Raw genomic sequence first — 113,912 nt, forward strand, 5'->3', positions numbered from 1 at the left:
AGCTTTACGCGGGAAAAGCTGGCACGGTTGGCGCGCAGGGTATGTTCGTCGTTGGCGCCGCTGGCGTAATAGTTCAAAGCGTCGGGCGGCATGATCTGCTGCGCGGCAGTTTCCATGTCGGTCAGGTTGAGCAGCTGGGGCAGGTCCAGGGCAGTCATCGGGCCTCCTGTCGAGGGGAACGGGGGTTACAGTGCACCGCATGCTGGCATATCCAGCCAGCCACGGCGGTATGGAGCAGCATTCTGGACCCCGGCGCGGGTCAGTTCAGCAGCAGGAATCCGACGTGTTCTCAGGAAGGCGGCCGCGGTTTCATGCAGGCGCTCATCTGACTGCCGCGCGTTCATCCATGCTCACACCGGAACGGCAGGGCCGCAAAAGCCGGCAGGAGTGTCCACCTACAGGCCACAGCTTTATTAAGGAGACCCGGCCATGCCGTCTCCAGGCGCAAATACTAGAGTTGCCTGCGTTGTAACGGACTTGCATGAAGTTTGTATCTAAAATGAAAAAAACGTCCTACCACCGCCTCATTCAAAGGACCCCTTCATGTCACTTACCGTCGAAAAAAGTATCAGGCTTCCTCTTCTCCTTCTGGTGATTCTGCTGAGCAGCTGTGCTTTTGTCGCAGGCGCCGTTCTGGGCTGGCCTCTGGGGCTTGGTCTGCTGGTGGCAGTAGGGGCCGGCGCTCTGCTGTCGCCCAGCTGGAGCCTGGCTCTGGGACTGGTTCTGGGAATCGTGACAGCCGCAGCCTGGCAAAGTGGCACTCTGCAGGTCTCTGAAGCCGCTGCCCCAGGCCTGAACTGGCTGTGGCTGGTCGGCGCGGCGGTGCTGCCCCGCCTGAGCAGTGAAGTGGCGTATCAGGCCCGCACTGCCCAATCCATGATCAACCAGCAGGCCCAGCTTCTCACCCAGCAGACCGAACTTCATGCAGTCACCGATCTGCCCGGTGCAGGCCTGGCACAGATGTTCGTCGGCGTGCTGCAGGCTGAATATCAGCGCTCAGGGGGCCAGGGAGCTGCTATGGCCGTGAGAATCACCGACCTGCCGGTTGCCCGGCAGCTGTACGGCTCGGATGAAGTGGCAACCACCCTCCGCCGGGCGCGTGACGCGGTACGCGGCGAGCTCCGCGCCAGCGACTGGCTGTTCCAGCTGACCGACGAACTGTTTCTGGTCATCGCCAACGTTGGGCAGGAGCCCGATGGACACATTTCCATGGCCCGCAGGGTGGCGGCGAAGGTCAACCGCGTGCACCGCATCACCATGCAGACACAGGTCATGGTTCTCCCCAATAACATGGCATTCCCGGCCATGCTGGACCACCTGCTGAGCAAGACGCCCTTCATCCCCCCAGCCGACGAGCCTGTGCAGGTCACCATGACAACGCCGGTATCAGAACCCTGATTCCTGATCTTGAGTTGAGCACTTTTTAGATTTGCCCAATCTCGGGTTGTGTTGCCAGGAAACAGGTGAGCAGACAATCCTTTTCACAGAGCCGCCAGGGATGGTTTCCTGGCGGCTCTGGTTTTCCATCTCTCTTCTGAACGCCAAGACATGTTTTGGAACCTTCAAGGCATACTGCACCGTATCCAAAACCAGATGCCTGTGCATATCAGACTTCCCCGGTTCCTGCGACCCCTGATGGATAAGCTTGTTGCCTCAAGTGGCCCACGACCAGGCGAAATCATTCACCCTCCCGCCGCACTGAATCTGAAGCGACGTACGCTGCTCTATTTCAAAGCCGAAGCATGTATCGGGTGTGATCAGATGGACCGTTATATTGCGCGGCTTGCAGCCACGGGTGGGGTTGACCTGCGGGTTATTGACGCCCGCCGGGGAGACCTCCCCGAGCATGCCTATGGCGATCAGTTGTTGCTGGACAGTCGGGGAGAACTGTGGAAACAGTACCGCGTCCGCGCGTTTCCCACGCTGGTGCTGACCAGTGCAGCGGGAGACGTGGAGTCCACGCTGGTGGGAAACCCAGAAAATGAGGCTCAGGTCAGGAGCCAGCTGGGCCTGAGCTGACGGCAGCAACTCACTTAGGGCCGATGAATGGCCGAGTCTTCCCGGGGAACGCTCCCATGATCAACAGTCTGATGCCGCCGGCTTCCGCCTGGAGCCCAGGCCGGACACCACGGTGCGCCATCATGGACACATGACCCCTGAGGCTCTGTCCGCGCTACATGCCCGTTTCGGAGAGCAGCTCAGCACTGTCCCGGCTGTCCTGGATGCCCACGGCCGGGACGAGAGCGGCCTTGAACACGTGCGGCCCCACGCTGTCGTTTTTGCCCTGAGCGAGGCAGATGTGGTGGACGCCCTGGCCCTGGCCCGGACCCATCAGTTTGCGGTGGTGCCGTTTGCCGCTGGCAGCAGCCTGGAAGGCCAGCTGATCCCCCTTCGTGGCGGCCTGTCCCTGGATGTCAGCGGTATGAAGAAGGTGGTGGAAGTGCAGCCCGGCGGATTCCAGGCCACCGTCGAGCCGGGGGTCACCTATCCCGAACTCAACAGGCTGGTGCGGGCGCAGGGGCTGTTCTTCCCGGTAGACCCGGGCGCCGAGGCCAGTCTGGGGGGCATGGCATCTACCAATGCCAGCGGCACCGGAGCGGTCCGCTACGGCACCATGCGCGACAACGTGCTGGAGTTGCGGGTGGCCCTGATGGACGGGCGGGTCATCCGGGTCGGGAGCCGCGCGCGCAAGACCAGCGCAGGCTACGACCTCAAGCACCTGTTTATCGGGGCTGAGGGCACGCTGGGGATCATTACCCAGCTGACGGTCAGGCTCTGGCCGCTGCCGTCTCATGTGGTCGCCCTGCGCTGCCCGTTTCCGGATGTGGAGGCGGCTGCCGCCTGTGCGGTCAGCGTGATGGCGGCCGCCCTGCAACCCGAACGGCTGGAACTGATGGACGCTGAGGGGCTGCGGGCCGTCAATGTGCACAAGGGCACGTCCTTTCCCGAGCGGCCTACCTTGTGGATCGAACTGGCCTCGCCCAGTGCGGCTGCACTGGAAGAAGCGCTGAGCCTGTGCCGGGAGTTGTGCCTGGATGCCGGGGCCCTGGAAGTCGGTATGGCGCGCACCGCTGCTGAACGCGCCGCCCTGTGGGAGGCCCGTCACCACGCCTTCTACGCACTCAAAGCGCTGTACCCCGACCACACCACCCTCAGCACCGACCTGTGCGTGCCGCTGCAACATCTGCCCGCGATCATCGCGTTTACCCGAGCCCAGGTGGACGCAGAGGGCCTGCACGCCAGCCTGCTGGGTCACGTGGGCGACGGCAACTTTCATGTGCTGTTCCATGCCCGGCCCGACGACACCACAGTCTGGGCCCGTATAGAAGCGGTCTATGACCGGATGATCGCGCAGACGCTGGCCCTGGGCGGCACCTGCAGCGGCGAGCACGGGGTGGGGTTACACAAACGACGCTTCCTGGCGCAGGAACACGGCGAGGCCCTGGACCTGATGCGGGACCTCAAGATGCTGCTCGACCCACACGGGTTGCTTAATCCCGGCAAGATCCTGCCGGACTGCTGAGCAGCGCCTGCGAGCGAATAAAACTCCCAGCGCAATCGTTCCAGGAACGGTGCGCTAGCCTCAGGACGGACCCTACCTATGAAGATTCACGTCCTGCCCCCTCATGTCGCCCGCTTGATCGCCGCCGGCGAGGTGGTGTCGCGCCCGCTGGACGTGGTCCGTGAGCTGCTGGACAACGCCCTGGACGCTGGGGCCACCCGGGTCGACATCGAGGTTGAGGGCGGCGGGCTTTCGCTGGTGCGGGTGCGTGACAACGGCTCGGGAATTCCGGCCGACATGGTGGCCCTGGCCCCCGCCCGGCACGCGACCAGCAAGCTGGCCCCCGAGACTGACGCCGTGAACCGGGTCACGACCCTGGGCTTCCGGGGTGAGGCGCTCTGGGCCGCGGCACAGGCGGGTATCCTGGAGCTGGTCACCCGCCCGGCGCAGCAGGTCGGCGCGGCGCAGGTGAGCGCTCACGGTGATCAGCTCAGCGTCTCGCGCACCTCTGCCCCCGCAGGCACGACCGTGACTGTGCGGCATCTGTTTGCCCATCTGCCGGCCCGGCTGCGGACCCAGGCGACGCCCGCCGCCGAGGTCCGTGAGATCACGACACTGATCGGCCGTTACGTGCTGCACCATCCGGGACTGCACTGGCGCCTTACCGTGGATGGGGAAGCGCGGCTGACGCACGCACCGTCCGACCACCGGGGTGCGGTGGCCAGCGTCTATGGCCCGCTCAGCGCCAACCGGGTGGTCAGCCTGGAAGCTCCGGGGCTGCGCGGCGTGGTCTCCCGCCCGGAATTGACCCGGGCGCGGCGGGACCGGATGCATTTCAGTATCAACGGCCGACCCGTGGTGGCTGCACCCGAACTGGAAAAGGCGGTCATCGAAGGGCTCGCCGAACTGATTCCGGCCGGCGTGGCACCGCTGTGCGTGCTGGATCTGACAGTCGAACCCGAGAATCAGAACCCGAACGTTCACCCGGCCAAACAGATTGTCGCGCTGGCTGATCTTGGCGCGGTAGCCGCCCAGGTCCGTGACGCGGTGGCACAGGCCATGGCGGGTCAGGTCCTGGCACGGGGTATGCCAGCGCTGAGATCTCCCACCGAGAGCGAGGCAGCCCCACGTCAGAGCAGCTTCCCGCGCCTCACCCAGCTTGGCCTCTATCAGGACCTGTATCTGCTGGCGCAGGGAGAGGGAGACCTGTGGATCGTGGACGCCCACGCCGCTCACGAGCGCGCGCTGTATGAACAGCTGACCCGTGACCTGAGGGCAGCTCCGCCGCATGAGCTGCCGGAGCCGGAACTCCTGCACCTGACCCCGGGCCAGCTGGCCCGGCTGCACGAACGCGGACCTGAACTGCGAAGCTGGGGGCTGACTATCGAGGACTTCGGTGCTGGTCTGGCGCGGCTGCGGACCGTGCCGGCCACCCTGGCCGCACTGCCTGTTCCCCGACTGCACGAACAGATTGTCGAGGCCGCACTCGGCGACGGCCCTGACCCTCAACGCGACGTTCTGGCGCGGCTGGCCTGCGCACCTGCCCTGAAAGCCGGCATGCTGACTCTGCAACTGGGCGAACAGGTTCTGGCCGCCCTGAGCACCTGCGAACAGCCCTGGTCGTGCCCGCACGGCCGCCCGACCACCCTGCGGCTGGCCGAACGTGATCTGGCCCATGCTTTTGGCCGACGCGGCGTGCGTGACGTGGCGCGTGGGCGCGACACCGAACCGGCACCGGTTCCTGGCCGCTAACACCTGCGTTCAGATTGGCCCTCTCCCCCGCCAGAGGGAGCATGATATGTGGGGGCATACAAACATGGTTGAAGTGTTGTTGCTCGGCAGATTCAGTCTGTGTGTGAATGGGCGGCCCGTCACGCTGCCCACCCGCAAGGCATTTGCATTGGTGGCGTATCTGGCTGTGGAAGGCGCAACATCCCGCGCTATGCTGGCCAGTCTGCTGTGGGGCGACACAGACGAGGAACGTGCGCGCGGCCACCTGCGACGCGAAGTGTACCGTCTGCGCCAGTCGCCCCTGGCTTCCCTTGTGGTCACGTCTCCGGATGCCGTGGCTCTTGATCCGGCAGGTCATACCTGTGACGTAACCTGCTTTGAAGCGCAGTACCACGCCGGACAGTGCAGCTCCGCGCTGAGGCTCTGGCGAGGCGAGCTGCTCGAGGGCTTTGACCTGCGCTGTGCCGAGGGCTTCGAGCTCTGGCTGCAGCAACGCCGTGAGGCACTGGCATGCATCCATCACGGTCTCCTGGCGTCATGTGCCAGAGCCGAGGAGGAGGCCGGGCAATTGCGGACCGCGCTGGCCCTGCATCAGGAACTGCTGCGAAGTGACGAACTGGCTGAACCTCATCACCGGGAGGTTATGCGGTTACATGCCCGGCTGGGCGAGCGTGGCGCGGCCCTCCAGCAGTTTGCCCGGTTAAGGCAGGTGCTGGCTGACGAACTGGCGCTTGAGCCTCTGCCAGAAACGGTGGCCCTGGCGCGCGAGATTCTGCGGGGTACGCCCTCTCCAGCGTTGCCAGCCGCGTCTGTTCTGCCCCTGGTGGGCCGCGAACGTGAATGGGCCCAGCTGGAAGAGGCCTGGGCCCGGGGCCAGATGACCTATCTGTGTGGCGAGCCAGGAGTGGGCAAGACACGGCTGATGCTCGACTTCGTGGCGACCAAGGGAGCCTCGGTACCCAACGATGGCCGTCCTGGCGATGTGGGTCTGCCTTACGCATCAATTGCGCGGGGACTGCGGCAACTCCTGGAACGGCAACCGGGTCTGATGAACGAACTGGCGCCGTGGGCCCGGAGGGAACTCTCCCGCCTGTTGCCCGGCATGTGGAACGAGGTCTTGCCGCCTCTTTCCTCGCACGAGGACCGGCTCCGGCTGTTCGAGGCCGGCATGGCGCTGCTGGCCCTGGGAACCCGCGGATACGTGGCCCTGACGACCGACGACCTGCATCTGTTTGACCCCCAGAGTTTCGAGTTCGGCGCCTGCTTTACTGCTGGTCCACCGGTTCCCCCCTGGCCACCTCTGCGCGTGCTGGCCACCTTTCAGCGCCGTGAGCTGCCGGACGCCGCGTGGGAGGCAGTGCAGACCCAGGTCGAGCGGGGCGCCGCCGCTCTGATTGAGGTTCAGCCACTGTCATGCACGGCACTGGCTGATCTGCTGCGCGGACTGGGCCTGCCGGAAGCGCAGGCGACAGAGCTGTCTGTTCCGCTGCACCGCTATACCGGTGGCAACCCACTGTTTGCTCTGGAAACGGCGCGGTATCTGATGGACCAGGGACAGCTGATTCACGGGCTGACCTCACACATGCTCCCACCCCGGCAGACCGGAGCCATTATCCGGCGCCGGCTCGACAGCCTGCCGGCAGGAGCGCTCCGGCTGGCGCAGGTGGCCGCTGTGGCAGACAGGGCATTCAGCCTGGAGCTGGCTGGACGGGTCCTGAACACCGAGGCACTGACGCTGACCCCCGATCTGCAGGCACTGGAACAGGCAGGGCTGTGGCAGGGTGAGCGCTTTGCCTACGACCTGCTCCGTGTCTCTGTCCTGGCCGGGCTGCCCGTCGCCAGCCGGCGCCTCCTGCAAACCCGGGTCCTGTCTGCCCTGCATGAGGACCCTGCTCAGCGCGCTGCCCAGAACGAGCTCCGGCTGGCGCCGTAAGGGGCCCCACAGGAACGCATCTGCCCTGATTTCCCAGAACCGGCGCCATGCAGGTCCTGAAGCCCGGAGCAGTGGTCCCGGGACTGCCCCTTCTGACCACTCAACTCTGCCAGTCCCGGCTTTGCCACGCTGTTGCCACGCACATATTCCTAAGCTGCCTTCTGTCCCCGCAAGCTCGTTCCAGGGAGAGGTGCAAGAATGATTCAGCAAGGGAAACGCAGGGCCGTTCTGGGTGTGCTGGTGCTGGGCATGGCACTGGCTCAGAGTCAAAACAGCTGGACTGTGGTTATCAATGGTCGGCCTGCCCCGGGACGGGCCATCGTGGTAGACGGCAAGACATACGTGCCTCTGGACGCGTTGCGTGCCGTTGGCGTCACAGCGGCCACCGCGCAGGGCACCCTGAACCTGACCCTGCCTGGCGCAGCGCGCCCGGCCACCACACCTCAGGCGCCTGGCGGTGCCAATCAGGTAGCGGCTGTCGAGGGCTGCATCGGGGATCAGCTGTTCAACGGCGTCTTGAGGCTGCGGGTGCAGAAGGTCGAGGACCTGGGACGGCAGTGGGGCGTGACCGTCGAGGTGCGCAACGGCACCAGCAAGCGAATCAGCACCACGGCCGCCACGGGAATCGACATTTACAGCGAGGAGCTCAGCCTGGCCACCACTGACGGCAACACGCTGACCCATTCCAGCGCCGGGGACGCCTGGTCGCTGGCCATCCGGCAGGCCCTGCCCCCGGGCGGAGGCTTCGTGGTCCGCAAGGAGTTCGAGAAACGCGGCGAGGGGAAGCCACAGAAACTCGTGTTTGTGCTTGATCCCAGGTCCAAAGGCCGGGACACCTCGCTGCGCTACACCGTCGCCGACCCCAGCTTCCGCGTGCGGCTTGATTGCCAGCGTTAAAACCGTGATCAATAACAGGATTCCTGCTTTGGGCGCAGGATGCCCTGCTCAGCGTTATGTGCCGCCCCCTGGAGTTTCTGGAGGATTCCAATGACTAAACCTTCCTCTTGCGCCCAGTCCCTCCCAGCCTCGGTTCACGCCACATGGACGCGACGGGCAACGTGTGTCATGGTCCTGGCTTCGTTCCTGCATTCGTGGGGCGGTGCCCAGGTGCGGCCGCTGCCGGTGCAACCCATTCAACCGATGCGCCCGGCACCTGTCATCATCCAGCCGCTGCGGCCGCTTCCCACGACTCTGCGCCAGCTCGATCAGCTTCCCCGGGCAGAGCTGATGAACATGATCACACTGGCCAATATTCAGTTCACGCAGATTCCCCGGCCTACCTTGATTATTCCGCTCCTGCTGCCGCCCATTACTAGGGTCGGACCAGCTACACAGGTGGTTCAGGACACGCCGGACGGACAGGTAGCTTGCTCCGTTCAGCGCTACAGCCTGCGTGCCGCGCCGCCCGAACATGCCATGAAAACACTGGACCAGGACAAGCTGTGGGTGGGCTCGCTGGTCAGGACCGCTGGCCTGGAACTTGGCAGCATGACTGCTATCAACATTCCCGAAGACCGGCGCAACCCCTACCGCGTGACCTCAGCACTGTCCACCGTGTCCGGTTCAGCTACCATTGCCCCCAACCAGACCGCCTATAACTTGGCTGCAGCAGCCGTGCGTCAGGGTATGGTCGGCAACCCCTTCGGGTCTACCGTCCGCTACGAGATCACCGAGCAGAGCAGCGCCGAAACGTCTGCCCTGAAGCTGGGCCTGAAAGCCGGCGGTATCGGCTACAGCGTCAAGGCAGCTGGCAGCCTCAGCAGTGAAAACCGTCAGAACCGCGTGTCGGCCGCCTTCGTTCAGAATGCCTTCACCATGAACGCGGACCTGGGTGGACGCTCGGCCACCGAAGCTTTCCTGAAGAATCCCACTGCTGAAGATCTGGCGGCGGTGACCAGCCCAGGCAGTCCTGCGGCCTACATCGACTCGATCACTTATGGCCGGCTGCTCTTTGTCGAAATGACCAGCAGCTACACCTCACAGCAGATGAAGGCCGCTCTCGACGCCTCCTATTCCGGGGTCAGCGCCAGCGCTCAGGCCGAATCACAGAAGGTGCTCAGCGACAGCCGCTTCAACGTGTACGCCGCTGGCGGCAGCGAGCAGGCTGTCGTGGACCTGATCCGTACCCAGAAACTGGCCCAATATTTCAGGGACACGTCTGACCCGCGTACCCTGGTGCCTATCAGCTTTACAGCCCGCAACTTCACGGACGGGACCTACGCCGCGTCTTCTACTACAGGCGAATTCGCCGAATCAGTCTGTAACCCCAACAGCGTGAAGGCCTGGGTGCGCGTGTCATACCGCTCTATCGAACCGGAAGACAGCAAATACGATGACGTGTTTGGCGAAGTTGCCCTGGACGGAACGGGTATCTGGAGCCTGGGCTCCGGCAACCGGGTAGACCTGTATAAAGGTCAGACTCTGAACCTGTACCGTGCTGCGCAGCCCCTGACACTGAATTATGGGCAGGCCCGCACCATGACCCTGACGGGCCGCCTGATGGACTGGGACGCAGGCTCTCCGAACGATGTGATCGGCGTCTGGAACGAGGCCATAGATCTGAGAGCCGTAGCAGAAGAACTTAAGTCCACCGATCTGGTCCGACGTGAGTTCCGCAAACGCGGGGAGGCTGACGCCGATGGAGTCATGATCGTGGAGTTCAGCCGCAACAATTGAGCCCAATAGGAAGGGGCGTGGGGCGATGACCGTCCCACGCCCTTTATCCTGTGCCTCATGTCTGTTGTAACCCGCATTGCCCCCAGCCCGACCGGTGATCCTCACGTCGGCACCGCGTATATCGGCCTGTTCAATTACACGCTTGCACGCCAGGGCGGCGGAAAGTTCATCCTGCGCATTGAGGACACTGACCGCAACCGTTATGTGCCCGACAGCGAGAAGCGCATTTTTCAGATGATGCAGTGGCTGGGGCTGACGCCCGACGAGTCGCCGCTGCAGGGTGGCGAGAACGGCCCCTACCGCCAGTCCGAACGCTTCGACCTGTACGGCGACTACGCCCAGCAACTGGTAAAGTCCGGCCACGCCTACTACGCCTTCGAGACGCCTGAGGAGCTGTCATCCCTGCGTGAGGCCGCGCAGGCCCAGGGCCGCGTGATCGCGATTCCCAGCCGCGACCTCGACCCGGCTGAGGCCCAGCGCCGTGTGGACTCTGGCGAGCCGGCCGTGATCCGCCTCAAGGTGGACCGTGACGGCGAGACGATAGTCAATGACCGGCTGCGCGACCCGATTCATTTCCAGAACCGCGAGATCGACGACAAGGTACTGCTCAAGGCTGACGGCTTTCCCACCTACCACCTGGCCAACGTGGTGGACGACCGGCTGATGGGCGTGACGCATGTGGTCCGCGCCGAGGAGTGGATCACCAGCACGCCTATTCACGTGCTGCTGTACCGCGCTTTTGGCTGGCCCGAGCCGGTCTGGGCTCATATGCCCCTGCTGCGCAATGCCGACAAGAGCAAGATCAGCAAGCGCAAGAACCCCACCAGCGTGGAATGGTACCAGCAGCAGGGCTTCCTGCCCGAGGCCATGCTGAACTTCCTGGCCACCATGGGCTGGACGCACCCGGACGGCCTGGAAGTGTTTGACCTCGACGAATTTGCGCGGGTCTTCCGCCTGGAAGACGTCACGCTGGGCGGCCCGGTGTTCAGCCTCGACAAGCTGCGCTGGTACAACGGCAAGTACCTGCGGGAGGTGCTGAGCGAGGAGGAGGTGGCCCGGCGCCTGCACGCCCACCTGTCCGGACAGAAGGTTGAGCTGCCCGGAGTCACCGGTGCGGACGATCCCTATTTCCGCGCTGTGTCCCGCCTGATGACGCCGCGTATCGAGGTCTTCTCGGACTTTATGGACAAGACCGCCTACTTCTGGTCCGACAGTTACCCTGTGGACGAGAAAGCCCAGAAAGCTATTGAGGCGGGCCGCGATGTGCTGCCTGCCGTGGCTGCCCGCCTGAAAAACCTGCCCAGCTTCGACGCCGCGAGCATCAAAGGCGCCTTTCAGGCCTACGCCGAGGAGCAGGGCCTGAAGCTCGGCAAGGTCATGCCGCCGGTGCGCGCCGCCGTTGCCGGCACCATGGAGAGTCCGGATCTGCCGGACCTGCTTGAAACCCTGGGCCGCGAACGCGTGGTCTCCCGGATAGAGCGCGCCAGCCGCAGCTGAGCCCGGAAAGCGCCGATGCCACCCCCGGGCGCGTAGAATGCACCAAACGCTCGTTAGGAGGAATCACGAATGGAAGATCGCCGCATCAGGGTTCTGATCGCCAAACCCGGCATGGACGGCCATGACCGGGGCGCCAAGGTGGTGGCCCGCGCGCTGCGTGACGCGGGAATGGAAGTCATTTACACGGGGCTGCGCCAGACAGCAGACATGATTGTCAACGCTGCGGTGCAGGAAGACGTGGACGCCATTGGCCTGAGCGTGCTCTCAGGCGCGCACATGCATTACTTCCGCGAAGTTATGGCGCTGCTGCGCGAAAAGGGTGTCGACGACATCATTGTGTTTGGTGGCGGCATCATTCCTGATCAGGACCTGCCGCAGCTCAAGGAATGGGGTGTAGGTAAGGTATTCACACCTGGCGCCAGCACCCAGGACGCAGCGGAATACCTGCGCACCGAAGTGCAGCGCCGCTGGCAGGCGCAGGGCTCCTGAGCCCCTGGCGTCTGCAGTGCCAGCCTCCCTGTCATGACTGTCATTCCGCATGACTGAAACGGCCCCAGCCAGCGCCACCGCCCGGTCTACAGCCGGGCAGCTGTTCCCACTGTACGGAGCGCAGGCGCTGGCTACTGGGGCAACCACGGTCAGTACAATTCTGTCCAGCGTGATTATGAGCGGGCTTGGCCGCGAGGACCTCAGCGGCCTGCCCGCCACGCTGATCAGTTCAGCGGCAGCCCTTTCGGCGGGGATGTTCGGGGCATTGATGCTGTCGCGCGGACGGCGTTTCGGTCTGACCACTGCCTTCGTCCTGGGGGTCAGTGGCGCCGTGACCGGCTTTCTGGGCGCGCGTGCCGGGCTGGTGCCGGTGTTCCTGATGGGCGCTGCACTGATGGGAGCTGCGCAGGGTGGGTACCAGCAGGCGCGCTACGCCGCCGCCGAGTGTGTTGCCCCCGAACGGCGGGGCTCAGCTTTGGGTCTGTTGATGCTGATGAGCGTCGTGGGTTCCCTGTTGATTACAGGTGCCTCCTCGGCGGTAGAGCAACTGGGCGAGCGGCTGGGCACCACCGCCGAGATCGCCGGGTGGCTGGTCGCGGCCGCACTTCTGTCTGTTGCCGCGGTCCTGATGAGGGCGTGGACCCCTCCAGCCACCCGGGAGCCACTGCCAGTCCGTTCGAGCCGTCCACCCCTTCGGGAAACGTTCTCTATCGCGGGGGTACGCAGTGCAGCGCTGGGCCTGGCGACCGCCCAGGGGGTCATGGTGACCCTGATGAGCCTGACCCCGCTGCGGGCCCATCATGCTGGGGTGGATCATGCCGGAGTGGCCGGGCTGATCAGCGCGCATATTGCCGGGATGTTTGGGTTTGGCTGGTTAACTGGTCCGCTGGTCGACCGCCTGGGCATGCGCTTTGGCTACGCTACAGGTGCCGCGCTGCTGGTCGCCGCGGCGCTCAGTGCCCTGGGCCCTGGCACCGCCTGGCTGGGGGCCAGCATGTTTCTGCTGGGATTGGGCTGGAACCTGGTTTTTGTAAGTGGCAGCCGGTTCCTGACCCGTTACCCGGCTGCGCAGGGGGTGACTGACAGTCTGGGGTACGTGGCCTCCGGGACGGGGACCCTGCTGGGCGGCCTGCTGATTGCCCGCGCCGGTTTTCCGGCCCTGGCCCTGACCTGCGCAGTTCTTTCGCTGCTGCCCCTTCTGAGTGCGTGGCGCTCCGGGAAGAGACGCGAGGTGTCGTCGGTCCAGCCCTGAGCCCCGGTGCCGTCCGGTCTATACCGGCAGCTCCATCCTCCCCGATGCATCCGGCCGACAGCATTTTGCGTGTCAGCCGGATTTTTTAGTGATGGTGCGCGGCGGGGCCACAGGTCAGGCGGGCGCCGCTTTGAATTCTCCTCACGCGTTTCGGATTTTCCGGATGTACTTGTGGGATGGCAGCTGAAGCCTCAACCTTCAGCGTCTGGCATATCTCAGCTCGCACCAGTCTTCTCGTCTCCAGGAGATCTGCACCTATAATTAACTTTGTTCTGAAAGGCCGCTGGCACGGTGAAATTTCTGATCAAGACCGCTGTTTCAGAGGCAAGGAATCGACAGCGGTCACACCGGCCTGCAAAGCGGCGACGAAGTCACAGTGAGCTTCAAAGTGGGCCATCACATGCTGCGCCGCCACTCCACCCAGACCTGGGGGCGCTACAGCCTGGAAGGTTTGCCCAATGACACTTTCATTCTGACCAGCTTTCTGAGGCGCGGCGGCGTCACAGGACACGACGTGCTGCCCGACGAGGACGATCAGGAATGGGGCGGCGAGATCATATCTATAGAGGGCGGCATAAGTTGACACCTAATTTGAGGCAACTGAGGATCACCAAGCGCTGGCCACTGCCTCCTGGCAGTGAGATAAATTGTCACTGTTGTCCACCCTGCTTGATATGAGGCAGCACCACCTGTATGGCGGGGTTACCATGACCTATGAACCCCGTGCAGGAATGGGATTGGAAGGGCGGCGCATGGCTGCTGGGGGCGTTGTTGCTGGCGGTAGTGATCTATCAGTCGTTCGAAGCGTATCTGGAGGAGTACCAAGTTCCGATCAGCGTCATCTCAACGATCCTTCTGGTGGTGTACATGGCCCATCGAACTTTCGTGCTGTGGAGGCAGGGGGACCACCGCATGGCACTGATAAGCGCAGGGATCATGGCTGTTGTGCTCATTCTGCGCGCTTTCTCCTTGCTTGTGATGTATCGCTATTGAAAATGGCCTGGGGCCCAGGCTGCCAACAAAGTGGTCTGACCTTTCGCCGTCATCAATAATTCACCGGTCCCTCCGCAGGAAGCCAGTTAGAGGCCGTTCGGAGTCGGAGCACGCGAGATGGCCCTCACTGCACATTCCCATCAGTGGCCTGACACTGCGGGAGAGAGCAAAGGGCAGAAAAGAGGTGCGTTTGTACGCACGGTTCCGGAAAAGAACCAGGAAATCGCATCGGGTAGGTGTTCATTTTATTCAATGCGCTCAGGAGAATCCTGTTCAATGGGGTTGACATCTTCCCGAGCAGGCTCCTGTCATAAGAGCACTCCATGAAGCACAGGACAGAGGGTGGAGCCGCAGGGCTGAACCGTGACCCAGGCACGTTAAGCATGTACAATGAGCGTACAATCCTGTCGTTCTGACGGGTACCGGCGACCATACGCCGAACTGGAGGAGTCTGCTTACAGACTCCTCCTATTTCTTTAGTTTCAGGAGGCTTCTTTACCCCAATGAACATCCCTGCTCCAAGGTGCCGACGACCCCTGTCAGCCCCGGCACCCACCCCACCAGATTCTGCTTGCCGCCGCCACTCTCCGCGTCGACTCTGCTCCCGCCCGGCTGAGTGCGGTGCCAGGATCTCCCCTCACACTTACGCCTCTCTTTTCCGCTGGATGACTTATGACTGAACCTGCCCATCAGACTGCACCCGCCCACCAGACCCTGCCCGAGACCCTGGGCCTCCACATGAGTGACTCCACACTCATGGTGTTGGCCATTTCCCTGTTCGTCCTGACCTACGCCATGATCCTGCTCGAGAAGTACGTGCACCGCACGGTGGCCGCGCTTCTGGGAGCCTGTGCCGTGATGGTGGTTGGGCTGCTGACGCCAGATCAGGCCTGGGGCAGCATCGACTTCAACACCATTTTTCTGCTGTTCGGCATGATGAACATCGTTAATGTGCTGAGCCGCAGTGGATTTTTTGATCTTGTGGCCCGGCGCGCCATGGTCCTGACCCGGGGCGAACCGGTGCGCGTCCTGTGGATTTTCAGTCTGCTGACTGCCCTGTTCAGTGCATTTCTCGACAACGTCACGACGGTGCTGTTCATGGCTCCGGTGGTCGTTACGGTAGTGACCCGGCTGGGACTCAAACCGATTCCGTACCTTATTGCGGTCATTCTGGCCAGTAACACCGGGGGCACCGCCACACTGGTCGGAGACCCCCCCAACATCATCATCGGCTCGGTCGCTGGAAAAGGGTTCGGCGAATTCCTGGTCAATGTCGCTCCGTATGCCACGATTGCCACGTTCGTCGGAATCGCCATGATGCATCTGCTGATGAAGCTGCGCGGAGACTTGGCGACCACCGGGGCGAGTGCGCGTCTCCAGCAGATCCTGACGGACAACCAGCCGATCAAGACCGACCCGAAACTGATGAAGCAGGCCCTGGCAATCTTTGCGGTCACCCTCGTGCTGTTCATGGTGGGTCATCCCATTGGCCTGGAAGCTGGCCTTATTGCGCTGACGACCAGCACTTTCCTGCTGCTGATTGCTGACCTCTCCCCTGTAGAGCTGTTTGAAAAAGTGGAGTGGGCGACGCTGCTGTTCTTTATGGGCCTGTTTATTGTCGTGGGTGCCCTGGAACATGTCGGGGTCTTCGAACAGGTGGCCACCGCCCTGACCGGCGCCATCGGAGGGGACATCGGCCTGGGCATCCTGCTGGTAGGGTTTTCGAGCGCCATCATCAGCGGCTTCGTGGACAACATCCCCTTCACCATCAGCATGGCCAGCGTCCTGAAAGAACTTCAAACGACCATGGGCGCGCGTATGGACCCCTTGTGGTGGGCCCTGAGCCTGGGCGCATGCCTGGGCGGTAACCTGACGCTTATCGGTGCTTCTGCAAATATCGTCGTGTCCGACATTGCGGCCCGCGAAGGTCATCCGCTGGGCTTCGGGCAGTTCATGCGCTACGCCACACCTGTGGCCCTGCTGACTGTTGTCCTGGCGCTTGGCCTCTACTACCTCGTGTTCCAGCTGACAGGTTGAGGAGCAACTTCTGATGCGAATGCTTGATCTGGCGACTCTGCTGGTCTGCGTGACAGCTGCGCTTGCCTTTCTCAATGCCCGGGTCCTGAAACTTCCGGCCTCGATTGGGGTCACGGTCGGCGGTCTGGTGGTCAGCATGTTGGTCTTTGTGCTGGTTGCCCTGAATGTTCCCCTGGCTTTGGAAGCTGTCAGCGTGGTACGCGGCATCGAGTTCGACGACTTTGTCTTTGAAGGCGTGTTGTCCTTCCTGTTGTTTGCTGGAGCCCTGGGAGTCAACTCCCACGCCCTGTGGAGCCTGAGGGGCCCAGTGGTGTCCTTTGCACTGCTGTCCACCGCACTCTCAATCGGGCTGGTAGGAGTAACGATGTACGGCCTGCTGAACCTGTTCGGGCTGCAGATCCCACTGGTGTATTGTCTGCTGTTCGGTGCGCTGATCAGCCCTACCGATCCTGTCGCGGTCCTGGGAATGCTCAAGCAGGCCAAGGTTCCCAAGAGGATCGAGACGCTGGTGGCGGGCGAGAGCCTGTTCAACGATGGAGTCGGCGTGGTGGCCTTCGCCGTGCTGGCTGGGATCGCTGCAGCGACCGGCGGAGCGCACGGGCCTGACCTGAGCGCGAGCGGTGTGCTGGGGTTCTTCGCTCAGGAAGCCCTGGGCGGACTGGTGCTGGGCGCGGTTCTGGGAGTCCTGGGCTACGTGGCCCTGCGCTCGGTTCACGATTTTGTCGTGGAGGTACTGGTCACGCTTGGGCTGGTGCTCGCCTGCACGGCCGTGGCAGCGCACCTGCACGTTTCGGCCCCGCTGGCCGCCGTTGCCGCGGGCCTGCTGGTCGGCTCACTGACAGACCGTAGACCCACAGCCCTTTCCAGCCGTGAGAAGTTCGACAGCTTCTGGCATCTGACCGATGAGCTGCTGAATATCTTTCTGTTTACCCTGCTGGCTCTTGAAGTGGTTGTTGTGCGCTTCAGCACACAATCCCTGCTGCTCGGGCTGATCGCGATTCCACTGGTGTTGCTGATCCGCGCCATTAGCGTGCAGGTTCCCGTGATGCTCCTGGGCAAAAGACATGTGTTTTCCCCGTTTACCCGGCGGCTGATGATCTGGGGCGGCTTACGCGGGGCGATCAGCGTTGCCCTGGCCTTCACAGTGCCTGCTGGTCCGGCTCGTGAGCTTTTCCTGGTCATGACTTACGTCATCGTGGTGTTTTCCATCATCGTGCAGGGCCTGACGGTTGGCCAGCTCGCTCGCAAGGCGGGCAATGATGTGCTTCCTGAATCTGCCTGAGCTGCGAACAGCCATCGTCTGGTCTGAACCCAAGATTTGCGCCTTCAGGAAGCCGGCCGGCCTGTCTGCCCAAGCACTGGCAGATTTCATGACACAGTCTGCACTGATGGTCGTCAAGGAGGCGGAAGAGTAACATTCTGAGCATCCTCGCTATCGCCCACTTATGTACGAAACGCCCGGACCGACACCGGGCGTTTCTGTTGTGCTGGTAGTCGCTCTGCAGGAGTTCGAGCTCTCGACAGAGTTGCCTCAGCCATGCTTTCCAGACGTAACAATTAGCGGCCCGTTTCGTGGCTGCTGTTCTGGACGAGGTTTTCACCACTTCGCCTCCCAGCCAACGCGGAATTCGGCGACATGCCTGAACTGGCAACAGGCGACGGAACTGCTGAACCAATTCACCCTTGCGACTGGTCATCTGTACCCAAGCGTATAGAGGGGGCTGACGAGACTCGGAAAACGAAAAAGGCGCTGCGCCGATGTATACCGACTGCAACGCCCTTTTCTATCTGGCGGAACGGGAGAGATTCGAACTCTCGATAGAGTTGCCCCTATACACGCTTTCCAGGCGTGCTCCTTCAACCACTCGGACACCGTTCCAGCGGCAGCCAATCTAGCGGAGACGCGCCCGAAATGCAAATGAAGCCACGTCTCTGTTGCGTGGCCAGTATGGAGATACAGGCGCATACAATGTCGTTGTGATCTTTCTCGTGGTGCTGGCTGTGGCCGCCTCTTACCTCATCGGTTCTATTCCAGCGGCGGCCTGGGTCGCGCGTACGCGTGGAGTAGATATCCGCACTGTAGGGAGCGGCAACAGCGGCGCGACCAACGTCCTGCGCTCGCTGGGCAAGGGTCCGGCGCTGGCTGTGGCCGTGTTCGACATCCTGAAAGGAGCCCTGGCGGTATGGCTGGGGCGTGCACTGGGCCTGGACCCCATGGGAGCAGCCCTCTGTGGAGTGGCGGCCGTCATCGGGCACAACTTCAGTCCCTTTCTGCGCTTTCGTGGAGGCAAAGGTGTGGCCACCAGTTTCGGCACCATTGCCGCCATTGATCCGGTGGTGGGCGCCGGGGCGTTTGTGGTGGGCCTGGGCTGCATGTGGCTGACCCGCTTTGTCAGCGCCGGAAGCATTCTGGGCGCCGTCACGGCTGGTGTTCTGGCCATCTCACTGAACCGCCCGCTGTGGCTGATGGCCGTCATGGTAGGGCTCGCCGCGCTGCTGATCTGGCAGCACCGGGACAACGTGGGACGGCTGCGCGCCGGCACCGAGCGGCGTCTGGGCGAGAAAACCTGAGCAGTACCCTCGCTGGAGCAGCGGGCACCTCCGGTGGAGAGCAGGCGCGCTATGATGTGGGTGTTCCACAATCAAAGCGCATTGACCTTCACGGTGGGGAGTTCACGGATGCCTGTCAGAATCAGAATTTACGGCAAGGAAGCCGAGTTCTCGCAGGGGTGCTGGTCCTGCGACGATGACTCGCTGCTGGCCCTGCTTGAAGCACTTGCCGACCCACGCGCCCGCACCGAACAGGAAGAGCGGGAACATGCCACCTATGCCGCCGGACGCCTGGGCGGCCTGATCGCCACGCCCTACGGTTGGGAGGCGGCCCCTATGCCGGCCCCCGAAATCACCCTGGGAGACGTGATGCCTGCGCCTGCCCCGCGCGACGGCGGGCGCTCAGGCGGCGGGTTGCTGGGGCTGCTGCGCCGGCGCAGGTGAGAAAGCCCTCTAGATCGCTGGCTTGACCCCCTGCCCGGCAGCCTCTACCCTTCAGAGCATGAGCGCTTTGGTGGAGACCATTACCCCCTAAGGGTGGCCCGCCTTGTGCAGCGCCGCCCCGCAGGACATGCGCGGGCGGTTTTCGTTTGGGAGGTTTGGAAGATGCGCGTAGCGATTGTTGGAGCCACCGGGGCGGTTGGGCACGAGCTGATGCAGGTGCTGGAGCGCTCGACCCTCAGGTTTGACGAGTTGTTGCTGTATGCGTCGCCGCGCAGCGCTGGAACCCGGCTGACCTTTCGTGGCCAGGAGCTGACGGTGCAGGTGACCCCCGAAGGGCCCATCGACGCCGACGTGATTCTGGCCTCGGCAGGAGGCAGTGTCAGCAAGGCGCTGGCCCATCAGTGGATCAAGGGCGGGGGGGTCGTGATCGACAACAGCAGCGCCTTCCGCTATGACCAGGATGTGCCGCTGGTGGTCCCTGAAGTCAACGGGGAAGCGGCCCTGAAGCACCAGGGCATCATCGCCAACCCCAACTGCACCACAGCCATCGCGGTGGTGGCAGTCGCGCCGATTCACCGTAAGTACGGCGTACGGCGCATGATCGTCAGCACCTATCAGGCCACCAGTGGCGCCGGCCAGAAAGGCATGGACGAACTGGTCGAGCAGACCCGGCACGTACTGGACGGCCAGGAAGCGACCCATGAGGTCTTCGCGCATCCCATCCCCTTTAACGTCATCCCTCACATCGACAGCTTCCAGGACAACGGATACACCAAGGAAGAAATGAAGGTCGTGTGGGAAACGCACAAGATTCTGGGTGACGACTCGGTGCGGGTAAGCTGCACCGCCGTACGCATCCCGACGCTGCGCACGCACAGCGAGGCGATTACGCTGGAGCTCGAGCGCCCGGCGACTCCGGAGCAGATCCGCGAACTGCTGGCCGCGTCGGCCGGTGTGGAAGTCCGTGACGACCCGTCTGGCAAGCTTTATCCCATGCCCCTGACCGCCAGTGGCAAGTATGACGTGGAGGTCGGGCGCATCCGCGAGTCCCTGGTGTTCGACGGCGGCATCGACCTGTTCGTGGCTGGTGACCAGCTCCTCAAGGGTGCGGCTCTGAATGCCGTCCAGATCGCCGAATACCTGCAGGAACACGGGGCGCTCAAAGAGCGGCAGCGAATCTGAGGCCCTGCCTCCCGCCCTTTCATAAGGCTCCCTACGGGGAGCTTTTTTGCTGGGCTTATAAACTGCATGGTATGCGCCGGCCCGGTCCTTCTGCTGCCCGTCCCGCCTCTGCCCGCCGCGCCGGCTCACCGGTGGCAGCCACGATTCTGACGGCCATCCTGACGGCCGGTCTGTGGACTCAGGAAGTGGTGGACACCTTTGCCTTTGGCGGTCAGCTGGACGCCTTCGGTATTCAGCCCCGGGACCCGGACAGTCTGGCCCACGTGTTCAGCGCACCGTTTCTGCATGCCGGATTTGCCCATCTGATGGCCAATACGGTTCCGCTGGCGGTCCTGACCTTTATGAGCGCAGTACGAGGGATAGGCCGCTTTCTGGTCGCCACTCTTCTGATCGTCCTGGTGGGTGGCGGGCTGGTCTGGTTGTTCGGCCGGGGCAACAGCATTCACCTGGGCGCCAGCGCACTTGTGTTCGGGTACCTCGCCTACCTGCTGGGTGTGGGCTGGTGGGAACGGACCCCCGCAGCACTGGGCATGGCGGCTGTAGCCTTCCTCCTGTATGGCGGGGCCCTGTGGGGCGTGCTGCCGGGCAACCCGGTGATTTCATGGGAAGCGCACCTGTTCGGGTTCGTGGCCGGGCTGCTGGCCGCAGCCCTCCTGCACCGCCGACGTCCAGTGCTGCCAGGCACTTCCTGGCAGCGTTGAAATCCATGACGTTGCCCCGTGCAAGGCAGGTCAGTCCTGCCCCAGTGGTCTACCCTTTTGAAATAGCTGGTTTGCCCGAGACCTCCAGCCCAGATCAGGGCAGCAGATGCAGGGCCGTCTCGGGCGTCAAGGTCGAGAATTCCACTCCATTACGCCCGCGGTTCTTACGGGCATACATGGCCTCGTCAGCACGGGCCACGATCTCTTCGGGGGTTTCGCCAGGCCGGACATGGGCCACCCCAAAGCAGGCAGTGACCCCTTTCTGCGGACCAAAGGTCTGGTTGCGCAACTCAGCACGCAGGGTCCTGAGCAGCTCATAGACCTCCTCTTTGGGCAGCGACGGGAGAATAATCAGAAATTCCTCGCCGCCCCAGCGGGCGAAGAAAGCAGAATCAGGCAGAAGCTGCCTGGCACAGCGCGTCACGTTGACAAGCACCAGATCACCGGTGGCATGTCCGTGCTCATCGTTGACGCGCTTGAAGTGATCGATGTCAAAGAGAATGACGGTGTACCGCTCCCCCGCACGGTGCAGGGTCTGCAGTCGCTCCTCGGCGGCGCGGCGGTTGGCCGCTCCCGTCAGGGCGTCATGGGACGCCACGACCTGCATGGCATTCAGGCGATCACGCAGGGTCCCGAAGCGGCTTTGCATGCTGGTCAGCACAACCCCGGCCAGCAGGAACTGAATGATGCCCCCTAGCAGTTCCCGGCCGCGCAGCAGCTCCGGGCTGAGCAGAAGATGGCTCAGCGTAATGGCAATGGTCAGGCCCAGGAGGGCACGCACGAAATACTTGGCCAAACGCGTGGGAAAGATCAGGAAGGCGGCGACATACAGCACCGCAAACCAGTAGGTGCTCTGGCTGAGCACCCCGTATTGCGGTGCAAATACCCGGAACTGATGGTTGTATGCCAGCAGCAGGTAGGAGGCGTTGGCCAGGAAGCTGAGGACAAGTGCCCGGCGGGGATCGACGCGCCCGGTCAGCACCAGCGGCAGCAGGACCAGATACAGCAGCCCGGTCAGCGGCAGCATCACGCGGTCAAGTGGGTCGTAGTCGGGAGCCTGGACCCACAGGGCGCCCGGGATCGCTACCAGCGCGGCCACTGCCATCACGACGAACATGCGCCGCAGCAACGTGATTTCTTCCTGCTGCTCGTTATGCGTCAGATACTGGGCCAGGGCGCCGCGTATCAGGCGAAAGGGGGTGAGGCTCAGTGGCAGTTTCCAGACAATATATTTCAGATCCATCACCCAGCCCCGGGTACTGACCAGGACCACGACTTCGCTAGAGGCAACACCCGCTGCTCATCCCGTCTCAGGAGTGACTGGCTCACTCAGGCCGAATATCATGTGTTTCTCACCCTACCACTTGACTCAGCCCCGGAAAACCCTTTATGCGGTGGAGTCCATCGGGGAAGAGGTGCAACGGAATCAGTAATCCAGCGCCCAGGCACGATTCCTGAGGCAGCTTTTTCCTGCTGCCCAAATGGCTAAGGGCAGCACACAGCAATGCAGCACTCTTCTGGACCCTTCCGGTCAGAACCAGAGCATCTGCAAGCAGGTGTGGGCTTGGGTCAGCCGTGCCCTCATGCCCGCCCTCCGCCGCTCGGTGCACACCGCCACTTCCTCTCTGCAGCGCATGGAGATTCCTGAGATCCGGAACAATCAGGAGGACACAGGCAGACCGTACCCCCCCGGTGCCTGTCTCCTCACCGTGGCATGAGTCTCACAGAATCACCGGGCCACCTGGAGTGTCCAGCATGGCTCCCAGTTCCGGTTGAGGTGCCTCATAGACCTCTACCGGGCCGGAGAAGTGCAGGCCGTCCAAACGGGCACGCAAACCATCGGGGTCGGGAGTGCCCAGGCGAAGCACTGCGAGTCGTACGCCCTGGTCTGTCAGGCGGGTGGGGGGTGGCGGGGTGTGCCAGGTAATCAGGGACGGTTCGACTCCGCCCTGCGGCAACTGGCCATCGGCCGGCACGGTCAGGGTCCAGCGGTTCTCGCCGCGGCTGAGGTTCAGGGCTTCCTGATCCGGGGGCAGGCTATCCACCTGCGCAACCCAGTGGATCAGGGCGGGCCCAGCTTCCAGGTGGGAACGCATGGCGGGGTCATCCAGGGCAAACCAGCGGGCACGGCGCGGCGCAGGGGCAGCCAGATTGATAGCGATTACTTCCAGATACTCATCGGGACCCAACGACAGCAGGGCGTTGTGGGTACCAAAGGTTTCATGCTCGCCGCCCAGTTGCAGCGGCACGCCCAGCCGGCCTTCCAGCCAGGCGCGGCCTTCAGCCAGGCTTCGCGCGGCAACCACCAGATGGTCCAGCCGTGCCCGGCTGGGGCCAACCACTTGCCCGGTCACGCGCCCCTCGGACGGCTTTGGGCGGCGAGATCGCCCAGAACGATAGCGGCAGCCTTCTCGCCACTTTCCAGGGCGCCCTGCAGGCTGCTCATGGACGTCACCTCGGAGGCCAGCAGTACCCCTGACAACCGGGTGGCGTGTCCGGGAAGGGTAGCGGCAAATTCCGGTGGTTGCGGAAACTGCGCGTACCCGATGCGCTCGATGTGAAGCAGACGCAGCGTTCCCACGTTCGAGTTTCCATACCACCCTGCCAGTTCTGCCCGGACCTGGAGGTCCAGCGTGGCGTCGTCCAGGTCGGGCTCGCCCAGCACACTGACGGTCAGGAGGTGCTGTCCTGCCGGGGCACGCCCCGGCACGGCCTGGGAGATCCACTGGGCATTGTTGATCAGGCCGCCGGACACAGCATTGAGCAGCAGCCTCGTTTCGGAGTCGATGGCCTGGGCCGTGGCGTAGTACAGGTAGGTGCTGCCCACCCGGCCACGTGCGGTGGGCTCACCGGTCAGCTCCTGGGCCGCAAAAGGATCAGTCGCCACGATGACCTGCCGGGCATCCAGGTCGCCGGCACTGGTTTCAGCTGTGACATGCGCGCCGTGCGGCGCCAGCCGTCTGACCCGAACACCGGTATCTATCTCCAGCCCAGCGGCAAGCTGCTCGGCAATGGCGCCCATGCCGGCGCGGGGGACAGCGGCTCCCCCGTCGATCAGCATGCGGAAGTAGTAACGAAACAGCCGCGCCGAGGTACTCAGGTCGCGCCCCAGAAAAATGCCACCAAAAAATGGCCGGAAAAAAGTGTCCAGCGAAATGTCGCTGAAACCCTGACGTTTCAGGTAGGCCTCGGTGGTTTCGTCGGGTCCGCGCAACAGGGCGTGAGGAGCTGGGCTGCGCAGTTGCAGGGCCAGTCGGGCAAGCCGCAGCTTGTCACCCAGAGGAATGACGCGGGTGGTCAGCGTCCCGGGCAGACCGGCCGGGTCGCGCAGGGGATCACCCAGCACGTCTACCCGGGTGCCGCGCCGGATAGCAGCCCCCGAAGGCAGAGGGACCAGGTCCAGAGCCGCCAGGTCCAGCTGCCGCTGCACGGCCGGGTAGGCTGGAAACAACACCTGATACCCGGCGTCCAGCGTGAAGCCGTCCACCACCCGCGTCGTCACGCGCCCGCCAGGGTGTGGCGCGGCTTCCACCACACGCACCCGCTGACCGGCACGCCTGAGCACCCGCGCAGCACTGAGCCCCGCCAGCCCCCCTCCAACCACCAGAACATCCAGCATGGCTGCAGGCTAGTGGACGAGCGGCCCTGCAAGGCACCGGGCTCAGGACGTCAACCCTTCATGGACCGCAGCCGGGGCTATGCCGTGACCACAAGGTGGAACGCCAGTTGTTTCACCTACACGAGGAAAACCGAGAAGGGCAGGTTCCGGACGTGAGGCCTGTTCTACGGCGCGTCCAGGGACATCAGCGAGCAACACGCCATTCAAACAATTCAGTCGGTGGCGCCGCTCTGCTGCCCTCCGGCCCGGCCTGCGGGAATACGGCCCTTCAGGGGCTCCTCCGGAAGGAACAGCACGGCCACGAACGAAATAAACACCATCAGCGCCGCGATCAGAAACACATGGTCAATCGCACCGACCATCACGCTGCGCAGGGCGTGCACGATAGGTGCCATCAGTTCGCCCTGGCCCAGCTGGGTCAGCCCGGCCTGCAGGCGGCTGGTGGCCTCCGGGCTGGTCAGCATGTTGGGGTTGGTCAGGGCTTCCTGCAGCGGGGCTGGCAGCGCGCGCGCCTCGGCAGGCAACTGGGCGTCGAGGTTGGCCGCCAATTGACGGTTGACCAGCGCACCAAAGAGGCTGACGGCCAGGGTCCCGCCGATCTGCCGGAAAAACTGGTTTCCGCCGGTGGCGCTGCCCAGCTGTTCCCGAGGCGCGGCGTTCTGGACCGCCAGGGTGAGCTGGCTGTTGACGGGTCCCAGACCCAGGCCCAGCAGCACCATGATGCCTACCGCAATCCACAGCGGGGTCGTTATCCCCAGACCGTTGGCCAGCAGCAGAGCCAGGGTGGCCAGCAGCGCGCCCCAGATGATCAGGGCCTTGTAACGGCCGGTGCGGCTGACCAGCTGTCCCGCCAGGGTACTGGTCAGGATCATGCCGCCCATCAGTGGGGCCAGCGCCAGGCCGCTGCTTGCCGCGCTGCTGCCCCGCACCCCCTGCATGTACAGCGGGAGGTACAGGATGGCAGCAAACATGCCGGCACTGACAAAAAATCCGGCCAGGGCAGCAACGGCGATCCCCCGGTCGTGCAACAGCCGCAGGTCAAGCAGCGGCCGCTCCTGCCGCAGGCTGTGACGCGCATACCAGAAGCCCAGCACCAGCGTGGCTGCCAGGAGCCCCACGATGCGAGGGCTGGTCCAGGCATACGGAGCGCCGCCCCAGGACATCGCCAGCGTCAGGGTGGTGACGGACCCGGCCAGCAACGCCGCCCCGAGACGATCGAAATGACCGCCCCCGGTGGGCGCTGGCAGTCGGAAATAGCGCCAGATGAACCACAGGGCCAGCAGCGCAAAAGGCAGGTTCACGAAAAACACGCTGCGCCAGCCCAGGTGGTCCGTCAGGAATCCACCCGCCAGCGGTCCCACCACGCTGCTGATTCCCCACACCACGCCCGTGTAGCCCTGGTAGCGCCCGCGCTCGACCGGAGTAAACAGGTCGGCGATGGCGGTAAAGCTCATGGCCATCAGCATCCCGCCACCGATGCCCTGCACGGCGCGCAGGGCAATCAGCCCTTCCATGCTCTGCACGAATCCCAGGGCCACGCTGCTCAGCGAGAACACCAGAATGCCGGCCAGGATCAGCGGGCGCCGTCCGTAGCGGTCACTCACCGTACCGACAATGGGGATGGTGATGGTGGTGGTCAGCGAGTAGGCCGTAAACGCCCAGGCATACAGGTCAAAGCCTCCCAGATCGGCAATGACTCTGGGCATGGCGCTGCCCACCACTGTCATGTTCAGGCTGCTCAGGAACAGCACCGTCAGGATGCCGGCAAAGGCCATCAGTTTCTGCCGCTCAGCAGGCGGGACAGGTACCTTCATGCCCGGGCCTCCGCCTCGGGGCGTGCCAGGGCCGCGTCGAGCACCGCCAGGGCTTCCAGGGCCGCATGCACGGTCGGCGCGGGCAGGTGTCCGAACTGGGCTTCCACGATGTCCTGTGCTGTGGCGCGGGTGCGCGCGCGGGTCCGGGCGCCGGCTTCAGTCAGTTGCAGGCGTTGCCGCCGCAGGTCACCAGGGTCATTGATGCGCTGCACAAGCCCCGAGGCCACCAGCTTGGTCACGATGCGCGTGACTGTCGGGGCCGGCAGGCTGTGACGCGACGCCACGGCACCCGGCGTGTCAAAGCCGTCCATGACGGCCGCCAGCACCAGCAGCTCCTTGGTGTTCAGGCCCAGGGCCTGTTCCAGCGGTTCATCGAGCGTCTGCCGGAACCGCCGGGACAGACGCAGCACCGTGCGGACCAGCGTGTACAGCTCGTCGGTCTCGGCTGAAGAAGACGGCTCAGGACTATTCATTCCAAGTGGAATTATTCCATATGGAAAGACATCATCACGTGATCCGGCTCTCTATGGCTGCTTCAGGTGTTCACAAAGCCAGACGCCGCGCCTGAGGTGCGTGTCGAGGACATCTGCGAGCCACGGCAGGCTCTCAGGCGGCAGAGCGCCGGGATGAAACCAGCCGACCTCTGAAGTGTTTTCGAGTGGCGCAGGCTCCCCTTCCCAGGTGCGGGTCAAGAACAGAAAGTCCACGCCATGCGCCTCACCCAGGTCATAGCGTGCAGCGCCCAGCGGCTCAAGCTGACCAGGATCGACACGGAGCCCCACTTCCTCTGCCGCCTCCCGGACTGCGGCCTGAGCGAGCGCTTCGCCGCGCTCAACCCGCCCGCCGGGCAGGCCCCACAGTCCTTCTGCATAGGTGACGCCTGACCGGCGCCCGAGCAGCACGCGTCCGACCGGGTCCTGAACCACGAGCCACGCAACCAGAACAAAACTCATGCGGCCTCCGGACGCCGGTCAGGCTCCTCACTGGCCCACCACCCGCTGGCCAGGACCAGTCCGGTCAACACCAGCAACAGGATCAACGGTGGGGTCCAGCCTCCAGTAAAGTCATGAACTGCTCCAAACAGAAAAGGGCCGGTAGCCGCTAGCAGGTAGCCGCAGCCCTGGGCGACAGCTGAGAGCCGGGGAGCCTCGGCCGTGTCACGGGCTCGCCGGGCGATCAGGTACAGGGCCAACGGAAACGCACTGCCTGAACCTGCCCCCAGCAGCAGCACCCACAGCACGTTGGGGGCCTGTGGGAGCAGCAGCAGACCAATCAGCCCGGTTGCCAGGACGGCGCTCAGGGCCACGATCAGCGGCCGGGCCGAAGGGAGACGGGCGGCCAGGACGGGAACAGCCAGAGTGAAGGGCAACTGCACCAGATTGCCCAGTGAAAGCAGCGCGCCAGCCTCAGCGCTGCTTACGCCACGGTCCAGCAGAATCCTGGGCAGCCAGGTCAGCCAGGTAAAAAACACCAGTGACTGCGTGCCCATGTACAGCGTCAGAGGCAGCGCGGCCGGGTTGGTCCAGACCCGCCCGGATGCGACGGGCGGCAGACCGCTGCGGACAGGCCGTCCACGCACTGCCGGCCACCAGGACAGCGCCCCCAGGACAGCCAGAACTGCCCATACTCCCAGCGCCAGCCGCCAGGAGCCTCCCAGTGCGTCCTGCAACGGCACCGCCACGGCAGAAGCCACGGTGGCCCCACCCACGACCGCCGTGGTGTAGATGCCGGTCATGAGGCCCAGACGCCCGGGAAAGTCCCGCCTGATCAGGCTGGGAAGCAGCACGTTCACCACAGCAATGCCGGCGCCCACCAGCAGGGTTCCGGCCAGAATCCACGGCAGGGTGGGTCCGGCGCGCAGGGCGGCGCCCACGGCGATCAGGGCCAGGCAGCCCAGGATGACCACTTCGGCACTGCGGGCACGTGCCAGTGCCGGGGCCACCAGGGCCAGCGCCCCCCAGCACAGCAGCGGTATGGTGGTCAGCAGGCTGACGGTGGCCGCACTGACTTCCAGATCCTGCTGGATCGGCGCCAGCAGCGGACCGAACCCCGCGACCACCGGACGCAGGTTGAAGGCCACAAGCACAATGCCCAGGATCAGCAGGAAAGGTGGGGCAGGGGTGCGGAGGCTCAAGAGGCCACCAGGAGTCGCGGCATACTACGCAGCCTACGCCTGCGGTATGCTCGTGGGTGCGTCACCGGGGGTGTCCTGAAGAGCAGGACTGAGATAAACCCTTGGAACCTGAACCGGATCATACCGGCGGAGGGAGTGTGACCAGGCCACGGCACCTGCCCTGACCTGCGCCTCCCCTCTCGTGACGCGAGGGGACTTTTTATGCGTAAGATTCTGTGTTCTGCCCTGCTGATGCTGGGTGCCGCGAGCGCCCAGAGCACCCTGACCGTCATTACCCACGACAGTTTCTCCGTGGACAAAAAGCTGATCGCCCAGTTTGAAGCTGCCAACAAGGCGCGCGTACGCTTTGTAAAGGGGGGCGACGCTGGCGAACTGCTCAGCCGCCTGATCCTGACCCGGCGCGCGCCGGTGGCCGACGTGGTCTACGGCCTGGACAACAGCCTCCTGGCCCGCGCCAGAACCGCAGGAATTCTGGAAGCTTACAAGTCGCCGGCCCAGTCGGCCGTGGCGGCACGTTACCGGCTGGACGACGCCGGCCTGCTGAATCCCGTGGATTACGGCTATGTGGCCCTGAACTACGACCGCGCCTACTTCCAGAAAGCAGGTCTGGCGCTACCGGAATCCCTGGATGATCTTAAAAAGCCCGAGTACGCCCGCCTGACCGTGGTGAGCAGCCCGGCGACAAGCAGCCCTGGCCTGGCATTTCTGCTGGCCACCGTCAACCACTACGGCGAAGCGGGAGCGTGGGCCTGGTGGAAAGCTGCGCGCGCCGGCGGCATGAAAGTGACCCGTGGCTGGAGCGACTCCTACTACAAGGAATTCAGCCGCAACGGCGGAAAATATCCCATTGTGCTGAGCTACGCGAGCAGTCCTGCCGCAGAAGTGTTCTACGCCGACGGCTTTGACCCCAAAAAGCTGCCAGCCCAGAGCCCGACCGCCAACCTGTTCCTGCCGGGCAGCACCTACCTGCAGATCGAAGGGGTGGGCATCCTGAAAGGCACGAAGCAGGCTGCGCTGGCCCGGAAGTTCGTGGACTTTATGCTCAGCGCCCCGGTGCAGGCCGACATCCCTACCCGCATGTGGGTCTATCCGGCTGTGAGCGGCACAAAGCTCGACCCGGTGTACCGCTTTGCGCAGCAGCCGGACGTGAAGGCGGTCGCCCCGAGCGTCACCGCCAATCCCCAGAGACTCGTGGACGCCTGGATCACCCAGGTCCTGCGGGCACGCTGAGAAAAATCAGGAACCCGACCACCATTTTTGCTGAGGCTGCTGAAAGTGGCGCCGCGCTGAGGACCCGCCTTTTCCTCAGATTCATATGACAGGGCCCCGTTCACCCCTATCCTGGGTGCCGCGATGCGCCTGCTGCCGACCGAACGTCCCCGACTGACCATCCGCCGCCTGGCGTGGTCGGCGCTGGCCGGCCTCCTGGCCGGTGTGGTGCTGGCACGTGTCGCCGTGACGCTGGTGCTGGCCCTGGTACCCGCCGATCAGCCGTATGTGCGGGCCGTGGTCGGCACGTTCAGCGCGGTACTGAGCGTCATCGTGGGCTTTGCCCTGGCGGGTGCCCTGTCCACTCGAGGTCTGCCGCTTGCGCGCCTTGGTCTGACCCAGTCGCGGGCACGGTGGCGCTCGGCAATTGCGGCAGGAAGTACAGCGGGGCTGCTGGTTCTGCCGGTGGGCGGGCTGCTGGCCCTGGCCGGCGCCTATCAGGAGGGAGCCCTGGGACGGACCCTGGGGTTCGCGCAGGTCACCCTGGGGCTCGGCTTGCTGGGCGCAGTCTACGGGGGTCTCAGCGGCGGGGTGCTGGGCCTGCTGACGGTGCGTGCCTCGCAGGCCTGGCGGCCCGCCCTGGGAGGGCTGCTGGGCTTCGGCGGGGTGGGGCTTGGGGCGGGGGCGCTGCTGGGAGCGGTTGGCATTCCCGATGCCCTCTCTGGAGGCGGTTCGGCGCTGCTGACGGTGCTCGCCGCCTTTGTGGTGACCTCACAGGTGATCGGCGACCTGCTGATCGCACGCGGAATCAACGACGCGGTGGATGCCCCACGCGACTGGGCCAGCGGCCGTCAGCTCAAACTGACCCTGGCTGGCCTCGGAGTCGCCACGCTGGGGGTGTGGGGCCTGGCCAGCGACGTGGTGGCTTTTGCCCACTCACGGCCCACAAACCCGGTACCACTGGCCGTACCTCAGCGGATGGGACCCGGATGCCCACCACCCACCGATCCGCTGGAACGCGCTGCCTGGCAGGTCACCACCTCAGGTGGCCGGCCCGACTTTTCGTGTGGCAACGCCTTTCTGGGCTTCCTGCATGTGCCTGGCCCTCTCCCGGCCTTTGCGGCCGGGCAGCCGACCCCAAACGGCGGCTATGACGGGCTGGCTGCACAGATCGCTTCGGCCCGGCGGGAAGTCCTGCTGGCCGTAATGGAATGGGACAACAACCCCCGGCAGGAGCCGGGAAGGGTGCTGGCTCAGGCCGTCCAGCAGTTGTACTCCCGGGTGCAGGCTCAGCCGGAACGCTACCCGGAGGGCGTCACGGTACGCATCGCGCTGGGGAATTTTCCATTGCCCGGCACTCTGGAATGGGGCACGCAGGTCTACGGCGCGGCCCGCGCCCTGATCACGGCGGGCGTGCCGTTCTCCGACCCGGCGCGGCGCTGGCAGGTTCAGATCGCCAACTATGCCGGCACCTTTCCGCACAGTCACGCCAAGCTGCTGGTCACTGACGGAGAGGCGCTGACCGTGATGGGCTTCAATGTCGGTCCGCTGCATCTGCCCTCGGCCACCACGGAGGGTCGCGGCGGTGACCTGCGCGACCTCGCCGTTCAGGTCCGCGGGCCAGTGGCGGCCGACGGCCTGAATGTCTTTGACGACCTGTGGGCCAGAAGCCGCCTGCTGACCTGTCCACCTGGGGTCAATGAAGGAGACATTTCTTCCTGTTCGCTGGGAGAGCTGGCCATCCCTGACCATCCCCAGGGCACCGCCCGGCAGCCGCTGACGTCCGCAGGCGACGAGCGTGTGTTCAGTCTCTACCGCCGCGCGGGCTTCCAGGCAGCGGATACTGCGCTGGTCGGCATGATCGATGCCACGCAGCGGAGCGTTGACCTGATGCATGTGTCGTTCAGCATGCGGCTGCGCTGCAACCTCGCGCTGCTCAATCCGCAGCTGTGCCGCCCCGAGGACGCCCTGCCCTGGATGACCGCGCTGGTGCGCGCCGCAGAACGTGGCGTCACCATCCGGGCCCTGCTGTATGAGCACGGCGCTCTGGGGCTGGAAAACAGGATCGGTGTGGCCGGGCTGCAGCGCCTGCTGGACAAGCGTGGGCTGGGAAACCGCCTGCAGGTCCGCTGGTTTCCGGGACCGCTTCACGCCAAGACCATGCTGCTTGACGGCAGGATGCTGGTGGTGGGCAGCCAGAACCTGCACTATTCGTCCTGGGAGGCACGTGGGCTCAACGAGTACTCGCTGGCAACCACCGCGCCCGCTGCCGCTGCGGGTTACGCCCGCGAATTCGCCTTTTTCTGGCAGCAGGCACCAGTTGCCGAACTGCCCGACTGGCTCAGAGAGGCGCTGCCGTGAAGCCTGCCCGTCTGACCGGCTGGCTGCTGGCATTGCCGGCCCTGCTGTTTACGACGTTGTTGCTGGCTGTTCCACTGGCGCGCACCCTGCTGGAAGGCGGGCTGAACCTGGAGGTCTGGCGCGATCCGTATTTTCAGCAGCGGCTGGGCTGGACCCTGACCCAGGCCACGGTGACCGCAGCGCTGGCCCTGCTGCTGGGCGCGCCGCTGGCCTATCTGCTGTCCCGGTTCGAGGTGCCGGGCAAGCGGCTGTTCCTGCGCCTGCTGCTGCTGCCGTTCGTGACCCCGACCCTGGTGGCTGTGCTGGGCCTGTCTGCCCTGCTGGGGCCAGGTGGGTGGATCACCCGCTGGAGTGGAGTGGACCTCAGTGAGACGCCGGTGTTGCTGGTGCTGGGCAATCTGTTTTTCAACCTTCCGGTGATGGTGCGACTGGCCTACGGTGGTTTCTCGCGCGTGCCGCCCGGACTCCTTGGGGCCGCGCGAACCCTGGGAGCCTCAGCATGGCGGGCTGCTCTGGGTGTGGCGCTTCCGCTGGCCCTGCCGGGTCTCGCCGCCGGGGCCATTCTGGTGTTTCTCTATTCGGCCCTGAGCTTCGGACTGCCGCTGGCCCTCGGCGGCGAACGGTACGCCACCCTGGAGGTCGAGATCTATACGCTGACGGCCCTGCAGCTGCGCCTGAGCGAAGCCAGCGCCCTGATTGCCGGGCAGCTTCTGCTGACCCTGATGGCCACCTGGGCCTATACCCGGCTGGTTGTGGGCGGGCAGGGTGTGCCGGCCGCCGCGCTGCCGCGTGCACGGGGCAGCGCCCTGGCGGGCATCCTGCTGCTGGGCGGCGTCATGGTGCTGATCTGCTTCGGGCCGCTGCTGGCTGTGGTTGCCCGGGGGCTGCTGGGCACGACCGGGCCTACTTTGAGCTACTGGCACGGCGTGCTGAACGACGAGGGCACACCGCTGCTTCTGACCAACACCCTGCGTTTTGCGGTGGCGGCCCTGCTGGGAGCCACCCTGCTGGGAACCCTGTACGCCCTGGGAGCCTGGCTGGCCCGCTCACGGCTGCTGGATCTGGTGTCGCTGCTGCCCCTGATGGTCTCGCCTGTCTCCCTGGCTGCCGGGTACCTGCTGGCCTATCCCCTGCTGGCCGCCACCCTGCCGATGCTGCTGGCGGCATATACCCTGCTGGCGCTGCCGCTGGTGGTTCGCTCTCTGCTCCCGGCGCTCCGCGCTCTGCCTCCCAGGCTGCTCGAAGCGGCCCGAACTCTGGGAGCGGGACCTGTTTCTGCGCACCGCAGCGTGACCCTGCCACTGACCCTGCCCGCGCTGCGAGGAGGGGCGGCCCTGGCGCTGGCCACTGTGCTGGGCGAGTTCGGCGCCACGCTGGTGCTGACCCGCCCTGAGTGGGCCACCCTGAGCACCGGCTTGTATGAACGCCTGGGCCGTCCCGGAGAACGCAATCTGGGCGAAGCCTGCGCCCTTGCCACAGTGCTGCTGCTGCTGTCTGCCGCAGCTTTTGGCCTGCTTGACGGCGGCGAAGGAGAAATCACGTGATGGTACAGGTGCCCCAGGAGCCCAGCCCAGCCCTGCGTGTCCAGGGTCTGAGCAAGGCGTTCGGGACCGTCCAGGCCGCACAGGACGTATCACTCACCGTGCAGGCAGGGGAAACGCTGGCGCTGCTGGGCCCGTCGGGCTGCGGAAAAAGTACCGTGCTGCGCGGCGTGGCAGGCCTGGAACGCCTGGACGGTGGCCAGGTTGAGGTGGGGGGCCGGAATGTCACGGCGCTCCCTCCGGAAGCTCGCCATGTGGGCCTGGTGTTTCAGGACTACTCCCTGTTTCCCCACCTGAGCGTCCTCGATAACGTGGCTTACGGGCCCCGCATGCGCGGTGCGCGGCGCCCGGACGCCCAGGCCCGGGCCCGTGAGGTGCTGGCGTTGGTAGACCTCTCAGCGCTGGAGGCCCGCCGTCCGGCTCAACTGTCCGGGGGTCAGCAGCAGCGTGTGGCGCTGGCGCGCGCTCTGGCTACTGCTTCCCCCCTGCTGCTGCTGGATGAGCCGCTGTCGAATCTGGACGAAAAGCTGCGGGCACAGTTGCGAACCGACCTGCATGCTCTGTTCGCGCGGGTGGAGGCCGGGGTCCTGCTGGTGACCCACGACCAGCGTGAGGCTCTGGCCCTGGCCCACCGGGTGGCGGTCATGCGCGCAGGACGGATCGTGCAGCAGAACACGGCCGCCGAAGTGTTTGCCAGACCCGCAACCGCCTGGGTGGCTTCTTTTCTTGGACACCAGAACGTCCTCCCCCATGCAGAGGGTCAGGCTCTGCTCATTCCGGAACTGGCCGTGCATCTGGGAACGGGTCCTCAGTACACCATCACGTCCAATCAGGTGACCGAGTCTGGAGAAACCATTACTGTAGCCCATTCACTGGGCTTACTCACCCTTCACTTGAGTCCCCGCGAGCGTAATCTCGTGCACGGCAAGTCCCTGCAGCTCGAACTTGATAGCGCTGTGATGCGTCTGATCCCGGATGACCGCAGCCCTTCGCCCTCCTGAGCCAGCAGGGTGAGATCATCCACATTTGAGGCAAGATCAAAGTTCATGCCCCTCTAAACTCCAACTCATAGGAGGGCTCCATGAATTGGGAAATTGTTCAGAAGGCTTCTGTCGCAGCCCTTGCCCTGTCATCCGGGGCGCTGGCGCAGGGCACATCAGAGCGCCTGACCTTGGACATTGAGGTAACCGGGCAGGACCGGGACCGCGCGTACGCTCAGGCAATGGAAAAGGGAATCGAGGCGCTTGTCTCGCGGAACCTCACGCCAGGCACAGCAGCCTACACCCAGGTGCTTCGTGACTTCCCCCGGGCGGACGTACGGCTGGGGCGCATTCTTCGGGAACAGACCGTTGCGGGACAGGTCTACATGACAGTCCAGGTCAGCGTGCCGCGTGGCGCCGTGGAGCGCGCCGCAGTGCGCGCCCTGCCGGCAGTGGCGCAGACCAGAATTGCGGTCGTGATCCCTGAAGTGATCCTTCGTCGCCCCGTACCAGACCCGGCAGCCGAAACCGAGATCGCACGCGGGCTGATCAGCTCGGGACTGCGGGTTGTCGACGCGTCGCAGCAGGTTACAAATGCCCTGAGAGAGATGGTCCGGGCAAATCCAACACTGTCTGGAACCGCAGCCGCAGAACTCCGCACCCGGCTGAACACCGACCTGCTCGTCACGGGTGAGGCATTTGCGGAGGAATACGGCAGCGTGGCGGGAGGCCTGCGTGGGTACACTGCCCGCCTTGAGGTGAAAGTCATTGATCTGGCCAGTGGACAGCTGCTGCACAGTCAGGCTTTTCAGGGCAGTGCGGTCGGTGCCACCGACGCCGTTGCCGGTAAAACAGCGTTGATGAACGTAGGAAAAATAGCTGCAGATGTGCTGCCAGGGATTGTCCTGAAAGCACTGCAGGGCAGTGGAAGCGCCGCACAGCGGGCCTTTGTGGTCCGGGTAGCGCCGCCCGTTACTTTTACTCAGGTCAATGCTCTTATGGCTCGTCTGAAAACCAACGTCTCTTTGCAAGACCTGACTGTGCGCACCATAGATGCGGCTGGAGCGAGTCTTGAAATTCCGTTCGGCGGCAGCGTTCTGGAACTTGCCGCGTTGCTCGAATCCGCCGGCATGCAGGTGGTCGGCATGACCGGCGCCGAGCTCACTCTCAAGTTCTAACCCCCCCGTGGAATCAGCGAATTCCCATCCAAGGAGGCTGTTATGAAAATGTTCCGTGCCATTTTAGTGATGTCTGCGCTCTGCGCTGGCCAGGTACTGGCCCAGACCGCGCCAGCAGCGCCACCTGCACCGGTAAGCGCCCCCCCTGTTTCGGAGCCGCAGGTGCACATTGCCGTGGGCGTGTTCAAATGCAACGTCAGGCTGTGCACGTCTGAACTGGGGACCGGCCTGGCTGACGCCCTGATGAACGCGCTGAGCGAAACCGGCAAGTTTGCGGTCTATGAGCGTGAAAATGTACCTCAGCTGGTGCAGAACAATATGATTGCCGGCACCGATCCTACGGCTGCGCTGAGCCCGGTGGACGTTCTGGTATTTGGGAATATCAATGTCTATGAGCCGGAATCGTCCAGTGGGCAGGGCTGTTTTATGGGAGTCTGCCTGGGCGGCAAGGAAAGCCGTATTGGCGCAGACCTGCGCATTGTGGACTCAAAAACCGGGCGTGTCCTGGCCACCACGAAGGTTGAAGGCAAAAGCAGCACCACGGGTGGCAGTATCTACTTCAATGGACTCAGCCTGGGCGGCAAGCAGAGCTCCGGCCTTGACAAGGCTGTCGGCGCAATGCTGACCCAGGCCGTGCAGGTGCTCCAGAGCAAAGTTCCTGCCAGCTACTACCGCTAAATCATGCGCTGCCAGGCTCTACACTAAGCGCGTGAGAGCGTGGATCCTGGTGGGTGGGCGTCTGAACATGACGCCCACCCTCTCCTTATTGCCCTCACCGGACCTGGTGGTTGCGGCAGACGGTGGCGCACGTCATGCCGCCGTGTTGGGCACGCACGTGGATCTGTGGGTTGGAGACTTCGATTCCTCAGAAGGACTGCTGCTCGACGCCCCCCGCGAGGTTCATCCAGCAGCCAAGGACGAGACTGACGCGGAACTGGCAGTCCGGGTGGCACGCGCCCGGGGAGCCAGAACGCTGGTCTTCGTGGGCGCCTTTGGTGGACGCTTCGACCATGCAGCTGCGCTGATGCTGGGCAGCCTGCGCCTGGCTCAAGAGGGCCTGAGTATCAGTCTGACCAGCGGGGACGAGTGGGCCTGGCCGCTGCTGCCTTCCTCTCCCCTGTCCCTGGAGCTGCGGCCCGGTACCACTCTGAGCGTGCTGGCCTGCACAGACCTTCGTGGTCTGACGCTCCAGGGCGTCCGCTGGCCGCTTAGCCGGGCCGATGTGCCGCAGGGCAGCGGCTGGACTGTCAGCAACGAAACCACGCAGCCCATGGTCTCCGCTTCCCTTGAAGGGGGCGCAGCGCTGGTCACCGCCGTGCTGCATTAAGAGAGCTTCAGGAACCCGGCGTGCACTGGGCGCGTAGGGTGAAGGTATGAGAAGTCGTGGTCCTGGATGCGGTTGTCTTGGTTGTGGTGGCGGATCGTTGCTGGTGCTGGCCCTGTTGGGTGCGCTGGCGTGGTTCGCTGTAATTCGTCCTGCACAGGACTTCCTTAGCGGCTGGCGGGCGCCACAGACCCAGACTCAGACTGGTCAGAATCCGTCGGGCCAGGAAAGTGACGGCGGAGTTGTCATGCCGCAGCTGCCTGGAAACGGCGGCAACAACAATGGAGCTGCCAGCGATTCCGCAGGCAAGAACCAGGATGCTCCTGCAGCCACCGGGAACATGAATGCGCCGGTGACCCGGGCCGAGGTGCAGAAGTTCGTGCGGGTACGCCGCGACGTGCGTCAAGCTCTGGGAACCAGCTTTACCGGACTGCAGGACGTGTGGACGGATATCCAGGGTGGACAGAGCCCCAATCTGCTGCAGGTTGTGGGGGTGCTGCGCAACGCCGGCAGCAGCGTTGGCGCTGCCCGCAATGCCCACACAGCTGCCCTGCAGCGCGAGAACCTCAGCCCTGAGCGTTACGCGGCCATCCGCTCGGCTGTCAACCGCGCCCTGGGACTGCCGAACGTGGACTTTGCGCGTGCCGCCGAGTCGCTGCAGCGTGGCCAGCTGCCGGACCTGAACGGCACGGTGCAGACCGCTACGGCTCAGGAAAAGGCCCTGGTCGCACCGTTCCGCCAGGAGCTGCTCACCACCTCGGCGGCAGGCCTGCTCGGGCTGTAGCGCACTTCACGTCCCTACGGCAGAGGTTCAGTACGGAACCTCTGCCGCCTTTGTGTCAGAAGGTCAAGGCCACTTGAAGCCGGGGCGTTCCCGACCCCTCATCCGTATCCGTTACCTTGAGGCTCATGACTTCATCCACCACTACGCGCTCCGAGGCCCTGTTCGAACGGGCGCGCGCTGTCACGCCGGGCGGTGTCAACAGTCCGGTGCGGGCCTTCAAAAGTGTGGGCGGCGTGCCCCGTTTTATCCGCGAGGCCCATGGCGCCTACCTGACCGACATGGACGACACCCGGTACGTGGACTACATCGGTTCATGGGGACCGATGATCCTGGGGCACGACCACCCCACCATCCGTGAGGCCATTGCCACTGCCCTGACCGGGGGCACCAGCTTCGGTGCCCCCGGAGAACGCGAGGTTGAGCTGGCCGAGCTGGTCACCCGCCTGACTGGAGCGGGCCGTGTGCGTTTCGTCAACAGCGGCACCGAGGCCACCATGAGTGCCCTGCGACTGGCCCGCGGGTTTACCGGACGCAAATTTATCGTGAAGTTCCGCGGCAATTACCATGGTCACGCTGACGGCCTGCTGGTCGAGGCTGGCAGCGGCCTGCTGACCAACGCCGAAGGCGTGCTGGGCTCGGCCGCCCCCAGCAGCGCCGGCGTGCCGGAAGAGTACGCCTCGCTGACGCTGGTCAGTGAATACAACGATCCCGCTGCCCTGGACGCCCTGATGCGGCTGCGTGGTCACGAGGTCGCGGCGGTGATTTTCGAGCCGGTGGTGGGCAACGCTGGGGTGCTGGTGCCCACGCCCGACTTCCTGGAGGCGCTGCACCGGGTCAAGGCCTCGGGCGCGCTGCTGGTGGCCGACGAGGTTATGACCGGGTTCCGCCTGTCGTTGAACGGTGCCACGGGCCTGCTGGGCCTGGAACCGGACCTGACCTGCTGGGGCAAGATCATCGGAGGGGGGCTGCCGGTGGGAGCCTATGGCGGCCGCGCCGACGTAATGGATTTCGTCTCTCCGCAGGGACCGGTTTACCAGGCGGGGACTCTCAGCGGCAATCCGCTGGCCATGGCCGCCGGGCTCGCAACCCTGCAGACGCTGGAGGCGGACCCCGGCATCTACGGCCGGCTGGAGGCATACACCGCCGCGCTGGCTTCGGGGTTGCGTGCCGCAGCAGATGAAGCGGGCGTGCCTGTCAGCATCAACCGGGTCGGGTCCATGCTGACGGCCTTTCATCAGGACGTGCCCGACGGCAGCATCCGCACCTACGCCGACGCGGCGCGCAGCGACACGACGGGCTTTGCCACGTGGTTTCAGGGCATGCTTGCGCGTGGAGTGTACTGGGCTCCGTCACAGTTTGAAAGCATTTTCGTAAGCGGCGCACACACAGACAGGGAACTGAACGTCACGCTGGAAGCGGCACGCTCCGCCTATGGGGGAACACCTGTATGACGCTACTGCACGGCACCGAAGACGTGATCCGCGTCCTGACGGAGAACAAGGTGATTGCCGTGGTCGGCTTTCACCGCGACAGCACCAAGGCCGCTCACTACGTTCCGGAATATATGTACCGCCAGGGCTACACGATCATTCCGGTCAACCCGGTTCTGGCCCAGCGTGGCGAAAGCTACTTTGGGCATAGGGCCGTTTCGTCTCTGGCTGAAATCACAGTGCCGGTAGATGTCGTGGAAATTTTCCGCCGCAGCGACAAGGTCGGGTTGCATCTGGGAGACATTCTGGCCATGAACCCGCTGCCCAGGGTGGTCTGGATGCAACTGGGCATCCGCAACGATGAGGTTGCCCAGGAGCTGACGGCGCGGGGCATTGACGTGGTTCAGAACCGCTGCATGCTGGCCGATCACCGCGCTCTGCTTTAAATAGCTGATGTGAAGCCGGACCCACTGAGCGACGGGGGTCCGGCTTCACACGACGTAGCGCGGCCGCAGCTCAGTGCAGCGGCACGTGCCCCGGAAAGCCCAGCAGGTAGTCGAGCAGGTCGCCGACCATCGCCGAAGCCGTCACCATGCCCCCGGCCCCCCCTCCGGCAAAAATAAGTGAGCCGCATTCTTCGCCTTCGTAAATCATGGCGTTGCGGCTGGCACCGGCGGTGCACAGGGCGTGAGTCAGCGGCAGGCGCTGAGGCGCGACCGTCGCCCGCCAGCTTCCGTTGTCCTTTTCCAGCTGCGCGACCAGCTTGATACGCTCGCCCTGAGCACGGGCGTCCTCGATATCGGCCAGGGTCACGTCCTCGATGCCATTTATCTGCACGGCGCTGTAGGGAAAGTTGCCGTCTGCGCTGAAGCGGGCCAGGACGGTCAGCTTGTGCGCGGTGTCAAACCCGCCCACGTCCAGAGTTGGCGGGTCCTCGGCGTAGCCGAGAGCCTGCGCCTGCGCCAGGGCGTCGGCATACGACTGCCCTGCTTCCATCTGGCCCAGCACGTAGTTGCAGGTACCGTTGAGCACTGCCTGAAGGCGGGTAAAGGTGCTGGCCCGCAGCACCGTGCTCATGGGTCCGATGACCGGCGTGCCCGCCATAACCGACGCCTCGTAGTACAGCCGGCCATCCAGGGCGTGCTCGCGCAGGTCATCCCAGCGTTCGGCCAGCAGGGCCTTGTTGGCGGTAATGACGGCCCGGCCTGAACGGAGGTAGGGCCGCAGCAGCTCCAGCGGACGCTCGATGCCTCCCATGCACTCGATAACCACGCCGCATTCCTGCAGGAAGTCGGCGCGGTCGGTCACGCGGGTACCGGGCGGCACGTCGCGCGGCTTGTTCACGTCGCGCACCAGCACGCCGGCAACCTCGATGCGAACGCCCAGGTCGGTGAAAATGTGTTCCCGGCGCTGAATCAGCTTCAAAACATCCTGGCCCACGGTGCCACTGCCCAGGATGCCGATGGTGACGGTTCTCATGGCTTCAAAGCTAACGCGCAGGCCAGTGCAGGGCCGCGGGGCGGGTTAGGTGTGGGGCTAAGGACATCTTGGGGGCACCTTCAGTCGGCCCCTGGGGCGCGGGCGGTACACTGCACGGCATGTTTCCTGTGAGTATGTTCGTTTCGCGCAGTGGGAGTCCACCGGGCTGGTTGCCGGGCTGGATTGTGTCGGGTCCGTGAGTGGCCGGCTTTCAGAACTGGCGGCCGAGTTCGGCATGGTTGAGCGTGCCCTGGGGGACCCGGCCGCACTGGCCGACCCGCAGGCCTATACCCGGCTGACCCGGCGCCACCGTGAGCTGCTGCCGCTGGTGACCCTGCTGCGCGAGCGCGAGGCCCTGGAATCGGACCTGCGTGGAGCTCAGGAACTGCTGAGCGACCCCGATATGCGCGAGCTGGCCCAGAACGAGATCACAGAGGCGACAGCTCGTCTCGAACAACTCGGTGCCGAACTGGAAGTGCTGCTGCTGCCCACCGACCCGGATGACCTCAAGAACGTAATTCTGGAACTGCGGGCGGGCGCCGGCGGCGCGGAAGCCGGCCTGTTTGTGATGGACCTGCTGCGCATGTACACCCGGTACGCCGAGGACAGAGGGCTGCGCCTGAACGTCCTGGAAGCCAGTGAATCGGACCTGGGCGGCGCCAGCAAGGTGGTGGCCGAGATCAGCGGGGAATTTGCCTTCCGGGCCTTTAAATGGGAACGGGGCGTCCACCGCGTGCAGCGGGTCCCGGCCACCGAGTCGCAGGGCCGGATACACACCAGTACCGTCACCGTCGCGGTGCTTCCGGAAGCTGAACAAGGCGAGGTTCAGCTAGACCTGTCCGAAGTGCGTATTGATGTCTTCCGCTCGCAGGGGGCCGGTGGACAGGGCGTCAACACCACCGACAGCGCCGTGCGGGCCGTCTACCGCGCAGGTACGCCCGACGAGATCATGGTGGTATGTCAGGATGGCCGCTCCCAGATCAAAAACCGCGAGAAGGCCCTGGTCGTGCTGGCCTCCCGACTGGCCGAGCGTGAGCGGGCAGCCCGTGACGCCCAGGAAGCCCGCGACCGCGCCGCGCAGGTGGGCAGCGGCGAGCGCAGCGAGAAAATCCGCACCTACAATTACCCGCAAAACCGCGTGACCGATCACCGCCTGGAAGGCGACAGCAAAAACCATCCGCTCGACAGTGTGATGGCCGGCGGCCTGGGGCCGGTGGTCTCGGCCCTGGCGCGCGACGAGCGCGAACGGCAGCTGCTGGCCGCCTCCGCCGAGGAGGCGCGTGATGGCGCGGCGTGACCTGCTGGTGGCGGCGGGTGTGCTGCGTGACCGCCTCGGAAGGGTCCTGCTGGTCGGCAACGACTGGCAGGGCCACGGCCGGGTCCGCCATACGCTGCCCGGCGGGGTGGTCGAGCCAGGCGAAACCCTGCCCGAGGCGCTGTACCGCGAGATCTTCGAGGAGACCGGGCTGAAGCTCACTGGCATCAAGCACATGGCTTATACGGTGCATATCGAAGATGAGCGGCGCGGTGAGCGGGCCATCGCTGTGGCATTCGAGGCCACCTGGGAAGGTCTTCTTAACCCCAGCGACCCAGACGGATTCATCGTGGAGGCGAAGTTCTGCTCCATCGACGAAGCGCTGGACAAGCTCGACTCCCCGCCTATGCGAGAGCCGCTCAGCGACTATCTGCAAACCGGTGAGCCGGGACGCTTCTATGCTTTCAAGGGGTGGGACGGACGGGGCGGCCTGCGGATTCCGGCCCTGAAACCCAGGAGCTAGGCGCACCGACGTCCAGCCAGAAACACAGCACAAAGGCCCGGGGCTTAGTCCCGGGCCTGTTGCGTTCTGTGCTCAGTAGAACTTGGTGATGCGGTCGATGCTGTGGCGGTGGTGCGGGAAGCCTTCCTCGGCACGCTTGCCGATAGGCAGCAGGCCAGCAAACTGAACGTGCTCGGGGAGGCCCAGGATTTCCTTGACCTTGTCGGGCTGGAAGCCCAGCATCGGCACGGTGTCGTAGCCCAGGCTGCGGGCAGCGACCATCAGGAACCCGAAGGCGATGTTGGCCTGGGAAAGGCCCCACTGACCACGCTGAGCGACGTCCAGACCACCGAAAGCGCCGTCGAAGGTAGCGCGCTGGCCAGTGCGGCCCTGCTCGCCCATACCGGGGTGAGCGGTTTCTTCCACGGTCTGCAGGGTGTCTTCCATATCGCTGTAGACCACGATGACGGCGGGAGCGTTGGTCACCTGGGCCTGACCGTAGGCAGCTTCACGCAGCTGCTCCTTGATTGCAGGGTCCTGGACCACGGCGAAGCGCCAGGTCTGGGCGTTCCAGGCGCTGGGGGCAAGGCTGGCCAGGCGCAGCACTTCGCGCAGGTCGTTCTGGTCGATGGGTTCCTGCACGAACTTGCGAATGCTGCGGCGGGTTTCGATGGCCTGGGCAGCGGTCAGGGGCTGGGTAGCGGTAGCAGTCATGAGTGCTATAATAGGCCAATCAGTTTGAAAAGTCAATCGGTGTAATGATTGCAGCAATTTGATTCTGATTTGGGTGTACAGTATTGACATGAACACCTCGCACTCTGGCTTCTGCCCTGTATACCGGGCCATCGGCGTGCTGCAGGAGAAGTGGGTGCTGCACATCGTGCGTGCTCTGCTGGACGGTGAAAAAGGCTTTAACGAGCTGGCCCGTGCTGTGGGCGGTTGTAACAGCGCCACCCTGACGCAACGCCTCGAACATCTCGAGCACCTTGAACTGATCCGCAAACGCACTGAGGACACCCACGGCAAACTGGCCCGCAGTGTTTATACCCTCACGCCTGCCGGGAAAGAACTGCAAACTGTGATTGTCGCCATCGACAGTTGGGCACGAGAGCACCTGATTGACGAATCTCAAGCTGCTTTTGCCTCCGCCAGCCCGTGCACATAACTCAGGGGTAAATAAAAGCCCAATACGCATAAGGCCAGCCGGTCACTAGGCTGGCCTTATGAGCGTAAAAGACAACTTCACGGCAGACGAGTGGTTCAAAATCATGACCGGTCCTGGCCGGGCGGGAGCCGCCGTCGTGGCAGCCAGCCCCAGCGGCTTGACCGGCCTGCTGGCTGAAGCGCAGGCTATTGCCGCCAGCGTGCGTGAGCACGTCAGCAGGGCAGGCCGCACCCCCCTGATGGAAGCTATCGCAGCTGACCTGATGGGCTCTCCGGCAGATCCTCAGTCGCTGCCACAGCAGGAAAAGGCCCGCAATATGGAAGAAGCCGTGGCCCAGAGCATTGAGGGAGTGCGTCAGGCAATCTGGCTGGTCAGCAGTAAAACCAGCCAGGAAGACGCCGCCGCATACCAACAGATGCTGATCGAGGTTGTGGAACGTACAGCGCAGGCAGCGAAGGAAGGGGGCTTCCTGGGCATAGGCGGCGAGCAGGTCAATGATAAGGAGCGCCAGGTCATCGAGGAACTGCGGCGGGTGATCGGTGGCGCATCAGTTCAGGGGGACAGCAACACCGTCACCCCGACTCAGGAAACACTTCCCTCAACTCCAAGCCCCGACGGCAGCGGCAACAGCAACTGACTGTTGACCGTGCGGCATGACCTCTTCCAGCGTGAACATGTTGTCTGCCTCACGTCAGGGTTGCCCTCATGACCGAGCCACCTGAAATCCATTTCCCAGCTGTTCCGGAACTGGCGCAGATACCGGGTTACTCACCCGTGGTCGAGGTCCGGGGCGGCCGCACGGTGTACCTTTCGGGCCAGATCGCGCTGGACGCCCAGGGCCGCACCGTTGGCGAAGGAGATTTCACCGCGCAGGCCCGGCAGGTCTTCGCGAACCTGCAGCAGGCTCTGGCAGCCGTAGGCCTGACTTTCGACGCCGTGGTCAAGCTGACCATCTTTCTGACCGACTTCCGGTATCTGCCTCAGATGCGGGCCGTGCGCGACGAATATGTGAATACGGCGTCGCCTCCGGCCAGCAGTGCGGTTCAGGTGTCGGCGCTGGTACGTCCTGAACTGCTGATTGAAGTCGAAGCGATTGCTGCCGGACCGTAACACCATTCATGACGTGACCTCTGTACGGGTCTGAACCCTGAACCTCCCCGCGCCTGTATGCTGAGCCATGAGCGGGGGACAACTGGCGCTGATCGTGGGGCAACCACGGGGGAGTCACCCGAACTTCAAATTGGATCGCGCGCCTGGGTCGGAGGGTCGCCTGCACATGCAGGCGGGTTTTCGGCCTGTGATCTGCCGAAAACCCGCACCCTGAGACCAGCACAGCGGAGGACACGAGCATGACGAAACGGGCATTGATCTCGGTAAGTGACAAGACGGGCGTGGTGGAGTTCGCGCGTAGCCTCACGGCGCGCGGCTGGGAAGTCCTGAGCACCGGAGGCACCTTCCAGGCGTTACAGGAGGCGGGCGTCAGCGTCACTCAGGTCAGTGACGTCACCGGCTTTCCCGAAATGCTCGACGGCCGCGTCAAAACCCTGCATCCGGCGGTTCATGGGGGCATCCTGGCCCGGCGCGAACCGCAGCACCTCTCGCAGCTGGAGGCGCAGGGATTCGGCACCATCGATCTGGTCTGTGTCAATCTCTACCCTTTCCGTGAAACGGTGGCGCGCGGCGCTCCCGACCCCGAAGTGATCGAGAATATCGACATTGGCGGCCCGGCCATGATCCGTTCGGCAGCCAAAAACCACAGCGGGGTCCTGGTCCTGGTGGATCCAGCCGACTACCCGGTGGCCCTGCAGGACGAGGTGTCCGGCAGCGAACGTCGCCGGCTGGCGGCCAAGGCCTACCGCCACACCAGCGAGTACGACGCGGCGATCACGGCCTACCTGGAGGGTGCCTCCGAAGAGCTGCCGACCCGGTTGCCGGAACGGCTGACGGTGGACCTGCACCGCGTCGCCCAGGTTCGTTACGGCGAGAACCCCCACCAGCCCGGCGCCGTCTACCGCTGGGGGCAGGCACGCGGGCCCGTTATGGATGCCCAGGTGGTCGCCGGCAAACCGATGAGCTTCAACAACTACGCCGACGCGGACGCCGCCTGGAGCCTGTGTCAGGAACTGGCGGCCCAGGAGGACGGCGCGGTGTGCGTGGCCGTCAAGCACGCCAACCCCTGTGGTGTGGCCGTGGCTGATGACGTGCGCGCCGCCTGGGAACGTGCACGTGACGCCGACACGCTCAGTGTGTTCGGCGGTGTGGTGGCCGTCAGCCGTCCGGTGGACTTCCAGGCAGCCCAGGCCATGCGCGGCACCTTTCTGGAAGTGCTGATCGCACCGGAAGTCACGCCCGACGCGGTGGAATGGTTTGCCGAGAAAAAGCCGGACCTGCGCGTCCTGGTAGCTGCACAGGCCTCGGGCGTCAGTGTGCTGGACGTGCGGCCCCTGACCGGCGGCTTCGCGGTGCAGGAACGAGACACCCGCCCGTGGGACGACCTGTGTCCGGAAGTGGTGACGGCGCGCCAGCCCACCGACCAGGAGTGGGCTGATCTGCGCTTTGCCTGGGCCACAGTCAAGCACGCCCGCAGCAACGCCGTGGTGCTGGCCAGAGGCGGCGTGACTGTCGGTCTGGGTGCGGGCGCCGTCAGCCGGATCTGGGCCGCAGAGCGCGCTGTGGCCAATGCGGGCGACAAGGCCCAGGGCGCCGTGCTGGCCAGTGAGGCCTTCTTTCCCTTCGACGATGTCGTCCGGCTGGCCGCGCAGTCCGGCGTCACCGCCATCCTGCAGCCGGGGGGCGCCAAGCGTGATCCGGAAGTCATAGCCGCCGCCAACGAACTGGGCGTGAGCATGGTGTTCACCGGCTCGCGCCACTTCCGGCACTGAGGAGAAGCAGCAGTGCCTGAGTCTTCCCCTTCCCCGAATCCTGCCTCCCTGTCCGGCAAACCGCTGGCCGAGCGCGTGACTCGCGACGTTCGCTCAGCCCTGGCGGACTGGGCCGCCCAGGAACCGGCCTTCCAGCCCCGGCTGGTCAGTGTCCTGGCCTCAAGCGACCCGGCTTCTCAGGTCTACGTGCAGAGCAAGGCCCGGCAGGCCAGAAAACTGGGTGTGGACCTGCAGGTGCGTGACCTTGGAGCACATGCCAGCCAGGATGAGCTGCACGACGTCCTGCGCGAGTTGTCAGCAGATCCGCAGGTTCACGGCATCATGCTGGAACTGCCCCTGGCTGGCGGACTGGACGCCGACGCGGCGCTGCTGCACGTGGCTCACCGCAAGGACGTCGAAGGGCTGACCCCGGCCAACCTGGCCCTGATTGCGGCTGGCCGTGAGGCGGAGGCGATTCTGCCGCCCACCCCCCGCAGTGTGCGGTTTCTACTGCGCGAGGTCCTGGGCGACGATCTGCGCGGCCAGCGCATTGCGGTGATCGGCCCGGGGCGCACGGTGGGCCGCCCGCTGGCCTTCATGCTCAATAACCGTGGCGTCACCGTCACCCTGTGCAACGAACACACCCGTGACCTCAGGGGGGTCCTGGCTCCCATGGACGCCGTGGTCGTGGCGGTCGGGCATCCGGAGCTGCTGCGCGCAGAGCATGTCCACCCTCACCAGGTGATCATTGACGCCGGAATTAATGTGCAGGGCAAGCAGGTGGTCGGGGACGCAGAGGCAGAGTTACCGGTGCGGGCCCAGACCCCGGTGCCGGGGGGAGTCGGGCCATTGACCAGCGCCCTGATGTACCAGAATCTGGTGCGCGCCGTAAAGCTGCAGCGCGGCGAGGACGTAGATTAGACAGACCGTGGGAGCCGAGCAATGCCACAATCAGTGCCGATGACTGGCTTCCAGGACCTTCATGTCGCCTTTATGACCGACGCGCCGCGGGTGGCAGGCAGCGAACTCTGGCTCCTGGATGTGCTGCCGCTGCTCCAGGCCCAGGGGTTGCGTTCCACGCTGTTTCTGTCAGACCGCGAGAACCTGGATACATTCGCTGCACGCTTCGAAGCCGCAGGCATTCCGGTGCACCGGTATCATGCCTTAACGGATCTACCCGAGCTGACACGCGCCTTTGACCTGCGGGTTGTGCAGGGTTGGACCCCTGGAACTTACCGCCAGCTGTTACCGCTCCTGGTGGCTCCCCGGATGGTCATCAGCCACGATCAGCTGGACTTTCACTATCCGCAGCCGCTGCGGGCCTCGTATCTGGAGGTGTATCCCTGGACGAAGGCCGGTCCGCTGAGGTCAGCCGACGCCGTAGCCACCGTGTCCCGGTGGGCGGGCGAATTCATGCGGCGCAACATGCGGCTCAAGGATGTCCACGTGGTCAGTAACGGCGTCCGCACCGACGACTTCCGGCCAGCCATGGCCGAGGAACGTCTGGCTCTGCGCGAGTCACTGGGTTTTACCCGCTTTACCGTCCTGGTGCCAGGACGCTTCGCTCCTGAGAAAAATCAACTGGCTGCCCTTCTGGCCGCCCGTCACGCGCCGGAACTCGACTTCGTGTTCTGTGGAGATATGGATTCCAGCATGGGCCGACTGGCCAGCACCCTGGCGAGGCGGCTACGGCTGGCCAACGCCCGGTTCCTGGGACGGCGCTGGGACATGCCAGAGCTGTACCGCGCTGCCGACGTCCTGCTGCAACCCACCCTGGCAGAGAACCAGTCACTGGTGACGCTGGAGGCCATGAGCAGCGGGCTTCCGGTCGTGACCACACCAATCCCCGCCCAGGCCGAACTGGTGCGCGACGGCGTGGACGGCTTGCTCGTCCCGCCTCAACCGGCTCTGCTGGCCCGTGCCCTGAAGGCTCTGGCGGCTCACCCTGATCGGGCTCGCCAGTTTGGGCACGCTGCCCGGGCCCATGTGCTGGCTGCCCACACATTGGAAGGCACCACCCATCAAGTGGGCAGCATGCTCCGGGAGGTCCTTACTCAACACTCCCGGTAATGCGGCGAGGCCACCAGAGCAGCGGTACCGCTCAGCTCAGAAAAGCGCGGACCCGCTCCGGGAGATCCTGGGCGTCCATCAGGAAAGCGTCGTGACCATGAACGCTGTCCAGTTCCCAGTACTGTGCATGGGGCAGCAGGGCTGCGTAGCCCTGCACCTCGGCTGGCGGATACAGCACATCGCTGCGGATGCCCACGACCAGGACCGGGGCGCGGATGCTGCGCAGTTCGTCATCGGTCGGCTGAAACATGTCCATCGCCCAGGTCAGTGCCACGTAGCTCCGCTCGCAGAAGCGCGCATGCAGCTTCTCGCCCTGATACTGCAGGTAGGACGTAATGGCCGGGGTACCGGGCGAGCGCTGTCCGGCCTGCGTCAGCGCAAAACTCTCAGGACTGCGGTAGGACAGCATGGCGATCTGACGGGCCACCTTCAGGCCCTCTCCTCCAGGGGCGGCCTGGATGGCGCTGCGTGCGGCGGTATTCAGACCAATTGCCCAGGGCGAGTGACGCGCCGGCGCTCCGATAATTACGGCCTTTTCCACCAGATCCGGGCATTCGAGCAGCCAGGCATAGGCCAGCATGCCGCCCATGCTGCCGCCTACCAGACTCACCCGGCGCACGCCCAGATGGTCCAGCAGTGCGCGTCCCACGCGGGCCATGTCCCGCAGACTCAGCGAGGCGTCCTGGCCGCCTACGGAAGCAAGCTCCGCCGGGCCGGTACTGCCCGCGCAGCCGCCAATCACGTTGGCACACACCACGAAATCGCGGGTCGGGTCCAGCGGACGACCTTCACCCAGAAACTCCGGCCACCACTCGTGCACCGCGCTGGTTCCCGTCAGGGCATGCAGGACAAGTGTGGCGTCCTCACGCGCCTCGCCGTAGGTATGGTAGGCCACTCGGACGTGGGTCACGGCCTGACCACAGTCCAGCAGCAGCGGCTCGCTGCAGAACAGGGTCACCGTCTGCAGGCCTGAACATCGCTCCGGCGTGGCGGGGGGCAGGTGGGAAGCAGGGTACGTCAGGGCGGTCACCCTCCCTCCACGCCAAAGGAGGAGGGGCCTGCAGGCACAGCCTGCTCCTCACTGGAAGGCAGCAGGTCGAAAGCCACAGCCAGCGCCTGTGCAAAATCCTCCTGGATGTCATCGATGTGCTCGATCCCTACGGAGACGCGGACCAGGCCGGGCGTGACGCCTGCCGTCGCCTGGGTCTGTTCGTCCAGCTGGCTGTGGGTAGTACTGGCCGGATGAATCACCAGGGTCCGGGTATCGCCCACGTTGGCCACGTGCTGTGCCAGCTTCACGCTGCGGATGAACGCCTCTCCCGCTGCGCGGCCGCCGCGCAGCTCAAACGTCAGCACGGAGCCCGCTCCACGCGGAAAGTAATGCTGGGCGCGGTCGTAATGGGGGTGGTTGCTCAGGCCAGGGTAGGTCACGCGGCTCACGTCAGGGTGTGCAGCCAGCCAGGAGGCCAGGGTCAGGGCGTTGTTTGCATGACGTTCGGCGCGCAGTGAGAGTGTCTCCAGACCCTGCAGGAACTGCCAGGCCTGCTGGGGGGCCAGAGTCGTGCCGAGGTCGCGCAGGCCCTCGGTACGGGCGCGAATGATAAAAGCCACGTTAGGCAGGCCCAGCGGGTTACCGGTACCGAAGGTTTCCCAGAAGTTCAGGCCGTGATAGCTCGGCGAGGACTCAGTCATCAGGGGGTAACGGCCGTTGCCCCAATCGAAGGTGCCGCCGTCTACGATGACACCGCCAATTCCATTTCCGTGCCCGCCGATCCATTTGCTGGCGCTGTGCGTCACGATGTCAGCCCCATGCCGCAGTGGCTGGCAGTAGTATCCGCCTGCGCCAAACGTGTTGTCCACAATGACCGCAACGCCACGCGCGTGGGCCTCAGCTGCCACACCCTCAAAGTCTGGGATGTTCAGAGCCGGGTTGCCGATGGTCTCCAGGTAGATGGCCCGGGTATGGTCATCAATCAGGGCCGCGAACTCCTCAGGCCGCTCTTCTTTGCTGGTAAAGCGCACCTCGATTCCCAGGCGCCTGAGAGTCACGCGGAACTGGTTGATGGTGCCGCCATACAGGTTGGGGCTGGCGACGATGTTGTCCCCGGCCTGGGCAAGCGTGGTGATCGCCACGAACTGCGCGGCGTGACCGCTGGAAACGGCCAGCGCCCCAACGCCGCCTTCCAGCGCCGCTACCCGCTCTTCGAACACCGCGGTGGTGGGGTTCTGAATCCGGCTGTAGATGTTCCCGAAGGCCCGCAGGCCAAACAGGTCAGCGGCGTGCTCAGGTGACTGAAACACGTAGCTGTTGGTAGCGTAGATCGGTACGGCTTGAGCGCCGGTTGTGGGGTCGGGATGCTGCCCGGCATGAACCTGCAGGGTCTCAAATTTCAGAGCCATGGGGTGGCCTCCTCACAGAAAATGGGACGGGATCTGTGGGGGCGCCCGAACGAGCAGCGCCCCTCTCGGAACTGAGAAGGGGCGCGTATTTCATCCGCGTGACCTTCCCTCTTGCTCCCACGCGCAGGCATCATCGTTAACGTGCAGTGGGCTGGCTGGGGCACCGTGACGCGATGAGGTCCGGTTGCCGCGCCGTCTACGAGCCAGGTCTCTCGGGCGCTCTGAAGTGGGTTGCTCCACGCAGGAGCTATCCAATAACCTACCGCCCAGGGGCAAGTGCGGTCAAGGTAAACGTCCGGACATGCTGTTTATCTGCAGGTGATCAACCGGCGGCGCACTGCGGGCAGCGGCCATACAGCGTAACCTCGTGGGCCTCGACCACGAAGCCTCCGGGATACGTATGGCCAGCCGGCAGGTTTAAAGGGCAGCTATGCAGGGTAAACACGCGGTGGCAGTGGGTGCACGAAAAATGATGGTGGTGGCCCCGGCCACTGGGCTCGTACAGGGTCTCGCCGTCCAGTGCAACCGGGTGAATTCGCCGCTGTTCGGTCAGCAGCTTCAGGGTCCGGTACACCGTGGCAATGCCCAGTCCCGGCAGGTCCGCCTGAGCGCGGCGCAGGACCTCAGCCACGGTCAGGGGGCCTTCTGCACCGTCCAACACGCGGGAGATCACGTCGCGTTGGCGGGTGCTGCGGGTCGCGGTCATGCCAGGCAGAATAGCAAATTTTGAGAACGCCCGATCAAAAGCAGCCCACCTGGGCGGTGGGCTGCCGGGAATTCAGAAGTTCAGCGCGCGTTGGGATTGGAGCGTTCTTCGGGGGCAATCGGGGTGCCCACCGCCTTGGCCTCGACGCGGCTCTCGGGCGTGGGGACCACGCCAGGGTGCTTGAGGAACGAAGCAACAGGGCTGGTTCCGGAGCTGGCGCCCGCAGAGACCGCGTTGCTGCTTGCCGCAGTGCCGGTCACAGTGGCGGGCCCCAGGCTGGAGGGCGTCACCCTGACTGGCACGCCAGGAGTGGTGACGGTAGGCGTGCTGCCGGCCTTCGTGCCTGTGTTGGAGCGAGCGGCGCCGGGCTGTCCGGCCTTCTGCAGCATTGAACCTGACAGTTCCTCCAGCTTCGGGGTCAGGACCTTCTCGGTCAGCGAGCGGATCGCCAGAGTACCCAGCGTAGCCACCAGGGCCCCGCTCACGCCCGTCCCGGCCTGCTTCTTCTGCGCCTTGATCAGAGCCTTCTGATGCTTGACGGGACTGCCCGCATCCACATAGATCTTCTTACTGCGCCGCAGACTCCGGCCCATCATCAGCCCGATGACTGCGCCAACAGCCGAAGCTCCACCAAGCATCTTGAGCGGCTCTTTTTGCAATTGGGCCTGCAGGCTGGCTTCACGGGTCAGCGCGTCCACACTGGCGCGCAGGCGTTCGCGCGCTGCCTCACGTTCGGTCATGGGCTGGGGGACCGGGGCGTATGAAACCGGCTGAGTGGGCTTGGGCTGGTCGGCCATCAGTACCCCTCCTTCTTCATATCTTCCTTGAACGTGGGCGTGGTGCTCACGGTGATGCCCGGCTGATCCTTAAGCACGACCGGATGCTGAATATTGGGGTCGTGCGCGTGGCCATGGTCTCCATGGTCTCCATGGTCGTCATCGAGTTTCTTGTTCAGGTTATCGCCGTAGACCTGAGGCTGGCCGGACGGTGTGCTTTCGTAGACCGGTACAGGTTCACTGTTGGCGGTGCTTTGCATCCCCGAGGCGTGACCCTCAACGTCTTTTGCCGACCGGTGCTCTGAGCCGACGCCGTAGGTGGTTGTGCCGGAAGCGACGTGCGAGCCGCTGACGGGAGCTGAGACCGTAGCAGGCTTGCTGGCGGACTGCTTGACTGCCTGCTGTTCGGCCTGATACTGCGCCTCCAGGCGTTCGTCCTCGGTCATGGTGGAGGGGTCTTTGTGCATCAGAGGCTCGTCGCTTGGAACCTCGGCAGAGAGCTTCTTCAGCCCCATCATGACCAGCAGGCCCGTCACCACCAGGCTCAGAATGGCGATAATCAGCGCAGCGGCCCATGCCGGCAGACCCATGGCCATCAGCCCATAAAAGACGGTCAGGATCAGGAAGATCAGGCCCATGATGAGCGGTCCTACCGCCGCCAGCAGCATGACGACGCCAATCCCCTTGGCTTTGGCAACGTCGCCGACCTTGCGGGCCACATTGTTGATCTCTGATTTCACGAGGGTTACGGCTGCGTCGAAGACATCGACCAGTGCGCTCCCCATGCTCTTGCGTTCTTCCATACTTCATCCTCCGGGTGGCCTGCCATCACGGCAGGCGGGTTGTGCCCCAGCATAGTGAATCCGGCTTCAGTCTCCTGGCAGGCCCAAGAAATCCTCAACTCTGCGGGGGCTGTGCCCTCACGTGGGCAGACGTGAGGGCCAGGGTCCGGTCACCATGAACGCCGGTACCTTCAACAGCCGATCTTGAGGCAGACTGAGGCATGACCATCACCCAGCTTGACCCCGTGGCCCGCGTGAAAGCCTACTTCGCGGGGGAATGGCACACGGCCCCGCGCACCTTTGAGGTCTTTCACCCTGGCAATGGCCAGAGCATCGGCGCGGTGGCCGACTGTACCGCAGACGACGCGCGGCGCGCCATTGACGCCGCCGAGACAGCGCTGCGGGAGTGGCGCCAGACCACCGGGTACGACCGTGGGCAGGTGCTGCGCCGCTGGCATGACCTGATGTTGCAGCACAAAGAAGAGCTCGCCCGGCTGATGACGCTGGAAATGGGTAAGCCCATCACCGAAACGCGCGGCGAGGTGCACTACGCGGCCAGCTTTATCGAATGGTGCGCCGAGGAAGCCAGCCGCATCGGCGGCGAGCGCATTTCCATGCGCCTGGGCAACAAGCGTGGGTTTTCCAGTGCGGAGCCGGTAGGCATCGTGTACGCGGTGACGCCCTGGAATTTTCCTGCCGGCATGATTACCCGCAAGGCCGCCCCGGCCCTGGCTGCCGGCTGCGTGATGATTCTCAAGCCGGCCGAACAGAGCCCCATGACGGCGCTGTATCTGGCCGAACTCTGGCTGGAGGCCGGCGGACCGGCCAACACGCTGCAGGTACTGCCTACCAATGACGCCGCCGCCTTCACGGCGCCGTTTATGGAAGACACCCGCGTGCGCAAGCTGACCTTTACCGGCAGCACGCCCGTGGGCCGGCTGCTGTACGAGCAGGCCGCCAGGACCATGAAGCGCGTTTCCCTGGAACTGGGAGGCCACGCTCCCTTCTTGGTCTTTGAGGACGCGGACCTGGAGCGCGCGGCACGCGAGGTGATCAGCAGCAAGTTCCGCAACGCCGGGCAGACCTGCATCTGCACCAACCGCATCTATGTGCAGCGTTCGGTCGCCGAGGAATTTACCCGCCTCCTGAGCGCACGGACCGCGAAACTTACCCTGGGAGACCCGCTTGACGACCAGACCCGTATTGGACCAGTGGTGGAGCAGGCTGGGCTGGATAAGATTCAGGCCCATGTTAAAGACGCCCTGGACCGTGGAGCCGTCGCTGCCGTGGGGGGCAAGGCGACAGGGGGGCTGTACTTCGAGCCGACCATCCTGACCAACGTGGCTCCCGACAGCCTGATCCTGCGGGAAGAAACCTTCGGTCCGGTGGCGCCCATCGTGCTGTTCGATACCGAGGAAGAAGCGCTGCGTCTGGCCAATGACAGTGAGTACGGTCTGGCCGCCTACGCCTTTACCCGTGACCTGAGCCGCGCGTGGCGGGTGGCCGAGGCCCTGGAATACGGCATTGTGGGCATCAACGATGGAGGGCCAAGCAACGGCGCGCCCAACGTGCCTTTCGGCGGCATGAAGAACAGTGGTGTGGGCCGCGAAGGTGGCCACTGGGGCCTGGATGAGTACCTGGAGATCAAGTTCATTTCCATGGGTGTCTGACGCCCGCATCGGGTAATCAATCACGCGAAACTTGAGGCGGCTCCGTTTGGAGCCGCCTTCCGTTGATTCAAAGGCCTGGATGATCAGGACTGCTGGCTGCCGCGCGCCTGGAGCCACTCCACGATCCGGTCACGGACCTCGGCGCGGCACTCATCGTTGAGCAGTTCATGGTGCCCGCCTTCCAGATGCACGAAGGTCTTGTCGGTGCTGGCAATTCCCTCCACAAACCGCTGACTGCCGCGTGGGTCGGTGATGCGGTCGGCTGAGCCATGAATTACCAGGGTAGGCAGCGTCCAGCGTTCGTACGACGCCCACAGCCGCGCACTGAGGGTCAGCATGCTCGCGGCGGTCAGGGCCGGCACCTTGCCCTGGTACACGCTGGCGTCTGCCTGGTAGGCACTGACTTCGTCAGACAGGCGCGACAGGTTGGCAGTATCCAGCGCCGTGACCGGCAGTGCGGGTGCAATCCGGGCCAGCAGCGGAGCCACTTTTTTCAGCAGGGGCGATTCATCTTCACCAACCAGGAGCGCGGGACTCGTCAGGATGACGCCGGCCAGCCCACGCGGATCACGGGCCACACTGGCCGCCGTGACCAGCCCGCCCATGCTGTGTCCGAAGGCAAACAGCGGACCTGGTTGCCCGCGCAGCGCCTCCCGGGCCAGCAGGTGATCTTCGACCAGCACCCTCATGTCCACCACGGCACGGCGACCGGCTGACTGACCGTGCCCGCGCTGGTCATAGGCATAGACCGTGAAGCCTGCCGCGACCAGTGTCGGAATCAGGGCGTGGTAGCGCTCGACATATCGCCCGGCGTACTCGCCCACCCCATGCGAGAGCAGGACCGCACCACGAGGGCTGGAAGCGGGCCATACATACCCCGTCACAGGTGCGCCCGGCACTGTCCACTGCTGCAGCGTCATGCTGGCAGTTTACCGGGCATGAAGTTCATATAAACGGTCTTGAGTGCCAGCCATCACCTGCAGCCCACAGACTGGGCAACATGGCAGACATTTCGAGAAAGGCCAACGCTCAGTGGTTCGGAGACCTGAAAAGCGGTAATGGCACGGTCAGCACTGAAAGTGGCGCCCTGAAGGACAACAGCTACTCCTTCAAGGCGCGCTTCGAGCAGGACAAGGCCCCCGGCACGAACCCCGAAGAACTTCTGGCTGCAGCCCACGCCGGCTGTTTCACCATGCAGCTTTCTGCCATGCTTGCCGCGCATGGCCATCAGCCCGAGGACCTGCGCACCGAAGCCACCTGTGAGATGGTCAAGGATGGTCCCGGCTTCAAGGTCAGCACCATGCGCCTGACCATCCGCGGGAAGGTCGGCAACATCGATCAGGCCGAGTTTGAAAAGCATGTGGCCCAGGCAGCCGATGCCTGCCCCCTGAGCCGCGTGATGAAAGGCAACGTGGAAATTACCCACGAAGCTGTCCTCGAATAACCCTTTCCTGAGCGCGAGGGGCCCTGGTGGTAAGTCAGGGCCCCTCGTCGTCTGGCAGATGCACTGCTTTCACTCCTGCCCACATGTGTCCTGTCGTGTATCACCTGATTGGCGCTCCTGGAAGCGAGAAACGGACAGTCGGCCTTAAGCTCGCCGAACTGACCGGTGCGGTCCTGCTGGACAATCACCTGTTCCGCGACGCGGTGTACAAGCCCTATGGTGCCGACGGATTGCGGCCCAGCCCAGCGGTGTGGCATCCGCGCAACGAATAAGCGACGTGGCCCAGGCACGCCAGGCGCGTTATGTCCCGGTCTGGCTGGAATGCCCCATATTCGAACTGTGCCGACGGCTTACCCTCCCTGAGCGGCTGCAGCGGGCGAAAATGCGTGATCCGGAACAACTGCGCCATTCTCTGGACAGTCAGGGCGTCCTGCCACCGCTGCCCGGCGCTCTGCGCATTGATACGTCTGTTGTGACGCCGGCGGAAGCGGCAATGAGTCCTGCCGCTTCCGCCGGCGTCACGTAAATCAGCAAAGCTCCCGCCAGAGTCGGACGGGAAATCAATCCTGGTTGCTGCTCCTTGAAATCTACTTGACCTTCACTGACTTAGACACCGGCTGCTTCTTCACCCACTTCACGAATTTGATGACGCCCTCGTGCTCCTGCAGTGCCTCCAGGGAACTGTAGGGTCCAGCCAGGTCGGCGTTGGAAAATGTGCTGTGGACGTAGCCGTGGCAGGCCGAGCACAGACCCACGGTGGGCAGGTCCTGAACTTTCATGCCCTTGCGGCGCCCAGCCAGGACCGGCATCAGATGATGCTGGGTCAGTGCGGGGGTTTCACGCTGGCACAGAGCGCACGCGAGTGGCTCAGCCTCAGGGGTGGGATCGGGCCAGGTGGAGTTGGATTGACGGCGGGCCATTCATGCAGATTAGGGCAAAGCTGAACCAAGCGGCTCAGCCCACCCCTTCATTCCTGGCCGTGTCCGTCCACGAAATGACCGTACATGTGCATTGTGCAGGCTCCGAGAAAGCGTCAGCTCATCACGTTGTCACCCGCGGAGCACCCGACCAATCCACTGACCAGGGGTGCTGGTTTTGCCTGCCGTTCCCCTTGCTAAACATGCAAATTGGCCGGCCGAACACCTGTAGTCAGTACACGTGAAAGTCACGCAGTCCCGTCGCCTCGCTGTACTGGGTCTGGACTTCCCGCACGCGGGCATGGGGAGGGCCGCGACCAATCCAGTGCAGCAGGCGCTGCAGGTCCGGGTCATGACCCTCAGCCACCACTTCAACCCGGCCATCAGACAGGTTTTCGGCATATCCACTGACATTCAGGTCTCGGGCATATCGCTGGACGTAACGGCGGTATCCGACGCCCTGTACGGTGCCGGAAATCAGGGCGGTAAGGCGCATACCGGCACATGCTAACGCCACAAACGCAGCAGACCGTGGCCCAGCTTTCGCTGACCAGGCTTGTTCAGCCTGACGTGAGGGTGAGGAAAACGCACAGTGCGCCTCATATGAGGAACCCTAGAATGGTATGAATGCCGGAACGTAACGAGAGACTCTGCCTGCGTGCGGTGCAGCGGGCCGGTGGCATGTGAATACCGGACCATCTGTGCCACCCGAGCCGTCCACGCCCCCAGCGGGTGAGGAACAAATCCGCGTGCGACAACGGGCCAGGTGGCCATGGATTCTCCTGTTCACGACCGTGCTGCTGAGCGCACTGGTCGCGTTTTCACCGGCCCTGCTGGGGCGCTGGGTGCTGTCGCGCCTGGCCCAGGACGCAGAAATCAGTGTTGAGGGAGTTGGTGGCACGCTGTGGTCACCCAGTATTCGGGGGGCCCGGGTGGCTCTGCCGGGGCTGAATGCTCAGGCAGAACAGGCTGATGTCAGGGTCACGGGGATTGATCCACGCACCCGCACGGTTCGGCTGAATGTAGCGGTACGCGACGCGACTGTGAACCTGAAACTGAGCGAGCTGCTTTCAAGCACTGACGAACAGCAGGACGGTGGCTGGAAGGTCGTTCTGAGCGGCGTGGATGTCCATAGCACCCGCGTCAATGTCAATGGTCAGGGGCTGAACGTCCCCAATGGCTCGTTCAGTGCTGCCCGCACCGGGGATGGAACACTGGCGGTGCGCGGCCGCACCACCGAGGGCGAGCTGAATGCTGACGTCGTGATCGGTGAGAACAACGGAGTCAACACCTACCGAATTGACGTAGACGCCGATGCCCGGGTTCTGAACCATTACTGGCCGGGTGTAACAGCCGGGCGTATCACGGGCCGGTACCTCGTGGGTCAGGGCCCGGTCCACGGCGACCTCAACCTGCGCGGCGGCGCACTCCGGGTTCCTGACGCACGTTTTGTGGTGGTGCGCAACATTGCCGGAAGCGCCCGACACCGGGGCGATCAGATTGGTATCAAGCTGGCCGGACGTGGATGGAATGGCCCGGTCAATGCAAACGGCGGCGTGGACCTCAAGGCGCGCAACTGGACTCTGACGGCCGATGCCCGGCCGACTGTCTCCGGCCTCGCGCAGGCACTGGACACTGTTGGTGAAGGCCCGATGGAACTTCGGGTCACTGCTGGCGGCTGGAGCACCGTCCGGGTCAAGGGCTATGCCAAAGCGTCGGGTTCCTTTGCCCGTGTGCCGTTTCGTGACGCAAAAGCCGAGTACACCTACCTCAGCCGGGACGGCGACAAGGCCAGTCAGACCAATGATCTGGCGTTCAGTGCCCTGACCGCGCTGTCCGGCTCCCAGAAGCTCACCGCGCGCTGGGCCATCGGCCGTGAGGGCCGGGCGAGCTGGGTCGGAGACTTCGGCAGCCAGCCTCTCAACGTTCGCGGCGATATCAATGCCGAGAATGTGGTGGCCCTCTCGGGCGCGACCCTGGGTGGCCCGGTATCTGGCACGGTCGCCCTGAGAGGCACCCGTATCAATGCCGTTCTGAACCCCGACTACGGGGAGGCGCTGGCACGCGTGGCCCTGACTGGCACACCGGAAAATCTGCGTGCGGTGGTCAGTGGCGGCCAGGCCGGGCCTTTTTCGCTGGCTGGAGTCGTGACCTACAACGAGCGCGGTCTGAAAGCTGACCTGGGGCCAGTGCAGCTGGACCTGAACCGTGACCTGATCGGGAACTGGCAGGCACAAAACCTGAGCGGCCTGGGCGTGGCCCTGAACGGCAGCGGCCGGGTGAATCTTTCCAGTGGTGACGTGACCGGTCAGCTTTCGGCGCGGGTGCCTGGGCTGGAGGAAACGCTGACCGGGCCGGTCAGCGTGAATTATGTTCGGCAGCGCGGAACCTTCCGGCCAGGAGCACAGCGGCTGGTCTGGAACAACCGGGTGTTTGGAGCCAGCATGCGCAGCCTGCGTCTGGCCAACGGCATCCGGGTCAGCGGTGACCTGAACGTCACCAATGATCTGCGAGCTTACGGCGTCCTGCGGGCCCAGGGGGAGGGGTTCGATGTGCGGGCGGTGGGCCGCGGACGCACGGCCTCACTGCGCGGCACAGCCGGCGGCGTCACCGTGCTGGCTGACACAGAGCTTCAGTCACCATACCGGACTGCCGCGCGGGTGGAAGGCGCTGACATCCGCGGCACCCTGAGCGTAGGTCGGGCTCTCACCTTTACTCTCGTAACCGGCAGCCAGACCGCGCGCGGTACCCTTGAAGGGTACCGCCTGGACGCCACTGGCCGGGTGGATCTGGGTGCCCTGCGTCCGCTGCTGGGAGAGACGGACCTGAGCGGCACACTGGACCTGAACCTCGCAGGCCTGGGAGGCGGCGCCGACGTCAATGCCCGCGTGGCCGGCACCCAGATCACCGGCACGCTGACCCGCGCCGTCGGACCGGTGAATGCCAGGCTGCGGGTCCGCGCCGCGGATGGCGTCGAAGCGCAACTGGCCGGACAGGTCTACCCTGACGTGCAGACCTCCGGCATCGTGCGCGCTCAGGGCCAGACCCTGCAGGCCAGCGTCTCGGGTCCCTACGACGCCCTGCGTGCCCAGGTCACCGGGCAGACCACGGCTCTAGCGCTGGGCGGCGTGACTCTGCCAGCCCAGCCCGTCAATCTCAGAGCTACTCTTACTCCGGACCTCAGCGCGAGTGGCACCTGGGGCGGGTTGCGAGCCACCTATGAGGCTGACCGCGGCCTGATCCGCCTGACGGGTACCCAGGTGGCAAACGGTATTCGTGTCAGCGGAAATCTGACTGTCAACCGGGACCTGCAGGCCTTTGGAACGTTGCAGGCCCAGGGGGAGGGGTTCGATGTGCGGGCGGTGGGTCGGGGACGTACGGCCTCACTGCGCGGCACGGTGAACGGGGTGACGGTTGTCGCCGATACCGGCCTTCAGGCTCCTTTCCGCACCGTAGCGCGAGTGGTAGGCACGGACATCCGCGGCACCCTGAGCCTGGACCGCGGCGTGAATTTTTCGCTGGAAACCCGTGGCGAGACCGCCCGCGGCTCCCTGAATGGGAATCGCCTGGACGCCACTGGCCGGGTGGACCTGGGTGCTCTGCGGCCGCTGCTGGGAGAGACGGACCTGAGCGGCACACTGGACCTGAACCTCGCAGGCCTGGGAGGCGGCGCCGACGTCAATGCCCGCGTGGCCGGCACCCAGATCACCGGCACGCTGACCCGCGCCGTCGGACCGGTGAATGCCAGGCTGCGGGTCCGCGCCGCGGATGGCGTCGAAGCGCAACTGGCCGGACAGGTCTACCCTGACGTGCAGACCTCCGGCATCGTGCGCGCTCAGGGCCAGACCCTGCAGGCCAGCGTTTCGGGTCCCTACGACGCCCTGCGTGCCCAGGTCACCGGGCGGACTGGCGCCCTGACCTTCAACGGAGTCACGGTGCCAGCGCAGGGAGTTAACTTGCGTGCCACTTTGACGCCGGACCTCCGCGTCAACGGCACCTGGGGTGGGTTGCAGGCCACCTACGACGCTGACCGTGGTCTGGTTCGCCTGACCGGTACTCAGCTCCTGAGCGCTTTTGGCCGCACGGGGCAGGTGCAGGGCTCGGCCAGCTGGGGACCCGGGTTCCGTGGTCAGGTAGCAGCGCGCGGCACCCTGGAGGGCTACACCCTGAATCTGAACGGGCCCTGGCAGGCTCTGCGCGTACAGGCCAGCAGCCGTGAAGGGCTCCGCGCTTCCGGCACTGCGTCGTTACCCGATGGACGCTACGACCTGCGCGTGCGCGGCGCCGTGGCCAATGGCCTGTCCGTGGACGGCCGCGTCACCGGTCTGGGCGACCAGCCACGTGGCTCTCTGCGCGTCTTTGACGCGGCAGGGGGTTCAGCCCGCGTCACACTGCGCAGCCTGTCAGATTTCGATATCAATACAGCTGGGCTACAGATCGCCGGACAGACACTGCGGGGGTCCCTGCGAGCACAGAATGGACAGCTTGCCGGCACCCTGCGCGCCGGACCTCTGACCGTGGTCGCGGCGGGCGGCCGCCTGAATGCGACTGGCGAGTTTGCCGGGCAGCAGGTCCGTGCCAGCGGTCGTCTGACGCTTCCCAATCAGGTCTCGGACGTGAATGTCGTGGTCACAGGGCCATATTTCACGGCGAGCGCCACTGGCGATCTCGACGCCCTGCGCGGGACCCTGCGCCTGAACGCTCAGAACTTCGGCGCTGACCCGGCGCTTCTGACAGTACCGGCACAGGTGTTCCCCCTGACTGCGTCAGTGACTGACCTGCGCGTCAGCGCCGGAGGCCTGACCTACACCAATGGTCTCTGGAGCGGCGCCCAAAGAATTCGGTACGCCCTGAATACCCAGCCAGGCGAAGCACGTCTGACCGGCAACAGCAAGGTCCTTGCGGCCCTCCCCACCGGACCGCTGGGGGGCCAGGTCACGCTGCTGCCTGCGCTGGGAGGCACGGTCACCACGAGCCTCTCCCCCATTCTGGGCCGGTTGCCCCAGTCGGTGCGTCCACTGGTCGTCCCCGGCCAGCTGGTCGCCCAGCTCACGAGGAACGGCGCGCTGCTCCGGACAAACGGCACCCGCTATCAGGGCGCGCCCCTGAATCTGGACGCACGCCTGGGCTGGGTGCGCCGGATTACCCTGGCCGGCACGCTGACCCACCCCGGCACCCGGGTGCCGCTGCGGTATGACGGCCGGACCCTGACGGTCCGCGGAGCCTCACTGGACGCCCGGACCCTGGAGCCTGTCCTGTCCGGAGCACGGGGCCGCATGAACCTGGACCTGAACATTCCCGAGCTGGACTTTGAGCGCGCCAGCGGCCGGGCCCTGGTGGACCTGAGCGCCCAGGGTGAACGGGCGACGGGCCGCCTGAGCCTGTCGCGCGGGCAACTGAGCGCCGACCTGACCAGCACGATTGCAGACCGCACCATCCGGGTTTCTGGTCCGCTGTACCCCGAGGCCAACGCCGTGCTCAGTGTGGACGATGTTCGCGGCACGCTGACCGGCCGGGCCGAACAGGCTCTGATCCTCCGGGCAGCCGGAACGGTTGAGGGCCGCACCCTGAACCTCAGCGCCACGGCAACCGGCCTGACCGGATCACAGGCCCGCCTGGCCTTGAGCGGCAGTGCCGCAGGCGCGGTTGTGAACCTCACCGCGCAGCAGGGCCAAAGCACTGATCTGGTCGGATGGGGAGTTGCAGGCAGCCTGAACGTTCCGGACCTGCAGGCCCTGGCCGGCACGAGTGGCCGCGTCAGCGCCACCCTCAGCGGCACCTTGGGAGACCTGCGCCTGAACGCAGCAGGAACCGTAGGGGATGTGACCTTCAGCGCCCCCGCTTCCTTCCAGGACGGCACCCTGCGCCTGAGCGGCGCCTCGGCCGCCCTGAACGGAGTCCAGGCGCGCCTGTCTGGCACAGTATTCCCAGCCCTGAACCTGAGTGCCCGCGCTACGCTCACCGACTACCTGCCTGGAAGCTACACCGCACAGGTACGCGGCGCCCTGAGGAAGCCGGACATCTCTGTGCAGGGCAAGCTGCAGAACACACGAAGTGGACTGCAGGCCGGTGGCTCTGCGGTCACGGCGCGGCTGCTGGGCCAGGACTGGAAGGCTGGCTTCACCGGAGCTCCGCTTTCCGGCAGCCTGCGCGGCCAGTTGGGCACCAACGCCCTGGGTGGCTTGCAGACGGCGCGCCTGACCGTGCATGCTCCCTTTATCAGCGGTGACACGACCGTGCGCCTTGATGGCACGGCCGGGTGGAACACCCTTGCAGGCTGGACCGGTTCGCTACGCGCGGTGGGCGATGTCCCGGGAGGACCGCTGGACGCTGTGCTTGATGGCCGCGGCACCCTTAACGTGGCGGCGCGTGTGGGTCAGGGTGCCCGCTCCGCCAGTCTGACTGGGGCGCTGAGTGCCAACCTGCCGCTGCGGCCAGGCGGCGCCCTGACCCTGCAGGCCTTTGACGTAGGAGCACTCTGGGGCCGTACCGATCAGCTGCGCCTGACAGGTGGGGTTACCCTGGCAGGGCGCACATGGTCGGCGCTGGAAGCCGGCTTTACCGGCCGGGTACAGGACACGGCAGGCGACCTGAGCGGAGACCTGGGTGCCAGCTACAGCGCCGGGGATCTCAGCGTGCGTCTGGCCGGACCCAAAGTGGCTGGCGGAGCACTCCTGCGCAGCGGCCGTTACGAGGCGACCCTGCGGGCCGATACTGTTCGTCTTGCGCGCCTGCTGCCCGCCGGACTGGATGTCGACGCCCTGACCTTCGCGGGCACTCTGGAAGCCCGCGGCAGCCTGAACGCTTCACCGGAGCGCATTGTGCTGCGCAACGTGGCTCTGAAAGGCGAGCAGGCACAGACTGGGCCGTTCAGCCTGTACGGCTCGGCGACCTACACGCCAACCACTCTGGAAACGGCACTGGCTGGCAGCCTGCGTGGCGGCCTGCTGCGGGCCGACGGTGCCCTTCCGGCTGGAGTGCGCGTGACCGTGCGTGACCTTCCGACCAACTATGTGGGCGCGGCCTCACTGGGCAGGGGCACGCTGACCGCAGATCTCACCTTACGCGGAGCGGCGGCCGATCCCACCATGACCGGGACGGTCAATGCCAGCACTGAGAACCTCGATGCACTGCTGACCGTGGCGGGCCGGGTGCGCGACCCGCGTCTGAGCGCCCGCGCCACCCTGAAAGGCGACGCGAGCGGCACCCTGTATGCCGAGGCTTCGGACCTGGACCTGCAGCGCGGCACCTTGCGTACCCGGGTGTACGGCACGGTCATCCAGGACCAGAACAGGGCGACGCTGGACCTCAGCGGGATGTGGCCTCGCCTGGCCGGAACCGTGCAGGCGCAGGTAGACGGAATTGAGACGCCGGTGATCCTGCGCGGTGACGCCCAGGGCAATTACAACGTGAATGCCGGCGAGCTCGGCAGCGGCCGCCTGACCCTGACGGGCGGGCAGGGCCTGGTTCCGGGACTGAAAGGGCAGCTGGCTCTGACCCCGCTGCCCCTGGTAGACGGCACGGGTCAGCTGTCGGTGAGCGCCACGCTGGGCGGCACCCTCCTGGCCCCCACCCTGGCAGGCTCCCTGGCTTCCCGCGATGCAGTGGCCGCTGGCGTCGAGCTGCAGAATACGACTGGTACGTTCAGTGGTACCCTGGCCGGCCTGCGGGGCACACTGACCCAGTCTGGCCGCACGGTCGCCACTCTTGAGGGCCCACAGGCCCAGCTGAGTGACCTGCGCCTGAACGCCGCCGGAAGCATCCTGAGTGTCAGTGGCAACGCCGACCTCGGTGGCCGCACAGAGCTGAGCGTGGGTGCTACCGGAGCCCTGAAAGGAACCCTGAACGCCTCCTACGCCGCACAAGCCCTGAGCCTCCGGGGCAGCCTGGGTGGCCTGCAGGGACTGCGCGCGGCCGTGGATGTTCAGGCCAGTGCTCGCACCGGATGGCGCGGCACAGCGCGCGTCACAGGCGGGCCTCAGGGCGTGCTCTCGCGTCCGGTGCAACTGAGTGTTAGTGGACCTTTGAACCATCCCCTGGTACAGGGTGACGCCGGGCTGCTGGGCGCCGGGGCGCGCATCGTGGCCAACACATCAGGCGTGCAGGTGCGGCTGGTGGACGGTCCCGAAGCTTCGGCCAGTGGAGTCGTGGAGGTCAGGCCAGGAGAAACAGGGGCATGGCGCTGGAGCGGCGCAGTCAGCCTGAGCCGGCCCGAACTCAGCCTGAATGTGACTCCCAGCGGTCCGGTGGACGATCCGAGCGTGCTGCTCAGCGTGCGCCGCGGCGACTGGCGCGCCAGCGGCACAGCCGGCCTGTCCGGGGCCGACCTGACCGTAAGCGATGGTGAGCGCGCCGGCACACTGACCTGGGAGGACGGTCAGGTGGCGACCAATCTGCCTGGCCTCAATCTGGCCCGGCTTGGGCTCGATGGACTGGGAGGCACCCTGACGGCTCAGGGCAGCGTCACCACAGCGACCCAGGACGGTCAGGTGACGCTGCGGATTTCGGGGCTGCGCACGCCCTATACCCTCCCCTACCTGGGCGTGGATCTGGACGGTGAGGTCAGCGGGAATATCACCCTGCGTGCGGCGCGCCCAGCTGTTCAGGCAAGCCTGGCCCTGTCCAGCGGCACCCTGAACGTCACGGCTGCCCAGGGTCCGGACCACTGGACCGGACGCGTGGGTGGCCGCCTGACACGTGAATACGGCACGCTCAGCGTGGATGTCAATGCAGACAAAGGTGGGCTCCGCGGCACGCTGGACGCTGCGCGTTTCCCGCTGGACCTGGCTGGCCAGAACCTGCGTGCGGATGGACGCGTCACGCTGAACGGACAGACCTTTGAGGCCCGGCTGGTGGCCCGAAATACCATCAACGGGGACACGGCCGGCCAGGTCCGCGTGGACGCCTCGGGGGGCATCGCCGATCTGGTTCCAACCTTGCAGGGTGCCCTGGCCCTGCAACCGACCGAAGATGGCTACGGCCTCAGAGCAACGCTGAGCGACCTTGAAATTGCCGATCTGAAGATTGCTCCCGGCCTGTCCGGTCCGGTCAGCGGAGAAGCCAACCTGCGCGACGGCGGCGGCACCTTTACGCTCCGTTCTGACGTCCTGAAGGTCGGGCCGCGCACCCTGCGCGCCCGCTTGGAAGGAACCCAGGTATCCGGGGACTGGCGTATTCGTGGATTCCTGGGCCAGTCGGAGTTCACGGCGGGCCTGAATGCCGGTGAGGTCTTCGGGCAGGGCAACCTGCGGGGGCTGCCCTTGGGTGCGGCGGCTGCGGCCGCACTGGGCACCGTCCCAGGTGAGGGTGTGGTCACGGGTGTGGTCCGCTTCCGCTTCCCGCTGGCTGACCCGCAGGCCGGCGAGGCAACCGTGGTGGCCGAGCGTATCCGTGTCAGCGCCACCAGTGGCCAGGGCAAGGACGCTGTCACCGAAACCCTGATGGGCAGCGGCACCCTGGACTATGCCCGGCGCGAACTGCGGAGCATCAACGTGCAGCTCTCGGGCGCGGGAACGTGGGACGTGCGGGGCCAGTTCACGCGTGAGCGGGTCGACCTGACTGCGCAGTTCACGAACACCACCTTTACCCCGGTGCTGCAGCTGGTGCCGGGCCTTGCCGAGCTGGACCCCTCCCTGAAAGGCACGATCACCCTCAGCGCCGCAGGCACGTACGACCGCCCACGCGGTGTGCTGCGTGCCCAGAACCTGTCCGGCACAGTTGCCGGCCTGAGCCTGCAGGTGCCCTCCTTCTCCGGCGACCTGCCGGACAGCGGAGCATTCACGGGCGGCGGCCGGGTGCTGACCGGGGGCACGGTCGGCGCGGACCTGAACGTTACGCTGCGCGGCCAGCTCACACTGGGCGACCTGAGCGGCACGGTCATTACCGCCAGCGGCCTGCTGGCACCCGAAGCCCTGGGAGCGCTGCCCAACACCACCATGACCATTACCCAGGCGGCAGGCAACCGCTGGACCGTGGACGCCCAGAGCCGCAGCACCAACCCGGCAGCCGGCGCGGGCGTCCTGCAGCTCAGCGGAACGGTTGCCCCCCAGTGGGACCTGAGCGTCACGGCCCGGAACTACAACCTTCCCCTGGCCGTGATCTATGGACGCGAGAGCATCCTGAATGCTGACCTGCGCGCTGTCGATGACGGTGATCTGGTCCGGGTGACCGGGACGGCGGATTTCCTGCGCCTGATTCTGGGCCGTGTCAATGCCCCGGAAGTGATTCCTGCGCCCGGCCGCACCCGGACAGCCAGCGAAGGCGGGCGCACCACCGACGATTACGACAGCCCGCTCCCACCAGAGTTCACGACCTTCCCACGACCGGCTGAGGACGGTGAGGCAGCCCGCCCGGCATTGCCCTTCCTGGAACGGCTGGTGTTCGGCGATATTCTGCTGCGCGCTCCCAACGGAATCCGGGTGGACGAGAATCTGGCACGTGCCGAGTTCTCCGGCAGTCTGGTGCTGTCCGGTACCGGGGCCCGTCCCCTGGTGCGCGGCGACATCGTGGCGCAGCGCGGCGTGATCTTCCTTCGGGAAAACGAATTCAACATTACAGCCAGCACTGTGAATTTCAGTGGCGAGAGCCTCTACCCCCGCTTCACCCTCAATGCCACGGGCACGGTACTAGCAGCGTCCACGAGGCAGCGGGTGCCGGTGAACCTGAGTGTCGAGGGCAACTTCGTGACCCGCCCGGAAGGTGACCGGGGGCTGGAGCTGAACACCGTGCTCAGCTGCGCACCTTCCGCGGCCACCTCAAGTTGCTCCGACCCGGCCACCGGACTGGTGTACACCGAGGCCGAGCTGTATGCCCTGGTGGCTACCGGCGTGCCGAACCTCACGGCCCTGCCAAACAATCTGGCGTCGCTGGGGGCCAGCGCACTGCAGACCGCCCTGAATGTGTTCGTTCTGGGCGAGCTGGAACGCAGCCTCGCCAGGGCCTTCGGGCTGGATGTGTTCCGGCTGACACCGCAGCTGCTGAACGCGGACGGCTCGGTAGGAGCCACACTGACCGTCGGCTCGTATCTGACCCGCGAACTGTACCTGCAGTACCAGGTGAACCTCAACGGCGAGGGCCTGATCAACGCGACCTACAACACGCCTGACAACCGGTTTACCTTCCAGGTGAGCACACCACTGAACGGCCTGAACCTGCAGAGCATCCGCCCCAGCTTCAGTGCCGGGTACAACATCAACCCCCGTACCAGTGTCAGTATCGGTGTAGAAAGCGCTGAGGCCAGCACCCGGCTGCGTTTCGGCGTGACCTACCGTATCGGCGGACGCTGAACGAGACCAACCGGAAAACACAGGGGCCGCCCAGGAAACATTTCCTGGGCGGCCCTTCTTCGGGGCACCAGCGAGTAGCTCAGGCACGCAGACAGTCAGAAGGACCGTCTGACTGGAAAATCCTCAGACGGTCCTTCTGGTGATGCGAATCGAAAAAGCGCTTCAGGGCCTATCCCACTGAAACGCTGCGCCCGTTAGCGGCTGACGTTTGCGCGGGGTTCCAGCGCGTAGAAAGCCACCACGGCCACCAGGGTGCCCACCCAGCCGGGTGCGCTGCCCAGATCAAGCTCGAAGGGGCGGCCCAGCACGGTGCTGCCCAGTTGACCAGCCAGCTTCTCGCCGTTCTGGTGCGCCACGATGTTCCAGCCGACGATGGGCTCGCCCAGGAAGCCAGTCACGCGGTCCACACCCCGCAGGGTCAGCTTCTGCGCGCCCACGTTGCCACGCAGTTCGCCGTCCTGCAGCTCGATGCGTACGCTGTCAGGACCGACACTGCCCTGCACGCCGCGCTCGGTGATTTCCAGATTGATGTCCTTGCCGTGCAGCTTGCCGCCAGCCCGGCCCTTGATGGTGTCGCCGTCGATGGCGCAGCGGATATCGTACCCGTCCGCGCCGCCGAGACGGCCCCTGATGAGATCTTCCATGCGCGGAAGTATAGCGGAGGCGGAAGGCGCAGGCCGACCAGCCCTGCGGCGGATCACCTGTGGACCGAACGTTTTCCGCGCGCAGATCATGCTTCCGCGGAGCAGCGGCACTTTTTACAGCGCTTGATGCGCGCCAGCCCGGGTATGGTCATCCTGTACGCTCTTGCCGTACAGATGCCGGATGGCCGCGGCCATGGCCGCATTGACTGGCACCCGAGCTTCAAGCCATTCGAGGATCGCGAGTGCGGCCTGCGGAGTCCGGACGTACCCAGGTGCAAACGCTGGCAGCTGAGTGGCCACCTCCGGAAAACGCTGCTCGAAGCGCCGCTCCACGGCGAAGACGTCTTCCATGCCCTTGGTAGATGCCTCCAGATGCAATGCCAGACGAAACACACGGTCCAGGGCGTACCCCTGAACGAAGCGGAACGCCGAAAGTCGCTCGCCGCGTGCGTACCGTTGCAGCCCGACGAACAGGTTGGTCAGCGCTTCTCCTGTTTCCCCTTCCAGGTCCACGGGCGGCACTGAACGTCGCTGAGTGGGCCGGGCCAGGATGTCGGGAACGTCTTTTTTCTTCCAGACCATGCTGCCAGGCGCGAAGGGAATGCCCGGCAGCTCATGCGCTTCGAACACGGCGAATTCGCAGAAGATGCCGTCTTCATACAGGCACTTATACCCATCGGCAGTGTTCCGGAACAAAAACGCGAGGGGAGCGATGCAGGTCAGCCACGACAGATCAGCCAGAAGAGCTGCCTTCTGTCCGAGGTCGGCGACCACAAAGAAGTCGAGGTCAGAATAGTTGTCCAGGCGCCACTGCTCGGGCCCAGTCGAGCCAAGCCCGATCAATGCCTGGGCCTTTCCACTCTGCTCCAGGGACGCTGCAATTTCAGAAAGCCGATGTAGCAGCTGATCGGGGGACGCCATCCAAAAAGCTTATCCGGCGTCATGGAGCCGGGCTGCACCAGATGCGTCTGGCCAGCATTCCTCCTGACTCACGGTGGGTCCTAATTTCAGGACTGGATAAATCCCAGCTGCTCGAAGTACGCCCGGCGAGTCAAAACCGGGCCGCCTTGCCCAAGCTGAACCCTTCCGGCATTCCAGCGTTCGAACAGAATACGCAGCGCACCTGCCAGCAACGCGGCGCCGAACCATGCCTCGGGCGACTCGCTGAAGCGCAGGGTCTGACCGTCCCACGCCAGATGTGGACAGTCATCATCGTGCGCGGCCCAGAACATGCCGCCGCGCTGCCCATTCGGCCAGTCGCCCAGCCGCTGCGCACGTACCGTAAGAGGCGGCTCGCGCACCTGCTCGTCGTACTGCGGAGCGGCGTAGACCTCACTGTAGAGGTCATACAGACGCACCTGGAGATGGTGAGCCTGGGCACGCAGCCGGGCCTCTTCCCTGCCACTGAGACTGCCAGGTGGTCCATCCAGCGCCGCTCTCAGCGCGGAAAGCTGTGTTTCCACCGGGCCCAGCTGCTGGCGGGAAGTGGGTGGAGGTGGCGGCGGGGGCGGGTCACCCTCCAGGCTGCGGGCCGGATCGCTGTACTCCCGGCTGCCCCAACCCTGCGGCTCGCGCAACTGAGCGTCCTCAATGACCCACAGGCGATTGGCGACCTCGCGCGCAAAACGCCGGTCGTGGGTGACGATCACCACCGCACCGGCGTAGGCGTGCACCGCCGCCTCCAGAGCCTGGAGGGCCTCGACGTCCAGGTGGTTGGTAGGCTCGTCCAGCAGCAGCAGATCGGCCCGCAGCCCACTGACCAGCGCCAGCCCCGCGCGCGCCCGCTCGCCGCCGGACAGCACCTCGGGCGTCTTGAGCCAGTCGGCAGACGTGAACCCCGCGCCTCCCAGCAGGGCGGGCGCACGCGACCCGAAGCGCCGCTCGAACTGGGCCCGCAGGCCCTCACCCGGAGTCAGGCCGTGCCAGATCTGGTCCAGGCTGGCCACGCTGACCCCCACCGCCACCCGCAGGACCGGGGCCGACGCACCCTCGTCCGGAAAGGTTTCTCCGGCCAGCAGGCGCATCAGGGTGGTCTTGCCGGTGCCGTTGGCGCCCATCAGGGCCACCCGGTCTCCCTGACGCAGCTTGAACGCCACGTCATGCAGGACCATGTGATCGCCGTACCGCTTGCTCAGATGTTCACCCCAGGCCACCAGTTGCGCCCGTGCCGTGCCGGCCAGCAGACGCATGCGGAGCTGTCGTTCAGGCAGGGGGGCCTCGGTCACGGCCACCCGCTCGGCGCGGCTCCGCATGGCCGAGGACCGGCGCCCACGACGGTCGAGCCACTCCACACTGCCCTGCAGGCGGCTGGCTTCACGTTCTCCCAGGCGGTGTGCGCGGGCCTGGGTCCGGCGTTCGAGGTCGCGCTGGGCGCGGGCGCGGCTGTAACCACCCGGGTAGGCGGTGGCCTCGCCGGCCTCCAGCCACAGGCTGCGGGTCGCTACAACGTCGAGAAAATCCCGGTCGTGACTGGTCAGCAGCACGCCGCCCGGAAAGGTACGCAACCACTGCTCGAGCCACTCGCGCATCCGGATGTCCAGATGGTTTGTAGGTTCGTCCAGCACCAGCAGGTCCGGCTCGCGGGCCAGCGCCAACGCGAGCGCCAATCGGGTGCGCTCGCCGCCGGACAGGGTGGCAGCCTCCCTGCCCAGGAACCGGGTCAGGTCCAGCATGCCCAGAATTCGGCGCACGCGCGACGGCCAGGCGTAGGCCTCGGCCACCTCCAGGCGGGCGTGCAGGGCGCTCCAGGCTGCCAGCGTGTCAGGATCGCCCAGGTTGGCTTCCAGCGCCAGCAGTTCGGTTTCCTGCGTACGGTAGGGGTGCGAAGCGTCGACCAGTGCCCGCACGCTCAGACCCGGTGGATGGGCATGGTGCTGCGAAAGCACGCTCAGCCGCAGGTCTTCCCGTTGCCAGATCTCTCCCTCTTCGGCCCGCAACTCGCCGGTCACGATCCGCAGCAGGGTGGTTTTGCCCGCCCCGTTACGCCCCAGCAGGGCCACGCGCTCGCCTGAAGCGACACTCAGCGACACACCAGACAGCACCGGCCGCTCCCCGAAGGTCACGGCCAGCGCTTCGGCGCTCAGCAGGGTCGACACACCCTGGAGGCTAACAAAGTGCGCCCGCCCCGGCCAGTCGGTGAATGGCTTAATGGACGGCCTGAGTGCCTGTGCTGCTCAGGGGGTCTGGGTGGCCGGGGCGCTCAGGGGCACCTTGAGGGCCGTGGCCGTCAGGGAGCGTTTGCCCGCCTTGTAGCCGTTTTTGGACAGCACAAACGCCGTGACATTCAGGGCCTGAGCCGTCGTCAGGGTGCCAGGTTTGTTGCGGGGCATGTTTTTGGCGATGTAACCGTGAAGGTCAGCGACCGGCCGCTTGCCGTCAGCCCACTTTGCCAGGAACTTCTCGCCGATCAGGGCCGGTGAGCGGCCTCCCTGCAACTTGTCGCCGTGACAGCCCTGGCAGCTCTGGGTATACACTCGTGCGCCCAGGGTGACCTGTGCGGATGTGAAGCTGGGCATGGGCGCCGCAGCCGCCTGGCTGCTTCCGGTCTGGGCGCTGCCTGTCTGAGCACTTCCGGGCGCAGCGGCCAGAACTATGGCCAGCGCACCCGCGAGTCCCAGACTCGCGCCAGAAAGACGAAGTACAGAACGATGCATCATGGTCAACCTCCTGAACAAATCAAGGACATCGGAACCGGGGCACGTGATCTGGGGGACCTGAGGACAGAACCCGTCTATCGTACACCCGGACCACACTCCCTGAACCCCGGCCGGTATCATTGCGCCTGCCATGATGTGTCTTTCCTCGCCCGACACCCTTTCCACACCCAGAAGCTGGGTGGTGGCGGCCCTGTACCAGTTCCGGGCCATAGAAGACCCAGCCGCGCTCCGGGGCATCCTGCAGGACCTCGCCCAGGAGCTGCAGCTGTGTGGCACGCTGCTGGTGGCTTCCGAAGGCATCAACGGCACAGTGGCTGGCTCCCGTGAATCCATTACCGCCCTGCATGACCGCCTGCTGGAGCTGGGCTTTACCCGCCTGGAGTACAAGGAGAGCCTGAGCCCTCACCAGCCGTTCAAACGGCTGAAGGTCCGGCTGAAAAAGGAGATCGTGACGCTGGGAGTCCCGGTCGAGCCGCGTGAGCAGGTCGGCACCTATCTGAGCCCGGACGAGTGGAACGCCCTGACAGCCGATCCCGATGTCATCGTGGTGGACACCCGCAACCGCTACGAGGTCCAGGCCGGCACCTTTCAGGGAGCAGTCAATCCGGGTCTGGACAGCTTCCGGGAGTTCCCGGCGTGGGTGGATGAACATCTGGCCGGGGCCGAAGGCAAGCGCATCGCGATGTTCTGCACCGGCGGCATCCGCTGCGAGAAAAGCACCAGCCTGCTGCGGCAGAAGGGCTTCCAGGAGGTTTACCACCTGCAGGGGGGCATTCTGCGCTACCTGGAGGAAGTGCCGCGCGAAGAGAGCCGCTGGGAAGGCGAATGCTTCGTGTTTGACGGCCGGGTAACAGTCGGGCATGGACTGACGCCGGGAGGAGGCGAGATGTGTCACTCGTGCGGCTGGCCGCTGACCGGGGAAGATCTGGCCAGTCCCCGGTTCGAGCGTGGGGTGAGCTGCCCGCACTGCCACGCGGACACCACCGAGGCCCAGAAGGCCGCCTTCCGGGACCGCCAGCAGATGTACGACCGCGGGCAGCTGTGAGCGCGACTGCCACTTTGCTGGCGCCCGCTCAGCTGATTCTGGTGCGCCATGGACAGACCGCCCATAACCTGGAACGGCGCATGCAGGGACATATCGACGCGCTGCTGGACGACACCGGCCATGAGCAGGCCCGGAAGCTCGCCCAGCACCTCAAGGCCCTGGGTGTCCGCGATCCGCTGATTCACAGCAGCGACCTGCAGCGCGCCGCAGCCACCGCCGAGGCGCTGCACACAGTTCTGGGCGGCTCGCTGCACCGTTCCCCTGACCTGCGCGAGATCGGGCTGGGCGAGTGGGAAGGCCAGCTTTACGCCGAGATCGAGACCGCGCATCCGGAGCTGTACGGCCGCTTCTGGGATGGAGATCCGGACTGCTGCGCTCCGGGCGGCGAAACCCCTCAGCAGTGTGGGGACCGGGTGCTGAGGCACCTTGAGCGGCACTGGCCGGCTGCCGGACAGACTGTCATCGTGGTATCTCACGGCATTGCCGTCGGCGCCGCACTGACGCGGCTGCTGGGTCTGGATTACCAGCAGACCTTCCGCGAGCGCACGCTGCTTCATCTCAACACGGCGTACTCCACGCTGACGCTCGACCCCCAGACACGGGAGATCCGGAGTACCGTACTGGCGCAGTCCGGGCACCTGGACAGCTAAAGTCAGCTTTAAGGGCTACAGCCGCCCCCGGGCCCGGATCTGGACCACATCCACGCGGTCCGTGGCCCGGGGCGCGCCTTCAAGGACGCGGATCCCCAGATAAAGACGGCCTGTCCGGAAGCTCTGGTTCAGCTGCTCTCCCTGCAGGACAACAGGCGTTCGCTCGTGCGGTCTCAATGTGACTTCTGCCAGGGCCTGCCCTCCTGCTGGTCCCGTACAACGCAAGGTATTCCCATATCCGGGGACGCCGGAGGACACAACCGGGCACGGCGGACGTGACGCAGAAGCAAACACCTGCAGGCGCACCAGGGGTGCGGCACTGCGGGAAACGAGCAGGGCGCCAAAAGTGATGTCCTGATAAGGCAACCGGGGAATCTCCAGACGGTCCAGCTGATTCTCTGCCATGTACAGGACTTCAGCGGGCTTGAGGTTATTCACGGCATAGAGGAAGTCAAAGTCAGGAACAGCAGTTTCGGGCAGAGGAATCACGCCACAACTGGCCAGCAGCGGGAGCAGCAACAGAAGCTTCAACTTGTGCACAGCTCACATTAGGTGACAGACCTATCAAGGCTTGCCTCAGATGAGGTGCTACGCGCTTCAGTCAGACCCTCCTCTACCCGTCCATGCGCTGCACGCTGCTCCCGGCCACACTCTTGGTCACCAGTAGGCGGCTGGGCAGGCGCTCGGAGAGGCTCTCGACGTGCGTGACCACGCCGACCATGCGGCCCTGAGTCCGCAGGTTCTCCAGCGCGCCAGCCACAGCCTCCAGGGCCTGGGGATCCAGCGTCCCGAAGCCCTCGTCCAGAAACAACGCGCCCAGAATCTTATTGCCGGCCAGATAGTCTGACAGGGCAATCGCCAGCGACAGGGAGGCCAGAAAGGTCTCCCCTCCGGACAACGTTTTGACGCCGCGCACCTCGCCGGCATTCCAGAGGTCCTGCACCACGTACTCCCCGCTGGCCAGGGCCAGACGGTAGCGTCCGTCACTGATCTCGTGCAACAGGATTCCCGCGCGGGTCAGCAGTTGGGCCTCAACTTCAGCCAGTAGGTACTGCTGGAACTCGTTGGCCTTGAGCGTCCCGGTCAGGGTCTGCCAGGTGTCCAGGCGGCGCCCGGCCTCGGCAGCCTGGGTCTCGATCTCAGCCTTGCGGCCAAGACGCTCGTGCAGCGCACGTTCCTGCTCGGCGAGGCGCCCGGCCTGCTCGCGGGCATTTTGCAGCTCAGCCTCAGTGGCGGTTAGTTCCCGTGAAACCTGCGTCAGCTCCGCCGGATCATAGGGCGCCGCCCCCAGCTGGCGCTCCAGGTCCACCAGGGCCTCGCGCAGCTGCGCGATCTGGGCGGTGTGCGTGCGGGCCGCTTCCTCCAGGGCCACGATTTCGCGTTCGTCCATTCCAGCGTGACGGGCCTGCTCGGCACTCAGGTTCAGGGTCTTCAGGGCCGCGCCCAGAGCTTCCTGAGCTTCCCGGGCGTCCGTGTCACGACGCGCGGCGCTGGCCTGAGCCGCTCCAAGGGTGGCCTTTGCCGCAGCAACCTCGCCCTGCGCACGGGCCAGGGAGCCCTGGGCCGCCTGCACCCGGGTGCGCAGCCCCTGAATCTCGGCCAGCAGGGTACGGCGTGCTCCGGCTGGATCTGCGCCGGCCTCGCGTACACGCGCTGCCAGTCCCGCCAGCAGGCGAAGGGCCTCCGTCTGGGGATCACCGGGAATCAGGGCTTCAGCGCTGCGCAGGTCGGTTTCCCGCTGCCGCAGCTGGGCCTCCCAGTCGGCATTTTCCTGGCGCTTTTCCTCCAGCCATTTCTGACGGGTGGCCAGTTGCGAGCGCAGATCGCTGAAGCGGGTGCGCCGTTCCTGCAGGGTCGCGTTCAGGGCAGTGACGCGGTCTTCAAGCGCTCCCAGGTTCACGACCGGGGCACTGGGCAGCTGGCGGACCGTCTGGCCACACAGCGGGCAGTCGTCCCCGACATGCAGGTGCGCGCGGTGCGAGGCCAGCCCCGCTTCCAGGCGGGCCGCGTCCAGCGCCTGCTGCGCGGCTTCCAGATCTGTCTTGGCTGCCCTACCCTCGCGCTCCACCCGATCACGTTCGGCAGCCTCGCGTTCCTGGGTCTGCTCCTCGGCCTGAAGCCGGGCACGCGCCGCGCCCAGCGCCGTCTTCTCGGTTTCGATCTGAACGCGCTCCACACGCAGGCGCTCGGCCTTCTGGGCTGCCTCTCGCGCCGCAAAGTGGGCGTCCTCGTCCCAGGGCAGTGGACTCGGATGGGTGGTCTGGGGCGTGCCTCCAGCACGGCGCAGGCGGGCGGCGTCAGCCTCGGCTTCGCGCAGGGCACCCTCGCGGGCTTCGAGTTCGGGGATTTTGGCCTCGGCCTGTTGAGCAGCGTGCAGGGCGGCCTCTGCCTGCGCCGCGGCGGCCTCCGCCACACGCGCGGCTTCCTGGGCGCGGGCCAGCTCGCGCGCTTCACGCTCCTGGGCAATCCGGGCGCGCTCAGCAGCGTCCAACAGGGGCAGGACGCCCGCCACACGCCGCGCACGGGCAGCGCGCTCGGCACCCTCCTGCACGCTGGCTGCGCGAATTTCCAGACTGCCCAGGCGGCGCAGCGCGTCCTCACGGGCACGCCAGACCTTCTCCTGGTCGCGCAGACGCTGCTGCTGGGCCAGCAGCCGCTCGCGGGTGTCGGTAAGGCGCTCGGCATGCGCGTCGGTTTGCTCCCTCTGCTCGCGGAGGGCGGCGGCCGCTGCGGGCGTAACGCCGGCGTACTCGCCGTCCAGCAGCGTATTCAGAGTCTGCGACTGATGCTTGAGTTCCTTGGTGCGGTCCGACGCCACGCGCTGCATGGCCTGCACATGGTCCAGGCCGGTGAGCTCGCCCAGCAGCGCCTGACGGTCCTTGCCGCTGCCGTGAAGCAGCCGCGAGAATTCCCCCTGCGGCAGCATCACGCTGCGGGTGAAGGTCCGGAAGTCCAGCCCCACCGCCTGCCGGATCCGCTCGTTCACCCCTTTCATGCCGCCCTCGGACAGGTTGGTCCAGCGTCCGTCCTCGTCCAGGCGTTCGAAGCGCACCTCGTTCTCGGCCTGCTTGCGCCCCTTGGTGCGAGAAGCCCGGTAGGTGGTCCCGCCGACCTCGAAGGTCAGCGATACGTTCAGGCCGCGCTCGCCCTGAGAGATCAGCGCGTCCAGGCCGCTGCCACCCAGCCGTTCGGTGTGGCCGTACAACGCGAAGGTCATGGCGTCCAGCAGGCTGCTTTTACCACTGCCGGTGGGACCGACCAGGGCAAACAGCTCCAGGTCCGTGAAGTCCAGGGTGGTGTACTGACGGAAGGCGGTAAAGCCCTGCAGGTCCAGTCTGACCGGCCTCATAGCACCTCTTCCTCAGTGCGGGCGGCCTCGTCAGCCTGCCGGAAGGCGGCGCGCAGGTCGTCGGGAAGCTCACCGCGCCGTTCCTGGTGGTAACGCTCGTACAGGTCCAGCAGGCTCAGGCCTTCGCGCCGGAGGTCCGGCACCAGCAGATCCTCCTGGGCAGCGTCAAGGTCCACTGCCAGCGTGTTGGGCGCCACCCGCAGCACCCGGTCCTTCAGGCCCGGCAGCGCGGTGCCGGCCGGAGCGCGCACCACTACCTTCAGCAGGCCTGGAAAATCCTTGAGGGCCTCCAGCCGCGCCTCGACATTCTCCAGGTCCACCCGCACGGTCCGCAGTTCCCGTCCGCTGGCCAGCGGAACCGGATGCACCTGCGCGGGCCGCCCGGGCGAGACCTCGACCAGGTTGATCTGCTTCTTTTCGCCGCCCTCACCGAAGTCCAGCTGAATGACACTGCCGGGGTAGCACGCCAGGGGCGCGTCGGAAACAGTCTGCGGCTTATGGATGTGACCCAGCGCCACGTACTGCGCACCTGCCGGCAACTGCAGCCCGGACAGGGTGTACTGGTTGGTCAGGTCGAACTGAATGGTCCGTTCACTGCCGCTGGGCACCGCGCCGTCCAGCGTGGCGTGCATCATCAGCATGTTCACGCTGCCCGGACGGAAACCCTCACCCAGGCGGCGCAGGAAAAAACCCATGCCCTCGCGGTACTTCTGACGCCAGGCACCGGTGTCGCCTCCCAGCAGGTCAGCCGCCTTGACCAGCCTCCGCTCGGACAGGTAAGGCAGCGCTCCCACGGTCAGGGTCTCGCCGCTGCGGGTTTCGACATGCCGGACCATCTGCACCGGGTTGGCAGTGGGCTGGGCGACCGCCTGAATCCCGACCCAGCCCAGCAGCCCCGTCACGCTGTCGAGCCGCGCGGCGCTGTCATGGTTGCCGGCAATCACCACACCAGGGACACCGGCGTCGCGCAGCCGCAGGAAAAAGTCGAATACAGCGTGCTCGGCATCAGCTGAAGGGTTGCCGGTATCGAACAGATCACCCGAAACGAGCACTGCGTCCACCCGCTCGGATTTGGCCAGGGCGGCAATCTCGTTCAGGGCTTCATGAACTTCCGGCGTCCGGTCAAAGCCCCGCAGGTTCCGTCCCGCATGGAAATCCGCGGTGTGAAGTACGCGCATGACGGAAAAAATAGCATGCACTGAGGTCCGGTTTCTGGCGTGAACAGCGGGACGAGCGCGTCGAGGCCGGATCGAGGGTGCGTCATTGCCCTGAGTCGCAACGTGCTCAAGTGAAGCTTCTATCTCCGGATGGCCAGGACTGGAACCCGCATCTCGGCCTCGGACCAGCCACCGTGCAGCCCACGCTGTGAAGTGCCACTCCTGCGCCGCGCCAGAGCCAGCCCCTGGTTGGCCACCGCAATCAGGTTGCCGGTTCTTGACCTGAAGGGTGAATCTGCACCTGGGCCGAACAGACCGGCTTCCCAGGCTTCATCGGCCTCAAACACCGCCGCGTAAGGGGCCAGCAGGTCAGTCGCCTCCTGCATTCGCTGAGGGTCAACCCGGAAATAGGCTGCGCGCTCCTCTCCTGCCATTGGGGACAGCAACAACTCCCGGAACTGCTCGGACTGAACAACGGGAATGACCCCCTGCACACTCTGATCGACCTGTCCATGATCCGCGGTCACGACCAGCAGGGTCCTGCCGTTGTCCGGCAGGGCGTCCAGCAGACGGCCCACGGTCAGATCGATTGCGGCAAGCTCATCGGCCGCCTGCTCGCTTGACGGCCCGAAGGTATGGCAGGTGGAATCATAGTCAGGCAGGTAGACCATGACGTAGCGGGCTTCCTCATTTCGGACAAGCTGCGCGGTCAGGCTGGCGGCCGTGCTCTGGAATGGATACCCTACGTAGGACGCTCCAGCGCAGCACCACCGGGTCAGGAAGCTCTGCTCGTACTCCTCAGGCATCACCACTGCACAGGGAACGCCAAGCCCTGAGATCTGCTGATAGATGGAAGGCACAGCGGCCAGAAACGACGCTCCGGTGACAGGCTGCCGGTCAGCAACATCGTGCATCCGGATCAGGTTCACGGCCTGACCGAGCTCCTCAAGCCACACGGAAAGCCCCAGGTATCCGTGTTCTGCCGGAGCGCACCCGGTGTGCAGGGTGGTCAGCGCTGCCATCGTGGTTGAGGGAAAGACACTGGTTGCACTGCTGAGTCCATGCTCGCCGATCAGACGTGCAACATTTGGAGTAACGCCCTGGTGAACGGCCTTCTGCAACTGCTCAAGTCCCAGGCCATCAACGACAAGCAGAATGATCGTCTCCACTCCCGCCAGGGGAAGTGGCGTGTCAAACTCCGCATGGGCGCTAAGAACGCCGAAGTGGCCGCTCAGGGTCGTGACGAGGTTGAGGATGCTGCCTCCGTGGTAATCGGGAGCCAGTTCAGGACGCACGGCGGGCATGCAGCAGGGTAAAGGGCAGCGGACATGGTGAGCAAGCTGGACTGTTGCCTGCCATCCGCTTCATCCCAGGATCACGCGCGCCCACCAGTGGCAATGTTCACCTCTCTATGTGTATGTCTGTCATGGCAATCTGCTCAGTTCGTCCTGGTCCGAACGAAGCCGTGCGAAAAGAATAAGGTCCTCGAAGGTGCCGCCTTTTTTCGCGTCGCCTCGCAGCAGGCCCTCGCGCCTGAATCCTGCTTTTTCCAGCACGCGTGCCGAGGCTGGGTTCCGTGGAAAGACGGTGGCCTGAATGCGGTGCAGCGCCAGAGTACCGAAGCCGAAGTTCAGGGCGGCAGGTACCGCCTCCGAGGCGTAGCCGCGCCCCCAGTACGGCACGCCCAACCAGTACCCGAGTTCAGCCCTGGACTGGCCCGGTTCAGGCGTGAGGGTCACGCTCCCCAGCAGCTCGGAAGTGTCTGCAAGCGTGATCGCCCAGGAAAAGGCCCTGCCTTCTTCGGCGGCAGCACGACGGGAGCGGATCCAGGTTCTGGCCAAATCAGGCGGATAAGGAAACGGAATGGACAGCATCCCTGCTGCTACCTCCGGAGAACTGAGCAGCGTAAACACGTCTGCTGCGTCTGCCTCACCGAAAGGCCGGAGCAACAGGCGGTAGGTAGTCATTTCCGGGATGGGGCCTGACTCGTGGCGCATTGTGTAGCGGCAGGTTACTCTTTCAACTTCAGCCAGAGTGACTGAACAGCAGTTATTGCACGGCAGTCAGCCATGACGCGGTTAAAGCTGCCGTCGGATACCCCTGATCATGCAGGCCTGAGCACCTCAGCACGCCGCTCCTCTTTCTTCTGCCACAAACAGAACCGGGGAACGGGCGCTATTCTTTTCCTTATGTCACACGCCCTCCCCAATGAACCGTTCCGGGTGACCGGGGGCGTCAATAAGGTGCGTTTCCGCGCCGAAAGCGGCTTTACCGTCATGACCGCCCGGCTGCGCAACAACGACGGCGAGGACCCGGACGCCACCGTGATCGGCATGATGCCTCCGCTGGACGCCGGGGACAGCTTCAGCGCTGACGTGCTGATGGAAGAGCACCGCGAGTACGGCTACCAGTACCGCGTACTGAATCTGGTGCTGGAGGCCACCCCGGCCGATCTGACTGAAGCTGGCGTTGCCGCGTATCTGGAAGCGCGGGTCGGCGGCGTGGGCAAGGTCCTGGCAGGACGCATTGCCAAGGCCTTTGGACCCGCGACCTTCGATCTGCTGGAAACCGAGCCGGACAAGCTGCTTCAGGTGCCTGGAGTCACCGCGTCCACCCTGCACAAGATGGTGCAGAGCTGGTCGCAGCAGGGCCTGGAACGCCGGCTCCTGGCCGGTCTCCAGGGCCTGGGGCTGACCATCTCACAGGCCCAGCGGGCCGTCAAGCATTTTGGAGAAGCCGCACTCGAACGCCTGACTGCCGATCTTTTCGCACTCACGGAAGTCGAGGGCATCGGGTTCCTCACGGCCGACAAGCTGTGGCAGTCGCAAGGCGGCGCACTCGATGATGCCAGACGGCTGACCGCTGCGGCCGTGTACGCCCTGCAGCAGGCAGCGCAACAGGGTGGACACTCCTATCTGCCGCGCAGCCGGGCCGAGCGGGGCGTGGCCCACTACACGCGGGTAACGCAGGCGCAGGCCCAGATGGCCGTCGACACTGCCGTGGAACTCGGGCGCCTCAGTGACGACACGCCGCCTCTGCTGGACACCCAGGACCCTCTGCACGACGGCACACGTATCTATCTGCCGCACGTCCTGCGGGCCGAGAAGAAACTGGCTGGGCTGATCCGCACCCTGCTGGCCACGCCGCCCAGCGGCGAGTGGAGCGTGCCGGCGGGCGCCTCCAAAGGGCTCTCGGAGGAGCAGGCCCAGATTCTCGACCTGCTTGAAGATCACCGTCTGGTGGTGCTGACTGGCGGCCCAGGAACCGGGAAAAGCACGACGACCCGCGCCGTTGCCGACCTGGCCGAGCGTCTTGGGCTGGAAGTCGGGCTGTGCGCCCCGACCGGCAAGGCAGCCCGGCGTCTGGGTGAGGTGACCGGCCGCACCGCCAGTACGATTCACCGGTTACTGGGTTACGGCCCGGCCGGCTTCCGGCACAACCACCTGGAACCGGCCCCCTACGACCTGCTGATCGTGGACGAGGTCAGCATGTGCGGCGACGGCCTGATGCTCTCGCTGCTCGCAGCCGTCCCGCCCGGCTCGCGGGTGCTGCTGGTGGGCGATACCGATCAGCTGCCCCCGGTAGACGCCGGGCTGCCGCTTCACGCGCTGACACACGCGGCACCGACCGTCCGGCTCACGCAGGTGTACCGGCAGGCCGCCGAGAACCCCATCATCCGTGCGGCGCACGGCCTGCTCCAGGGGCAGGCCCCGGCCTGGGGCGACCCGCGCCTGAATCTGATCGAAACGGAGCCGGACGGCGGCGCGCGGCGCGTGGCCCTGACGGTGCGTGAACTCGGTGGCCCCACCCAGGTTCAGGTGCTGACCCCCATGCGCAAAGGACCGCTGGGGGTGGAGATGCTCAACCATCAGTTGCAGAGCCTGTTCAATCCCGGCCAGGGTGGCGTGCGGATCGGCGACAGCGAGGCACGGGCCGGTGATGTGGTCGTGCAGACCAAGAACGACTACACCAACGAGATCTTCAACGGCACACTAGGCACCGTACTCAAGGCCGAAGGCGGGCGACTCACGGTGGACTTTGATGGCAATATCGTGGACCTGGCCGGGGCTGAGCTGTTCAACCTCCAGCTGGGCTACGCCCTGACGGTGCACCGGGCTCAGGGCAGCGAATGGGGCACCGTACTGGGCGTGCTGCACGAGGCTCACATGCCCATGCTGTCGCGCAATCTGGTGTACACCGCCCTGACCCGCGCCCGCGAGCGCTTCTACGCGGTGGGCTCAGCGACCTCCTGGCAGAAGGCGGCCGTACGTCAGCGCGAAGAGCGCAACACGGCCTTGCTGGAGCGGATCAAGGCCAGATAGCAGGGCCACGCACCCTGGCGCGGTTCCCGTTTCCTCCACTCCAGGCCGTTTTCCCTGCTCAGTGGAGCTGTGCTTCTTGGTGGCTCCCTCTTCCCTTTTCGTGAAAGCAGCAGAAAGAGGAGCAACCTGCAGGTTGCTCCTCTTTCTGACTTACTCGGCCAGTGCCTTACTGGACGGGAACGATATTGTCGATCTCAGCAGTGCCCTTGTAGCTGGTCTGGGGGTTGAGCCAGCCCTTAAGCTGCACGCGGTAGGTTCCGGCAACCGGGTTGGGGATCACGACTTCCTCGGAGATGCTTGCACCTGCGGCGCTGGAGGCGATCGTGTTACCGGCACCGTCGTAGACGTACAGGTCCAGATCGTAGGCGGGGTTGCCCCAGTCGGTCTTGATCTTCACGGCCGAGGCGCCGGCGGGCACCACAACGTCATGGTTGTGCTCGGAGGCGACGGGCGTGCCGTCCACAGTCGTACCGACCGTGCCCGTCCAGCTGGTCAGAGGAGAGGTCTGAACGGTGGTGCGGGTGCCGGCGGTGCTGGCGGCCTTCTCGACGGCTGCGTAGGCGTTGGCGTACCCTGCACCGACCTCGTGCTTCTCAAGCTGACGGATCGTGCCGCTCACGGTGAACATAGGATTGGCAGTGCTGGTTACTGCCTCCAAGACGCCGTCGAGGTTGAGGCTGGGGTTGACTTCGAGCATCAGGGCTGCAACACCACTCATGTGGGGGGTGGCCATGCTGGTCCCGGAGATCGAGGAGTACATCGGCTCGGGCGTTGTGCCGTTTTTACCCAGGTAGGGGTCAACAATCGGGCCGCTGGTCGCGCGGGCCGCCACAATGTTCACGCCGGGCAGCACGATGTCGGGGTAGTGGAACTGGTCACCGGGGATACCGCGGCTGGAAAAGCTCGCCAGTTCTCCGGGGACGCCCTTACGCAGGCGGGGGTTGGCCACGTTCATGGTGTTCTTGGCGTGGCCGGCGCCGACCGAGATCACACAGGGGCTGGCACTGTAGGGGTTGAGCGTGTTGTTGTTCGGGCCGCTATTGCCGGCAGCGAAGTTGACGATCATGCCGAAGTCGTAGGCGCGCTTGGAAGCGATGCTGATGGGGTTGTAGGGCGCGAACTGGCTGCCTGAAGTGCCCCACGAGTTGCTGATGATCCGCACGTTATAGGTTTCGCGCACGTCAGGCTTGAATACAAAGTCAAAGCCCTGCAGCGCGTACAGGATGCTGATCGCGTCACCCGCACCCACGCCGACCAGGGTCGCACCAGGGGCCACACCCTTGTACTTGCCGCCAGCGGACATCTGACCACTGCCGGCGATGGTGCTGGCGACGTGGGTGCCGTGGCCGCTGGTCAGGTCAGAGTTCGGCGTATCCACATACAGTGCGCCACTCAGGCCAGGAGCAACGATTGGCGCGACGATCTTGACGTTCTTCTTCATGTTGGGGAAGTCGCCGTGGGTGCCGTCCACGCCAGAGTCGATCACGGCCACGCCGACACCCTTACCGGTAGTCTTGAACGCGGTGCGGGCGACGTCACCCTTGATGTACGCGACGCTCTCGTCCAGGAAGTACTCCAGGGGGCGGTCCTGGTAGATCGAGAGCAGGCCGTACTGCTGCAGGTTGCTCTGCAGGGTGCTGACCAGTTCGCGGGTAATGGGGGCCTTGACGGCGACCATAGGCAGTTCACCGAAGGCACCCAGACCGTCACCCAGTTTGATGCCCAGCTTGCTGGTGATGAAATCCACTGCCGGCGTCACGGCGTCGTCGAAGTTGAACGACAGGATCAGGGTGCCGACCGAGCCGTCGTAGTTGATGCTGGGATCAATCACGGCGTTGGTGGTCGTGGCATTGGCTGCGGGGGTCGAGTACAGCGCGGTGCAGGCGCTCATCGGGGTGGGTGTGGTGGGAGCTGGTTCAACAATCCTCTTCTTGCCCCCCTTGGACAGGCTGCTGATCTTGCCGGAGTTGGCAGGGGCAGCGCCCTGTTGCGCCTGAGGACCATTGGCCTGCTGTCCGCACGCAGCGAGGATCATGGTGGCGGAAAGTGTAATGGCGTGAAGTTTCTTGTTCTTCATGGTGTTCCCCCTGGGTGCCGTGAGGCGTTGAAGCTTTTTGGTGTGACCCCAAGGTAAAAACCTGCACTCAAAAAAAAGACAAAAACCCGGACGTGGCATCTATAGGGAATCTTTAATTTACATACATCCGCTTGACAACGTGTCCAGCACAGGTTTTCCCGCAGCCAATGTTTAGGAACGCGCCAGCAGAGAGTCCTCCAGGGTCAGTGTGATCTGCCGGCAGTTCAGGGCATCAACCGTGACCTTGCTCAGGCTTCCCCGGGTTCAGCAGGCTCATGCTTCTGCCAGTTCCGGTGGCGTGCTAGAATCAAATCCCGGAGGCCGAGCGCCCCGGTTTTTCGTTTTATGCCCCCACTCAACCCGCTCCGGGGGGCAGGCGCTCGCGGTCAGTCATGAAATACATCTTTGTTACGGGCGGCGTTGTCAGCAGCCTTGGAAAGGGCGTGGCCAGCGCCAGCCTGGGCGCCCTGCTGCGGGCGCGCGGCTATAAAGTCACGGCCGTCAAAATCGACCCCTACATCAATATCGACGCAGGCACCATGCGTCCCTACGAGCACGGCGAGGTCTTCGTGACCGCCTCGGGCGCCGAGACCGACCTGGACATCGGCAACTACGAGCGCTTCCTCGATCTGGACATCCCGGCAGGCAGCAACATCACCACCGGGCAGGTGTACCAGGAAGTGATCCGCAAGGAACGCGCCGGCGATTACCTGTCGCAAACGGTGCAGGTCATTCCACACGTGACGGACGAGATCAAGCGCCGCATCCGGGTGGCAGGTGAAACAGCCGGCGCCGAGATCGTGCTGATCGAGGTCGGCGGCACGGTGGGCGATATCGAGTCGCTGCCGTTCCTGGAAGCTATCCGTCAGTTCAAGTTCGACGAGGGCGACGAGAACGTGCTGTTCCTGCACCTGACCCTGGTCCCGTACCTGGGTACCAGCAACGAGTTCAAGACCAAACCCACCCAGCACAGTGTGGCGACCCTGCGCAGCGTCGGGATCAGCCCGGACATCGTGATGGTGCGCAGCAAGACCAAGCTGCCGCCCGAGATCACGCGGAAAATCGCTCTGTTTACCAGCGTGCGCGAGAACCGGGTGTTTTCCAGCTATGACGTCGGCCACGTCTACGAGGTGCCGCTGGCTCTGGAAGAACAGGGGCTCGGGAAGGTCGTGGAGGATCTGCTGGGCCTGGAGCGCACCATGCCCAACCTGGGCGTGTGGACCAACGCGGTCCGGACCATCAAGCAGCCCACCCGCGAGGTCACGATCGCCATTGCCGGGAAGTACACCGAAATGCCCGACGCCTACCTGTCGCTGATGGAATCGCTGACCCACGCAGGCATTGCCAACGACGCGCGCGTAAACATCCGCTGGGTGAACGCCGAGGAACTGACCGAGAGCGGTGAAGGCGGCCTGGCCACACAGCTGGGCAACGCCGACGGCATCCTGGTCCCGGGCGGCTTCGGCATCCGCGGCATCGAGGGCAAGATCAAGGCCGCCGAGTACGCCCGCACGCGCGGCGTGCCGTACCTGGGCATCTGCCTGGGGATGCAGATCGCGGTGATCGAGTACGCGCGCCACGTCGCCGGCCTGGAGGGAGCCAACAGCGCGGAGTTCGATGAATATGCGCCGCACAAGGTTATCGACCTGATGCCCGAGCAGCTGGAAGTGGGCGGGAAGGGCGGCACCATGCGCCTGGGCGACTGGCCCATGGATCTGCGCGGCGGCACCACCATCGCCGAACTGTACGGCGTGCCGCAGGGCGGAACCGTCAAGGAACGTCACCGTCACCGCTACGAGGTCAATCCTGCCTACACGGAGCAGCTGCAGGACGCCGGGCTGACCATCAGCGGCGTGACCCCCGGTGTGGCCGGACGCGGCGCCGGTCTGGTGGAAAGCGTGGAAATCGCCGGGCACCCCTTCTTTGTGGCGCTGCAGGCACACCCTGAGTTCAAGAGCCGCCCCATGCGCCCCAGCCCGCCCTTTGCCGGCTTCGTGAAAGCTGCGCTCAGAGGGCAGAGCTCGGACGAGCAGGGCACCGAGGCGACCACCGCCAGCGTCTGAGTGATCAGATTAGACCACCCCTGAGAGAAATCTCAGGGGTGGCCTTGTTGAGCCCCGCTGCTGTCCTTGTGAAGGGTGGACTGAGCTCAGGCATGGCCAGCTGATCTGCTCAGATTCTTGCTGCACGGAGCTTCTGGCACTGGGGACAGAAATGGGTCCCGCGCTGCCCCAGCACGATCTTCTCGATGGAGGTGCCGCAGCGTTCGCACGGCTGCCCTTCACGGGCGTACGCACGGTGACTGAACTGGAACAGGCCACTGACCCCGTCGTGCTGCTGGTAGGTTCCGTCACTCAGGGTGCTGCCGCCGGCTTCGACGGCTGCCGTCATCACCTCGCGGATGGCCTGGTACAGCCGCCGCGCCTCGTCCGCCTTCAGTCGCGTCTGGGCCGGGTGAATGCGGGCCATCCACAGGCTTTCGTCGGCGTAGATGTTGCCCACTCCGCTGACAGGCTTCTGGGACAGCAGCCAGGGCTTGACGGCGCCGCACTGGGCCGCGGCCTTCACGAACTCCTGCTCCCGGAAGTCCTCGGACAGCGGCTCGGGGCCCATGCCAGCCAGTGTAGGCATCGTCTTGTACTCGCCTGGACGCACCACCGCCATCTTGCCGAAGCGGCGCGAGTCGTCGAAGTGCAGTGTGCCTCCGTCGGTGCTCAGCGTCACCCGGGTGTGCTTGCCTCCCTCCAGACGAAAGCCCCCGGTCATGCCCAGGTGCACGATGAGCTCCAGGTCGTGCGGGTCCTCATCGGCCGCGTCGGCTGCCACGAGCTGCAGCATCAGGTACTTGCCGCGCCGGCTCAGGCCCCGCACACGCCGGCCCTCGGCAAGGTGGGTATCGCGGTAGCGGTGCGGCGAGTCATGCTCGACCCGCTGAATCACGCGTCCCTTGAGAAGAGGCTCGATCTTGCGGCGGGTGGTTTCCACTTCCGGCAGTTCCGGCATAGGCCGAGCATAGCGGCCCGGCAGGCACCTACACCGTAAGCGTAGACTCGGGCTCATGTCCACATTGCTTCTGACCGGTTTCGTGCCGTTTCATACCCATCCTGTCAATCCCTCGGCAGAGGCCGTACAGGCGCTGAACGGCGAGCAGGCCGGTGCGCTGCGCGTCCACTCGGCGCTGCTGCCGGTCGAACCGCGCTCGGCCATGCAGACGCTGAGCCGACTGATGGATGAACTGCAGCCATCCGGAGTGCTGCTTACCGGGCTCGCAGCGGGCCGGCCGCAGGTCACGCTGGAGCGGGTGGCCGTGAACGTCATGGATTTCAGCATTCCCGACAACGCAGGAGGTCAGTACCAGGACACCCCGGTCTGCACCGGGGAGGACGCGCCGGCCGCTTACCTCAGCAGCCTGCCGTTAAGGCGCATCCTGGCGGCGTGGCACGACATCGGGATTCCCGGGCACATCAGCAACACCGCTGGCCTGTATGTCTGCAACGTCGTGATGTATCACGCGCTGCATCAGCTCCACCTCAGAGGACGTGCAGAGGTGCCCTGCGGCTTCCTGCATGTGCCGGCCAACCCGCAGGTCGCCCTGAGTGTCGCTGGGGACCGGCCACCTCTGCCCTATCTTCCTCAGGAAGAAATTACCCGCGCAGTGCGCACCGCGGCGCAGACCATGGCAGGCCAAAACGAGGTGTGCGGCAGTCAGACCCGGAAAGAGGCCCCTGCTGGCTTGCTTGTCTGACGCCCTCAGACTGATCGCCTCTGACTTTTCCGCAGATGACCAGGGAGCGGCGCTTTCATGCTGCCCCAGCTTATGGAAAAGGCGCCCGGCCTGACTGCCAGCTGCCCTGGGGCCCTCCGGACCAGTGCCAGTCGCCTTCCATGGGGCGGCTACTTAGTGCGGCCTTCACGGCATTCAGCGAAACCCGGCGGGCAAAGCGGGTGCGTGCGTGCCATGCGGCCAGCGCACGATCGGGATCAGCGGGCCGCAGTCCCCGCAGTGCTGCGGCCGCCCGGTTGACTGCCAGATCGAAGAGCGCTGCGGGCACCTCGCCGGAGGGATTCTCGCCCGAAGGATCGGGGGACATGAGAAAAGGACGGTCTTCCGGCACAGGTCACGCCCCCACGTGCGCCATCAGGCGGTACGCACCCGGGACGCCTGGGCAGCAATCAGGCCAGCAGTCCAGAGCAGTTCCCGGTGGTGTTCGAGCAGCAGGTCGCGCACAGTCTTGCCGTGCGGCAGCCGGGCAAGCAGCTGCGCCTCGCCCAGCACCGGCAGTACCTCCTGCTCCCACTGGGCCAGCCGGGTCAGGCCAGCGTCGCCGGGCGGCTGCGGGGTCCCGGCCACTGAAGCTATCTGGGTCCACGCGGTCCGCTTGCTGGACGTAAGACCAGCAACCAGCGCCGCTACACGTGGGGGGGGCTGGCCATCGGCCAGTGCCAGCGCCGCACGCACCGAGAAATGCGGGCCGTTCATGGCAGATGCAAACAGCGCTGCCAGATCCGAACTGCTCAGCCTCATGGAGTGGGGTGACCGGCCCCGGCGCGGCGGGGCACGAGTTCGAAGGTGTCTCCGCTGCGGGTCAGGCGACCCTGCTCCAGCAGCCGCGTCGTGACGACGCGGGCCTGCTCGTCATTCAATGGGCTGCTGCGGTTCAGGTCCGCCAGAGTAAAGCGGCCACCCAGGCGGTGCGCGAGGCGCTCGACCATGCGTTCCTGAATGTCGGGGCGCGGGCCGGTGCTGAGCTGGCGCGCAAACAGGCGCCAGACCAGTACAGCGACCAGCAGACCAGCCAGCAGTTCCAGGGGCAACAGCCGGGCTGCAAGTGCCGGATCGCCGACCTGCTGGCCAAGCTCGCGCAGGGCAGAGCGGGCCGCCAGCTGCTCCTGGGCTGCGCCGTTGGCTTCGAGCCGCCGCAGGGCACCACGGGCCCGCAGGTACTGCATCACCCCACCCAGATCACCGCGCACATAGGCAGCGCCATAAGCAATGAGGGCCGCAGACAGCCCTGCGACAGCCGGAAGAATCAGGCGGATGGCGTTCACGTCCTGCATGCTACGGCCTGAGGGGAAAATGGACCGTTACCTGCTCCCATTGCCTGCGCCTGTACGCCGTCCCGGGCGGGTCCGCCGAACCGCTGTCCGCAGGGTCAGCAGCGCCGCAGCCGGGTCGCCCGGTGCATACCGCGCCGCGTGGTAGGCCGCCCGCACCTCGCCGAGCTGTTCGCGCAGATCCGGGTGCCGGTCGGCCACGCGCTCCAGATAGGCGGTGATGGTCTCGCCGGGAGCCCGTGGGAGACCCAGCTTCGCCCCAAGATCGTGCAGGGCACGCGCTGCCGGATCTCGGGGCCGGGCCTGCGCGCGTTGCACCAGGAGTCCGGGTAAAAAAGCCAGCGCCAGCAGCACCGGGAGCACCATCAGATACGGCGCGCTGCCTACCCCTCCCAGCCCGGCGCGGGTCAGCAGGTCGCGCTGCTGGGCTCCGTCATAGCCGACCACCCAGTCATTCCAGCGGTTCTGGACTGCATCAAACCTGAGCCTGAGCTGCGCGGCTGGGCCGGGTTCCACCGCTGCAGTGGCCTGTGGGCGCGTGAGGGCCGTGCTCAGGTTGGCGTTGACACGCGCTGGGGCGACCACGGCGGTCGGGTCCACCCGCACCCAGCCCCGGTCCGGCAACCAGACCTCAGTCCAGGCGTGGGCATCCTGCTGGCGCACGATCATGTAGCCGCCATCCGGGTTGATCTCGCCGCCCAGGTAGCCGCCCACAATCCGCGCCGGCAGGCCAGCGGCGCGCATCAGGAAGGCAAAGGAACTGGCGTAATGCTCGCAGAATCCAGTGCGGCTGCCGAACAGGAAGGCGTCCACCCGGTTGACTTCCGGCAGGGTGGGCGGCGAGAGCGTATAGGTAAATTCCCCCTGGCGCAGATAATTCAGGGCGGCCTCAATGCGCCGTTCCGGGGAGAAATCCTGCCAGCTCTGCGCCAGTGCGCGGGCCCTGGGGCTCTGGCCTTCCGGCAAAAGCAGGTCGAAGGACAGCCGCTCCCGGTTTTCCGAGACGCCCAGCCGGGCCGGCCGGCTTTCCAGCAGATAGCGCCGCCGTGTTCCCGAGGGCCGGAAGGTTGCAGCCTGAAAGGAACTGGTCAGAACAGCCCCCTGCGGAACCCGGGTGGGGGCGTCCAGGGCCAGCAGCCAGGGGGACCCGTTGGGCTCCAGTGTCAGGCTGTAGGTCCACACCGGTCCGGTCGGTTCCACGCTCGGAGGCGGACCCGGCACGCGCACCTGTGTCCAGGTCACCCCGTCGTAGGCCTCAAACACCGGACCACGCCAGTAGCGGTGCTCAGGAGCTGGCACCGCGCCCTGAAAGTCGGCCCGGAATGCCACACGGTCGTCCTGGGCCAGATCACTGAATTCCCCGGCTGTAATCTGGTTGGCCAGCCCGGTCTGGGCGGGTCCTTGCAGGGGCAAGGTCCACAGCGGCCCGTCTGGCCGGGGGAACAACACGAAGAGTGTCACAGCAACAGGCGCGGCCAGTGCCAGCAGCCGGAGCGCCGGGCGCAGGGTCAGGGTTTTGGGCGGAGGCGCCACCCACAGCGCTGCGGCCGACAGCAGCGCCGCCACACTGAGCAGGGCATGAAGGGCCGTCAGAGGCCCCTGATCATGAAAAAAATGCGTTGCCGTAACGAACAGGCCCAGCAGCGCCAGCAGCCGCCCGTCACGTGGGCTGCGGGTTTCCAGGCTTTTGAGCGCTGCCAGCAGCGCCAGAATGGCGGTGCCGCCGTCTCGCCCCAGCAGGGTGCCGTACTGCGCATTGAGCGCCACGCCTCCCAGACCAGCCAGCAAACCCAGCAGCCACGCCGGCACCGGAGGCAGGGTCCGCCCCGTGCGCACAGCCGCATATGCCAGCAGCGCGAATGTCAGCCCGCTGGCCCAGACCGGCAAGCGCAGTACCAGCGGGAAAAGGGCCACCCCCAGGGCCAGCAGTGTGGCCCGCAGGGCCAGCCCGTCAGGCAGCGCAGGCTTCGGTGACCGCGGAGCCGACACAGGCTGCCCCGGCAGCGGCCTGTAGTGGGCCAGGGCAGTCTGAGCCGCCAGGGCATGGGCCTCGCCGCTGCCCAGTGGCAGATGCACTCCAGGCAGTTCCAGTGAAAACGGGGACCCTTCGGCCCGGAGCGCCTCGACCCAGGCAGCCATACGGGAGAGCCGGGCCTCGGTCTCCCCGGCCGTGTCGGTCCAGGCAAGGTGACGGGCCACACCCTGAGGGGCATCTGTTTCCCGGGTCAGCAACTGTCCGGTACGTGCTGCGTGCCGCCAGGAGATCTGCCGGGGAGAATCCCCCGCCAGGTATGGCCGCAACCCCGAAAAGTCCTCCTGTCCGGGTTGCCGTCTGCGCCCTTCTCCTGACCCAGCACGCTGCCGCAGGGGCGCAGGCGGCGCGCCCGATTCAGGCAGCGGAAAGACCGTCACGGCCTCCGGCACCTCCAGAGCCCCGCGTAATTCCCATAACCCCAGTGGATCAAGGACCGCGACCGGCACGGAGGTCAGCGTCAGCAGGCCACGGGTCGTTGCCGGCACGTACAGCACCGCGCGCGCTGTCTCTCCAGCAGGTACGCGCAGGGTCGCCTGTGCCAGGATTGCAGCGCCGTTCCGGAGCTCGATCCTCAGCAGTCCGGTGGGTCCGGAGGTATGGGCGCGCACCACAAAAGGCGCGGTCTGTCCGGCCACGCTGTGTGATGGCGGGTCCAGGTGCACCGTCAGCCCCCGAGCCACCCGGTTCAGTGGCGCAGCCGTCATGATCCACACGCCGCTGAGCAGGAAGGTCAGGCCATACCCCAGGCTGAGCCCGTAGTTCACGCAGCCGATCAGCGTCAGGACGACCAGCAGCAGAAACCCCAGCCCGAAGCGGGTCGGACGCAACGACAGGCCAGTCGTCATGCTCAGGGAATCGGCGTGTCGGCCAGCACTCGGGTCAGCAGGTCACCGACAGACTGGGATGGATCGCGCAGGGGGAGGCGATGGGCTGCCAGCGACGGAAACACGGCCTGCACGTCTTCCGGCAGCACCATGTCACGTCCCGCAAGGTACGCCCAGGCCCGCGCTGCGGCCAAAAGCGCCAGCAGAGCGCGTGGGCTCAGGCCAGCCTCGAACGCCGGATGTTCACGGGTCGCGCGGGCCAGCAACTGCAGATAGTCCAGCAGGGGCGGAGCAGCGTGCACAGCGTCCACCTCCCGCTGCAGACCTAACAGAACCGGTGCACTCAGCACGGCCGGCAATTCGCGCACGGTCTGGCTGCGCCCGCCGGTTTCCAGCAGATTCCGCTCGGCCCGCGGGTCCGGATAGCCCAGGGTTACGGTCAGCAGAAAGCGGTCCAGCTGCGCTTCAGGCAAAGGCGAGGTGCCCACGAAGGCCGCCGGGTTCTGCGTGGCAATAACGAAAAAGGGGTCAGGCAGGGGGCGGGTCACGCCGCCTTCACTCACCTGACGTTCCTCCATGGCCTCCAGCAGCGCACCCTGAGTACGAGGAGTGGCGCGGTTGATCTCATCGGCCAGCAGCACTTCACTGAACACCGGGCCCGGCTGGAAGCGGAAGGTGGCTGCGCCCGCGTCCCAGATGCTGACGCCCAGCAGATCCGCTGGCAACAGGTCCGAGGTGAACTGCACGCGCCGGAAGTGAAGCCCGCAGGTGCGGGCGAGCGCCTGGGCCAGGGTGGTCTTTCCCACGCCGGGCTGGTCCTCGATCAGCAGGTGCCCGCGCGCCAGCAGACAGGTCAAGGCCAGGCGGACCTGAGTGGACTTGCCCAGAATGACCCGGTCAAGCTGGTCCAGGGACGCGTGCAAAGCCGCGCGCGACGTGCCGGAGGCGGGGAAAGAGACGAGACGGGTCATGTCCTCTCAGCCTAACGGGTCCCCTCTGACAGATCGGCAACAGAACTACCGTCTTCAGATTTGCTCTGCACTGAGCTTTTTCGCACGGCCAGCTTCACGCCGATCAGGGCGCCCAGCAGGTCAAACAGCCAGTCGGTAATGCCGGCGTCGCGTCCTGGCACAAAAGCCTGGTGCACCTCATCAAAGGCGCCGAACCACACCGCGATCAAGAAGGCCGCAGCCCAGCTGGCCGTCGCCCGGCCCAATGAGTAGGCCAGAGCCAGGTAGGCCAGGGCGTGCGCGATCCAGTCAAACGGATGCCGCAGGGCTGGACCGGGGGTCTGCGACTGACTGCTCAGCCACCATATGGCGGCCATAATCAGCAGTGCAGGCACCCACCAGCCGGGGCGAGGCTTCCGGTGCCGTGGCCGTGCCGTCAATGCCGGCTCACTTCCTGATCGCTGGCCAGCCCCTCTTCCTGCCGGGGAACCGGCCCGTGCTGAGGGCCACCTTCCGGGTGCTCCACCAGTTCAATCAACGTGCCCTGGCCCCACTTGGGGTGCAGGAACGCCACGCGTGTTCCGGCGCGGCCAGGAGTGGGCTCGGGGTTCAGGAAACGGGCGCCGTCTGCCCGCAGGCGGGTCATTTCAGCGTCCAGGTCCGCGACACGGTAAGCCGTGTGGTGCAGCCCGGGGCCCTTTTTCTCCAGAAAAGTAGTAATGGGGCTCTCCGGACGGGTGGGCATCAGCAGCTCAATCAGCGTGTCGCCCACCTGAAAAGCGCGCACCCGCACACCCTGTGTGGTGACGTCCTCGTCGGGACCTTCCGGGTGCAGGCCAAGAGCAATATAGGGAGCAGAACCTGCATCCAGGTCGGGCGTGGCAATCGCCACATGGTCGAGCATCAGCGCACTCATGTACCTCAGGGTACGCCCCAGACGCACCGGCCGCGCGAAGTCGAATTCTCAGGCCTGGGTGGGCCTCGCACGCAGGTACCAATGGGCGACTGCGCGCATCACTTCCTTGGCCTCACCGTCGGTCACGCTGACCTGCAGCGTCAACCGGGCTTTACCCTCCTGCGCGTAGGCAGCATGCGCGGCAGGCAGTTCGGCAGGGTCGATCTCAGCGCGGGCCACCACGTTGCCGACGGCCCGGCTCACGTAATGGGTTTCCAGCTTTTCTATCAGCGGCACAGCCTGGTTCAACTGCGCAGTAAACGCACCGGCAAACGCTGCTCCACTGACCGCTTCTGCCAGTAGGAACTGCGCGCCGGCATGAATGGTCCCCAGGTGGTTGCGAAAAGGTGGTGTGTCAGCGCACTGGCCGGTGGCCCAGCCCACGCCCACATCCGTGATCTGCACGCCAACGGTGGCGTTCATGGGGATGGCGTGTAGGGCAGCCTTTACAGCGTCCACGGCAGGGGCAGGCAGAGCGTGTGCGGTCATGAAGACAGTGTGCAGAATTTTTGAACCGAGTTCAAGCAAGGGTGGCATCCCCCGACTGCTTCAGAGAGACCCCGATCGTATGCAGCGGCGCGAAATCCTGTTGCTTCAGCTTCCTCTGCACCCGCAGGGCGGCCTCCAGCTCATCGGCGTCAATGATTCTCAGTGCCTGTAACCTGCCAGTGGCCATCTTTCTGCACCTCGCAGGTGGGGATGACGTTCAGGTACAGGTGGTTGGTCCAGGGAAAGCCATCTTCAAACCCAGAGCCGGCGCAGATATCGGTGTAGAACCACTGTGGCTCACCAGACCCGTTCAGGATCACCAGCAGCACGTGTTGAGCTTCCTTAGGAACCAGATATAACCATTGGAACCCGGAAACCAGCGAGGGCTTTTGCCGCCCACACAGCTCTTCGAGATGGGGCGTTTCAACATGATGGATCTGAAAATCCACCAGCCACCCGGAATCCGAATCACACTCTGTTCGCCCTGTATGTTCCGGAAGAACTTCAGATCATCGCTGCCCTTACGCTTCACGAGGTTACGTGTAGGGGTCTTCCAGATACCGCCTCAAAATGGCCAGAAGCGGGTATGTCCCGTCAATCAGGGCTGCCTCCACCTTCCGGGCATGTGCCCAGGTAGCGTCAGCATGTGCGGCTGTAACGCGCCCGTCCTGAACAGCCTCGTCCAGCTCCTCGCCGTCGATGATGTGGGTTTCGGTCACCTGACCCGCGCGCTCCGGCTCCACTTCCCAGTTGCCGATGACATCCAGGTACAGGTCATCAATCCAGGGCAGGCCATCTTCACCTATCCCCTCGCCGCCATGGACATCAACGTACAGCTGTAAGGGAATGCCGTGTTCATCGAGCATTGCGGTAAGCGCATCACCCATCACAGCTTCGCCACCGCCAGTCGGGTGCACACGGACCCAGCGGTAGCCGTGGTCCAGCACCCGGATCACGCGGTCACCGAAGGCCACGTCCAGCGGACGCACAACCTCATGCGCCGTGAAATCGACGATCACGTGACCCGGCAGGTGCAGCACCACCTGTTCGTGCCGCACCGCCCGGGGCCAGGCGCGCAGGTCGTGAATCTTGCGTTTCATACCGGTCAGCATAGGGCGGGCCGCGCAGAATGGCAGATGAGATATGGCGCCGCGGACTTCCTCCGCGGCGCCACCTCCAAGTTCAGAACTGAGCTCAGGCCAGCTGTTTCAGCGCCTGCAGCATCAGATCACCTTCTACCGCCTGCACCCTGGTCTTCAGACTTTCCAGCGTATCGCCGGGCAGCACCGGCACGCGGGTCTGGGCCAGCACCGGGCCCTCGTCAATGCCGGAAGTTACCAGGTGCACGGTCGCGCCGCTCTCGGTGTCTCCACTGGCCAACACCGCCTCGTGGACCCGGTCACCGTACATGCCGCGTCCGCCGTGGCGCGGCAGCAGGCTGGGGTGGATATTCACGATGCGCCCGGCGTAATACGACAGCAGCCGGGGGCCCAGCTCGCGCATGTAACCGCTGAGCACCAGGGTATCGACCTGCGCCTGAACGAAAAAATCCAGAATGGCCGCGTCCAGCGTGTCAGGATCAGGCACCCTGGCGCTGCTCAGGTGCGCTGAGGCGAGCCCGGCCTCGCGCGCCCAGGCCAGAGCTGGTGAGCGGCTGTTGTTGCTGAGCAGCGCCACCGGCGTGGCATTGAGCTCGCCCGCCGCGCAGGCCGCCGTGATGTGCCGCGCGGCGCTCCCACCATGCGAGGCAAGAAATCCGATTCTCACGAGGACTGAGCGAGTTCCTGCAGCAGGTAGGCGCTGGTCAGGATTCCGTTGTGGTAGTCCTGGAGGGCAAAGCTCTCGTTGGGGCTGTGGGGCGCGTCCTCGTTCAGGCCGAAGTCCACGAACAGCACCTCGGTCTTCAGGATGTCGCTGAAGGCCGCCACGATCGGAATGCTGCCGCCGGTGCGGGCGAACACGGCGTCCCTGCCGTACACGCGGTGCAGGGCGCGGTTGGCCGCCTGAATTGCCGGGCTGTCGGTCTTGAATTTCACCGGCTGACCGCCGTGATGCCCGCGCACCTCGGCCTTCACGCCGGCTGGGGCGATCTGCGGCACGTACTCCTTGATCAGCTGGGTGATGCGGTCGGGGTCCTGCCCCGGCACCAGACGCATGCTGACCTTGGCCCCGGCCTTCGCGGCGATCACGGTCTTGCTGCCCTCGCCCTGGTAGCCGCCCCAGATGCCGTTGACGTCCAGCGTCGGCCGGCCCCAGATGCGCTCCAGCACGCTGTACCCTTCCTCCCCAGGCAGGGCAGGCACGCCGATGGACGCTGCAAATTCCTCGTCGCTGTGTGGCAGCGAGGCCCACATGGCCCGCTCCTGCTCGGTCAGTTCTTCCACGCCGTCGTAGAAGCCGGGAATGGTCACGCGGCCCTGCTCGTCCTTGAGTCTGGCGATGATCTCGCACAGTGCATTGATCGGGTTGGGTGCCGCGCCGCCGTAGCTGCCGCTGTGCAGGTCACGGTTGGCGCCCTGCACGTGAATTTCCACGTAGCTCAGGCCGCGCACGCCGTAGGTGATGGTCGGTACGTCAGGGGCAAAGCGGCTGCCGTCGCTGATCACGATCACGTCGGCCTTCAGCTCGTCCTTGTGGGCCTGCAGGTAGGGAATGATGCTGGGACTGCCGATCTCCTCCTCGCCTTCAAGCAGGAATTTCACGTTGACCGGCAGTTCGCCCTGCGAGAGCAGCAGTTCCACGCCCTTGACGTGCGCGAAAGCCTGCCCCTTGTCGTCGGTGCTGCCGCGCGCATAGATGCGTCCGTCCCGCACGGTGGGTTCGAAGGGCGGGGTCAGCCACTCTTCCAGCGGAGCTTCAGGCTGCACGTCATAGTGTCCGTAGATCAGCACGGTGGGCTGGGCCGGGTCTGTCAGGCGCTCGGCGTACACGAGGGGGTGACCGGGGGTCTGATCCACCCGGGCCGTGAAGCCCAGGGTGCTCAACTTGCGCTGCAGCCATTCGGCAGCGCGAACCACCTCAGCCTTGTACGCGGGGTCGGCGCTGACGCTGGGAATGCGCAGCAGGTCAAACAGTTCCTCCTGCGCCTGCTCACGGTTCAGGAGGGTAGCCAGATCTGGATTGGTCATGGCCCCGATGATACGGCGAGCTGACACAGAGCTGTCCGGACCGGCTGGCCTGCGCGGTGCTGCCTTCGCGCGCCACATTCACGCGGCGGACCGGTCAGAAACCTTGCGGCAGGTATACTCAAGTCAACTTATGGCCTCTGACCCCAAGCATCGCCCGGTGTACGTCATTTCGGTGGCGGCCGAACTGGTGGATATGCATCCGCAGACCCTGCGGCTGTACGAGCGCAAGGGCCTGATCCGCCCTGGGAGAAGCAACGGCAAGACGCGGCTGTACAGTGACCGGGACATCGAGCACCTGCGTGAGATCCGCCGCCTGACCCAGGAACTGGGGGTCAACCTCGCGGGCGTCGAGGAAGTCATGCGCCTGCAACACGAGCTTGATGACCTGCAGGGCGAGTTCGAGGCGGAAATCGAGCGCATTGAGGGGGAACTGCGCGAACAGCAATCGCGTCCCAAGGCCCTGCCAGCCCCCGACGGTCAGATGGACCCCAAAGACCGCCCGGTGTACGTAATTTCCATCGCCGCCGAACTGGTGGATATGCACCCGCAGACCCTGCGGCTGTACGAGCGCAAACAGCTGATCCGCCCTGGGAGAAGCAGCGGCAAGACGCGGCTCTACAGTGACCGGGACATCGAGCACCTGCGCGAGATCCGCCGGCTGACCCAGGAACTGGGCGTCAACCTCGCGGGCGTCGAGGAGATCATGCGCTTGCGTCACGAGCTCGACGGCGCCAAGTCCAGCCTGGAAGGCAACGTGCGCCGATTGCAGGAGGACATCACCGACCGCATGACCCGCTGGCGCACGCTGCCTTCCGGCACAGATGAGGATCCGGAACAGCCCGGCAAGGATGAGCCCGCCGCGGCGGGTGACGTCAGCCAAGGACGCTGAGTGCCGCAGCTGGGCCTGCGGGTCGGCGCCGGGGTAGCCGTCGTGGCCAGGGGGCAGGTGCTGCTGATCCGCCGGCATGACAATGACTGCTGGGATCTGCCCGGCGGCGGGGTCTCGGCAGGCGAACAGGTAGAAGCTGCTGCCTGCCGGGAGCTGTCTGAGGAGACCGGCCTGAGGCTGGACGTGAAGAACGTTACACTGCTGGGTGTGTTCAGTGGCCTCCAGCATCGGCACACCTATCCGGACGGCAATACCGTGGACTGGGTGACGGTGGTGTACCACGCACCCCTGAACTGTACCCCCGCGGTCCGGGCTGGAGACGACGCGGCCGAGGCGAAATTCTGGCCGCTAGATAATCTTCCGCAGCCGCTGGCGACAGCGGCACCCTTCTATCTCGAGGCCCTGTCTGACGCCCGGGGAGCTTCTCTTGAGTGAACTGTGGGTGGTGGGAGACATACACGGCGCGCTCGACAAGCTGCGCTTCATGCTGCGCTCTGCCGGCCTGATCGACGCTCAGGGTGCCTGGTCCGGCCGCGACGCGCATCTGGTGTTTCTGGGCGACTACCTGGACCGCGGCCCAGACGGCGCAGGCGTGGTCCATCTGGTGCAGGCGCTCGAAGCGCAGGCTCCGCAGGATGGAGGACAGGTGACCGCCCTGCTGGGCAACCATGAGGTGATGTTTCTGGCGGCCATGCGCTTCCAGGCGCAGGACCCCAGAGACTGCCTGGGCTTCTACGAATACTGGGCCCAGAACGGCGGACTGGAGCGCGACGCGGCTGGTCTGGACGGGGACGATCTGGCCTGGCTGTCGGCGCGGCCGGTGCTGGGCCGGGCTGGGCCCTGGCTGCTGATGCATGCCGACAGCCGCATGTACCTGCGCTTGGGTGGCGCCGTCGAGTCGGTCAACGCCCGCGTGACCTCACTCCTGTCGGAACTGAACGCCGATGCCTGGGGCGAATTTCTGAATTCCTTCACCGAGCGCCATGCCTTTGTGCTTGCCGGGGGTGAGGAAGTGGCCGCCCGGACGCTGCGCACCTTTGGGGCGCTGAGGCTGGTGCACGGTCACACCCCGGTCTATGTCCTGCGTGACGAGCACCTGCATGGTCCAGCGCGCGGTGCCGGAATGCCGCTGCTCTACGCGGGAAATCAGGCGCTGGCCATGGACAGCGGCATGGCCTATTACGAAGAAGCGGGATTTATTGCGCGCCTGAGCACCTACGGGCTGGCTGAAGTCGTGTCCGTGGACGAACGGGCCTGAAGCCCTCAGTCTGAGCGGCGTACCCGCACCGGGCCCAGCACCTGATAGCCCTGCCGCCGCAACTCGGCCCGGAGATCTGTCTCGTCCAGGTACCCGTGCAGTGGACGGACCTCCAGCGTCAGGTCACCCAGCCTTGCCACCGGCCATACCCGCACTTCCCAGTCATGGAGCGTGGGTGCTTCCAGGGTGCCCCCCGGCGCGGCGACTTCCATGACCCAGCGGCCGAACAGCTGTTCGTCACGCTGTGCTTCCTCTTCAGCGCGGGCCAGGAAGGGTCGGGGGTGAACGGCTGGCTGACAGGTGGTCATGGCTTCACAGTGCGCCCGCAGAGGCTGATCAGGACATCGGTACGAAGCCGCGCAGCTGAGAGCATGTATCGGCTTTGCCGATAGGGAGGAAGTCAGCCCCCACCTAGAATGAGGACATGACCCGCCGTGGCCTTCACGCTCAGCCCACCCTGTCGCAGCTGCGCGCCCTGCTGGCGGTCGCCGATGCGGGCGGGTTCTCGGAGGCGGCAGCGGATCTGGGTGTGTCGCAATCCAGCCTCAGTGAAGCGGTCGGCAAGCTTGAAGAGCTGGTCGGGCGACCGCTCCTGCGGCGCGGACCGTCAGGCACAAGACCGACACCAGCAGGCGAGCGTGTCCTGCCTCATGCCCGCCAGGCTGTGCAGGCAGCCGGGGACGCCATTCTGGCCGCGCAGGATGACGGCTCGCTCAACGGCAGCCTGCGGGTCGCATCGTACCGGTCGGCCGCCACGCACCTGCTGCCAGCAGCCCTGGCCGCCTTCCGGGACGTTCATCCCGGAGTAGGAGTCAGTCTGATCGACTCGGAAAGCGAGTCGTGTGGCGGCGGCATCCGGGCGGTGCTCTCGGGCCTCTCTGACGTGGCTGTGGTTGTGCAGGACGAGACCACCCAGCTTCACCTGACGCCCCTGGCCCAGGATGAATACCTGTTCGTGGCGCCTGCTTCGCGCGGTACCCATCCAGTGAAGCTGTCCGAACTCAATGCCCAAACCCTCTACCTGCCCCCGGAACGCGACTCGTGCCACCAGCGGGTGTTGAGCTACCTGGCCAGTGAGGGCATAGGGACATCCGCGGTCTCCCCTATCACCCAGGACAGCGTGACGCTGAGCTTGGTGAGCCACGGTCTGGGGGTGACCATCATGCCGCGCCTGGCGCTGCAGCCCCTTCCGCCGGGGCTGGTAGCCCTGCCGTTGCCGCAGCCGCTGATGCGCCCGCTGGCCCTGGCGGTGTTGCCGCACCGGGCAGGCCTGCCGGTCATCCGGGCCTTCACCGCTACGCTTGTGAGCTCGTTGCGGTCCCGGAACGCACCCCGACCCGAGCTGACCGCCCAGGCCCACAGCGGCCCTCTGCTACACTAGCCACCATGACAGCCCTGTGTTGCCCCTCAACGCGGTAAGCAACGCTTTTTCGCTGCGCCGCGCCCTTTCCCTTGTGGACATGGCGCGGCTTTTTCATTGCCCATTCCTCTGCCCCCAAGGAGCGCCATGATTCCCCGTCCAGAATCCAGAGAACCGGACCCGAATATCTTCCTGTACGACACCCTGCAGCGCCAGAAGGTGCGCTTTACACCGACCACCCCCGGGCGCGTGGGCATGTATCTGTGCGGGCCCACGGTCTATTCCGACGCCCACCTGGGACACGCCAAAAAGGAAGTGGCCTTCGATGTGATCCGCCGAGCCTTTCTGCACCTGGGCTATCAGGTCCGTTACGTGGGCAACATCACGGACGTAGGGCACCTGCAGAACGACGCGGACGAAGGCGAGGACAAGATCGCCAAGCGCGCTGCGCTGGAGCAGCTTGAGCCCATGGAGGTCGCCGACAAGTACTTCTGGTCGTTCGTGCGCGATATGGAAGCGCTGAATATCCTCAAGCCCAGCATCAATCCGCGGGCCACCGGTCATATCACCGAGCAGATCCGGCTGATCGAGGAACTGATCGAACGGGGTCACGCCTACGAGTCGCAGGGCAGCGTGTACTTCGATGTGCGCAGCTGGCCGGAGTACGGCAAGCTCTCGGGCCGGAAGCTCGACGAGCAGGAAGAAGGCACCCGCGAGGTGGTACGTGAGGAAAAGCGCGACCCGCGAGATTTCGCCCTGTGGAAGCGCGCCGAGGCCGGCCACATCATGCGCTGGGAGTCACCCTGGGGGGTGGGCTTCCCGGGCTGGCACATCGAGTGCAGTGCCATGAGCCTGAAATACCTGGGCGAAGGCTTCGACATTCATGGTGGCGGCCTGGACCTGCAGTTTCCGCACCACGAGGCCGAGATCGCCCAGAGCGAGGCTGCCGGGCACGCATTCGCCCGTTACTGGATGCACAACAACATGCTGACCATCGGCGGCGAGAAGATGTCCAAGAGCAAGGGCAACTTCACGACCATCGCTGAGCTGCTGGAGAAGCATGATCCCATGGTGGTGCGTTTCCTGCTGGTGGGCAGCCACTACCGCTCGGTGACGGAGTTCAGCGAGGAAGCCTTCGAGTCGGCCCGCAACGGGTACCGCCGCCTGACCGAAACCCTGCACGAGGTCGGCCGCCGACTGCAGGGTGCTCCGGCTGGAGCCACCGAAGCTCTCGACGCCCGTGTGCAGGCGCATACCCACGCGTTCGAGGACGCTCTGCGCGACGATTTCAACACGCCCAAAGCCGTCGCGGCGCTGTTTGGTCTGACGGGCGATGTCAATGCGGCACTGGCCAGTGGCCCGGTCGGCCAGGACACCCTGAACCGCGTTCAGGAGGCCTATATGGCGCTGGGCGGTGGGGTCCTGGGCCTGTTCCACGCCTCTGCCAGCGAGCGTCAGGACGACACCCAGGTGGTGGACACCCTGATGGAACTGGTGCTCAAGGCGCGGCAGCACTACCGCCTGAGCAAGCAGTACGCCCAGGCTGACGAACTGCGCGACACCCTGGCGCGGGTGGGCGTGACCGTCGAAGACACCAAGGACGGTGTGCGCTGGAAACGCTGAGAGACGGCACACCCCCAGACTTCTGACCTCGTGGAATGCGCCCTGCCGGGCGCGTTTTCATTTCAGGGCGCCGAAGAAGGTAATCCTGCATTCACGTGTGCCTCACGCGCGCCCCCGGAGGGCAGGTACACTCGCCTCATGTTGCCGCCGCTGGTCAAGCAAGTGATGGATAACTTCAATTTCGACGTGGACCCGGAGCTCAGCCTGGAAGAAAATGTCGACGAGGTCATTAAAAGTGCTGCCCTGCTGTCGGGCGCCATTGCCGTCGAGCCGATTCCCTTTGCGGACATGCTGCTCATCACGCCGGTGCAGGCCAAGATGGTGCTGCACATCGGCAAGGTCTATGGCTTTGACGTGACGCCGGAGCGGGCCTCAGAGATTGCGCGTGAGCTTGGGGTGACCTTTGCCTACGGTCTGGCGGCGCGGCAGGTCATGCGTGGACTGGCCAAAATGGCCCTGCCGGTCATTGGCGGCCTGATCACCGCCCCAGCCGTATACGGCTGGACTTTTGCGCTGGGCCGCATGGCGCAGAACTACTTTGAGCGCAGGCGTGAAGGGCTGCCGCCGGTCTCGCGCATGGAGCAGGTCAAGGTGATTCAGGAAGCCAAGAGCCAGAGCCGCCGGGCACTGCCCAATGCCCAGGACTTCAGCGATCTGGCCAGCGAACTGCGCCGCCGCGCCGACGAAAAAAGCCGCAGCAGCAACGACCAGTCGCGCTGAAGGTGCCGGAGCGCAGGGGCCACGCTGTCATTACTTTGGCGGATGTGCCCGGCAGCCTCCCCGGCTTATGCTGCCGCCATGAACGTCACCCGTCATTTCAGTGACACGCGGGCGAATACAGGCCGCGTGAGGTTTCTCCTGCAGTCTGGACGCGTGCGTCTGGTGGCGGAAGGCGAGAGCTGGCAGCACCACAGCACCCACGGTAGCCTTCAGGACGCCGCGACCTTCCTGGCCACCGTGCCGAGACTCGATCACCGGCTGTACGAGCAGGCTCTGGCCGACCTGGAGCAGGCCCTGCTGTTTGAACAGCACTACGCTGCGTAAACAAGAGCAAAGGACGGGCCATGGAGCCCGTCCTTCCTTTTTTACCAGCAGCTTGTGGCCTGAAGCTTAACCCGCACCCACCGCACGGTCAGCCTCCGGGTTGGCCGCCGTCCGCTGCAGATAGGCGTCCACATCCGGACGCTCGATGATTTCAAAGCGGCTGTTGCGGATCACTGGCGTAAATCCGGCGTCCACAGCTATGCGGATCAGTTCACGCACGGTCACGCGGTGACGGTCATGGCCGGCGGCAGCTGAGACGACATTCTCTTCGAGCATGGTGCTGCCCAGATCGTTGGCACCGTAGTACAGCGCTGCCTGGGCGACCTTGAAGCCCTGCGCCGGCCACGACGCCTGGATGTTGGGCACATTGTCCAGCGCAATCCGGGCAATGGCCAGTTGCTGCAGGTATTCATGCGCGGTTGCCCCTGGGGCCTTGCCGTGCAGGCGGGTGTGCTCAGTCTGCAGGGTCCACATCGCAAAGCCGGAAAATCCGTTGCCCTGGTACTGGGCATGGGCGCGGTCCTGCTGCTCACGGATCTGGAGCAGATGCGCGGTGCGCTGGGCATAGGTTTCACCGAAGCCGATCACCATGGTCGAGATGGTATACAGCCCCTTGCGCTGCGCCGCGTCGATAATCCGGAACCAGTCGGCGCTGCGGATCCGCGCCGGAGCCGCCTTGGCACGCACGTCATCTTCGAGAATCTCGCCGCCCGCACCGGGGAGTCCGTCCAGGCCTGCTTCGATCAGGGTGTCGAGCAGTTCGTCCAGGCTCAGACCGAACGTCTTTTCCATGAACAGCACCTCTTCGGGCGAAAAGGCGTCGATACGGATGGTCGGGTGGTTTGCCTTGACGTGCCGCAGCAGCGAGGTGTAGTAGTCCAGACCCAGTTCAGGGTTGACGCCGCCCTGCAACAGGATGCGCGTTCCCCCGACCTCTTCGAGCTCACGAATCTTGTGGCTGATCTGCTCATGATCCAGCGTGTAGCTGTCGTCCTGACGGCGCGTGCGGTAAAACGCGCAGAAGTTGCAACCCACGTTGCAGATGTTGGTGTAGTTGATGTTCCGGTCGATCAGGAACGACACCAGCTGCGGGTCGCGGCGCTGCAGGCGCAGGCCATGCGCCACGGCCGCCACGTCCGGCAACGGCAGGTGGTACAGCGCCTCGATCTCGGCGGCATTCAGGCGTTCACCCCGGGCGGCCTTGTCCAGAACCCCGGTGTGGACGCTGAGAGCGGAAGCGGTCATACCGCCACGCTAGCACCCGCAGGGGGCGTAATTCGTCCCGGCATTCACCACCCCACGCCCCACCGGCCATGGAACACGGCAGTCCACTGCGCCCGTGACGCGTATGATGCCCGTTATGAGTCGGGTGGACCCTGGAAGCGGTTCCACCCCAGGAGGTTCTCCATGAAACTAGGCATGATCGGACTGGGCAAGATGGGTGGGAACATGGTATTGCGGCTGCTGGAAGGCGGGCATCAGGTGGTGGGGCACGACCGCAGTGAGGACGCCCTGAACAACATCCGCCAGCACGGCGCAAGCGGCACCCAGGACATGAACGAGTTTATTGCTTCGCTGGGCGAGCCCGGCACCCGCTCCGTGTGGGTCATGGTGCCAGCCGGAGCCATCACCCAGGCGGTGCTTGACGACCTGGCCGCTCGCCTTGCCCCCGGCGACATCGTGATCGACGGCGGCAACAGCAACTTCAAGGACACTCAGCGCCGCGCCGAGGAACTCGGTGCACGCGGGCTGCACTTCGTGGATGTGGGCACTTCAGGCGGCATCTGGGGCCTCAAGGAAGGCTACGCGATGATGATCGGCGGTCCCGAGGAAGCTGTGGAGCGGCTGCGTCCTATCTTCGAGACCCTGGCACCCGCGCCGGACCGTGGGTGGGGCCGCATGGGGCCCAGCGGCTCGGGCCACTACGTCAAGATGGTTCACAACGGCATCGAGTACGGCATGATGCAGGCCTACGCCGAGGGCTTCGAGCTGATGCAGGCCCACAAGACCTTCAACCTGGACATGGCCCAGATCGCCGAGCTGTGGCGCCACGGCAGCGTCGTCCGCTCCTGGCTGCTGGACCTAACCGCCGAGGCCCTGCAGAACAGCGCCGATTTCAATCAGCTGTCGGACTACGTGGCCGACAGTGGTGAGGGCCGCTGGACCATCATCGATTCGATCGAACTGGGCGTACCGACGCCAGTGATCACGCTGGCCACCCAGATGCGCTTCCGCTCGCAGCAGGAAGTCAGCTACGCCGGGCAGATGCTCAGCGCCATGCGCCGAGCCTTCGGAGGCCACGCAGTCAAGGTGCTGGAGGCGACCAAGCAGGAGAGTCTGGTGCCGGAAGTTCACGCCGGACAAGACCCACGGGCAGCAGCGCCCGAGAACATCGCAGTGGCAGCCGCCACCGCCCCCAGCGAAGGCCAGAGTGCCGAGCAGCAGCTGGGTGAGAGCGGCCAGCAGCGGGTCAAGGGTGAGGAATGACCACACCTAAAAAGCCGAAGGTCGGCGCCATCCGGACAGCTGAAAAGAAGGCAGGCACAGGCCGCGCAACCCCTGCGGCTGCCAGTGCAGGCAAAAAGAAAGCCGCGGCGCCCAAGGCAACCAAGGGCGCTGCGCCCGCCAAGGCAGAAAGCACACCTGCCAAAACCGGCCGTGCCACCAAATCCCGGTCCCGCACGCGCGTGCCAGCAGCTGCCACGGAAGGTCAGAATCCTTTCCGCGCAGGCATGCGGCGCAACCGCGCACCCGAACCAACCACTCTGGTCATTTTCGGGGTAACCGGCGACCTTGCCAAACGCAAGCTGCTGCCAGCGGTCTTTGGGCTGTGGCAGGACGGATTGCTGGGTAGCGCTTTTAACATCGTGGGCGTGGGCCGCCAGGAAATGACCGACGAGGCCTTCAAGGACCTGGCCATAAAAGCCCTGGAGGAAAGCAAGGAGACCGACGCGATCCAGCCCGGCAGTCTGGAGAAGTTCCGTGAACTGCTGTACTACGAGTTCGGTGAATTCGCTCAGGATGACGTGTATGACCGGGTCCGGCTGGAACTTGACCGCGCCCAGGAGGCTCACGGCGGGCGAAAGAACGCACTGTTCTACCTTTCCACCCCGCCCAGCCTGTTCGAGCCGATCAGCAACGGCCTGGGCCGTCTGGGGCTCTCTGAAGAGTCCGAGGGCTGGCGCCGCCTGGTGATCGAAAAACCCTTCGGGCATGACCTGGACAGCGCCCGCGAACTCAACGACACCATTCACCAGGTCTGGGACGAGTCGCAGGTCTACCGCATTGACCATTACCTGGGCAAGGAAACGGTGCAGAACCTGATGGCGATCCGCTTCGGAAACGCCATCTTCGAGCCGCTGTGGAACCGTGGGTACGTGGATCATGTGCAGATCACAGCCTCCGAGGACCTGGGCCTGGAAGGCCGCGCCGGCTACTACGAGGAAGCAGGAGTGGTCCGCGACATGCTGCAAAACCACCTGATGCAGCTGTTTGCCCTGACCGCCATGGAGGCCCCGGCGGCCTTTGACGCCGACGCCATCCGAGACGAGAAGGTCAAGGTGCTGCGCGCAGTCAAGCCGATCCCCAGAGACCGGGTGGACAGTGTGGCGGTGCGGGGGCAATACGGTCCAGGCACCATGTACGGCGAAAAAGTCCCGGGCTACCGTCAGGAGCCCAACGTCAAGCAGGGCAGCCGCACGCCGACCTACGTGGCCGTGAAGCTGGAAGTGGACAACTGGCGCTGGCAGGGTGTGCCGTTTTTCCTGCGCACCGGCAAACGCCTGCCCAAAAAGGTCACGGAGATCGCGGTGGTGTTCAAGCGGCCCCCGCTGGGCATCTTTCCAGGCGGCCTGGAGCGCAACGTGCTGGCCTTCCGCATTCAGCCGGACGAGGGAGTCAGCCTCAAGTTCTCCAGCAAGACCCCGGGGCAGGAAATGGTGCTGCGCGAGGTTGTCATGGACTTCCGCTACGACGCCTTCGGCGCCCAGCTCGAAAGTCCCTACTCGCGCCTGCTGCTTGACGCCATGGTCGGCGACGCGACCCTCTTTCCCCGTGAGGACGAGGTGGACCATGCCTGGCAGATCGTCTCGGGGCTGCTGGAGTCCTGGGATACCCCTGCCGGCCAGAAGGGAGCCGGGGGCAAAGACAGCGCCCCCGATTTCCCGAACTACACCGCCGGCAGCTGGGGCCCTGACGAGGCCGACGAGCTGATCGGCACCGACCGCCGCTGGAGGCGCCTGTGAAGGGGGCACAGACATGACATACGCCACGGACCTGCGTCCGCTGGGCCCGGTAGACACCACCGTGCAGGGCGCCCAGAAGGCCCTTGACGAACTCTGGTCCCAGACCCAGGTAGAAACGCGCGCCTACACGGGCAACATCGTGGCCCTGACTGTCCGGCGTCACCTGGAGCGCGTCGAGGAAGCTCTGGCTGGCCTGGAAGGCCGCTACGCCGGCCGGCAGATCATCGGCGTGATGGACGGCACCGACGACCTGCAGGTTCATGCCAGCCTCGTGCCGCAGAAAGGCGGCCTGTACGTGGAACGGCTGACCCTGAACGCCAACCCCGAGCAGTTGCAGGGTGCAATCCTGCCCCTGCTGCGCCCTGCAACCGTCAATCACGTCTGGTGGGGCGCAGACACGCAGCCAGCAGGCACACTGCTCTCGGAGCTGACCGAAATTGCCGATCAGGTGATTGCCGACAGCCTGTCGCTGGACATTCCTCCGGGCGGGCACTACGCGCTGGCCGACCTGGGCTGGAGCCGCAGCGCGGGCTGGCGTGAAGGTCTGGCGCAGGTGTTCGACAGTCCCGACGCCGCGCGGCGCCTTGCACAGGTTGACCGTCTGACAGTGTGGTACGCCGGACGCAAGGATCTGCCTGCGCGGTTGTTCGCCGGTTTCGTGGCCAGCATCCTGGGCTGGCCTGACCTGAGCGGGGTGACGTTCAAATCCGAGCGCTGCAAGCGTGAGCCCGGGGACCTGTGCGGCATCGAACTTGCCGGAGACAGCGTGCGCTTCAGCCTGCGCGCCACCCAGGGGGACTCGGTACGTGTCGAGGCCCAGTGGGATGGAATTCACCGGACCAGCGACGTGAACGTTCCAGCCATGACGCTGGCTGAGGGTCTGGCCCGCGTGATGGCCCGGCCAGAACGCGCCGAGGTGTTCGAGCGGGCCTGGACTCTGGCGCACGCCAGCCTGAGCACCTGACGGTAATCAAACCTTCAAAAGGAATCCGGCTGAGGTGAAGCTCAGCCGGATTCCTTTCTTTAAGCCTGCCGTGCTCCTGCTCCCTGACCGGGCCGCGGCACGGCCGGGCCATCACCCTGCAGCTTATGACGCAGATGAGCTGCGCACCTGAAGTCCCTCGGTGCTGATCAGGGCCGCGCCAGCCTCCAGCCACCGGGCATAGCTCTCGTCTGCCTGTTCCAGCCCCAGACCCCAGGTCGCGTCGGTGATGACCGTGACAGGAATGCGTCGTTCCTGCGCCAACAGCCCTTCCACGGCCCCCTTGACACATACGTCACGTGCCACACCAACGACGTAGACCTCAATGGCGCCGCCCAGTTGCTCACGCAGCGCACGCACGAAAGCATCAGCTGCCGCATTGCCCTCGAACACACTGAAGCGGCTCTTTTGAACAAAGACAGGCCGCTGCTCGGCAACAGCCTGGCGCGCAATCTCACGGGCATCAGGTCCGGTGGCGTCACGCTGCAGAATCAGCGGGTTCTCAGGGCGGATCTCGCTGATAATCTCCGCGCCCTCACGTTCCCGCGCGTCAGAGGAAAGCCCCATGCAGTGCGGTGGATAGGTTCCCCGGGCTGCGTCCGGAGCCATGGGGTCAATTTCAGCGTCACCGATGTGATGCCAGTCACCGGTGTACACCAGCGCGTCACAGTGCGCGCGCATCCACTCTGTCGCCCGGATCAGGGCCGGAACAATCTGAACGGCGCCCGGATCCTGACCGCCATCAAACAGGTTATGCACATACAGGCGCCCGCCCTGATCCGCTGGGCGCATGAAATCGTTCTGGACATCGACAATCCAGCCGACGCGTTGAAGGGACAGGTTCATCACTCAATTGTCCACCTTTCGAGCCAGGATGGCACGGGTCATTCAGCGTCAGCACGGGCGGCCAGGCTGAATCGGGCGCCGAGATGAGTGCGACAAACCGATGCAAGCCCGACAACACACTGAGCAGCTCAGGAACCTGACCTGACTCCTGCATGTGTGTCTTGAACCTCCATAAGCGATGGCCCGGAAGTCCCTCTGTCAGCACCCAGCCGAGCTCAATCAATGTGTCTGTACGTAGCACACCATCACCTGCTACGAAATGGCAATTCCGCCACGTTCTGCAGTAGTCCGCCCCTATAGTTCGCGCCGGAGGACAGTATGAAACGATCAACCATCACTCTTTTTCTCATTACAGTGGCGAGTTCCCAGGCGACCGGTACGCAGGCGCAGAAGCTCTCGCCGCTGTATGACCAGTACATCCAAGCAGCAGCTCAGGTCCAGACCCGTGAACGAGCTCATGAGGATCTGAGGTTGCTCACCAGAAGCCTTGGACGGTCCTACAACAAGGCTGAAACAGCCAGCAAGGCCTACGTGTGTGCCATCTATCTGGAGGCATATCTGAAAGTACACCCAACACTGGCCAAAGCTGATGCAGGGATGTCGGACTTCGATGGTACCTATCAGGAACTTCAGGAGGACTGCGAGACCTGGTGGCATGAAACGTCGACTGATCTCGCTGACGAGAGCAACGCCGCACGGTATATGGCTGACATCAGCATCAGCGACCTGATCATTGAAGGTGGCAGCAAGCAAAAACTGGCCGAGCAGACACGGCAGGTCAGCATGGGCCACCTTGGGTGGCCTATGCTGGCGTCCACTATTCAGCTTGAACTGCTGCTTACCCGTTACCCGTCCTACCGGAATCAGCGCCTTGAACTGGGGTCTACCCCAATCGGCACCGGTGCCCGGGTCCTTGCCGATTCGCAGGCGGCGCTACAAACCAGCATGGCAGGGTTTGCTAGAGGCGCGCAGCAGCGCAGGGATACAGCCGCTGCCGAGGCTGACAAAGATACGATGTCTATTGTCAATCGAGTCCTCAACGCTTACACGGAAATGCTCACTGAATACGCACGTGCCGAGTCCCTACTCAAGCAAAAGCAGTTCAAGGAAGCCGGAGACAGCTTCTATGCCGTCGGGAACAGCCCGTATACCTCACACCTGGGTGAACAGAGCAAACTTCTGGAAAAGAAGATCAGGAAACAGGTGGCTGTAGGAGGTAAAACCATGTCATTTGACGAGTTGGTCAATGTGACCTTCGCTCTGGCACAAAACGCCAAAGCCAGGGGTGCAGATACACGCGACATGGAAAATAAGGAGTTGGCACAGCTGCGCGCAGCCTGGCGCCAGGCTGCCACCAGCAGCCTGAAAGGGGACAAGCTGAAGGTGTACCAGCAGGTAGGCCGGCCTGATTCAGTGATCCCCCAATACCAGCTGAGCAACTCCAGAATCAAGGAATCAGTCGCGAAAATGGTAAGTGCCAGCGCCTGGCATCACTACAGCTGGCAGACCCGGTCTCCGCAGTCCTTCTCATGTTCCGTGACTTACTTTTTCAATGGCAATAAACTGACAGGAGCACGGATCACAGCAGACCCGGCGTATATCGACTTTACGAGGGACTGCCAGAACCGGTACCAACTGAAATAAGGCGGCTTCGTCCGCTCCAGCATCCCGGACAGGTTGCCTCCATGGCGACCTGTCTTCGCTTGTGGTCTGTGTTGCAGCCAACTCCTGCGGAGGCGCGCCATACTGCCCCGCATGAACGCCCACGAACTGCTGCCGGACCTGGCCATTGCGCTGGGTGCAGATGCAGTGGGCTGGGCGCCGGCGCAGGTGCCCGCTGCGGCAGCCCAGGAATATGCCGGCTGGCTGGACGCGGGGCGGCACGCGGGCATGAGCTACCTGGAACGCCAATTGCCTGCCCGCATGGACCCTACGAGCCGGCTTCCGGGCGCCGCAAGTGTGCTGGTGCTGGGTGTGTCTCACGCCTTCGAGGAGCCGGCAGCGCCAGCGGGGGGTATCCGGGTAGGGCGCGTGGCGCGCTATGCCTGGACCCCCGATTACCACGATCAGTTGCAGCCGGTGCTGACCCGTCTGGAAGCGGAAGCGGCGAAGCTGGGGGTGCGGGCCAAGGGATACGTGGACCATGGACCGGTCATGGAACGGCTCTTTGCTTCAGAAGCGTTTCTGGGCTGGCGGGGCAAGTCCGGCATGAATATCAGCACCCGCCTGGGGGCCTTCGTCACCCTCGCCGTAGTGCTGACCGACCTGCCCTTTGAGGCCGAGGCACAAGCACACCCGGACCGCTGCGGACGATGCACGCGCTGTGTGCTGGCGTGTCCTACCGCCGCTATTGGTCCGGACCGGGCCATCGACGCGCGGCGGTGCGTGTCCTACCTGACCATTGAACACCGTGGGCCCCTGCCGCCCGAACACCGCACCGGCGTGGGCGACTGGCTGTTTGGCTGCGATGTGTGCAGTGAAGTCTGCCCATGGTCCGCAAAGGCTGGACCCCTGGCAAAGCTGCTGCAGCCACACGCAGACCTGGCACACCCGGACCTGAGTGCCTTTTTTGGTGTCAGCGAGCGAAGCTTCGAGCGGCAGTTCGCAGGCACAGCTTTTCTGCGTCCACGCCGCAAGGGAATGGCCCGCAATGCCCT

At 65.1% G+C, this 113,912-nt stretch carries 101 protein-coding genes, 1 tRNA gene and 2 riboswitches (2 of these 104 only partly in view); of the genes, 57 read left to right on the plus strand and 45 right to left on the minus strand.

All coding sequences use genetic code 11. The features are described 5' to 3' along the window. Positions 1 to 158, minus strand: the 5' portion of a protein-coding gene (locus tag DEIDE_RS09000) for an alpha-hydroxy acid oxidase (protein ID WP_012693644.1). The gene continues 922 nt to the left of window position 1, outside the view; only the first 158 of its 1,080 coding nucleotides appear in the window; its start codon is at positions 156 to 158; the stop codon falls past the left edge of the window. Between the two features lie 385 nt (positions 159 to 543). Between DEIDE_RS09000 and DEIDE_RS09005 the strand changes: the two genes are divergently transcribed. The 14 genes from DEIDE_RS09005 to DEIDE_RS09070 all read left to right on the plus strand — a co-directional run bounded on the left by DEIDE_RS09005 (position 544) and on the right by DEIDE_RS09070 (position 17,392). Beyond that, positions 544 to 1,398, plus strand: a complete 855-nt coding sequence (locus DEIDE_RS09005; protein WP_012693645.1) for a hypothetical protein — start codon at positions 544 to 546, stop codon at positions 1,396 to 1,398. 237 nt (positions 1,399 to 1,635) lie between these two features. Continuing rightward, the gene (locus tag DEIDE_RS09010; protein ID WP_162485432.1) at positions 1,636 to 2,019 is read left to right on the plus strand and encodes a TlpA family protein disulfide reductase; all 384 of its coding nucleotides are present in this window, start codon (positions 1,636 to 1,638) and stop codon (positions 2,017 to 2,019) included. Positions 2,020 to 2,149: 130 nt separating this feature from the next. Then, entirely contained in the window at positions 2,150 to 3,523 is a 1,374-nt protein-coding gene (locus DEIDE_RS09015) for an FAD-binding oxidoreductase (RefSeq protein WP_012693647.1), read from the plus strand. 78 nt (positions 3,524 to 3,601) lie between these two features. Further along, complete coding sequence (gene mutL, locus DEIDE_RS09020) at positions 3,602 to 5,254, plus strand: DNA mismatch repair endonuclease MutL (protein WP_012693648.1); 1,653 nt, start codon at positions 3,602 to 3,604, stop codon at positions 5,252 to 5,254. Between the two features lie 103 nt (positions 5,255 to 5,357). Continuing rightward, positions 5,358 to 7,166, plus strand: coding sequence for an ATP-binding protein (locus tag DEIDE_RS09025; RefSeq protein WP_162485433.1), 1,809 nt, complete (start codon positions 5,358 to 5,360; stop codon positions 7,164 to 7,166). A gap of 198 nt (positions 7,167 to 7,364) precedes the next feature. Next, entirely contained in the window at positions 7,365 to 8,063 is a 699-nt protein-coding gene (locus DEIDE_RS09030; RefSeq protein ID WP_012693650.1) for a hypothetical protein, read from the plus strand. Positions 8,064 to 8,231: 168 nt separating this feature from the next. Then, positions 8,232 to 9,842, plus strand: coding sequence for a thiol-activated cytolysin family protein (locus DEIDE_RS09035; protein ID WP_041227195.1), 1,611 nt, complete (start codon positions 8,232 to 8,234; stop codon positions 9,840 to 9,842). 57 nt (positions 9,843 to 9,899) lie between these two features. Further along, a complete protein-coding gene (gltX, locus tag DEIDE_RS09040; protein ID WP_012693652.1) occupies positions 9,900 to 11,339 on the plus strand; it encodes a glutamate--tRNA ligase in 1,440 nt (479 codons plus the stop codon). Positions 11,340 to 11,408: 69 nt separating this feature from the next. Continuing rightward, positions 11,409 to 11,828, plus strand: a complete 420-nt coding sequence (locus DEIDE_RS09045; RefSeq protein WP_012693653.1) for a cobalamin B12-binding domain-containing protein — start codon at positions 11,409 to 11,411, stop codon at positions 11,826 to 11,828. A 49-nt stretch (positions 11,829 to 11,877) separates the two neighbouring features. After that, on the plus strand, positions 11,878 to 13,080 hold the full coding sequence (locus DEIDE_RS09050; protein WP_012693654.1) for an MFS transporter: 1,203 nt from the start codon (positions 11,878 to 11,880) through the stop codon (positions 13,078 to 13,080). A 400-nt stretch (positions 13,081 to 13,480) separates the two neighbouring features. Further along, positions 13,481 to 13,663 (plus strand): hypothetical protein, encoded by a 183-nt coding sequence (locus DEIDE_RS09055; RefSeq protein WP_012693655.1) that lies wholly within the window; start codon positions 13,481 to 13,483, stop codon positions 13,661 to 13,663. Positions 13,664 to 13,794: 131 nt separating this feature from the next. Continuing rightward, positions 13,795 to 14,073: a hypothetical protein gene (locus DEIDE_RS09060; RefSeq protein ID WP_012693656.1), complete on the plus strand. Its 279-nt coding sequence runs from the start codon at positions 13,795 to 13,797 to the stop codon at positions 14,071 to 14,073. Between the two features lie 672 nt (positions 14,074 to 14,745). Beyond that, entirely contained in the window at positions 14,746 to 16,110 is a 1,365-nt protein-coding gene (locus tag DEIDE_RS09065; RefSeq protein ID WP_162485434.1) for an ArsB/NhaD family transporter, read from the plus strand. Between the two features lie 13 nt (positions 16,111 to 16,123). Further along, positions 16,124 to 17,392, plus strand: a complete 1,269-nt coding sequence (locus DEIDE_RS09070; protein ID WP_012693658.1) for a cation:proton antiporter — start codon at positions 16,124 to 16,126, stop codon at positions 17,390 to 17,392. Between the two features lie 507 nt (positions 17,393 to 17,899). Here DEIDE_RS09070 and DEIDE_RS09075 read toward each other — a convergent pair. Further along, positions 17,900 to 17,989 (minus strand) — tRNA-Ser (locus DEIDE_RS09075). A gap of 98 nt (positions 17,990 to 18,087) precedes the next feature. Here DEIDE_RS09075 and plsY point away from each other — a divergent pair. The 4 genes from plsY (at position 18,088) to DEIDE_RS09095 (ending at position 20,987) form a co-directional block, all read left to right on the plus strand. Continuing rightward, positions 18,088 to 18,681: a glycerol-3-phosphate 1-O-acyltransferase PlsY gene (gene plsY / locus DEIDE_RS09080; protein ID WP_041227197.1), complete on the plus strand. Its 594-nt coding sequence runs from the start codon at positions 18,088 to 18,090 to the stop codon at positions 18,679 to 18,681. A 108-nt stretch (positions 18,682 to 18,789) separates the two neighbouring features. Beyond that, positions 18,790 to 19,104 carry a hypothetical protein gene (locus tag DEIDE_RS09085; protein ID WP_012693660.1) on the plus strand — a complete coding sequence of 105 codons (315 nt, stop codon included), beginning with the start codon at positions 18,790 to 18,792 and terminating at the stop codon, positions 19,102 to 19,104. 162 nt (positions 19,105 to 19,266) lie between these two features. Next, the gene (locus tag DEIDE_RS09090) at positions 19,267 to 20,286 is read left to right on the plus strand and encodes an aspartate-semialdehyde dehydrogenase (protein ID WP_012693661.1); all 1,020 of its coding nucleotides are present in this window, start codon (positions 19,267 to 19,269) and stop codon (positions 20,284 to 20,286) included. A 71-nt stretch (positions 20,287 to 20,357) separates the two neighbouring features. Next, positions 20,358 to 20,987 (plus strand): rhomboid family intramembrane serine protease, encoded by a 630-nt coding sequence (locus DEIDE_RS09095; RefSeq protein ID WP_012693662.1) that lies wholly within the window; start codon positions 20,358 to 20,360, stop codon positions 20,985 to 20,987. 94 nt (positions 20,988 to 21,081) lie between these two features. Here the strand turns inward: DEIDE_RS09095 and DEIDE_RS09100 are convergent, their stop codons facing one another. The 7 genes from DEIDE_RS09100 to DEIDE_RS09135 form a co-directional block, all read right to left on the minus strand. Continuing rightward, positions 21,082 to 22,230 carry a GGDEF domain-containing protein gene (locus DEIDE_RS09100; protein WP_012693663.1) on the minus strand — a complete coding sequence of 383 codons (1,149 nt, stop codon included), beginning with the start codon at positions 22,228 to 22,230 and terminating at the stop codon, positions 21,082 to 21,084. A gap of 478 nt (positions 22,231 to 22,708) precedes the next feature. Then, positions 22,709 to 23,341, minus strand: a complete 633-nt coding sequence (locus tag DEIDE_RS09110) for a VOC family protein (protein ID WP_012693664.1) — start codon at positions 23,339 to 23,341, stop codon at positions 22,709 to 22,711. Continuing rightward, the gene (locus DEIDE_RS09115) at positions 23,338 to 24,606 is read right to left on the minus strand and encodes an NAD(P)/FAD-dependent oxidoreductase (RefSeq protein ID WP_012693665.1); all 1,269 of its coding nucleotides are present in this window, start codon (positions 24,604 to 24,606) and stop codon (positions 23,338 to 23,340) included. The genes DEIDE_RS09110 and DEIDE_RS09115 overlap by 4 nt, the downstream gene beginning before the upstream one ends. 212 nt (positions 24,607 to 24,818) lie before the next feature. Then, positions 24,819 to 26,420, minus strand: a complete 1,602-nt coding sequence (locus tag DEIDE_RS09120) for an MDR family MFS transporter (RefSeq protein WP_012693666.1) — start codon at positions 26,418 to 26,420, stop codon at positions 24,819 to 24,821. Beyond that, on the minus strand, positions 26,417 to 26,893 hold the full coding sequence (locus DEIDE_RS09125) for a MarR family winged helix-turn-helix transcriptional regulator (RefSeq protein WP_012693667.1): 477 nt from the start codon (positions 26,891 to 26,893) through the stop codon (positions 26,417 to 26,419). The genes DEIDE_RS09120 and DEIDE_RS09125 overlap by 4 nt, the downstream gene beginning before the upstream one ends. Before the next feature lie 51 nt (positions 26,894 to 26,944). Then, positions 26,945 to 27,373 (minus strand): NUDIX domain-containing protein, encoded by a 429-nt coding sequence (locus DEIDE_RS09130; RefSeq protein WP_012693668.1) that lies wholly within the window; start codon positions 27,371 to 27,373, stop codon positions 26,945 to 26,947. Beyond that, positions 27,370 to 28,554 (minus strand): CynX/NimT family MFS transporter, encoded by a 1,185-nt coding sequence (locus DEIDE_RS09135; RefSeq protein ID WP_012693669.1) that lies wholly within the window; start codon positions 28,552 to 28,554, stop codon positions 27,370 to 27,372. Before DEIDE_RS09135 ends, DEIDE_RS09130 begins: the two co-directional genes overlap by 4 nt. A 56-nt stretch (positions 28,555 to 28,610) precedes the next feature. After that, a riboswitch (TPP riboswitch) is annotated at positions 28,611 to 28,707 on the plus strand. A gap of 48 nt (positions 28,708 to 28,755) precedes the next feature. On the opposite strand from DEIDE_RS09135, the gene DEIDE_RS09140 reads away from it, so the two are divergent. The 10 genes from DEIDE_RS09140 to DEIDE_RS09185 all read left to right on the plus strand — a co-directional run bounded on the left by DEIDE_RS09140 (position 28,756) and on the right by DEIDE_RS09185 (position 39,807). Next, positions 28,756 to 29,784 carry a thiamine ABC transporter substrate-binding protein gene (locus DEIDE_RS09140; RefSeq protein ID WP_012693670.1) on the plus strand — a complete coding sequence of 343 codons (1,029 nt, stop codon included), beginning with the start codon at positions 28,756 to 28,758 and terminating at the stop codon, positions 29,782 to 29,784. 123 nt (positions 29,785 to 29,907) lie between these two features. Then, positions 29,908 to 32,124: a phospholipase D-like domain-containing protein gene (locus tag DEIDE_RS09145; protein ID WP_012693671.1), complete on the plus strand. Its 2,217-nt coding sequence runs from the start codon at positions 29,908 to 29,910 to the stop codon at positions 32,122 to 32,124. Further along, positions 32,121 to 33,668, plus strand: a complete 1,548-nt coding sequence (locus tag DEIDE_RS09150) for an ABC transporter permease (RefSeq protein ID WP_012693672.1) — start codon at positions 32,121 to 32,123, stop codon at positions 33,666 to 33,668. Before DEIDE_RS09145 ends, DEIDE_RS09150 begins: the two co-directional genes overlap by 4 nt. Beyond that, complete coding sequence (locus tag DEIDE_RS09155) at positions 33,668 to 34,666, plus strand: ABC transporter ATP-binding protein (RefSeq protein WP_012693673.1); 999 nt, start codon at positions 33,668 to 33,670, stop codon at positions 34,664 to 34,666. The genes DEIDE_RS09150 and DEIDE_RS09155 overlap by 1 nt, the downstream gene beginning before the upstream one ends. 80 nt (positions 34,667 to 34,746) lie before the next feature. Then, positions 34,747 to 35,823: a hypothetical protein gene (locus tag DEIDE_RS09160; protein ID WP_012693674.1), complete on the plus strand. Its 1,077-nt coding sequence runs from the start codon at positions 34,747 to 34,749 to the stop codon at positions 35,821 to 35,823. 69 nt (positions 35,824 to 35,892) lie between these two features. After that, positions 35,893 to 36,501, plus strand: coding sequence for a CsgG/HfaB family protein (locus DEIDE_RS09165; protein WP_242402897.1), 609 nt, complete (start codon positions 35,893 to 35,895; stop codon positions 36,499 to 36,501). A 31-nt stretch (positions 36,502 to 36,532) separates the two neighbouring features. Beyond that, positions 36,533 to 37,150, plus strand: coding sequence for a thiamine diphosphokinase (locus DEIDE_RS09170; RefSeq protein WP_012693676.1), 618 nt, complete (start codon positions 36,533 to 36,535; stop codon positions 37,148 to 37,150). A gap of 46 nt (positions 37,151 to 37,196) precedes the next feature. Then, a complete protein-coding gene (locus DEIDE_RS09175) occupies positions 37,197 to 37,931 on the plus strand; it encodes a hypothetical protein (protein ID WP_012693677.1) in 735 nt (244 codons plus the stop codon). 125 nt (positions 37,932 to 38,056) lie between these two features. Then, the gene (gene hemL / locus DEIDE_RS09180) at positions 38,057 to 39,382 is read left to right on the plus strand and encodes a glutamate-1-semialdehyde 2,1-aminomutase (RefSeq protein ID WP_012693678.1); all 1,326 of its coding nucleotides are present in this window, start codon (positions 38,057 to 38,059) and stop codon (positions 39,380 to 39,382) included. After that, a complete protein-coding gene (locus DEIDE_RS09185) occupies positions 39,379 to 39,807 on the plus strand; it encodes a CoA-binding protein (RefSeq protein ID WP_012693679.1) in 429 nt (142 codons plus the stop codon). The genes hemL and DEIDE_RS09185 overlap by 4 nt, the downstream gene beginning before the upstream one ends. Before the next feature lie 70 nt (positions 39,808 to 39,877). Here the strand turns inward: DEIDE_RS09185 and DEIDE_RS09190 are convergent, their stop codons facing one another. Next, the gene (locus tag DEIDE_RS09190) at positions 39,878 to 40,840 is read right to left on the minus strand and encodes a homoserine dehydrogenase (protein WP_012693680.1); all 963 of its coding nucleotides are present in this window, start codon (positions 40,838 to 40,840) and stop codon (positions 39,878 to 39,880) included. A gap of 196 nt (positions 40,841 to 41,036) precedes the next feature. Between DEIDE_RS09190 and prfA the strand changes: the two genes are divergently transcribed. Together prfA and DEIDE_RS09200 are read left to right on the plus strand one after the other, a co-directional pair. Then, on the plus strand, positions 41,037 to 42,137 hold the full coding sequence (gene prfA, locus DEIDE_RS09195; RefSeq protein ID WP_012693681.1) for a peptide chain release factor 1: 1,101 nt from the start codon (positions 41,037 to 41,039) through the stop codon (positions 42,135 to 42,137). After that, the gene (locus DEIDE_RS09200) at positions 42,124 to 42,618 is read left to right on the plus strand and encodes an NUDIX hydrolase (protein WP_012693682.1); all 495 of its coding nucleotides are present in this window, start codon (positions 42,124 to 42,126) and stop codon (positions 42,616 to 42,618) included. Before prfA ends, DEIDE_RS09200 begins: the two co-directional genes overlap by 14 nt. A 72-nt stretch (positions 42,619 to 42,690) precedes the next feature. On the opposite strand, the gene DEIDE_RS09205 is transcribed toward DEIDE_RS09200, so the two are convergent. Next, complete coding sequence (locus tag DEIDE_RS09205) at positions 42,691 to 43,311, minus strand: nitroreductase family protein (protein ID WP_012693683.1); 621 nt, start codon at positions 43,309 to 43,311, stop codon at positions 42,691 to 42,693. Between the two features lie 88 nt (positions 43,312 to 43,399). Here DEIDE_RS09205 and DEIDE_RS09210 point away from each other — a divergent pair, with 88 nt between their 5' ends. The 6 genes from DEIDE_RS09210 (at position 43,400) to DEIDE_RS09235 (ending at position 48,693) form a co-directional block, all read left to right on the plus strand. Further along, entirely contained in the window at positions 43,400 to 43,762 is a 363-nt protein-coding gene (locus DEIDE_RS09210; RefSeq protein ID WP_012693684.1) for a winged helix-turn-helix transcriptional regulator, read from the plus strand. Between the two features lie 58 nt (positions 43,763 to 43,820). Further along, positions 43,821 to 44,399: a hypothetical protein gene (locus DEIDE_RS09215; protein ID WP_012693685.1), complete on the plus strand. Its 579-nt coding sequence runs from the start codon at positions 43,821 to 43,823 to the stop codon at positions 44,397 to 44,399. A 68-nt stretch (positions 44,400 to 44,467) separates the two neighbouring features. After that, positions 44,468 to 44,872 carry a RidA family protein gene (locus DEIDE_RS09220; protein ID WP_012693686.1) on the plus strand — a complete coding sequence of 135 codons (405 nt, stop codon included), beginning with the start codon at positions 44,468 to 44,470 and terminating at the stop codon, positions 44,870 to 44,872. 68 nt (positions 44,873 to 44,940) lie between these two features. Next, positions 44,941 to 45,028, plus strand: a riboswitch (ZMP/ZTP riboswitch). An 83-nt stretch (positions 45,029 to 45,111) separates the two neighbouring features. Next, a complete protein-coding gene (gene purH / locus DEIDE_RS09225; RefSeq protein WP_012693687.1) occupies positions 45,112 to 46,644 on the plus strand; it encodes a bifunctional phosphoribosylaminoimidazolecarboxamide formyltransferase/IMP cyclohydrolase in 1,533 nt (510 codons plus the stop codon). 12 nt (positions 46,645 to 46,656) lie between these two features. Further along, positions 46,657 to 47,544, plus strand: a complete 888-nt coding sequence (locus DEIDE_RS09230) for a bifunctional 5,10-methylenetetrahydrofolate dehydrogenase/5,10-methenyltetrahydrofolate cyclohydrolase (RefSeq protein ID WP_012693688.1) — start codon at positions 46,657 to 46,659, stop codon at positions 47,542 to 47,544. Positions 47,545 to 47,583: 39 nt separating this feature from the next. Further along, on the plus strand, positions 47,584 to 48,693 hold the full coding sequence (locus DEIDE_RS09235) for a glycosyltransferase family 4 protein (protein WP_041227199.1): 1,110 nt from the start codon (positions 47,584 to 47,586) through the stop codon (positions 48,691 to 48,693). 31 nt (positions 48,694 to 48,724) lie between these two features. Here DEIDE_RS09235 and DEIDE_RS09240 read toward each other — a convergent pair whose 3' ends face one another. The 5 genes from DEIDE_RS09240 to DEIDE_RS09260 form a co-directional block, all read right to left on the minus strand. Further along, positions 48,725 to 49,723 carry a homoserine O-acetyltransferase family protein gene (locus DEIDE_RS09240; RefSeq protein ID WP_012693690.1) on the minus strand — a complete coding sequence of 333 codons (999 nt, stop codon included), beginning with the start codon at positions 49,721 to 49,723 and terminating at the stop codon, positions 48,725 to 48,727. After that, entirely contained in the window at positions 49,720 to 51,093 is a 1,374-nt protein-coding gene (locus tag DEIDE_RS09245) for an O-acetylhomoserine aminocarboxypropyltransferase/cysteine synthase family protein (protein WP_012693691.1), read from the minus strand. The genes DEIDE_RS09240 and DEIDE_RS09245 overlap by 4 nt, the downstream gene beginning before the upstream one ends. Positions 51,094 to 51,415: 322 nt before the next feature. Then, complete coding sequence (locus tag DEIDE_RS09250) at positions 51,416 to 51,799, minus strand: Fur family transcriptional regulator (RefSeq protein ID WP_012693692.1); 384 nt, start codon at positions 51,797 to 51,799, stop codon at positions 51,416 to 51,418. An 80-nt stretch (positions 51,800 to 51,879) separates the two neighbouring features. Next, positions 51,880 to 52,596, minus strand: a complete 717-nt coding sequence (locus tag DEIDE_RS09255; RefSeq protein WP_012693693.1) for a hypothetical protein — start codon at positions 52,594 to 52,596, stop codon at positions 51,880 to 51,882. Continuing rightward, complete coding sequence (locus tag DEIDE_RS09260) at positions 52,596 to 53,378, minus strand: phage holin family protein (protein ID WP_012693694.1); 783 nt, start codon at positions 53,376 to 53,378, stop codon at positions 52,596 to 52,598. Before DEIDE_RS09260 ends, DEIDE_RS09255 begins: the two co-directional genes overlap by 1 nt. Before the next feature lie 200 nt (positions 53,379 to 53,578). On the opposite strand from DEIDE_RS09260, the gene DEIDE_RS09265 reads away from it, so the two are divergent. Continuing rightward, positions 53,579 to 55,027: an NAD-dependent succinate-semialdehyde dehydrogenase gene (locus tag DEIDE_RS09265; RefSeq protein ID WP_012693695.1), complete on the plus strand. Its 1,449-nt coding sequence runs from the start codon at positions 53,579 to 53,581 to the stop codon at positions 55,025 to 55,027. Positions 55,028 to 55,110: 83 nt separating this feature from the next. On the opposite strand, the gene DEIDE_RS09270 is transcribed toward DEIDE_RS09265, so the two are convergent. Then, a complete protein-coding gene (locus DEIDE_RS09270) occupies positions 55,111 to 55,947 on the minus strand; it encodes an alpha/beta hydrolase (protein WP_012693696.1) in 837 nt (278 codons plus the stop codon). An 80-nt stretch (positions 55,948 to 56,027) separates the two neighbouring features. On the opposite strand from DEIDE_RS09270, the gene DEIDE_RS09275 reads away from it, so the two are divergent. Further along, positions 56,028 to 56,471, plus strand: a complete 444-nt coding sequence (locus DEIDE_RS09275) for an OsmC family protein (RefSeq protein WP_012693697.1) — start codon at positions 56,028 to 56,030, stop codon at positions 56,469 to 56,471. A gap of 83 nt (positions 56,472 to 56,554) precedes the next feature. After that, positions 56,555 to 56,743 carry a hypothetical protein gene (locus DEIDE_RS19445; protein WP_202796666.1) on the plus strand — a complete coding sequence of 63 codons (189 nt, stop codon included), beginning with the start codon at positions 56,555 to 56,557 and terminating at the stop codon, positions 56,741 to 56,743. Between the two features lie 315 nt (positions 56,744 to 57,058). Here DEIDE_RS19445 and DEIDE_RS09280 read toward each other — a convergent pair whose 3' ends face one another. Both DEIDE_RS09280 and DEIDE_RS09285 read right to left on the minus strand, forming a co-directional pair. Further along, entirely contained in the window at positions 57,059 to 57,391 is a 333-nt protein-coding gene (locus DEIDE_RS09280; protein ID WP_012693698.1) for a hypothetical protein, read from the minus strand. 229 nt (positions 57,392 to 57,620) lie between these two features. Beyond that, a complete protein-coding gene (locus DEIDE_RS09285; RefSeq protein ID WP_012693699.1) occupies positions 57,621 to 57,884 on the minus strand; it encodes an acylphosphatase in 264 nt (87 codons plus the stop codon). 253 nt (positions 57,885 to 58,137) lie between these two features. Between DEIDE_RS09285 and DEIDE_RS09290 the strand changes: the two genes are divergently transcribed. Beyond that, positions 58,138 to 68,673 carry a translocation/assembly module TamB domain-containing protein gene (locus DEIDE_RS09290; protein ID WP_012693700.1) on the plus strand — a complete coding sequence of 3,512 codons (10,536 nt, stop codon included), beginning with the start codon at positions 58,138 to 58,140 and terminating at the stop codon, positions 68,671 to 68,673. 194 nt (positions 68,674 to 68,867) lie between these two features. On the opposite strand, the gene DEIDE_RS09295 is transcribed toward DEIDE_RS09290, so the two are convergent. The 4 genes from DEIDE_RS09295 to DEIDE_RS09310 form a co-directional block, all read right to left on the minus strand. Beyond that, a complete protein-coding gene (locus DEIDE_RS09295; RefSeq protein WP_012693701.1) occupies positions 68,868 to 69,317 on the minus strand; it encodes a hypothetical protein in 450 nt (149 codons plus the stop codon). A gap of 114 nt (positions 69,318 to 69,431) precedes the next feature. Continuing rightward, a complete protein-coding gene (locus DEIDE_RS09300; protein WP_012693702.1) occupies positions 69,432 to 70,238 on the minus strand; it encodes a hypothetical protein in 807 nt (268 codons plus the stop codon). 86 nt (positions 70,239 to 70,324) lie between these two features. Then, the gene (locus tag DEIDE_RS09305) at positions 70,325 to 72,412 is read right to left on the minus strand and encodes an ABC-F family ATP-binding cassette domain-containing protein (RefSeq protein ID WP_012693703.1); all 2,088 of its coding nucleotides are present in this window, start codon (positions 72,410 to 72,412) and stop codon (positions 70,325 to 70,327) included. 78 nt (positions 72,413 to 72,490) lie between these two features. Further along, positions 72,491 to 72,973, minus strand: coding sequence for a c-type cytochrome (locus DEIDE_RS09310; protein WP_012693704.1), 483 nt, complete (start codon positions 72,971 to 72,973; stop codon positions 72,491 to 72,493). A gap of 130 nt (positions 72,974 to 73,103) precedes the next feature. Here DEIDE_RS09310 and trhO point away from each other — a divergent pair, with 130 nt between their 5' ends. Both trhO and DEIDE_RS09320 read left to right on the plus strand, forming a co-directional pair. Continuing rightward, positions 73,104 to 74,018: an oxygen-dependent tRNA uridine(34) hydroxylase TrhO gene (gene trhO / locus DEIDE_RS09315; protein ID WP_083764245.1), complete on the plus strand. Its 915-nt coding sequence runs from the start codon at positions 73,104 to 73,106 to the stop codon at positions 74,016 to 74,018. Further along, on the plus strand, positions 74,015 to 74,668 hold the full coding sequence (locus tag DEIDE_RS09320; protein WP_041227200.1) for a histidine phosphatase family protein: 654 nt from the start codon (positions 74,015 to 74,017) through the stop codon (positions 74,666 to 74,668). Before trhO ends, DEIDE_RS09320 begins: the two co-directional genes overlap by 4 nt. A 15-nt stretch (positions 74,669 to 74,683) precedes the next feature. Here DEIDE_RS09320 and DEIDE_RS09325 read toward each other — a convergent pair whose 3' ends face one another. From DEIDE_RS09325 to DEIDE_RS09345, 5 genes are all read right to left on the minus strand, one after another. Then, positions 74,684 to 75,199: a hypothetical protein gene (locus tag DEIDE_RS09325; protein ID WP_162485435.1), complete on the minus strand. Its 516-nt coding sequence runs from the start codon at positions 75,197 to 75,199 to the stop codon at positions 74,684 to 74,686. An 82-nt stretch (positions 75,200 to 75,281) separates the two neighbouring features. Continuing rightward, positions 75,282 to 78,017, minus strand: coding sequence for an AAA family ATPase (locus DEIDE_RS09330; RefSeq protein WP_012693708.1), 2,736 nt, complete (start codon positions 78,015 to 78,017; stop codon positions 75,282 to 75,284). After that, on the minus strand, positions 78,014 to 79,195 hold the full coding sequence (locus DEIDE_RS09335; protein ID WP_012693709.1) for an exonuclease SbcCD subunit D: 1,182 nt from the start codon (positions 79,193 to 79,195) through the stop codon (positions 78,014 to 78,016). Before DEIDE_RS09335 ends, DEIDE_RS09330 begins: the two co-directional genes overlap by 4 nt. 119 nt (positions 79,196 to 79,314) lie before the next feature. Further along, positions 79,315 to 80,478: an alkaline phosphatase family protein gene (locus DEIDE_RS18015; RefSeq protein WP_012693710.1), complete on the minus strand. Its 1,164-nt coding sequence runs from the start codon at positions 80,476 to 80,478 to the stop codon at positions 79,315 to 79,317. A 120-nt stretch (positions 80,479 to 80,598) separates the two neighbouring features. Beyond that, positions 80,599 to 81,141, minus strand: coding sequence for a GNAT family N-acetyltransferase (locus tag DEIDE_RS09345; RefSeq protein WP_049760461.1), 543 nt, complete (start codon positions 81,139 to 81,141; stop codon positions 80,599 to 80,601). 222 nt (positions 81,142 to 81,363) lie between these two features. Here DEIDE_RS09345 and recD2 point away from each other — a divergent pair, with 222 nt between their 5' ends. Continuing rightward, positions 81,364 to 83,496, plus strand: coding sequence for an SF1B family DNA helicase RecD2 (recD2, locus tag DEIDE_RS09350; protein WP_012693712.1), 2,133 nt, complete (start codon positions 81,364 to 81,366; stop codon positions 83,494 to 83,496). Between the two features lie 166 nt (positions 83,497 to 83,662). Here recD2 and DEIDE_RS09355 read toward each other — a convergent pair whose 3' ends face one another. After that, positions 83,663 to 85,573, minus strand: a complete 1,911-nt coding sequence (locus DEIDE_RS09355; RefSeq protein ID WP_012693713.1) for a S8 family serine peptidase — start codon at positions 85,571 to 85,573, stop codon at positions 83,663 to 83,665. 392 nt (positions 85,574 to 85,965) lie between these two features. On the opposite strand from DEIDE_RS09355, the gene DEIDE_RS09360 reads away from it, so the two are divergent. Next, positions 85,966 to 87,636 (plus strand): CTP synthase, encoded by a 1,671-nt coding sequence (locus tag DEIDE_RS09360; protein ID WP_012693714.1) that lies wholly within the window; start codon positions 85,966 to 85,968, stop codon positions 87,634 to 87,636. A 109-nt stretch (positions 87,637 to 87,745) separates the two neighbouring features. Here the strand turns inward: DEIDE_RS09360 and DEIDE_RS09365 are convergent, their stop codons facing one another. Next, positions 87,746 to 88,576: a DNA-formamidopyrimidine glycosylase gene (locus DEIDE_RS09365; RefSeq protein WP_012693715.1), complete on the minus strand. Its 831-nt coding sequence runs from the start codon at positions 88,574 to 88,576 to the stop codon at positions 87,746 to 87,748. A gap of 55 nt (positions 88,577 to 88,631) precedes the next feature. Here DEIDE_RS09365 and DEIDE_RS09370 point away from each other — a divergent pair, with 55 nt between their 5' ends. Then, on the plus strand, positions 88,632 to 89,318 hold the full coding sequence (locus DEIDE_RS09370; protein ID WP_012693716.1) for a pyroglutamyl-peptidase I: 687 nt from the start codon (positions 88,632 to 88,634) through the stop codon (positions 89,316 to 89,318). Positions 89,319 to 89,388: 70 nt separating this feature from the next. Here DEIDE_RS09370 and DEIDE_RS09375 read toward each other — a convergent pair whose 3' ends face one another. The 12 genes from DEIDE_RS09375 to DEIDE_RS09430 all read right to left on the minus strand — a co-directional run bounded on the left by DEIDE_RS09375 (position 89,389) and on the right by DEIDE_RS09430 (position 99,009). After that, entirely contained in the window at positions 89,389 to 89,664 is a 276-nt protein-coding gene (locus DEIDE_RS09375; protein WP_162485436.1) for a hypothetical protein, read from the minus strand. A 47-nt stretch (positions 89,665 to 89,711) separates the two neighbouring features. Further along, on the minus strand, positions 89,712 to 90,053 hold the full coding sequence (locus tag DEIDE_RS09380; RefSeq protein WP_242402898.1) for a hypothetical protein: 342 nt from the start codon (positions 90,051 to 90,053) through the stop codon (positions 89,712 to 89,714). 41 nt (positions 90,054 to 90,094) lie between these two features. Further along, the gene (locus DEIDE_RS09385; RefSeq protein ID WP_012693719.1) at positions 90,095 to 90,631 is read right to left on the minus strand and encodes a hypothetical protein; all 537 of its coding nucleotides are present in this window, start codon (positions 90,629 to 90,631) and stop codon (positions 90,095 to 90,097) included. A gap of 27 nt (positions 90,632 to 90,658) precedes the next feature. Further along, positions 90,659 to 93,508: a transglutaminaseTgpA domain-containing protein gene (locus tag DEIDE_RS09390; protein WP_012693720.1), complete on the minus strand. Its 2,850-nt coding sequence runs from the start codon at positions 93,506 to 93,508 to the stop codon at positions 90,659 to 90,661. Between the two features lie 2 nt (positions 93,509 to 93,510). Continuing rightward, positions 93,511 to 94,458, minus strand: coding sequence for an AAA family ATPase (locus tag DEIDE_RS09395; RefSeq protein WP_012693721.1), 948 nt, complete (start codon positions 94,456 to 94,458; stop codon positions 93,511 to 93,513). A gap of 11 nt (positions 94,459 to 94,469) precedes the next feature. Next, positions 94,470 to 94,814, minus strand: coding sequence for a VanZ family protein (locus DEIDE_RS09400; RefSeq protein WP_049760520.1), 345 nt, complete (start codon positions 94,812 to 94,814; stop codon positions 94,470 to 94,472). Between the two features lie 59 nt (positions 94,815 to 94,873). Further along, complete coding sequence (locus DEIDE_RS09405) at positions 94,874 to 95,353, minus strand: VOC family protein (RefSeq protein WP_012693723.1); 480 nt, start codon at positions 95,351 to 95,353, stop codon at positions 94,874 to 94,876. Positions 95,354 to 95,401: 48 nt separating this feature from the next. Continuing rightward, a complete protein-coding gene (locus DEIDE_RS09410) occupies positions 95,402 to 95,881 on the minus strand; it encodes a DUF4442 domain-containing protein (RefSeq protein ID WP_041227541.1) in 480 nt (159 codons plus the stop codon). A 149-nt stretch (positions 95,882 to 96,030) separates the two neighbouring features. After that, on the minus strand, positions 96,031 to 96,330 hold the full coding sequence (locus DEIDE_RS18450) for a DUF402 domain-containing protein (protein ID WP_012693726.1): 300 nt from the start codon (positions 96,328 to 96,330) through the stop codon (positions 96,031 to 96,033). An 87-nt stretch (positions 96,331 to 96,417) separates the two neighbouring features. Further along, positions 96,418 to 96,981, minus strand: a complete 564-nt coding sequence (locus tag DEIDE_RS09420; protein ID WP_041227542.1) for a DUF402 domain-containing protein — start codon at positions 96,979 to 96,981, stop codon at positions 96,418 to 96,420. A 94-nt stretch (positions 96,982 to 97,075) separates the two neighbouring features. After that, complete coding sequence (purN, locus tag DEIDE_RS09425) at positions 97,076 to 97,648, minus strand: phosphoribosylglycinamide formyltransferase (protein ID WP_012693728.1); 573 nt, start codon at positions 97,646 to 97,648, stop codon at positions 97,076 to 97,078. After that, positions 97,645 to 99,009, minus strand: a complete 1,365-nt coding sequence (locus DEIDE_RS09430) for a dipeptidase (protein WP_012693729.1) — start codon at positions 99,007 to 99,009, stop codon at positions 97,645 to 97,647. Before DEIDE_RS09430 ends, purN begins: the two co-directional genes overlap by 4 nt. Positions 99,010 to 99,139: 130 nt before the next feature. On the opposite strand from DEIDE_RS09430, the gene hspR reads away from it, so the two are divergent. From hspR to DEIDE_RS09445, 3 genes are read left to right on the plus strand one after another with little or no spacing between them, the layout of a single operon-like run. Beyond that, positions 99,140 to 99,898, plus strand: coding sequence for a heat shock protein transcriptional repressor HspR, fused homodimer type (gene hspR, locus DEIDE_RS09435; protein WP_012693730.1), 759 nt, complete (start codon positions 99,140 to 99,142; stop codon positions 99,896 to 99,898). Then, positions 99,899 to 100,333 (plus strand): NUDIX domain-containing protein, encoded by a 435-nt coding sequence (locus DEIDE_RS09440; protein WP_012693731.1) that lies wholly within the window; start codon positions 99,899 to 99,901, stop codon positions 100,331 to 100,333. Continuing rightward, entirely contained in the window at positions 100,326 to 101,156 is an 831-nt protein-coding gene (locus DEIDE_RS09445; protein ID WP_012693732.1) for a metallophosphoesterase, read from the plus strand. Before DEIDE_RS09440 ends, DEIDE_RS09445 begins: the two co-directional genes overlap by 8 nt. 5 nt (positions 101,157 to 101,161) lie before the next feature. On the opposite strand, the gene DEIDE_RS09450 is transcribed toward DEIDE_RS09445, so the two are convergent. Continuing rightward, complete coding sequence (locus tag DEIDE_RS09450; RefSeq protein ID WP_012693733.1) at positions 101,162 to 101,464, minus strand: hypothetical protein; 303 nt, start codon at positions 101,462 to 101,464, stop codon at positions 101,162 to 101,164. A gap of 116 nt (positions 101,465 to 101,580) precedes the next feature. On the opposite strand from DEIDE_RS09450, the gene DEIDE_RS09455 reads away from it, so the two are divergent. From DEIDE_RS09455 to DEIDE_RS09470, 4 genes are all read left to right on the plus strand, one after another. Further along, on the plus strand, positions 101,581 to 102,537 hold the full coding sequence (locus DEIDE_RS09455; protein ID WP_012693734.1) for a LysR family transcriptional regulator: 957 nt from the start codon (positions 101,581 to 101,583) through the stop codon (positions 102,535 to 102,537). 126 nt (positions 102,538 to 102,663) lie between these two features. Next, on the plus strand, positions 102,664 to 104,139 hold the full coding sequence (gene cysS / locus DEIDE_RS09460) for a cysteine--tRNA ligase (protein WP_012693735.1): 1,476 nt from the start codon (positions 102,664 to 102,666) through the stop codon (positions 104,137 to 104,139). 138 nt (positions 104,140 to 104,277) lie between these two features. Next, complete coding sequence (locus DEIDE_RS09465; RefSeq protein ID WP_012693736.1) at positions 104,278 to 104,859, plus strand: YcjF family protein; 582 nt, start codon at positions 104,278 to 104,280, stop codon at positions 104,857 to 104,859. A gap of 78 nt (positions 104,860 to 104,937) precedes the next feature. Further along, positions 104,938 to 105,183 carry a hypothetical protein gene (locus DEIDE_RS09470; protein WP_041227545.1) on the plus strand — a complete coding sequence of 82 codons (246 nt, stop codon included), beginning with the start codon at positions 104,938 to 104,940 and terminating at the stop codon, positions 105,181 to 105,183. Positions 105,184 to 105,249: 66 nt separating this feature from the next. Here DEIDE_RS09470 and mqnC read toward each other — a convergent pair whose 3' ends face one another. Then, positions 105,250 to 106,428, minus strand: coding sequence for a cyclic dehypoxanthinyl futalosine synthase (mqnC, locus tag DEIDE_RS09475; RefSeq protein ID WP_012693738.1), 1,179 nt, complete (start codon positions 106,426 to 106,428; stop codon positions 105,250 to 105,252). A 162-nt stretch (positions 106,429 to 106,590) separates the two neighbouring features. On the opposite strand from mqnC, the gene gnd reads away from it, so the two are divergent. Genes gnd through DEIDE_RS09490 form a run of 3 tightly spaced genes read left to right on the plus strand, consistent with a single transcriptional unit; the run spans position 106,591 to position 110,391 of the window. Beyond that, positions 106,591 to 107,670: a phosphogluconate dehydrogenase (NAD(+)-dependent, decarboxylating) gene (gene gnd, locus DEIDE_RS09480; RefSeq protein ID WP_012693739.1), complete on the plus strand. Its 1,080-nt coding sequence runs from the start codon at positions 106,591 to 106,593 to the stop codon at positions 107,668 to 107,670. Further along, entirely contained in the window at positions 107,667 to 109,427 is a 1,761-nt protein-coding gene (gene zwf, locus DEIDE_RS09485; protein ID WP_012693740.1) for a glucose-6-phosphate dehydrogenase, read from the plus strand. Before gnd ends, zwf begins: the two co-directional genes overlap by 4 nt. 13 nt (positions 109,428 to 109,440) lie before the next feature. Continuing rightward, positions 109,441 to 110,391: a glucose-6-phosphate dehydrogenase assembly protein OpcA gene (locus tag DEIDE_RS09490; RefSeq protein WP_012693741.1), complete on the plus strand. Its 951-nt coding sequence runs from the start codon at positions 109,441 to 109,443 to the stop codon at positions 110,389 to 110,391. A gap of 123 nt (positions 110,392 to 110,514) precedes the next feature. On the opposite strand, the gene DEIDE_RS18025 is transcribed toward DEIDE_RS09490, so the two are convergent. Beyond that, a complete protein-coding gene (locus DEIDE_RS18025; RefSeq protein WP_012693742.1) occupies positions 110,515 to 111,255 on the minus strand; it encodes an isochorismatase family protein in 741 nt (246 codons plus the stop codon). A gap of 318 nt (positions 111,256 to 111,573) precedes the next feature. Between DEIDE_RS18025 and DEIDE_RS09500 the strand changes: the two genes are divergently transcribed. Together DEIDE_RS09500 and queG are read left to right on the plus strand one after the other, a co-directional pair. After that, a complete protein-coding gene (locus tag DEIDE_RS09500; RefSeq protein ID WP_041227201.1) occupies positions 111,574 to 112,899 on the plus strand; it encodes a hypothetical protein in 1,326 nt (441 codons plus the stop codon). Positions 112,900 to 113,010: 111 nt separating this feature from the next. Next, positions 113,011 to 113,912 carry the 5' portion of a tRNA epoxyqueuosine(34) reductase QueG gene (gene queG / locus DEIDE_RS09505; RefSeq protein WP_041227202.1) on the plus strand. The gene runs 241 nt beyond the window's last position, so 902 of the gene's 1,143 nt are visible here — the first part of the coding sequence; its start codon is at positions 113,011 to 113,013; its stop codon lies beyond the right edge, outside the window.

It is taken from the genome of Deinococcus deserti VCD115 (genome assembly GCF_000020685.1).
GTDB classification, from domain to species: domain Bacteria; phylum Deinococcota; class Deinococci; order Deinococcales; family Deinococcaceae; genus Deinococcus; species Deinococcus deserti.

Excerpts from the sequence above, each read along its gene's own strand:
- DEIDE_RS09250 (WP_012693692.1), bottom strand. The coding sequence starts at position 51,799 with ATGACCGCGACCCGCAGCACCCGCCAACGCGACGTGATCTCCCGCGTG.
- DEIDE_RS09360 (WP_012693714.1), top strand. The coding sequence starts at position 85,966 with ATGAAATACATCTTTGTTACGGGCGGCGTTGTCAGCAGCCTTGGAAAG.
- purH (WP_012693687.1), top strand. The coding sequence starts at position 45,112 with ATGACGAAACGGGCATTGATCTCGGTAAGTGACAAGACGGGCGTGGTG.
- gnd (WP_012693739.1), top strand. The coding sequence starts at position 106,591 with ATGAAACTAGGCATGATCGGACTGGGCAAGATGGGTGGGAACATGGTA.
- cysS (WP_012693735.1), top strand. The coding sequence starts at position 102,664 with ATGATTCCCCGTCCAGAATCCAGAGAACCGGACCCGAATATCTTCCTG.
- DEIDE_RS09125 (WP_012693667.1), bottom strand. The coding sequence starts at position 26,893 with ATGAATAGTCCTGAGCCGTCTTCTTCAGCCGAGACCGACGAGCTGTAC.
- DEIDE_RS09055 (WP_012693655.1), top strand. The coding sequence starts at position 13,481 with ATGCTGCGCCGCCACTCCACCCAGACCTGGGGGCGCTACAGCCTGGAA.
- DEIDE_RS09385 (WP_012693719.1), bottom strand. The coding sequence starts at position 90,631 with ATGCAGGACGTGAACGCCATCCGCCTGATTCTTCCGGCTGTCGCAGGG.
- DEIDE_RS09395 (WP_012693721.1), bottom strand. The coding sequence starts at position 94,458 with ATGACCCGTCTCGTCTCTTTCCCCGCCTCCGGCACGTCGCGCGCGGCT.
- DEIDE_RS09470 (WP_041227545.1), top strand. The coding sequence starts at position 104,938 with ATGAACGTCACCCGTCATTTCAGTGACACGCGGGCGAATACAGGCCGC.
- DEIDE_RS09345 (WP_049760461.1), bottom strand. The coding sequence starts at position 81,141 with ATGACTACCTACCGCCTGTTGCTCCGGCCTTTCGGTGAGGCAGACGCA.
- DEIDE_RS09390 (WP_012693720.1), bottom strand. The coding sequence starts at position 93,508 with ATGACGACTGGCCTGTCGTTGCGTCCGACCCGCTTCGGGCTGGGGTTT.
- DEIDE_RS09270 (WP_012693696.1), bottom strand. The coding sequence starts at position 55,947 with ATGACGCTGCAGCAGTGGACAGTGCCGGGCGCACCTGTGACGGGGTAT.
- DEIDE_RS09220 (WP_012693686.1), top strand. The coding sequence starts at position 44,468 with ATGACCGAGCCACCTGAAATCCATTTCCCAGCTGTTCCGGAACTGGCG.
- DEIDE_RS09370 (WP_012693716.1), top strand. The coding sequence starts at position 88,632 with ATGTCCACATTGCTTCTGACCGGTTTCGTGCCGTTTCATACCCATCCT.
- DEIDE_RS09070 (WP_012693658.1), top strand. The coding sequence starts at position 16,124 with ATGCGAATGCTTGATCTGGCGACTCTGCTGGTCTGCGTGACAGCTGCG.
- trhO (WP_083764245.1), top strand. The coding sequence starts at position 73,104 with ATGATGTGTCTTTCCTCGCCCGACACCCTTTCCACACCCAGAAGCTGG.
- DEIDE_RS09330 (WP_012693708.1), bottom strand. The coding sequence starts at position 78,017 with ATGAGGCCGGTCAGACTGGACCTGCAGGGCTTTACCGCCTTCCGTCAG.
- DEIDE_RS18015 (WP_012693710.1), bottom strand. The coding sequence starts at position 80,478 with ATGCCCGCCGTGCGTCCTGAACTGGCTCCCGATTACCACGGAGGCAGC.
- DEIDE_RS09275 (WP_012693697.1), top strand. The coding sequence starts at position 56,028 with ATGGCAGACATTTCGAGAAAGGCCAACGCTCAGTGGTTCGGAGACCTG.
- DEIDE_RS09095 (WP_012693662.1), top strand. The coding sequence starts at position 20,358 with ATGCGCCGGCCCGGTCCTTCTGCTGCCCGTCCCGCCTCTGCCCGCCGC.
- DEIDE_RS09405 (WP_012693723.1), bottom strand. The coding sequence starts at position 95,353 with ATGAGTGCGCTGATGCTCGACCATGTGGCGATTGCCACGCCCGACCTG.
- DEIDE_RS18025 (WP_012693742.1), bottom strand. The coding sequence starts at position 111,255 with ATGAACCTGTCCCTTCAACGCGTCGGCTGGATTGTCGATGTCCAGAAC.
- DEIDE_RS09375 (WP_162485436.1), bottom strand. The coding sequence starts at position 89,664 with ATGTCCCCCGATCCTTCGGGCGAGAATCCCTCCGGCGAGGTGCCCGCA.
- DEIDE_RS09245 (WP_012693691.1), bottom strand. The coding sequence starts at position 51,093 with ATGGCTCTGAAATTTGAGACCCTGCAGGTTCATGCCGGGCAGCATCCC.
- DEIDE_RS09085 (WP_012693660.1), top strand. The coding sequence starts at position 18,790 with ATGCCTGTCAGAATCAGAATTTACGGCAAGGAAGCCGAGTTCTCGCAG.
- DEIDE_RS09295 (WP_012693701.1), bottom strand. The coding sequence starts at position 69,317 with ATGGAAGATCTCATCAGGGGCCGTCTCGGCGGCGCGGACGGGTACGAT.
- zwf (WP_012693740.1), top strand. The coding sequence starts at position 107,667 with ATGACCACACCTAAAAAGCCGAAGGTCGGCGCCATCCGGACAGCTGAA.
- DEIDE_RS09165 (WP_242402897.1), top strand. The coding sequence starts at position 35,893 with ATGTCTGCGCTCTGCGCTGGCCAGGTACTGGCCCAGACCGCGCCAGCA.
- DEIDE_RS09175 (WP_012693677.1), top strand. The coding sequence starts at position 37,197 with ATGAGAAGTCGTGGTCCTGGATGCGGTTGTCTTGGTTGTGGTGGCGGA.
- DEIDE_RS09145 (WP_012693671.1), top strand. The coding sequence starts at position 29,908 with ATGCGCCTGCTGCCGACCGAACGTCCCCGACTGACCATCCGCCGCCTG.
- DEIDE_RS09465 (WP_012693736.1), top strand. The coding sequence starts at position 104,278 with ATGTTGCCGCCGCTGGTCAAGCAAGTGATGGATAACTTCAATTTCGAC.
- DEIDE_RS09015 (WP_012693647.1), top strand. The coding sequence starts at position 2,150 with ATGACCCCTGAGGCTCTGTCCGCGCTACATGCCCGTTTCGGAGAGCAG.
- DEIDE_RS09130 (WP_012693668.1), bottom strand. The coding sequence starts at position 27,373 with ATGAGTTTTGTTCTGGTTGCGTGGCTCGTGGTTCAGGACCCGGTCGGA.
- DEIDE_RS09200 (WP_012693682.1), top strand. The coding sequence starts at position 42,124 with ATGGCGCGGCGTGACCTGCTGGTGGCGGCGGGTGTGCTGCGTGACCGC.
- DEIDE_RS09235 (WP_041227199.1), top strand. The coding sequence starts at position 47,584 with ATGACTGGCTTCCAGGACCTTCATGTCGCCTTTATGACCGACGCGCCG.
- DEIDE_RS09255 (WP_012693693.1), bottom strand. The coding sequence starts at position 52,596 with ATGGCCGACCAGCCCAAGCCCACTCAGCCGGTTTCATACGCCCCGGTC.
- hemL (WP_012693678.1), top strand. The coding sequence starts at position 38,057 with ATGACTTCATCCACCACTACGCGCTCCGAGGCCCTGTTCGAACGGGCG.
- DEIDE_RS09365 (WP_012693715.1), bottom strand. The coding sequence starts at position 88,576 with ATGCCGGAACTGCCGGAAGTGGAAACCACCCGCCGCAAGATCGAGCCT.
- DEIDE_RS09335 (WP_012693709.1), bottom strand. The coding sequence starts at position 79,195 with ATGCGCGTACTTCACACCGCGGATTTCCATGCGGGACGGAACCTGCGG.
- DEIDE_RS09120 (WP_012693666.1), bottom strand. The coding sequence starts at position 26,420 with ATGAAGGTACCTGTCCCGCCTGCTGAGCGGCAGAAACTGATGGCCTTT.
- DEIDE_RS09205 (WP_012693683.1), bottom strand. The coding sequence starts at position 43,311 with ATGACTGCTACCGCTACCCAGCCCCTGACCGCTGCCCAGGCCATCGAA.
- DEIDE_RS09160 (WP_012693674.1), top strand. The coding sequence starts at position 34,747 with ATGAATTGGGAAATTGTTCAGAAGGCTTCTGTCGCAGCCCTTGCCCTG.
- DEIDE_RS09285 (WP_012693699.1), bottom strand. The coding sequence starts at position 57,884 with ATGCGCCTTACCGCCCTGATTTCCGGCACCGTACAGGGCGTCGGATAC.
- DEIDE_RS09280 (WP_012693698.1), bottom strand. The coding sequence starts at position 57,391 with ATGGCCCGCCGTCAATCCAACTCCACCTGGCCCGATCCCACCCCTGAG.
- DEIDE_RS09010 (WP_162485432.1), top strand. The coding sequence starts at position 1,636 with ATGGATAAGCTTGTTGCCTCAAGTGGCCCACGACCAGGCGAAATCATT.
- DEIDE_RS09355 (WP_012693713.1), bottom strand. The coding sequence starts at position 85,573 with ATGAAGAACAAGAAACTTCACGCCATTACACTTTCCGCCACCATGATC.
- DEIDE_RS09215 (WP_012693685.1), top strand. The coding sequence starts at position 43,821 with ATGAGCGTAAAAGACAACTTCACGGCAGACGAGTGGTTCAAAATCATG.
- DEIDE_RS09490 (WP_012693741.1), top strand. The coding sequence starts at position 109,441 with ATGACATACGCCACGGACCTGCGTCCGCTGGGCCCGGTAGACACCACC.
- recD2 (WP_012693712.1), top strand. The coding sequence starts at position 81,364 with ATGTCACACGCCCTCCCCAATGAACCGTTCCGGGTGACCGGGGGCGTC.
- DEIDE_RS09500 (WP_041227201.1), top strand. The coding sequence starts at position 111,574 with ATGAAACGATCAACCATCACTCTTTTTCTCATTACAGTGGCGAGTTCC.
- DEIDE_RS09115 (WP_012693665.1), bottom strand. The coding sequence starts at position 24,606 with ATGCTGGATGTTCTGGTGGTTGGAGGGGGGCTGGCGGGGCTCAGTGCT.
- DEIDE_RS09060 (WP_012693656.1), top strand. The coding sequence starts at position 13,795 with ATGAACCCCGTGCAGGAATGGGATTGGAAGGGCGGCGCATGGCTGCTG.
- DEIDE_RS09005 (WP_012693645.1), top strand. The coding sequence starts at position 544 with ATGTCACTTACCGTCGAAAAAAGTATCAGGCTTCCTCTTCTCCTTCTG.
- DEIDE_RS09450 (WP_012693733.1), bottom strand. The coding sequence starts at position 101,464 with ATGACCACCTGTCAGCCAGCCGTTCACCCCCGACCCTTCCTGGCCCGC.
- DEIDE_RS09410 (WP_041227541.1), bottom strand. The coding sequence starts at position 95,881 with ATGACCGCACACGCTCTGCCTGCCCCTGCCGTGGACGCTGTAAAGGCT.
- DEIDE_RS09380 (WP_242402898.1), bottom strand. The coding sequence starts at position 90,053 with ATGAACGGCCCGCATTTCTCGGTGCGTGCGGCGCTGGCACTGGCCGAT.
- DEIDE_RS09100 (WP_012693663.1), bottom strand. The coding sequence starts at position 22,230 with ATGGATCTGAAATATATTGTCTGGAAACTGCCACTGAGCCTCACCCCC.
- DEIDE_RS09300 (WP_012693702.1), bottom strand. The coding sequence starts at position 70,238 with ATGGCGTCCCCCGATCAGCTGCTACATCGGCTTTCTGAAATTGCAGCG.
- DEIDE_RS09030 (WP_012693650.1), top strand. The coding sequence starts at position 7,365 with ATGATTCAGCAAGGGAAACGCAGGGCCGTTCTGGGTGTGCTGGTGCTG.
- DEIDE_RS09265 (WP_012693695.1), top strand. The coding sequence starts at position 53,579 with ATGACCATCACCCAGCTTGACCCCGTGGCCCGCGTGAAAGCCTACTTC.
- DEIDE_RS09190 (WP_012693680.1), bottom strand. The coding sequence starts at position 40,840 with ATGAGAACCGTCACCATCGGCATCCTGGGCAGTGGCACCGTGGGCCAG.
- DEIDE_RS09065 (WP_162485434.1), top strand. The coding sequence starts at position 14,746 with ATGACTGAACCTGCCCATCAGACTGCACCCGCCCACCAGACCCTGCCC.
- DEIDE_RS09310 (WP_012693704.1), bottom strand. The coding sequence starts at position 72,973 with ATGATGCATCGTTCTGTACTTCGTCTTTCTGGCGCGAGTCTGGGACTC.
- DEIDE_RS09420 (WP_041227542.1), bottom strand. The coding sequence starts at position 96,981 with ATGAAACGCAAGATTCACGACCTGCGCGCCTGGCCCCGGGCGGTGCGG.
- DEIDE_RS19445 (WP_202796666.1), top strand. The coding sequence starts at position 56,555 with ATGTGTCCTGTCGTGTATCACCTGATTGGCGCTCCTGGAAGCGAGAAA.
- gltX (WP_012693652.1), top strand. The coding sequence starts at position 9,900 with ATGTCTGTTGTAACCCGCATTGCCCCCAGCCCGACCGGTGATCCTCAC.
- DEIDE_RS09155 (WP_012693673.1), top strand. The coding sequence starts at position 33,668 with ATGGTACAGGTGCCCCAGGAGCCCAGCCCAGCCCTGCGTGTCCAGGGT.
- mutL (WP_012693648.1), top strand. The coding sequence starts at position 3,602 with ATGAAGATTCACGTCCTGCCCCCTCATGTCGCCCGCTTGATCGCCGCC.
- DEIDE_RS09035 (WP_041227195.1), top strand. The coding sequence starts at position 8,232 with ATGGTCCTGGCTTCGTTCCTGCATTCGTGGGGCGGTGCCCAGGTGCGG.
- DEIDE_RS09260 (WP_012693694.1), bottom strand. The coding sequence starts at position 53,378 with ATGGAAGAACGCAAGAGCATGGGGAGCGCACTGGTCGATGTCTTCGAC.
- DEIDE_RS09210 (WP_012693684.1), top strand. The coding sequence starts at position 43,400 with ATGAACACCTCGCACTCTGGCTTCTGCCCTGTATACCGGGCCATCGGC.
- DEIDE_RS09400 (WP_049760520.1), bottom strand. The coding sequence starts at position 94,814 with ATGGCCGCCATATGGTGGCTGAGCAGTCAGTCGCAGACCCCCGGTCCA.
- DEIDE_RS09185 (WP_012693679.1), top strand. The coding sequence starts at position 39,379 with ATGACGCTACTGCACGGCACCGAAGACGTGATCCGCGTCCTGACGGAG.
- DEIDE_RS09045 (WP_012693653.1), top strand. The coding sequence starts at position 11,409 with ATGGAAGATCGCCGCATCAGGGTTCTGATCGCCAAACCCGGCATGGAC.
- DEIDE_RS09140 (WP_012693670.1), top strand. The coding sequence starts at position 28,756 with ATGCGTAAGATTCTGTGTTCTGCCCTGCTGATGCTGGGTGCCGCGAGC.
- hspR (WP_012693730.1), top strand. The coding sequence starts at position 99,140 with ATGGCCTCTGACCCCAAGCATCGCCCGGTGTACGTCATTTCGGTGGCG.
- mqnC (WP_012693738.1), bottom strand. The coding sequence starts at position 106,428 with ATGACCGCTTCCGCTCTCAGCGTCCACACCGGGGTTCTGGACAAGGCC.
- DEIDE_RS09050 (WP_012693654.1), top strand. The coding sequence starts at position 11,878 with ATGACTGAAACGGCCCCAGCCAGCGCCACCGCCCGGTCTACAGCCGGG.
- DEIDE_RS09430 (WP_012693729.1), bottom strand. The coding sequence starts at position 99,009 with ATGACCAATCCAGATCTGGCTACCCTCCTGAACCGTGAGCAGGCGCAG.
- DEIDE_RS09090 (WP_012693661.1), top strand. The coding sequence starts at position 19,267 with ATGCGCGTAGCGATTGTTGGAGCCACCGGGGCGGTTGGGCACGAGCTG.
- DEIDE_RS09455 (WP_012693734.1), top strand. The coding sequence starts at position 101,581 with ATGACCCGCCGTGGCCTTCACGCTCAGCCCACCCTGTCGCAGCTGCGC.